This is a genomic window from Gardnerella sp. KA01001 (assembly GCF_049244025.1).
Lineage (GTDB): Bacteria > Actinomycetota > Actinomycetes > Actinomycetales > Bifidobacteriaceae > Bifidobacterium > Bifidobacterium swidsinskii.
This window is the reverse complement of sequence record NZ_CP058366.1, coordinates 403,699-519,041: the sequence shown is the minus strand read 5'-3', so window position 1 is coordinate 519,041 and position 115,343 is coordinate 403,699. Positions and strand designations below refer to the sequence as shown.

Genomic DNA, 115,343 nt, shown 5'->3' with positions numbered 1-115,343 from the left:
GATTCTCCTGCGCCACCTTTTGCGCAACGCTCGTAAGCAAAGCCGCGGCCGTCAACCGGAGCATACAAAACTCTCCAAGACGCGTCAGCTTGCAAAGATTTGCGTCTATGGCGAAGCGCAATAAGCGAGCGCACCCACGAAAGGAAGGAATCTTCGCAATTAATTTGCGCAGAAACAGTTGGAATTTCACCACTTTCCACTGCTTGTTTTCGAGAATTTGCGCAAGTTCTTCCGTCTGCTCGCGCTTCAACAGGCAAGTATAATTTAGATTTTGCAGCCATTGAGAAGCCAAAATTCTTTGCATCATCCCATTGCATTGGCGTACGAGTGCCCGTACGAGCGTAGCCGCCTTCTTTTGTTGGAATATCGCGATATTTCATGCCAATTTCGTCGCCGTAATACACGAATGGCACGCCTGGCATAGTGAGTATCATGCCAAAAGCCACGCGACGCTCACGATCGTCAAGACGCGGAGCAAGACGCGGCGTATCGTGATTGCATGTGATGAAACTAAAGTAACCTTGGTTGCAGGTTGACTCATATTGTGGGTAATAATCGTCTAAAAATGGGCAAATACTGCCGCCACCGTGCGCATTAAAGTAGCTGTGATCGCGCTCAGAATTGTTATCTAAAGCGTTATCAACGTCACGAAGTAAACGCGCATAACCATTAGGATTGCCATCCCAGCGCCAATTCAAATAGAAGTCCATGTCGAATCCGGCAGCAAGAGCCTGACGCGGTCTGCCCCATTCGGACACAAAAGCAGCCTGCGGATACTCTTCTTTTACAGTGCCAAGCATTTCCTGCCATGCGCGAATTGTATTGTCTTTTCCAAGACTTCCTTCGCCATTATTGTCATCGTTTTTTACAAGCGAATCAGCCATATCAACTCGGAATCCATCCGCACCAAGCGAAAGCCAAAATCGCATAATATCAACCATTGCAGCGCGAGTTTCTGCCGCTTCTTTGGAATCTGGAGCGGATTGCCAAGCTCTATCCCTATGTGCAAAACCGTAGTTTAATGCAGGCTGACATTTGAAGAAGTTTAGAATATAAGTGGCGTCACGCTCAGTTTCACCACCAACAAACGGCATAGAATAGCCGCTAAACGCACTGTCGGTCCAAATGTAGCGCTTACTGAACTCGTTTTCTTGAGCTTTTGAACTTTCGCGGAACCATTCATGTTCTTCACTAGTGTGACCTGGCACTAAATCAAGCAATATGCGGATTCCTTGATTGTGAGCTTCACTAAAAAGCTGCTGCAAGTCTTCGTTAGTGCCATAGCGAGCAGCTACTTTTTTGTAGTCGCGCACGTCATAGCCCGCATCTTTAAAAGGCGAGTCATAGCAAGGATTAAGCCAAATTGCGTTGCAGCCAAGCGATTTTACATAGTCTAACTTTTTGATAATTCCTTGAATGTCACCTATGCCATCGCCATTGGAATCACAAAAACTTTGCGGATAGATTTCGTAAAAAACCGCGTCTTTAAGCCACTGAGCATGATCGTATAATGCCATTATTTCACCCTTCTAGCGTTGTGCTATTTAGTTTACACGCAACCACTTGAAAAAATTTATAGGGCGAAATATACAGATTAACCCGCCACTCATTTGCAAACGACACGATATCCGTGTATACTACACAGTGCTTACGAACGGATTTGTGAGACTTGTGACGCTGCTCTACGCAGCAATCGCGATGTTGCGCCACAACGGAGTCCGTTACTACGCCACCAAATGATATGCCAGTTTTTGGCATGATATAGGAGGTCAAGGATGACGAATATTAAGAAGATGCTGGGTGCAGGTCTTGCAGTTGCTACTTTGTTTGGATTTGCAGCTTGCGGTTCAAGCACTAACAATAGCGCTAAGAAGGCTGCTGATTCAGCACCTGTTCAGCTCACCGTTTGGGGTTCTGCTGACGATCAGAAAGATGGCGGCTGGATTAAGACTGTTGAAGCAGAATTCAAGAAGGAAAATCCAAACGTTACTTTCAAGAACGCTGTTGTTGAGCCACCAGACGCTGCTAAGGCTGTTAAGCAGGATGCTAAGGCTGCTGCTGATGTGTTCCTCTTCCCTAACGATCAGCTCGGCGACTTGGTAAAGGCTGGAGCAATCGGCGAATTAAGCGATGACGCCACAAAGCAAGTTAAGGAACAGAACGAAGATACTTTGATCAAGTCTGTTACCGCTCAGGACGGTAAACTTTACGGCGTTCCTTACACCGGCAACACTTGGTTCATGTACTACAACAAGTCCAAGTTCTCCGCTGATGACGTTAAGTCCCTCGACAAGATGCTTGAAAAGGGCAAGGTTTCATTCGATCTTGCTAATGCTTGGTATCTCCCAGGCTTCTACCTCGATGGCAATATGACGCTCTTCGGCGAAAATGGAAACGATGCTAAGGCTGGCATGAAGCTCAGTGATAAGGCTGCTGAAGTTACCAAGTACATTGCAACAAAGCTCGTTGGAAACGAAAAGCACTTCGTACTTGATGGAAATGGTCGCGGCTTGGCTGGCTTGAAGGACGGCTCCGTTGATGCAATGTTCTCCGGTTCTTGGGATGCAGCCAAGGTTAAGGACGCCTTGAAGGATAACTATGCTGCAGCTGCTCTTCCAACCTTCAAGACTGAGTCTGGCGAGCACCAGATGAAGTCCTTCGCTGGTTCTAAGGCTGTTGCTTACAACACCAACACCAAGTCTCCAGAGATGGCTGCTAAGTTCGCTGCATTCTTGGGCTCCAAGAAGTCCCAGCAGATTGCTTTCGAAAAGGAAGGTGCAATTCCTTCTGACAAGTCCCTTGCTGATAGCGTAAAGGCAGAGCCAGCTGCTGTTGCTCAGATGGAAACCATTGCTAAGACTTCTGTCTTGCAGCCAGCAATTCCTGAAATGGGTAAGTTCTGGGATCCAGTTCAAGCATTCGGCACTTCTATCTCCACCGGTAAGATTACTGGCGATAATGCTGCCGCGCAGACCGCAGAATTTGCTAAGGGCTTAGAGAAGTAAGTAAACAAAACTTACTCTAGCCAACAAATCTAAATAGATGCATAAGCAGTGTTTTATGCACTTTGAGTAAAACAATGCGCCCCAGCCCCCGCTCCGGCAAGGGGTGGGGCGCATTGTTTATCTTCTACAAAATAATTTTGTTTACATGAAAGGCATGTCATGACTGGCACGACATCCACAAAGCGAGAAAGACGCCAGAAGAAGACGTCAACTGCAGAACGCTTTGCTCCTTCACCTTATTCACTGAAAGAGGCTGCAAAACATGCGGACATTCTTTCATGGATTTCTGTTGTCATATTTGGCTTTGGCAATTTTGTCCGCAAGCAATACATCAAAGGCGTTATATTCTTAGCGTGCGAAGCAACTTTATTCGTATTCTTATTTACAATTGGATTGGATTATCTTCCAAAAATCAACACTCTTGGCACAGTAGAACAGGGCAGAGTTAAAGTCAACGGATTCTGGCGATACAGTGCAGGCGATAATTCTGTAGAAATTTTACTGTATGGAGTTATGTCGATATTAGCGATTGTATTGCTTGTATATCTGGCAACTCTCGCTCTTCGCAGCGCGTACAAAGCGCAATCTGTAATGGCAGACGGCAAGAAGCCACTTAATTTCATTGATGATGCGAAGACTCTTCTTGACGAAAAAGCACACGTCGGTTTTATGACTCTTCCAACTGCTGGCATTGTGTTATTCACAATTTTGCCATTGTTCTTCATGATTTCTATGGCTTTCACAAGCTATGACGAGAATCATCAACAAAAATTCAGTTGGATTGGGTTAGACGTTTTTTCTCAATTCTTAACCGGAAAAAGTGATTTAATTAAAGCTGACGTATTCTTTGACGTATTAATCTGGACTCTTGTTTGGGCATTCCTTGCAACCTTCCTGAACTTCTTCCTCGGCATGTTCATTGCAATGATAATCAATAGAAAGTCCACTCGTCTTAAGGGATTGTGGCGAACTTGCTTCTCCCTTACAATTGCAGTTCCACAGTTTGTTTCATTGCTTATTATGAACAATATGCTTAGCCAGAACGGTGTTATTAACATTGTCTTTAAGCAAAACGGTTGGATACATCAGGAGCTTCCTTTCCTTACGGATGTAACTTGGGCTCGAGTGACGGTAATTCTTATCAATCTTTGGGTTGGTATTCCATTCACCATCATGCAGATTACAGGTATCTTGCAAAACGTTCCTGCAGAACTTTACGAAGCTGCAGAGCTCGATGGCGCAGGTTGGTGGCAACGTTTCATGAACGTCACAATGCCGTACATCATCTTTGTTATGACTCCATATTTGATTACTACCTTTACTGGCAACATCAATAACTTCAACGTTATTTACCTCTTAACAAAAGGTGGTCCAGCAAGTAGCAAAGTCAACAGTGCAGGCGGCACCGACTTGCTTATCACATGGCTCTACAAGTTGACTGTTGACCAGCAAAACTACAACGCAGGTGCAGTAATTGGTATTTTGACGTTCATTGTGCTTGCTGTCGTAGCACTGATTACGTATCGCAACTCTGGATCTTACAAGAATGAGGAGGGATTCCGGTGAGTGATAAAACTACAACTAAGAACGAAGAAGCTGTTGTAAAGAGCACTCGTAGTGTTTCTTTCCTTAAAGATCAACATGTCAGAAGAGTAATTGGAGATACTTTCTCACATTTGTTCTTGCTGGTGTTGTCAGTTATTTGGCTGATTCCAATCTTGTGGGTTTTGTTAGAAAGCTTCAACAAGAACACTGGTTCCTATCAGAAAACCTTCTTCCCAACTGAATACTCACTAAATAACTATATAAAGTTATTTACCGATACCGATGACATTAATTTCCCACGAATGTTCCTCAACACTTTGATTGTGTCAATTTTCGTGTGCATTATTTCTTTGGTGTTTGTGTTAGCGGTGTCCTTCTGCATGTCTCGTCTCCGTTTCAAAGGACGTAAGACATTCATGAATCTTGCTCTGATTCTTGGTATGTTCCCAGGTATCATGGCTGTTATTGCTATCTACTTCATTTTGAAGGCTCTTGGTTTAACAAAAGGTTCGATTGTATTAATCGCACTTATTATCGTTTATTCTGCAGGTAGCGGTGCCGGCTTCTACATTATGAAGGGCTACATGGATACTATTCCAAAGTCTTTGGATGAAGCTGCATACTTGGATGGATGCACAAAGTGGCAAGTATTCTGGAAGATTATTGTTCCAATCTGCAAGCCTATGATTGTGTTCCAAGCAATTACTGGATTCTTGGGACCATGGCTAGACTTCGTTATGGTGAAGACAGTAGTGAGAGACAATAAGGAAAACTACACAGTTGCTTACGGATTAATGGAGATGCTTACCAAAAAGTATCTACCTGATTGGTACGCTGCATTCGCGGCAGGCGCTGTGTGCATTTCCATACCAATCGTAATCCTGTTCATTATTATGCAGCGCTTCTACGAAGAGTCCATGTCTGGCTCCGTTAAAGGCTGATAATTTACAGGATATAAATCTACTGAAGGCTGAGACGCTTTCGAGCGTTTCAGCCTTCTCTTTCGCTAGACAACACGAACACGTAAAAATAAAAAATAACTTAACACACTCGCCGTTTGACTTAATACGATAATGGCTATCGCATAAACCCTACCGTGTTTAGCCAAATAGTGCCGCAAAACATAAAAAAACTTGATAACAGAACAATAAGTAAATAATAAAATTTAAAAACTGTATAATTACTAATACGATTAAATAATTTAGAAAATTTAGACAATTCGCAAAATAGCGAAGGAAGAAGGATACCCTATATGACGACTCCATCTTCGGCAACATGGCCTGTATACGAAGGACCTCTTGGATTTACTTTAAACGCTAAATCTACAACATTTACTGTATGGGCACCAACTGCACAGAATGTGACGTTAAGACTTTTTGAAACCGGAAACAACAGTGAGCCAATTCAAACACACGAATTGAAACCGTTGCATGACGGAGCTTGGCGGATTAATTTCCGTAAGCGTTTAGACGGCATATACTACGATTATCTTGTTACTTTCCAAGATGGCACAGTAAATCGAACTAGTGACCCTTGGGGTGTAGCGAGCGGTGTAAATGGTGAGCGCAGCCTTGTCATAGACGATGAGCGAGTGTCTCCTGCCAATTGGCATAAAGATAAGTCTCCTAAGTTTGTGCGTCATGCAATGGTTGTGTGGGAAACGCATGTTGCAGATTTCAGCAGCAATCCTAATGGCGGCTTTAAGCCAGAGCATAGAGGCCAATATCTCGCTTTTACTGATGAACATACATCTTTGCAAAATCCAGATTCTTCTGAATGCAACTTCCCTACTGGCTTGGATTATTTAAAGCAGCTTGGCATTACTCATGTGCAACTCGAACCTATTTACGATTTTGCAACAGTTGACGAATCCGCAATCGACAATGCGCGCAAAAACGGTGCTTCAGCAGAAGAATTAGATTCTCTATACAACTGGGGTTATGATCCTCACGCTTACAACGTTCCTGAAGGTGCTTATTCTAGCAATCCTTACGACGGCACTGCGCGAATTCGCGAATGCAAAGCAATGATTGCGGCATTACATGCTAATGGCCAACGCGTAATTATGGATGTTGTTTATAATCACATGTACAAGTCTGCAGAAAACGCTTTCGAATGCATGGCTCCTGGGTATTTCTGCAGGCGAGACTCTGACGGATCTTTTGCTAACGGCTCTGGCTGTGGAAATGAAATGGCTTCTGAACATCCTATGTTCCGCAGGTTTATTATTGAATCTTTGCTGCATTGGGCACGCTGCTATCACATTGATGGTTTCCGTTTTGATCTTATGGGATTGACTGATACTGAAACCTTAAATCAGGCACGAGCTGCATTAGATGAGCTTCCTGGCGGTAAAGATATTGTTATGTATGGAGAACCGTGGAGTGCTTCGGATCCTGCTGTTGATGAAAAAGTTCCGATGGGAGATAAAGACGGCAGAAGCACTCTTAACGAGCGCATAGGCTGGTTTAGTGACGAGTCTCGCGATTCCCTCAAAGGCAACGTCATGAACCATCTCGACCGCGGGTATGTAAATGGCAATGAGCTCTGGTGCTCAGATGCGGCTCGCCAAACTCTTAATGCATGGCGTGATACGCCTTCTGCAGGTAAAGAAGTTGGACAGATTGTTCAATATACTTCTGCTCACGACGATTTGACTTTCTGGGATAAGCTTTGTATCTCTATGCGCGAGAATGCTAGCGATTTTGAGTTTGACGCTCAAGATGCACAACAAGTTGCGGATATTTTGAACGCTAATATGTTTGCAGCTGGAATTGTTTTGTGCTCTGCAGGCACGCCGTTTATGCTAAGCGGAGAAGAGTTTGGACGCACTAAGCACGGTTGCGATAATTCTTATAATCGCGGTGTACTAATGAACCAGCTTGACTGGGCGCGCGCTGAACGTTTCAATCCGCTTGTTCAATGGTATCGTGCACTTATAAAGCTTCGCGCTGAATATAGCTCATTGTATGATGGCAAACGCAAACAACTTGAAACGTCTAACCATACTGTTTTGGCTACGCGCATTGGCAATAATTTAATTGTTTGCGCAAATCCTATGTATCATGAAGATGCAACTATTCAGCTACCTGCTATTCATAGCGCAAAGGCTCAAGAGTGGCATTGCGTACTTAATTCAAGTGATTATTTTGCTAAGTGGACTGGAAAACAACCTGACACCGCGGTAAATATTACAACTGAAAAAAGCGCTGCTACCCTACACTTGCCTATCAGAACTTTTGTTGTGCTTAGCAACAAGTAATTGCGTTTTAGTAAGTAAAAAAAATAATAAACTGTCAGACGATTGCAACTAAACATGAGTAATCACAACACTTGTGTTTAGTTGCAATTACTTATAAAAACTAGCAAATATGTCGCAACGCTAATTTGCAAACGATGTCAGGTATTTATATAATTGACAGGCAGGGTGTATTTCAATCCAGAGATGTATTGATTTACACGCTATCGCCATAGTTGCACATTTGGCACGCTTACGACGATGTTAGGAATGTGCCAAATCATAAAGTAGAAGGAGCACCATGACAACAACAGCTACTGGCAAAGCTGATGCTGATAAGCCTATGGAAGAAAGCGCAGAACGTCTTGCACGTCCACTTATTAAGCTTGCTAAGGCGTGCGGCGTTGCCACTTTTTATATTGATCAGCAAGGAGGCTACACCGAAATTACAGATGAAGCATTAGTTGGAGTACTTGATGCATTAGGCATGCCTGCCGACACTCAAGACAATATTGCAATTTCATACGAGAAGGTTCAGCGCAAACGCTCTAGCGAGTTATTGCCACCAACTGTCGTTTCGTTTAATGGCGCAAAAACTTGCGTACCAATTCACGCAGGAGATGCCAAAAAAGAGCAAATTCACATTTCTCTTACACTCGAAGATGGAACAGATTATGAAGACTCGTTAGGCGATATTCAATCCGAAGACGATGGAGACTTGTTCATTGAACTTCCGGATGATTTGCCAATGGGCTACCACACTTTGCATGCCAAAGTAATCAGCGCGAATGGCGAGACGGCTCAACATGCTGATGTAACATTGATTGCCGCACCTGCGCGTATTCCATTGCCTGAAAGCGTTAAGCAAAAGCACCGTTGGGGATTCATGACGCAAATGTATTCTGTGCGTTCAAAAGATTCTTGGGGAATTGGCGATTATGGCGATTTGCGTCGCCTACTTAAGGATGCTGGAGAAATCGGCAAGGCTGATTTTATGCTGATTAATCCAATTCATGCGTGCGCTCCAGTAACACCTCTTGAGCCTTCACCGTACTTACCTGAGTCTCGTAGGTTCTTGAATGTCACTTATATTCGTCCGCAAGATATTCCGGAATATGCTGAATTAAGTGGCGAAGATCTTGCTAAAGTAGAGCAATTGCATGAGTCTATTGCTCCTCAAAACAATAATCCAAATCCTATAGATATCAACGCTGCATGGGATGCCAAGCTTCCTGCGTTGCGTATTATTTTCAAGCAACCTCGTTCTACCGAGCGCGAGCGCGAGTTTAGTGAGTTTAAGCATCGTTCTGGTGAAGATCTTGACGCCTTTGCAACTTGGTGTGTTGCGTTTGAGGTTTGGGGTGCTCCTTGGGGCGAGAATTTGTGGTTTGACACTACAGGCAAAGGCACTCCGCAAATTGAGCGACTTAAGCGCGAACATGCTGACTTGTTTGAGTTCCATCGTTGGCTTCAGTGGATTGCTGATGAGCAAGTTGCTACAGCTCACGCTGAAGCTAAAGCTGCTGGTATGGCAATTGGTCTTATGCAAGACATGGCAGTTGGCGTACACGGCTACGGTGCTGACGTTTGGTGGAGTCCGGAACGATTTGCTAATGGTGTAAGCGTTGGTGCTCCTCCTGATTTCTACAACCAGCAAGGTCAGGATTGGGGTCAACCTCCATTCGATCCAAATTATTTGGATGAAACTGGCTATATTGCTTACCGAGACATGGTTCATAACGTGTTCTTGCATGCAGGAGCTGCTCGTATTGATCACGTTCTTGGATTGTTCCGCTTGTGGTGGATTCCACAAGGACAGGGCGCTAGAAACGGCGCGTATGTGTACTACAATGTAGATGCAATGCTCGCAGTTCTCACTATTGAAGCAACTCGCGCAGGCGGTGTTGTTATTGGCGAAGATTTGGGCACTGTGCCGAAGTATGTTTCTAAGGTTCTTGCATCTCATGGCGTGCTTGGCACTGTTGTTGAGTGGTTCACCCACGACGACGAAGCTGAAGCCGCTACTAAGAAGGCTGGAAAGAAGCAAATTATTTTTGCTAATCCGTCTACATATCGAGAGTATGCTCTTGCTTCCGTTACTACGCACGATATGCCACCTACAGCTGGTTATCTTGCCTTTGAGCATGTCAAGCTTCGCGAGCAACTTCATCTGCTTACAGACTCCGTAGAAACGTTCCAGGAGGCTGCTCAAGCTGAACGCGATGCAATGATGAAGATGCTTCTTGAGAACGGTTGGATTAGCAAAGATGCTGCTGAGGATGTTGAAGGTCATGCACAAGAAATTGTGGAAGCTATGCATGCAATTATGCTCACTTCCCCATCTTTGCTTTTGCAAGTAGCTTTGGTTGATGCTGTCGGCGAGAAGCGTTCACAGAATCAGCCTGGAACTAGTACAGAGTATCCAAACTGGCGTATTCCACTTGCTGATGCTGATGGTCGTGTAGTTCACACCGATGAAGTATTTAAGTCACCACGAGTGCTATCTATGACGGCAGTTATGCGCGGCGAAAATACACGGAAGCATGTATAATTTAATAGTTGGTTTACCGATGAACTGACTCTATTCCCCCCCCCCCCTCGTAAGGAATATGATTTGCATAGTAGCAAATCAAAATATTTCTTACATGATGTCCTATGTGAGGCGAGCATCTATAATAGTGCTCGCCTCATTAATTATGGGGTTATGGGGGGTTATGGAGTAAGCAGCAAACCCCCTGCCTCAACACCGTTACTCGCGCAGTACGTAATCTGCGTCAATAACACAAATAAGCAGCAACACTCGCGCGCTAAATCGCAGCGCTCAAGCAGGTCATCAGCGCACACCAGTCACAACCTAATTTCTAAAGCACAGCCACACAAACCTGCCCTGCCTTCGTCAATCGAGACGAAGGCAGACCTCGCTTGCGTTGAAAGCACACCGTGCTTTCAACCCTAAGCAAGCTCGGCGCTCCGAGTTGCTTTCGCGCGCACAATGCTGCGCTCAAGCAGGTCGTCGCGCCATAACGCAGAAATTACTTCTTAATATACTTTGCAAATACACGCTCTAAAATCGGAGTATGCAGCATAATAAGCGATCCCCAACCAATGAATACCAACAAAGGCAAACCCTGCGGCAAATATACGATTGATGCAAATATTAACACAATAAACACTATATCTAGCAGTGTCATTATAAGAGTTTCTTTCCAATACGAAATACCAAAAATAAGAGAATTAGCCACTGTTTTATCAATTGAATTTTTAAAACGCGCTTGTAATGCAAACACCCATTCGGCAACAATAACCCACAATATGCTCAGAATAAATTTAATAATTAAAAGTGGAGTAAACCACACGCAAAGCCATAGCCAAATAATAGCAAGCAAAACTGGTCCCATTACAGCCCAAATAATAGTAGATTCCAAAAAATTGCTAGCAAACGCGCGAAAATAAGCTGCAGTAATATGTCCTTCACCTTGCTCTGTACGTCTTGCAGCATCATGACCAGCACAAAGAGAAGCGCCGATAGTAATTAAAGGAAAGCTTGTTAAAATCATCAATATTGTAAGCCACACGGCATCAGCAAATGTTTCCATGCTTTGCGCAAACTTTGAATCTGGGCTTCCAAACGAGAAAATCATTCTATACTATCTCCTGGTTTTATGACGCAATTCCTATGCTTTACTATCTATAGATACTCTAATAACGAACTCTACCACCTAATTACAAACTAACGTAACTATTAAAAATAATGACGGTGTGCACAAACGTAATAGTATGCACACACCGCCGCTTTCACTGCCACTTGAATTTTGGAGGAGAATTAATTTATCCCTTTACTGCACCAGACATAACACCTTTAATAATGTACTTCTGGCAGATGAGGTAGAAGATTATGATTGGAACAATTGCCATAACCAAGCAGCCCATCATTGCGCCCATCTCGACAGATCCATAGCCGCCCTTCAAATACTGAACAGCTATAGAAATAGTCTTATACTTGTTGAGATCGAGCGTCAAGAATGGAAGCAGGAAGTCATTCCAAATCCACATTGCCTGCAAGATTGAAACCGAAATAATAGCAGGTCGCATAATCGGCACAATAATCTGGAAGAATATACGTGGCACAGAAGCACCATCAATCATTGCAGACTCTTCGAGTTCTTGCGGAATACCCTTAATCACACCAGTGAAAATAAACACTGCAAGTCCTGCACCAAAGCCTAAGTAAATAATCCACAATCCCCATGGAGTATTCAACTTTAAAGTGTTCGTAATGTAAGCAAGGGTGTACATAACCATCTGGAATGGCACAATCATGTTAAACAGGAACAAAACGTATAGAAGTTTTGCTGCCCAATTGTTCACACGAACAATCCACCATGCACACATTGACGTGCACAGAAGAATGAGAATCACAGAACCAACAGTTACAACAATGGTCCAGAGGAAACTCATCGGAAAATCAGTACGATTTGAACCTAATACGTAGTTAGACATTCCAACAAACGATTTTGAACTAAAAGTAAAAGGATTGCTGGCAATATCAACCTTAGACTTGAAAGAATTCAGCACTACTAAAGCTATAGGAAAAATCCATAACAAGCTTATAAGAGTGAACAGCACCGTCCATAACGCAGGATGCTTTGTTTTCTCGTTCATGCCGCTACCTCCTTTGACCTAGTGAGCATATTCTGAACCATAGCAATAACAGCCACAACAATGAAGAACATGACTGCCTGAGCCTGGCCAACGCCTTCACATCTTGGAGTAGTGAAAGTTCTATAAATATTAAGAGCTAACATCTCTGTTTTCCTTGACGGACCACCGTTAGTTAATGCGAAGTTCTGATCGAAAAGCTTGAAGCCGTTGGTAATTGTTAAGAATGTGCAAACAGTAATAGAAGGCATCATCAATGGAATAGTAATCTTGAATAAAGTCTGCCTTGGACTTGCACCATCGACAGCAGCTGCTTCCATAACATCTCCTGGAAGAGCCTGCATTCCTGCGATATAAATAATCATCATATAGCCAATTTGCTGCCAGCAAACAACAATCACAAGACCCCAGAAACCGAATACTTCAGAGAACGTAATCGTACGATTGAAGTAGCCGAGTATACCATTTAACAAGAGCTGCCAAATATAGCTTAAAACGATACCGCCAATAAGATTTGGCATAAAGAACACGGCTCTGAATATCGTCGTGCCCTTGAACTTCTTAGTAAGCATGTACGCAATTGCAAAAGCAATAACATTAATAATTATTGTTGTAATAACTGCAAAAAGCGTTGTGAACAAAAACGAATAAACAAGATGCGGATCTTTTAAAGCTCTATAGTAGTTACGAAAACCCACAAACTTACCATCAGTCACAGTAGTGAATTTTCTAAAGCTCAAGTACACACCCATAATAAATGGCACTAAGAAGCCAACAATAAACGCAGCAAACGTTGGCAGCGCAAATAACCACCACCATTTACGTATTGCTTTTCCGCTCATACTAATCATGACTCGTCACTTTCTCCTCCTTGAGCGCGACATCCACGTAGACATCGCTGTCCCGAACCAATAACTTCATTCTACTACATGAATTAGCTATGTCAAACGTTGTCATTTTCGATATGTCACTTCAAACAAATATCAGAATTTAATTTTAAAAAATTGCTTATTATCGTTGGCATTCCAGCAAAATTTGCTAAAATAGAAATGTCTGCAAACGTTTGTTTGTTTCGAACTATAAAAGTTCGCACTAAACAATTAAACACAAGGCTGTGCTACACGTTTGTTATACGCGAATAAAGGAGTTCACATGTCGGCAAATATTCAAGATGTAGCGAATAAAGCTCATGTGTCAGTTTCTACTGTGTCGCGTTCATTTACACGACCAAACTTAGTATCTGCATCCACTCGCAATAAAGTATTGGCCATTGCCGAACAATTGAATTTTTCTATTTCGAAATCTGCAGCAGCACTAAAATCTGGTAAAACCTTGCGCATCGCTTTATTGATTAGCGATCAAATTCGTCTATGGTTTTCTGCATCTATTATTCAAGGATTGAATCAAGTATTCCACACAGCTGGATATGATTTGTCTATTTTTCAGATTTCCAGCAGTAAAGAGCGTAGTGAATTTTTCACAATGCTCCCAACTAGACGTAATGCTGACGCCGTTGTTGTGTGCTCCTTTGACGTAAATACCAACGAAATCGCACAACTTAAATCAACAGGCGTGCCAATTGTTGGCATAAACTGCTTATATCCACAAAAATGCGATTTTGACGCGACTATCAATATTGACGATGACCAAGGTGCAAGACTTATGGCACGCCACTTAATCGGTTTAGGGCATCGCAATATTGCATATGTGCGCACAACTCGTGACGTTTCACTACATTTCAGCGTATTGCAGCGTTACCATTCTTTTATTGATGAATGCCAAAATAGCGGGATCACACCTACAGAAATTGTGGCACCTGCTAATTCTGATCGCATAAGCGCCATAGTTTCTATGCTTCTTGGAAGTTCAATTATGCCAACAGCAATTGCATGCCAAGAAGATGATATTGCAATACCGCTTATGTTTCAGCTTGCACGCAGCGGGTATTCTACTCCAAAAGATGTGTCAATTATTGGTTTTGACGATAGTTTTTACGCGCATGAAACTGGCTTAACTACTATTAGACAGGATCCAGTTGATATTGCTTCTACTGCGGCAAATATCACGCTTGCGCTTATAAACGCAGAGGAAGTTGAAGATCCATATCGCATTGTTCCAGCGCAACTTATTGTGCGTTCAAGCACAGCTGCATTATTAAAAGAGTAGACCTTTTATAGTTTTCTAGAAAATATCGAAATAACAAAATCCGCTAGGACTTAGCACTATAATGTGCCAGTATCCTAGCGGATTTGCTTACGTCACCTTTGCTTGCTTACGTCAGCAGGTATAACGTCTGTTTGTTTATTAATGGATCAGTTGTCATCTTCATGAGCCTGAGAATATTCCTTAGCCCAACCATCCACGAATGCTGTCTTGACCTTATCCCACTTGCCGGTGCCCTGAGCGTACTCAAGCAAAGCGGAGCCAAGGTCGTTCTTCCAGTTATCAGATGGCATTACGGTGAAGTTCCAGCTTACTGGAGTCTTACCAGACTTAGCATCTTCAACGGCTGCTTGAGTCAATGGGTTGTCGGACTTGATATCTGCGAAGCTCTTGAATGGAGTAGTGAAGCCCATCTTCTTAGACAAAGCATCCTTACCAGCATCGGAAGTAAGCAACCACTTCAAGAAGTCCTTAGTTGCCTTCTTGTTAGCATCAGACGTCTTCTCATTTATGCACCAATAGTTCTCAGAACCAGTTGCCAAGCCTTGCTTTTCTTCGCCCTTAGCACCAATATAAATTGGAAGCATACCAAGGTCTTCAGCCTTCATACCAGCCTTGGAGAGGTCACCCCAAGCCCAAGTACCATTCTGGTAGAACACAGCTTTACCCTGGGAGAACTCAGCATTAGCATCTTCACCAGTCTTGGAACCAATCTTTGTTGCTGGTGTAGTGGAATCAGTAATGTAAAGATCGAAAATCTTCTTATAACCGTCAAGGAAGCTACCCTTTACCTTTGCAGGCTGCTTGGTAACATGATCTTCCTTGAACTCATAGTACAAAGGAAGATTTGCAAGGTGGGTCTTAAAACGCCAATCAGAGCTGGAATCAAAACCAGCAGAAGTAAAGGCGCCTTCAACGCCAAGATCTGACTTGTGCTTTTGAATATCATCTGCAACAGCCTTCAACTTATCGAAGGAGTTGATTTCTTCAGCAGACTTTACCTTAGCATCCTTAAGCTCGGTGTACTTCTTAAGCAAAGCCTTGTTGTAAATCAAGCCGTAGGTTTCCATTGCATATGGAATACCAACAACCTTATCTCCATCCTTCAAAGCAATATCCTTGTTCTGAAGTTGGCTATAAAGCTCAGTATCCTTCAAATCAGCAGTGTAATCCTTCCAGCTTGCGTAACCAACTGGACCGTTGATCTGGAAGAGTGTAGGAGCTTCATTACCCTTGCTGATTTCACTCTTCAAAGACTGCTCATAAGTTCCGGAAGCAGCAGTTTGAACCTTAACCTCAACACCTGTTTTCTTGGTGTATGCCTTAGCTACTTCCTTCCACTGATCTGCAGCTTCTGGCTTAAAGTTCAAGAAGTAAACCTTACCTTTAGCAGAGCTGTCACTTGAGGAGGATCCGCAAGCTGCAAGCGCGCCAAAAGCCATTGCCGAGCAAGCTACCAGTGCAATTGTTGATTTAATTGTACGATTCATCATCGAACCTTTCTCCTATGCCGACAATCCCGTCATTGGACTGCCACACCTCTAGGTGTCCTTATCGACAATATTTATTATGCCTCAACTGCTGCAATATTGCAAACGATAGCATAAGTAAATTGACGCGTGTCATTATAAAAACACCACCCACTAATATATTCGATAAAATTAGCACGTATTTTTGGCAATAATTAAAGGGATTGCACAACAATTTAGCAAACGATTGTGCAACCCCTTGAGGATTATAGTTCAAAACAAATTATTTAATTAAACTAACTCTGCCCATGAGCAATCTTATATTCCTTAGCCCAGCCGTCAACAAACGCGGATTTAAGAGTAGCCCATGCCTTATTAGCGCCAATAGAAGTCATACCGTCTTTTGTTGCTTGAGCATATGTAAGCAGATCAGAGCCAACATCGTCTTTCCAACCGTTAGATGGCATAGTAACAAACACCCACTTAACAGGCAATTTGCCAGGCTTAGCAGTGTAATCAACAGCAGCCTGAACTAGAGGATTTTCTGCTTTAGGGAAACCTTTGAAAGGAGTAGCAAAGCCCATTTTATTAGCCAAAGCATCCTTACCATAATTTGTAGTAAGTAACCAATTAAGGAAGGCATTAGTTGCTTCCTGATTCCGCCTTGAAGCCTTTTTATTAATGCACCAATAATTTTCCGAACCGGTAGCCATGCCTTGTTTCTCTTCGCCCTTAGCACCAATATAAATTGGTAGCATGCCAACATCGTCAGGCTTTATGCCAGCTTTTGAAAAATCACCCCAAGCCCAAGTACCATTCTGGTAGAACACAGCTTTACCAAGAGCAAACTCATAAACAGCATCCTCGCCAGTTTTAGTACTTAACTGGCTTACAGGAGTTGTGGAATCAGAAATATAAAGGTCAAAAATCTTCCTGAAATTATCAACATAGTCGTAATTAATTGACTGAGGCTGACCATTAACGTTATTCTTAACGAATTGATAATACAAAGGCATATTTGCAAGATGCGTCTTAAAACGCCAGTCGGAGCTTAAATCAAAACCTGCGGACGCAAAAGCACCGTCAATACCAAGCTCATCCTTGCGCTTTTGCAAATCGTCTGCAACAGCCTTCAACGCAGCGAAATTAGTTATTTGATCTTCAAAAGATTTGCCGTTTTCTTCTGGCTGCAACTTTGCATCTTTAAGATCCGCATACCTAGCAAGCAAAGCCTTGTTGTAAATCAAGCCGTAATTTTCAGTAACATATGGCACAGCAACCGGCTTACCGTTATCCATAAAAGCAAGATTTTTATTGCTAAGTTGCGTATAAAGAGGGGAATTAGTTAAATCAGCAGTGTAATCCTTCCAGTTAGCGTAGCCAACAGGACCGTTAATCTGGAATAACGTAGGCATGCTATCTGGATTATCTTTATATTTCTCAACTTCGGTTTTAAGTCTCTTTTCATACTGACCGCCAGTTGGCGTAACTATGCTTACTGTAACACCAGTCTGTTTTGTGTATTCTTTAGCAACTTCTTCCCACATAGCAGTAGCTTCAGGCTTCAAGTTGAAGAAAATAACCTTCCCATTAGCAGACCTATCGGCATTTGCGCCAAAAGACTGAGAAAAACCAAAAGCAGTAAACGCACAAGCCGCCAAAACAGCGCAAACCACTAGCGCAATAATCGACTTAACCGAACGACTCATCATCGAACCTTTCCATATACTGCTAATCTCTTACGAACTAACTAATTACTGCTATTGAATACTATTTAAATCACCGTAGTGAACTAATATTACAGCAAACGCAAGACTCAAATATATAAATATCTTTGCAAAAAATTTGCGCAAATCGCACTAAAATATATGGAAATATCTGAAATTTTAAACCGTATTTCAACAATTCCAATGCACAATTACATTGTCGCCTTTATACGTGCCCAACACAGAATAATGCGCGGTATCCATACGAAGAAGTCGCGCAAAATCTGGGTTTACTCCAAGCCAGCGCGCAGTAAGAATACGCAACACATGAGCATGTGCAACAACAAGCACGTCCTTACCTAATTTCAATTTAGGCATTGCCATATCAATAATCTTTTGAGTACGATCCGAAACCTCTTGCAAGCTTTCTCCAGAAGTCCTGTGCACATCCACTGTCTCTCCACTAGGAAGCACTTCTTTAGCATCACTAACCATGTGAGAAGGAAGAACTTTAGGACCATGTTTCCACACATCCCACGCCTCAACTCCACTTAGTTTAGAAATATCAGCGCGCGTGCGACCCTCAGCAGCACCATAATCCCACTCCAGCGCGCTATCACAAATTGTATACGAAGCAAATCCAGCAAACTGAGCTGTTTGCTGCGCGCGACGAAGCGGGCTTACAAGCACACAATCCTCATCAAAACCTTTTGTGAACACACACTGCAATCTAGCACCAGCCTCTTTTGCTTGCTCAACACCAACTTCAGTAAGAGGCAAATCCGTGCGCCCAGTATGCTGACCAGACACACTCCAAGCGGTTTGACCGTGACGAAGTAACACCAAGCAACCCTGCTTCGAGCATTCTTTCTGAGAGGATTCTTTAGTGCCGTTATTTTGCATAGTCTTCACATTCCTCACCAGCGCCATGTACACACATCGCACTGGACGCCTAGCAGCACGATTGCTTTACGTAAGCATTTCTTAACTTGCAGCCACTTTGCCGCGAATCAAGATTACTGTTCCATGGTACCGCCAAAATTGGTATTTCGTTACCACTAACATAGAAAATATGACGCAATTATCATCGGCTAATACTAAAATTCAACGAAACCATCGTGCGACTCAAGCTACCGTACAACGACTGAATGCAGCGAATCGTAAGATTGATGCGCTTCGCGAGCGCCGATTAAAAAATCCAAATACTTTAGGAGATTCGTTGCTTAAAGCCGCACTTCCGTCTTTTGCAACGTTTATAGCTGGGCAGATTGCGCACTTAATATGGGAAAAACATGTTGATACTAGAAAAATCAATTTAAACTCTAATAATCGTCCTAACAATCTTTCTAAAGAAAAAATCACACAAAAGCAACGTGTTAAGCAAGAAGAACCATTGCTAATGTCTCTTGGGTTTGCAGTATTTTCTGCGATTCTTACTACGATTGTTGGTCGCTTAGTAAGTCACGGAACCTTGTCTTATGTTGCGCGAAGGCAAAGAAAGCGACAGTTTCGAAAAAATAAATTCTAATTTTGAACAAATGAAACTACAATGCAGAAATAATCGAAGAATAAGGAAAGTAAGGAATAAGAATAACGTGCAAAACTTACGTCACAACGAAACTATTGATACTCTACTGAACCGCCGATCTATTCGCGCTTTTTGCAACGAAGCAATTGACGAAGATACAGTCGCGACTCTTGAAACCGTGGCTCAACGCGCTGCTTGCAGCCAGTTTTTGAACGACTGGTCAGCGATTAAAATTACGAATAGCTCAATTAAGCAGAAGCTTTCCGAAATTGGCAATCAAACATATATTGCTACAGCTCCGCTGTTGTACGTTTTTATTATTGACCAGCACAGAAACGCCGCAATTGCACAAAAAAATGGCATCGATACAGGCAGCGACGAATTTATGCTTAAAACTCGTTACCGCTTTACTCAAGCTCAAAATGACGTCATTTTGGCACTTCACACCATGGAAACTGCCGCGGAATCTTTGGGTCTTGGTTGCGTAATCCTCGGTTCAATTTTGAACAGTAGAACTCAGCTTATTGATATTTTGAATTTGCCTGAATACACGTATCCCGTGCTCGGCTTGGCAATTGGTAAGCCTGCACAAAATCCGGAATTAAAGTCGCGCATGAGTACTAGCATGCAGATTTTTGAAAACACTTACCCTGCTGACGATGCTGAATTACTAGAGAATCTTGCCGATTTCGACAATCGCGTGCATCAATATTACGATTTGCGAAATACTAGCAGACCGGTTGACGCTTTCAGCGCGCAAATTCTTGCTATAGCAGCAGACGATATTGCCAAAAAACACGAAGCAGAAGATGTTGAGCAGGTTGCAAGGCAAGGTTTTAATGTTGCATAAGATTTAACACCGTTTTAATTTAGTGCCGTTTTAACTTAACGCCGTCTTGGCTTGTACCCGCGCTTTCTAGATTTCGGCTTCGCGCTTGCAGACGGCGATCGCATATCGGAATACATGCGATCTACCGGATTCTTATGCGTCAAATGCCAGCATCCGCAATATTCACAAGCATAAACCCACAATTGTGCGCCACGCTCTCGTAGACTTTGCTCCGCTGCCATAAGAGCCTGCCCTTTATTCTTGTACATGATTTTTTGGGTAGATTCGCAGCGCCTCGGAGTAAAGAAATACATAGCTTTTATGGTAGCAAACCGCTTAACACAGATTCTACGAGTTGCGTGCAATAGCGCGAAATAATGCAGCATTCCTAAATTTAAGTCACCAAACATATTCGCAAAAGTTCAAAATAAATTCAAAATAAATTCAATTTTTACTTTGCAAAATACAAATTTGCGCGTAAAATCATCACTAAAAATATAAATAGTTCAATTTAATACTTATATTTTGAACTTTGCTATAAACTTGTTCAATTTATAAATGCCGATTTTACAAGAAAGACAGATTATGGCACAGAATTTTGCTGATGAGCTTAAAAAAGCTATGAAGCGTAAGGGGTACAAGCAGATTGACGTAATCGAGCTTGCAGCAAAAAACGGTCATAAGCTTGGCAAAAGCCAGTTAAGCCAGTATTTAAGCGGCAAAACCGAGCCTCGCAAAGACGTACGTAACATGCTAGCTGAAATTCTTGGAATCAGCGGCGACGGAATCAAAGGCGGTCATTCTTGTGCAAAAATCGAGCAGAACTGCCAGTCTGCAGAAGAACCACAATTAAATCAGCCACAGCTTACGGAAGCTGAACTTTCCCAAACACTCAAACATAGAACCTTCAACAAATCAACCAAACTCGAGCACGTGCTTTATGACGTTCGCGGCCCAGTTGTTGAAGAAGCAAACCGCATGGAAGCGAACGGAACGCATATTCTAAAGCTCAACATTGGAAATCCTGCGCCTTTTGGATTCCGCGCTCCAGACGAAGTGATTTACGACATGCAACAGCAGCTTATTGACTGCGAAGGCTACTCGGATAGTCGTGGGCTTTTCTCCGCTCGCAAGGCGATTATGCAATACAATCAGCTTAAGGGCATTCCAGGCGTGCAAATGGAAGATATTTACACTGGAAACGGAGTTTCCGAGCTGATTAATCTTTCTATGCAAGCGCTGCTTGATTGCGGCGACGAGATTCTTATCCCAAGCCCGGACTATCCTCTGTGGACTGCGTGCGCGAGCCTGGCCGGCGGTACTCCTGTGCACTACATGTGTGACGAAAAGTCGCATTGGTACCCAGATATTGCCGATATTCGCTCTAAAATCACGTCTCGCACTAAAGCAATCGTGATTATTAACCCAAATAATCCTACGGGTGTGCTGTATAGTCGCGAAGTTTTGGAAGAGATTGTTAAGATTGCGCGCGAGTTTAATTTGATTATTTTTGCAGACGAGATTTACGACCGTCTTGTTATGGATGGCAAGAAGCATATTTCGATTGCTTCTCTTGCTCCAGACATATTCTGCGTAACTTTCAGCGGACTTTCTAAGTCGCATATGATTGCTGGCTTCCGTATTGGTTGGATGAGTCTTTCGGGAGATAAATCCAAGGCTCGCGACTACATTATGGGTCTTAATATGCTGTCTAATATGCGCTTGTGCTCGAACGTTCCTGCGCAGTCGATTATTCAGACTGCTTTGGGCGGATACCAGAGCGTTGAAAAGTATTTGGAGCCAGGCGGACGCGTGTATGAGCAGCGCGAGTATTGCTATAACGCGCTTCAAGAGATGGATGGCGTAAGCGTTGAGCGGCCAGACGCTGCTTTCTACATGTTTGTAAAGCTCGATCCAAGTCGATACAACATTCACGACGATGAACAGTTTGCTCTTGATTTGCTACGCGATCAGAAGTTGCTGATTGTGCACGGCAAAGGCTTTAATTGGCAGACTCCAGGCTACTTCCGCGTAGTCTACTTGCCGCGCTTGCAAACGCTTCGCGACGCAATGAGCAAACTCTCTAACTTCCTCTCCTACTATCGCCAGTAGAAAAAATAATTTTATATAAACAAAAAAATTATGCATATAGTGCCACGCTAAAAAAACTTAACGTGGCACTATATTTTTCATAGGAGGAAGGAATCAAAGTATTTACTACGCAGCCTATTCTCTTATAGATGCTGCTGGGCCAATTGACTCACGCAGCAGCACAGTAATAGGTAGACATACGTGACGGGATGATGCTCGTTCATACCCAGCATTCAAAGTCTCTACTATATATTCAGCAGCTAAACGTCCTTTAGTTGTAACAGGCTGTTTAACTGTTGTCAACGGTGGATTACTACATGCAGACTCATCTAGATCATCAAAACCTGTAACAGAAATATCACGTGGGATTTGCAAACCAAACTGTCTAGCAGCATCCATTACTCCAAACGCAATAACATCACTAAAGCAGATGAACGCAGTTGGGAATGCAGAATTATTTTGTTTAGTTATTTGTGCAAAAGCTTCTTTTCCTCCAGCACGAGTGCATGGCACTTCAATAACATTTTTCTTATCGACCAGTGGGGCTATTCCATTCTCTTCTAAAGCAGAAATCACACCATCAATACGGCGACGAATTGTTCCATGCCAAGAAAGATACCCATCATCATTGCCTGATTCTGGAGAAATCACCACAAAATTGCGATGGCCCAATGAAATAAGATGCTCAGTTAATTCCTTCATAGCGCGCGTCTCATCAATATTGATACTTGGAGCCTGACTATGCACCTCACTGTCAACAATAACAAATGGCTTTCCTTGCTGCATAAGAGCTTCAACTTCACCACGATCTTCTTCTAAACCAGTTACTATAAAACCGTCAACTGCAGCATAAGGAATTGCTTTTAACATAGAATTACGAAGTGGAGGCACTAAAAGAAGCGTCAGTCCCTCTCGCTCACAGATTTGCCCAATACCTTGAATAAATTCCGAATAGTATGGATTTTCTAGCACTCGCCCTAATTGCTGTGGTAGTAACAATCCCAAACTATTTGTCTTTTGAGTTCGCAGCATATAAGCAACAGGATTACGCACATATCCTAGTTCCTTTGCAACTGAAAATATGTGTTCTACAGTTTCTGATGATAAGCGATCAGGAGTATTATACGCAAAGGAGACAGCAGATTTAGAGACACGCGCTGCATCAGCAATATCCTGCATTGTAATTTTCTTTCCCATGTCTCACACTTCTTACTTCTACATTATTTTTACTGTTGAGCTTGCAATACAATCATAGAATTATCTTTATTGGGGCGCCAACTATTTCCAACAGTTACACCATTTATAATTCGCCAATTATGATTTTGCAATTGTTGAGGTAGCTTCGATGAATTATATTCTACCAAATTATTACGTGAAATAATCATCAAAAGAGATTCTTCCTTATGCTCTCGAGAAATAATGACAGTATCTTCGTCAACAGCGTAACAACTTTGCGTGCCTCTTCGCAACGCAATATGATCACGCCGCAATGCATTTAATTGAACAATTGTACGGAATATTTCAGCATTTGCATCAAGACTATCCCACTGCATACCAGAACGGCACCCTGGATCATTATCGCCAACCATACCAAGCTCATCACCGTAATAAATCATTGGAGCACCTTCGCAGGCAAACATGCAATAGTACGCGGTTATGCAATCCTCAGTATTATTTTGATGCGCAGTTAAAACACGCTCAGTATCGTGACTACCCAACAAATTCATCATTCCATGGTGATATCCATACGGTATGCGCTCCTGCAAACGGTTAATACCGTTAACAAAATCGTATGCATTGAATCGCTTTGTCGCGGTAAAACCTAAAACTAAATCACGCAGAGTATAATTCATTGTGCTATCAGTAGTGTCTCCTTGCAACCATTGAGCAGGGTCTCTCCACTCTTCAGCTATCAAACATAATTCCGAATTTTTTGCTTTAACAACTTGCCTAAAGTCCTGCCAAAATTCTGGATAAATAAAATATGGAACATCAAGACGATAACCATCGATACCTTGATCGATCCAATATCTTGCAACATTAAAATGATGCTCACGCACCTTTGGATTAAACACATTCCACTTCGGTAGATATTCACAACCAGAACAGGTTTTATAATTAGGCACAGGCAATGACTTAACTGGGAAGTTTTTCACTGAAAAATAATTCACATATTCTGAATTCTCTTCATTTTTAACAACATCTTGAAACATCCAATGAGTTTTACCACAATGATTTAAAACTGCATCTAGTACTATACGTATATTCCGCTTATGCGCTTCATCTACTAATGTATGGAAATCTTCAAGAGTTCCTAAAAGTGGATCGATTTTAAAATAATCGTTTGCATCATAACGATGATTTGTTGCAGCAGAAAAAATTGGATTCAAATAGAGCGCATTGCAACCTAAATCATGAATATAATCAAGTTTTTCTGTAATTCCAGCAATATTACCACCTAAGAAATTCTCACGCGTAGGCTCAGCATCCCATGGATCAAGCGGCACATGACCTTCAGTTAGCATACCGTAGCCTTCACAACGATGGAAACGATCAGGAAAAATCTGATAAAATCTTGCATCAGGCAACCACTGTGGTATAGACATAATAAACCCCATCCTTAATATTTCTACAATTTCTAATCTTTCATACCCGTATTTGCAATTCCTCTAACGAGCGCACGTTGGAAGAAAAGGAACACAATGATACTTGGTATTGTTGCAGTCAAAGTTCCTGCCATTAAATAATTCCAAGAGGTTCCATAACGCCCTACGAAGGATGCTAAACCAATCTGGATTGTACGAGTTTCATCCGTATTCGTAACTAATAACGGCCAAAGGAAATCATTCCACGCAAAGAGAAAACTGAAAATACCAAGCGTCGCAAACGCTGGATATGACAATGGAACAATCAGTTTGAAGAATATTCCAAACCTGCCACAACCGTCAATGCGCGCTGCCTCATCAAGCTCTCGAGGAATTGTTGCAAAATATTGGCGAAGTAAAATAATGCCAAACACATCTGCAAGTCTAGGAACAACCAAAGCATACAGCGTATCAACCCACCCCAAATTAGCGACTATCTCATAGGACGGAATAACAATCACAAAATTAGGAATCATCAATGCAGAAAGCAGCAGAATGAATATTGTTTTCTTCAAAGGAAATTCTAAGCGCGCAAAAGCGTAGGCAGCAAAGGCATCAAATATTAAATGTCCTACAACAATTCCTACTGTCATCAATAGCGTATTCCAGTAATATTGTGCAAACGGCGCAGCTTGCCAAGCGTGAATATAGTTTTCCCAATGCCATGATGTGGGAAAAATTGAAGTATTCGTGTATGTTTCAGCACGCATTTGCAAAGAAGTAGTGAACATCCACAAAAATGGAATGATTACTGTTGCTGAACCTAAAATCAGAATCGCATGACGCGCCAAACGCGACCATAATGATGATTTCATTATTCTTCTCCTTGTGCTCCAGAAACTTTCCATTGAACCATCGTCACGCCTAGCACTAGCGCAAGTGTAATAAACGCTATTGCTGTTCCATAGCCAAAATCACCAAGCTTGAACGCATCCCGATACATCATCATGCCAAGCACTTCCGTGCCTCCGCGAGGCCCACCACCCGTGAGCATGTATGCAAGGTCGAAGGATTGGAAGCTCGTCACCAATGCCTGAACTACTACAAAAAACGTCATTGGAGACAGCAATGGGAAAGTAATCTTCCATAATTTTTGCCACCCAGTAGCTCCATCTAATGCAGCCGCTTCATACACACTTTTTGGCAATGCTTGTAACGCAGTTAAATACAAAATAGCGTTAAAACCAATATTTTTCCACACGGTCAAAAGAATTAATGCAATAAGCGCAAGCCAGCGATTTTGTAACCAATCTGGTCCGTGTATATTGAATTTCATCAACACACTGTTCACGAATCCAGAAGGATCGAGCATATATTTCCACACAATGGCTGCAGCCACAGAAGATGTAACCACTGGAAGGAAGTAAATACTACGATAAATACTCCTACCTCGTATAGGTGCATCAAGCAAAAGCGCGAGCAACAATCCAGTCAGCACACTTAATACACATACACCAGCAGCATAAATAATTGTTACCATTAAGCTGTTGAAAAACTCAGGATCTTGGAAAAGACGAGCATAGTTTTCCAAGCCAATAAATTTCTTTTCTGGAGAGAATCCATCCCACGATGTTAGTGAAATATATACAGCAGACAACACAGGGTACAGCACGAAACCACCAATAATAAGCACTGCTGGCAACAAGAATACCGCAGCACAAATTACCTGATCTTTCTGGTAGTGCCTGTGCGCAGACTTGAGAAAATGACGTTTTTTCATTACATACTCCTTGATGCAAAGAACTCCGATAGCTGAGCCAACTTTATTTCATTCGACCCAGCTATCGGCACAGTATTTATGCAATCAGCCTTTGGCAATCACGTCGTTTACTGCCTTTTCAGCATTCGCAAGCGCTTCGTCAACACTCTGCTCTCCAGCGAAAGCCTTCTCCACAGCCTTTGCAAATTCGAAGGAAATCTTTGGATACAATGGCGTATTTGGACGTGTATGAGCAATCTCCATTTGTTCCACAAACGGAATTAAACGAGGCTGTTCCTTCTTAACCCAATCCAAATACTTATCAGACTTTGCAACACTCTTCGTTACAGGAAGCATGCCAGTCTTTTGCGACCACTTGATCACCTGTTCTGGCTGCAAGAACCAATTCAAGAACTCGCCAGCAGCCTTGGCACGAGCGTCAGAATTGTGGAAGACGATTGCTTGTTCACCACCGAGATTGGTTGCCTCCTTACCATCCTTTGGATGAGGGGCTTTTGCTACACCGAAATCAAATGGTGGATCTGGCGCCCAGATGCCAACCATCCAGCTACCTTCCTGAGCAGAACCACCCTTGCCCTTTTCAAATTCGCCCCACTTAGCATATGGGCTCACGCCGCTCTTGATAAGATCCATCCAGAAGTTCATAGCCTTCTTGCCTTCTGGCGTATTGAATGCAGCCTTAGAATTATCCTTCGTCAAGAATTCGCCACCAGCTTGCCACAAGTTGACCTGGAAGTTCCAAGTTAAACCTTCGCCGTTATCTCCTGCTTGAGTAAGCAAATCATACCCTGGCTTGCCCGTCTTTTCCTTGATTGTCTTGGCAACTTTCTTCAACTCATCCCATGTTTGCGGTGGCTTGTTAGGATCTAACCCAGCTTCTTTATAAACATCCTTGTTGTACATGTACGCAAGATTATTGGCAGTCACTGGCACAGAAACTTGTTTGCCGTCAATATGACCATAGTCAATCAATGCAGGAGTAACATCATCGAGCGTTTTCGAGCTGATAACCTTAGAAAGATCAGTCAAATTGCCCATTTTTGCAATCTGTGGCACCCATACCAAATCACTTATAGAAATATCTGGCAAACTCTTCGACGAAGCCGATGCACGAAGCTTCGTCATAAAATCAGAATTCGGGACGCTCGCAGTCTTAATCTTAATATTTTTATGCGAAGCATTAAAATCCTTCACCATTGCATCAAAGGTATCAGCATTAGCACCATCCCAATAATGCCAAATGGTAAGCGATGTTGCACCATTAGCGTCGGACGATTTTGTACTACCGCACGCACTTACGCTAATAATCATTGCAGCAGCACCAATCAGTGCACATATTTTTGTAAGTTTCTTCATTGTAACCTTCTTTTTATATTCATATGTTAACTTGCACTCATTTTGCATTTAGAAAATGGATGACGAACTATTCTCTAAAGCATCAGAAAACAAACTAATAATTTTTGTATTCTTTGTTGTATGACTACATAACAAGCAAACAGTTTTTTAATTGCCACAAACACTGGCTCATATAAATCTACATGTCATGTTCACACAGACACCAAATCAAAAATGCACGCTTGTTTCTACCTCCTCCCCTCCAACTCCGAAGACATTATCTTTAGACACCCATTGTTTGTCATCAAGCAATGCCTTAAATTGGAACTTTTTACCTTTAGGTATTCTTTCCATTTCAAATTCCCATATGTCGTTACCCAAATAATGACATGCACGACCATAATTCCAAGAAAGTGGATAAGTATCTCCTCTTACAGTTAGCGAATGACCTAAAGGAACATTCGCATGAACCATAATCTTCGTAAGATTCCGACGAACTGGGTGATACTCAGAAGTAGACGTCTCTGCGGCAAAAATAGCGACATCATGCGAAGATAATAGCACCTTAATCTGTTTACCGGTTACTCCTCCTGGCACAACAGTTGCCTTACGATTCGTATTCATCATATCTGTCAAAACAGTTCCTACAGAGATATGACTTTCTGCTCTAAGAGGTATAGTAACCATCTTTTCACCCCAAGTATTATGAGCAACTGTAATAACCTCATCGCTATTATCCTTGGCCATACGAGAGAAAGCATACACATCTTTGGCAGACCACATCTCAAGTTGACGACCTGTCCTCAATGAAGTGTGCTTACGACGAATCTCTGTTAATCGTTTAATATGCTGGTATAACGGAGATTTAGTGTTAAACGATTTCATATCTTTACGATTATCCTTATTTGCAATAGGGACTTCTGAACCATTGCCATTACCGTCATCAGCCTGTTCAGTGCCATAATAAATAATTGGCAAACCACGGGTAGTCATCATAAACGACAAGGCAGAACGTAAACGTTGATAATCATCATTTGCCCAAGTCAAAAACCTTGCTCTGTCATGATTATCAATAAATGTCTCTAATTGGTTTGGATTCCTATATTTCGTATCCTGCGAAAATAGCTTCCCTAAGTCACGCATATCCGTGTCTGCTGAAAAAGTTCTACGCACAGTGAAGAAATAAGGAAAATCTAATGCACCCCATTCGTAGTTTTGGTAATCAGCAACATAATCAACATCACCAACAAATATTTCTCCAAATGATGGAACCCCAACTTCTTTCTCAAATTTCTTTAACCAAGGTTTCGGGATAGAACGAGCAGCATCTACTCTCATTCCATCAAAGCCCATATCAATCCAATCTTTATATGTCTTAATAAGATATTTAGAGACTTGCGGATTAGACTGATCAAGATCATCTAAACCACCAAGATCACATTGCTCTATATCAGACTGCGATTCAGTATTATCGAATTTACAATCACCAAAATGATGATAAAATGCTGGATTATTCAAAAACCCTTCTGGATGATATGCCCCATTATATTTACGAGCATAAGCATCAAGATAGTCTGACGTGTGATTTGGCACAACATCGAGAATCATCTTTAATCCACGATTATGAGCTTCATTAATAAGCCTTTGCAAATCAGCTCTACTACCAAAATGTTTATTTGGTGTTGCAAAATCTTTAGTGAAATAACCATGATAGCTTGCTTCTTTACCGTCTTTTGACAACGGTTCTTGTTCAGACACAGGAGAAATCCAAATTGCAGTAACACCCAACCCTGCTATATAGTCCAAATGATTAGTTAGACCTTTCCAGTCGCCACCATGATAAAAACCTAAATCATTAGGGTTATATTCACCATGACCAAAATCATTGTTGGATGAATCACCATCCGCAAATCTATCAACTAAGACTTGATAAATAACATCACCTTCTTCCAATGGTCGCACACTATGAGCAGTGTTCGCAAAAGCAGAAGTAGATGAATTAAAAAGTAACATTACACTAATAAAAAATGAAACTATAAAAAATAAAATCCTACGCATAAATGCGCTAAACTTCATCGCTCGAGAGTTCATTTCAGTCTCCTTTGAACCGTAATGCTAAACTCTTGTAAATCAATTTACTACATTGTTAAACAAACGTCAATCCCTTAAAATAATTACATGTTATCTACTTACTACGCTTGCAAACACTTCGTGACGCAATGGGCAAACTCTCTAACTTCCTCTCCTACTATCGCCAGTAGCCGCAGCCCCTGCCTATAAACAGCAATAAAACACTAATTTCACTCGCAGTCCAGAAAAAGGTGTATATCAATAGGCATATATCATTCAGAATATGAAAGACATTCATAACATGAAAGAAAAAAAGAGAAAGAAATGAACGCTGCGGCACGGATTCACACAACTCTTATTATTGCCGTTTTATCACTTAATGCTTTTCTTTTAACAAGCTGTAGATTTGGCGTAAGCCTATATCTTTTAATACATGTTGACTTATCTCACGCAGCGCTTAACGCGGTATCGGTAGCGCTTATGACCTGCATAGCAGCACCGCTTGGCGGTATTATCGCAGATAAATATCCACCAACTAGATTGTTTATAGCACTAACGTTTTGTTTTGCCTTGTTGTGTACTGGATACGGTTTCGCTTTAGTAGCACAGCATAATCTTATTGCTATTACGGTTACACTACTCGGCATAATATTCGGGTTCTTTACCGCATTTTCTTCACCTAATCAAAAAGTATTGATGGCGTATAGCGTACCGACTGGCGAAAAAACCAAATTTTTAGCAAGCATGCGCATGTGGATTAATCTCAGCAGGCTTGCTGCACCTGCGATTACTGGCATATTTGTTGATATATGCAATCCGCTCATTTTCTTTACGAGCATTGCTATTGTGATGATATTAGCGGCGCTACCTCTACTGTTAGTTAATCTAAGCCAGCAAGCACAAAATAGCGCAAACAATACGAAGACAGGAAGCAATAAAACTGCTGGTTTTGCAGCTTCTCTACACTATATGAAATCTACACCATGGTTAATAGTCTTAGGAGTAGTATCAGCATTACAATCAGGCTCATGGCTTGCTGCATTCAGACTAATGGGAGCACACCATTGTCTTACACTTTTTCATTCGGCATCCACGTGGGGTTCAATAGTCAGCATATTTAACATTGGCATGATTGTAGGTTCAGTATTATGCAAATACATTGTGCTACATTATGAGATTTTATACTCTATTTTATTACCTGGATTCCTTTCTATTCCTTTACTTATTTTCGCACTTAATAATTGGATTGCTCTTTTTCTTTGCTCTGCTTTCATTGCAGGTATTATTTTTGACGCAACTATCGTCTATGGGCAAACAGCTCTTCTCGACGGCATACCAACACGCATTCTCGGCGCGACTACTACTTTTACTTCCATTATGGAGCAATGCGGAATTATCGTGGGATATGCAAGCGTACTAGCATGGGGAAATCTAAATTCATCATTATTCATAATGATTGCAGCTGGTGTAATACTTGTTTCAACAGGTATAGCCTTATGGATTATTCAAGCTCGTAAACAAACATACCCATCAATGCTTACCAAAGATTATTGGACACCATCAACATGGGTAAAAAGAAGCATATAACAAGCTATTTAGCGCGAAAGCACAATAAAGCTATACAAATGCAATTACATCACAGGGCAATTAGTTTGCACATCCTGTTGGAATCCTGATGGATCTCCAAGTTTTGCTTTACGCATGTGCTCTTTGAAAAAGTTTCGCGTTGCATCATCACAACGATCTGGACCCATAAACGGCATGCTAGGCACTTTTTCAAGCTCATGCAAAGCTTTACTTGCCGCTTGTTCATCACTAGCATACGTGTCTAGCCATTGCCGCTCCCAAGCACACTGATAATAATTAGATGCTTGCGTATCGCCATATCCACTCTGGAACTGAGCGTCTTTTTCTTCTCCAACCAAGTTTGCAGGAGCTTTATATTTTTCAGGCCAACTAAGCTTTGCCACAGATTCCTGATATTCCTTCTCTATATGAGCAAAATCAACAATCTCTCTAGGCGAACTATTTTGCGAGCGCGCGCCACCCATACCACTCGCATTATTGTTGCCTACTCCTCCACACGCATTAAACATAAGAAGCGCACTAAGCACACCAATAATAAGAGTTGTTTTACTAATAGTATGATTATTCATTATTCCTTCTTTCTTATTTTTTGAAAATTATCGCAATGCTAATGCTGGTTGTAGGCGCGATGCTTTTATTGCCGGCACCACACTTCCAGCAAGTGCTGTGATAAAAGCCGCAATAACAGCTCCAATAGCGGCTTCATATGGGTAAACTGGCGGACTAACTGGGCTTGATGCATCCCAAAAACTTGATGCAATAGACATAAGACCAAAAGAAACAGCGACGGCAACAATAGAAACTATCAACGCTAAAATAATCGCACTGCCTAACACAAGTGAAGCAATCGACCATCTAGTAGCACCCAAAGCTCTGCGTATAAGCAGTTCATGCGTGCGCTGCTCCAACGATGCTAAACCAATATTGATTAAACCTAACGCGGAAACAAAAAGCAATAATGCTGCTACGATAGCAAAACTTAATTGCAATACTGTTATCACATTCTCGTAATTATCACTATTATCATGTCTTCTAATTTCGTTTACTTGCCCACCACAACAGTCATAAAGAGCATCTGAAACATAAGATTTAATTGATTTTTGAGAACGATTTTCTTTATTCAACCAGTAGATTGAGCCTTGAGCTTCTTTTCCAGAATATTCCCAAAGAGTTGGAGCGTAACGTAATAATCCTAGAATATTCACGTATACTTTTGCTGAGTCTACGCCATCGTTCACAACTCCAACAATCCTTATAGGACTCATTTGTGTTGTTTTGCGAGAAGTAATAAATGCTACTTCACCAATCTTGTATCTTTTGCTAGCAGATTGGTTTACTACCATTTCTAATGCGTTGCTTTTAGCGCTATTACTAAACCATCTTCCACTTACAATAGGTAAGTTATAAACTTTGTTGTATCCTGCCGTAGTGTAAACAGCGTCGACATATTGAAGATCGCTGGTTTTATATTCTTTGCTTATTTTTACGCTCTTCAAAGCTGGCATAGAAGCGCTAAACAGTAGCCCAGTGTTTGGTTGTAGCATAACGTTAGCGTTACGGTTTGCGGATTCAATGCGATTTAAAAATTTGTTAAATACTGAATATTCGTCAAAATTTTGTGCTGAAAAAGTAATCTCGTATGTTGGCCTACGACCGTTTAGCTGTTCGTTAGTTGCAATAAGATAGTCCTTACCAACCGTGCCGATAAGCACTGACGCAATAACGGTAACGATGCCAATAAATATTGAAAAACCTGTGAGGAAGGATCTCATAGGAGACAGGCGCAAATCTTTAAGCAGCATAATCATAAAGAACACCGCTTTCCATAGTAAAAATGTGAGAGCAAGAACGAGCCACTTTCATATCATGAGTGACTAATAGTAATGTTGTTCCAGATTCTTGAACACGATCATGCAACACTTGAAGCACTTTTTCTCCCGTACTACTATCGAGCGCACCAGTTGGCTCATCGCAAATAAGTAATTCGGGATTAGTAACGAGAGCACGCGCTATCGCAACTCTCTGTTGTTCACCGCCTGATAGCCTTCCAGGGTATTCATTTAGTTTATCTTGCAATCCAACAGCACATAATGCTTCTTCTATCGTTTTTCTTCTTGTCTGCTTGCTTTGTTGTAGTCCTGCGTATAAAAGCGGCAACTCAACATTTTCTCTAATGCTTAAATGCTTAATAAGCGAATAGTTTTGAAAAACAAAACCAATATTTCGAGCGCGCATATGCGATACTGTAGCATCACTACACTTTTGGATTGATTTGCCAGAATAATAGTATTTTCCAGTAAAATTTTTATTCAAAAATCCAATAATAGAAATAAGACTTGTTTTGCCGGAGCCAGACCTGCCAACTACCGCGTATGTTTCACCTTGATTAAGTAACATAGAAGCAGAGTTGACAGTGGTAAGCCATTCGCCATTGCCTAGTTTTACACGCGCTGACACGTCTTGTAGTTCAACCAGTGGAACAGGATTGTTCTCCATAATCATTGCACTCCTGGAATGAGATCAGGAGAAACACCTGCTACAACATCACCCTCATGCAAACCAGACGTAATTTCAATATTAGCGCCGTCACTGATTCCAAGACCAACTTCTTTACGCTCCCAATTATCGCCTTTCTTGTATGAGACTAATCCTTTTTGGACTCTTCCAGCAACTGCACTAACAGGCAGAGTTAGAACCGATTGTTTATGCTTGCCATTAAAAACAAGCGTCGCATTTTGGCCTGATTCTACTTCTGTGCTTTTATCTATTAAACACGTTAAAACTTTTGACGATACACTAGGCGTACTTTGCGCACTCGACTCATCTGTTTGAGTTGAATCAGCATTATCATTCTTGCTACTACCCGAAGCTGCAACATCTGTAGAAGTTCCACCGCTTTGTACTATTTGCAAACAATTGGTTGGCCCAACACCATCTTCAACTTGGAAGCGACCTTTAATATCTGCAATATCCGCAGAACGAAGTAAAGCTTTTGCGTTAAGGCTTATTGAAAAACCTTCATATTTAAGAGTAAATAGCGGGAAAGATTTAGGCACGTCCGCAGATGATTCAGCCACTGACACAACTTTAGCGTCTACTGGAGCAATAACTTTGTTATCAGCATTGTAGCCTAAAATACTTCCAGCTTTTACAGCACTTCCTGCTTTTACCGATGGAGAAAAATTCCCTCTACTTACAGCAGTGATAACAAAGGTAGACGATTGTTCTATTGTTGCTTTACCCGACACAACTTGTGTTAAAGGCTGTTTTTTGACTGAAATAAGTGGAACTGAATCATGCGATGCCTGCTGTTGACTATCATCAACTGCTCTACCAGCGCATGCAGTAAGCAAACACGCTGGCAGAGCAGCTAACAAGAATACTTTCGTAAACTTACGCATAACACAAAGTTCCTGATTTAGTATGTTAAATCTCCACCCCAAGTGTTATCAAGAAAAATTCCAGAAGCTAGCATTCTACCTTGGAATGCAAATTTAGTTCCTACCAAAATATTATCCCATGCTTTAGTGCCTGTTCGATTCCACTGTAATGAATCAGTGAATTGTGGACCACCAGGTTTTTTCATATTACGCAAACCTAAACGAAGAACCCCAGAGGGCATATCTGTAACATGTAAACTAATTGGTCCAGTAAACTGATGAGTCCTTACATAATTGTATTTTACAAGAGTGCCAGATGTGTTAAGTTGGCCTGACACATAAGCTGTATCAGCATGAGCAATATTAGCCGCCCCAAAAACAAGCAATACACCCGACATAGACGCAATCACTACTTTTTTGAAAGATTTCATAATAACCTCCTTGTTAACTATTTATTTTATGAATCATTACCAAAAAACTTTCTTTATTAATAACAACTCACTTTCAATTAAGTTTACCTTAAGGAGAAACTGCACTCCAAGACCTTGTATATGAAAACCAAGACAAATATTTTAAAGGTAAAGCTATGTAGCGATAAGATGGTCACAAGATATAATTGAAAGTATTACTTTTCAGTAAAAAATATGTGTTAGAACAAAAAGTGTACACGTTAACAACCTTTATTTATTTTAAAAAGAGGATAGTTACTATGTCAAAAACAGCTTTATCTCTCTGTTTCATTCTATTATTCTTGTTCACAAATGGTGAAACAACAACCACACAAATGGCAAATATCAATACAATAAACCAAATTAACCAAATTAGAGACAGAAATGTGTATTGTCCTATATTCATGCATGCTCTTGGTATGTGTTAAATTCGCCATCAGCAACTCTTGCTCTAGTTGGAATAATAGCAGTGCATTTCCAATATCTGCTAAAACTATGAATACTTATAGAACCGCCAAACTGTTTGATAATATCATGATGGAGCTGAAGTCCTTTTTTAGAAGCTGGACGAGTAGCAGGTTCCTGCTTATTAAATGAAGAACACATGTTGAACTGTCTAATGACAATTTGTTCCCTTTCTACAGAAAAGCTCATTCTATACCACAACGTGGCATGTTTGCGTGTATTAAGATACAATTCATCAATTAAATCAAGAACTTCACGAATAACCTCGCAACTCATATCTGAGTCAATATCATCGTCGAATATTCTACACACAGATTCCCCATGCAATCCACATGTTTTATTGAGCGCGTCATTTTTCTTAATGACATAGTTAATGCGCTGTATAAATTCAGTACGAACATCTTGCAATATTCCATTGTTATGAAGTAAGTCAATAATACGATGGCCTTCTTCAAAGGCCTGATTCGCTAAAGTCTTCATTTCTTCAAAAGAAGCTCGTTGTTCCTCAGAAAGAGATGTGTCAAGTAGCGCTATCTCAATGTTCAGGATAAGATCAGCAATTTTATTAGTCATATGATCATGCATGCACACTGCCAATTGTAGATTGTGAACAATCTGATGTTCTTGTTCACGCAAAATAATTTTCTTATGTTGGATACGCAGAATCACACCTAAGGAAGCACAAAAAGCACTCATTAAAACATAAATAAAAAATAATTTAAAAGATGACGTAGTTGGGGAGTAGTAATAACAAAAACACTGTAATATATATGAAACTAAAAGTAATTGAATTGTAAGCCGAAGATAATATACATAAGCAATATAAGTAAAAGTAAAAACAAATCCAAACGTTACTACAGGAACGTAAATCATCGGAATAATAGAGATGCATAGATGCAACAAAACATAGCAAATACTCATTAAACGTGGCGATACCCAAATTAATAAATTTATAATCACGAGTGTAATATGTAGTAACTTAGATATTGTCGAAATGTTATTAGCGTTGGCACAGCAATATGCATCCATTACACTGGTTATACAACTCAAAAACAGTAATGTTTTATTGCCAACAAACTTTTCGCGTAAACTTCGCAATAATGAAAGCGCCATTGATCCTCACACCCTTAGTACTCATCATGTAACCAAGCAGCAATTAGTTGTGCACGGTTGAGAGTACCCATCTTCTTACATACACGACGAAGAATTGTCTCAACGGTGCCAATTTCGACAAATAATTTCTTCGCTATTTGTGCATTTGTCATGCCTTGCACGCATAGTTTAACAATTTCTTGTTCATGATTTGTTAATGCAAGAATACCAACTTTCGGCTTATTTTGTAATCTTTGGAATGCTACCATAGCATCATCAAAATGAATATTATTTATTTTCTGCGGACAGAATATTCCGTTACTAATATCATCGAGCATGTCACAAATTATTTTTGGGTGATTCTTGCCAACAATGCACTGAGCACCTGCTACGGATGCTGTTAATGCATAATCTTTAATAGGAAACGAAGTGATAGCAATGATGATTGGACGCTCATATCTTCGCCGTAATTCATACAATATCCTGGTTCCAGAAACTCCAGCCATATACATGTCTATCAACAATACGTCAGGACATTTTTCCGCACAAAGCGATAATGCTTTCTCGTAAGAAGTAGAAAACCAGCAAATATGACAAGATGGAACGATTTTCTCAATATAAGTTTTAATACCACGTAAACAAAAAGAATCATCGTCAATAATTCCGACAGCAATCTGCTTTGCCATATCACTCCTTTGAAAACTACAATATTTAAAATTGTAAGCAAACACCGTGTCTATAAAAACATAAAAATATAATCCACTATAATAGTAATATTCTCAAAATTTATATACGCATCTGCTTGACAATAAACAAGATTAACCATACAAAGATTCCGAAGACACCTTTAATAACAAATACTTATTTATTCCCTAAATCTTCACCGCTTAAGACTATCCTCGTTAAGCAAAAAATCAAATAGGTCCATGGTGACTACCCCACGATTATCTCTTGTAGCATGCAATCCATTTTTCGTAACTACTATCTTTTTGAAGGAATTATCAATATAGTAAAGCGAGCGTTTCTCTCGCAATGATTTTTCTTCCGTTGGCATAGCGGGCGCAGATTGTATATAATATTTTTCACTTCCCAAAGTAGCAATAAAATCTATTTCCAAAGATTTTTGCGCATAAATATCATGGTTATTTTTATCTTTTCGACCAGTATTTTCGGCAATATTCATTTCGCCAATATCCACGTTATATCCGCGATATCTTAATTCGTTGTATATAACATTTTCCATAATATGCGACTCTTCAATTTGCCTAAAATTAAGTAAAGCGTTGCGTACACCAATGTCTTCAAAGTAAATTTTGAACAAGGAATCAATGTATTTTTTGCCCTTAATATTGTACTTTTGAGCTTTGCTTACAAGAAAAGCATCGCTGTAGTAGTCTATGAAACGACTAACAGTTGCTGAAGTAATTTCCCCATATCCGTGGCTAATAAACGTGTTAGAAAGTTTCCTTGGATTAACAGGAGCGCCTATTGATGAAGCTATTACTTGCAAAGTTTCAGAAAGAGCCTGTTCTTTTCGCACGCCGTTTCGCTGAACTACATCTTTCAAATAAGTTTCTTTAACAAGATTTTCAAGGTAGTTTATTTGTTCCTCAACATTTTGCATTCTAGCTACAAGCGGTATTCCGCCAGTAACAATGTAATCTGCCCAAGATTCTGAAACCGTTTTGTTAGAACTTTCCACATATTCGGCAAAAGTAAGGGGTTGGACGTGAACTTCTGTGCTCCTCCCCTTAAATTCAGTAACAATGTCTGATGAAAGAAAACGGGAGTTAGATCCAGTAACATATATGTCTAAATTTGCGTGCCTTAAGTAACTGTTAAGTGTACCAACAAAATTATCAAGCAATTGCACTTCGTCGAGGAAAATGTAAAACTTGTCACTATCATTTATTTGCGACGCAATGTAGCGACGGAACACTTTAGCATTTATAACGTAGCCAAGTTTTTTATCTGCGATTTTTACTGGCTCGCCATTTGCGAATGGCTCAAGACGATCAATATCTTCGTCTGCATCAAAGGCAAACCGAATAATATTCTTCTGCAAAACACCTTGAGAAATAAGAGAATTATAGAACAGCTCGTTAAGAATGAACGACTTTCCCGCGCGGCGCACACCAGTAATGATTTTAACCAGACCATTCCAACTAAGCTGGTTAAGTTTCCTTATGTAACTTTGACGATTGAAAATCATTCGCATTCCTTTTCCTTCCACTTCTATCTTCAATTTAGCAAAGTACTTTGGTTTTTGCAAGATAGAATTAGCGAAAATAGGACATATTTAGCAATTCTATCTGATATTTTCCAAAGTACTTTGCGCTTTGCAAGATAGATTGGTTTATGCGAAGTTACTTTTCCTGCGCAAGCTCGATTGGCGGATGCTCCGCACGGAAAGCATTTACGTGCGCTTCAGACGCATACCCTAACGCAAAACCAGTAATCAGCGCATACTCCGGCGGAATGTCGAATACTTCGTCAAGCGGCGAACGCCATGTAGCAAGAACGCCAAGCGGGCATGAATCTACGCCTTGCTCTTTGGCAGCCAACAGTAACGTTTGCAGCATAATTCCAGCATCCAGCGCAGCAAATGGTAGAAAATCACGGCGTACAAGCACAAATCCCATAACTGGCGCACCAAACGCCTGGAAGTTGCGCAAAGTGTGAGCATTTCGAGCAGGAAAATCTTTACGATCAATATTTAAATGTTTATACAACGCCAACCCTAAACGCGCACTGCGCTCTTTAAGCGATTGCGGATACGGAGCCATTACAGGAAAATCTCCATCCGGCTGGCTCATTTTCTGGGCTATCATGCGCTCGTATTCGCTAAGGGTAGCGTCTTTAGTACGAAACATTGCTTTGCATTTTTGCGTATAAGCATCAATAAGCTGCTGCTTGCGTTCTCCTTGAGCAATAGCGAGCATGTAGCCACGAGTGTTAGACCAGCTCGGCGATTGTGCAGCTGTTTGCAAAATAGTTTCAAGTATTTTAGAATCGACTGGCTTATTTAGAAAATCACGTGCAGAAAATCGCGACTTTGCGAGTACTTCAAAAGTTTGTGTAGTCATGCTTTTAGTATATCGCACCAAATACGCACGCAGTACTTTCCTCGCGTTTGCGCGACGACCTGCTTGAGCGCAGCATTGCGCGCGCGAAAGCAATTCGGAGCGTGAGCTTGCTCAGCAGTGAGCGCTTATAGCGCGAGCGTTGTCCAGAGTTTGGAGGATTACAAAAACAGTAGTATACGAAAATAAAAAAGCGGGGAGTGAAAACTCCCCGCTAGAAAAATAATGCGGCAGCGTGCTAGTCTCCCACACCCTATCGAGTGCAGTACCCTCGCCGTGTCAGGCCTTAGCTTCCGGGTTCGGAATGGGACCGGGCGTCTCACCTGAGCCATGACCACCGCAAAACTAGATTATACACTCACGAGCTGTGAGTGGCAACACGTGGCGGTTTGGGAACCGGACATGAACGCGAATAAAAACTCTCTTACCAACTGATCGTTAAGCAAAACATTCAGTACTCATTAACGCTAGAAGAATAATACTCACAGAAACTCACCCTCCCCACTCACAAAAGTGAGGAAGAATGTCACCATCGCCCGTTAGTACTAGTCAGCTCCACCCCTTACAGGGCTTCCACATCTAGCCTATCAACCACGTGTTCTACATGGGGGCTCACACACTAAAGTGCAAGGAATGCTTATCTTGGAGCAGGCTTCCCGCTTAGATGCTTTCAGCGGTTATCCCTTCCGAACGTAGCTAACCGGCAGCGCCACTGGCGTGACGACCGGCATACCAGAGGTTCGTCCACCCAGGTCCTCTCGTACTATGGGCAGGTCTCCTCAACATTCCAACGAGCGCAGAGGATAGAGACCAAACTGTCTCACGACGTTCTGAACCCAGCTCGCGTGCCGCTTTAATCGGCGAACAGCCGAACCCTTGGGACCTGCTCCAGCCCCAGGATGCGACGAGCCGACATCGAGGTGCCAAACCATCCCGTCGATATGGACTCTTGGGAATGATCAGCCTGTTATCCCCGGGGTACCTTTTATCCGTTGAGCGATGCCACGTCCGTACGCCGGCACCGGATCACTATCTCCGACTTTCGTCCCTGCTCGACCCGTCAGTCTCACAGTCAAGCCCGCTTGTGCGATTACACTCAACACCCGATTGCCAACCGGGCTGAGCGGACCATTGAGCGCCTCCGTTACTCTTTAGGAGGCAACCGCCCCAGTTAAACTACCCGCCAGGCACTGTCCCTGACACGGATAACGTGTCGAGGTTAGACGCCAGATATGGAAAGAGCGGTATTTCACCTGTCGACTCCACGCAAGCTAGCGCCCACGCTTCACAGCCTCCCGCCTATGCTACACGATCCACACCTAACGACAATACCAAGGTATAGTAAAGGTCCCGGGGTCTTTTCGTCCTTCTGCGCTTAACGAGCATCTTTACTCGTACTGCAATTTCGCCGGGCTCCTGGCCGAGACAGTGGGGAAGTCGTTACGCCATTCGTGCAGGTCGGAACTTACCCGACAAGGAATTTCGCTACCTTAGGATGGTTATAGTTACCACCGCCGTTTACCGGGGCTTAAATTCACCGCTTCACCGAAGCTAACGGATCCTCTTAACCTTCCGGCACCGGGCAGGCGTCAGAGCGTATACAGCGGCTTACGCCTTCGCACGCTCCTGTGTTTTTGGTAAACAGTCGCTACCCCCTAGCTTGTGCCACCCCCAACAGCTCCGCTTGTAAAAAACATCACCATCAGGGGTCTCCCTTATGCCGAAGGCACGGGAGTAATTTGCCGAGTTCCTTGGCCAGGATTCGCCCGATCGCTTCGGTATACTCTACCAGACCACCAGTGTCGGTTTAGGGTACGAGCGGAATCACACCTCACGTTGAAGCTTTTCTTGGCAAGCAGGATCACCGGAATCAGCCTTACAGCCTACCCATCACGCCTCAGCTTTAACATCCCCCGGATTTACCTAGGAGACAGCCCACACGCTTAGCCACGGAAAACCACCTCCGCAGCCGGCTACCTACCCGCGTCACTCCCACGCTAACCTACTACCGATACAGTCCCAACACAAACCAGCCAACAACCCCGAAAGGCAATCAACCAGCAAATGAAGGTTAGTACTCTCAGATTCAGTTCGAACGGTGTAACACCGGTACGGGAATATCAACCCGTTCATCCATTCGACTACGCCTGTCGGCCTCGCCTTAGGACTCGACTCACCCGGGGACGACGAACGTGGCCCCGGAACCCTTAGTCATTCAGCGGACGGGATTCACACCCGTCTCTCGCTACTCATGTCTGCATTCTCACTCCTGTAAAGTCCACGACAAGTTCACACTGCCGCTTCACCCCATACAGGACGCTCTCCTACCCCGCATGAAACAAATCATGCAGCCGCGTCTTCGGTGGCGTGCTTAAGCCCCGCTACATTGTCGGCGCGGAACCACTAGACCAGTGAGCTGTTACGCACTCTTTCAAGGATGGCTGCTTCTGAGCCAACCTCCTGGCTGTCTATGCGACTCCACATCCTTTCCCACTTAGCACGCGCTTCGGGACCTTAGACGACGATCAGGGCTGTTTCCCTTTTGACGACGGAGCTTATCCCCCGCCGACTCACTGCCGTGATAAACCTAACAGGTATTCGGAGTTTGGCTGCTATTGGTACCCGGTATGGGCCCGCAAGCATCCAGTAGCTCTACCCCCTGTAAGCAATAACACGACGCTGCACCTAAATGCATTTCGGAGAGAACCAGCTATCACGGAATTTGATTGGCCTTTCACCCCTAACCCCAAGTCATCCCCCCAGTTTTCAACCTAGGTGGGTTCGGTCCTCCACACGGTCTTACCCGCGCTTCAACCTGCTCAGGGCTAGATCATCCCGCTTCGGGTCCAGGACATGCGACTCAAACGCCTTTTAAAACTCGCTTTCGCTACGGCTCCCCCACCCGGGTTAGCCTCGCCACATACCACTGACTCGCAGACTCATTTTTCGATAGGCACGCCGTCACCCCACAAAGAAGGCTCCGACGGATTGTAAGCGCACGGTTTCAGGAACTATTTCACTCCCCTCCCGGGGTGCTTTTCACCTTTCCCTCACGGTACTAGTACACTATCGGTCAGACAGGAATACTTAGGCTTACCCAACGGTCTGGGCAGATTCACGCGGGATTCCACGAGTCCCGCGCTACTTGGGAATAAACATAAAGAGACATCGCACGACAAGCTACGGGGCCATCACCCTCTACGGCTGGGAATTCAATCCCATTCACCTAGCACGACATTTTATCACTCTCCTCAACCCCGTCAGAGGCTGAACAGTCCATCCCACGACCCCGAATGCGCAACACCTGACGGCTATCACACGCACCCGGTTTAGCCTGATCCGCTTTCGCTCGCCACTACTCACGGAGTATCCTTTCCTGCAGGTACTGAGATGTTTCACTTCCCTGCGTACCCCCCACAAAAACTGTGGTGACCACTCATAACAGTGGCCGGGTCTCCCCATTCGGAAATCCTCGGATCAAAGCCCACTCGGCAGCTCCCCGAGGCATATCGCAGCCCGTCACGTCCTTCATCGGTCCTGTCTACCAAGGCATCCACCATACGCCCTTACCAGTGACAAACACTAAAGTAAGAACCCATCAGCAAAATTCTCTAGACAAAAAATCATCACACTAAACGATCACAAAACGATCAAGCGACTCCAACAAAAGGAGCCGGTTGAAATTGATAAAAGCAAAAAATCGAAACAAAAAAGTTTCGCATTTTACTCGCGTCCACTATCCAGTTCTCAAACCACCACAACACCACAAAACCCAAGCCAAACACTCAAAAGCATCAACCTGAAATCCTGTGAGTCAAGGACCGCAACCCCAAACAAAGGGGGGTGGCAATCCGGGAACCCAAAAGCATGCCCAACAAACTCATCAAAAACGTTAACTATTGTTTTCCACACCAGTAACCACACTCAACCGAGCGTGCACAAAAACTCCGTAGAAAGGAGGTGATCCAGCCGCACCTTCCGGTACGGCTACCTTGTTACGACTTAGTCCCAATCACGAGCCTCACCTTAGACGGCTCCATCCCAAAAGGGTTAGGCCACCGGCTTCGGGTGCTGCCCACTTTCATGACTTGACGGGCGGTGTGTACAAGGCCCGGGAACGCATTCACCGCGACGTTGCTGATTCGCGATTACTAGCGACTCCGCCTTCACGTAGTCGAGTTGCAGACTACGATCCGAACTGAGACCGGTTTTAAGGGATCCGCTCCATGTCACCATGTCGCATCCCGTTGTACCGGCCATTGTAGCATGCGTGAAGCCCTGGACGTAAGGGGCATGATGATCTGACGTCATCCCCACCTTCCTCCGAGTTAACCCCGGCGGTCCCCCGTGAGTTCCCGGCATAACCCGCTGGCAACACAGGGCGAGGGTTGCGCTCGTTGCGGGACTTAACCCAACATCTCACGACACGAGCTGACGACGACCATGCACCACCTGTGAACCTGCCCCGAAGGGAAACCACATCTCTGCAGTCGACAGGCACATGTCAAGCCCAGGTAAGGTTCTTCGCGTTGCATCGAATTAATCCGCATGCTCCGCCGCTTGTGCGGGCCCCCGTCAATTTCTTTGAGTTTTAGCCTTGCGGCCGTACTCCCCAGGCGGGACGCTTAACGCGTTAGCTCCGACACGGAACCCGTGGAATGGGCCCCACATCCAGCGTCCACCGTTTACGGCGTGGACTACCAGGGTATCTAATCCTGTTCGCTCCCCACGCTTTCGCTTCTCAGCGTCAGTAACAGCCCAGAGACCTGCCTTCGCCATTGGTGTTCTTCCCGATATCTACACATTCCACCGTTACACCGGGAATTCCAGTCTCCCCTACTGCACTCTAGCCCGCCCGTACCCGGCGCAGACCCACCGTTAAGCGATGGGCTTTCACACCAGACGCGACGAACCGCCTACAAGCTCTTTACGCCCAATAATTCCGGATAACGCTTGCGCCCTACGTATTACCGCGGCTGCTGGCACGTAGTTAGCCGGCGCTTATTCGAAAGGTACACTCACCCGAAAGCTTGCTCCCAATCAAAAGCGGTTTACAACCCGAAGGCCTTCATCCCGCACGCGGCGTCGCTGCGTCAGGGTTTCCCCCATTGCGCAATATTCCCCACTGCTGCCTCCCGTAGGAGTCTGGGCCGTATCTCAGTCCCAATGTGGCCGTCCGCCCTCTCAGGCCGGCTACCCGTCGAAGCCTAGGTGGGCCATTACCCCGCCTACAAGCTGATAGGACGCGACCCCATCCCATGCCACTAAACACTTTCCCAACAAGACATGCGTCAAGTTGGAGCATCCAGCATTACCACCCGTTTCCAAGAGCTATTCTGGAGCATGGGGCAGGTTGGTCACGCATTACTCACCCGTTCGCCACTCTCACCAACCAGCAAGCTGGTCAGATCCCGTTCGACTTGCATGTGTTAAGCACGCCGCCAGCGTTCATCCTGAGCCAGAATCGAACCCTCCACGAAAAAACTTCAATGAAGAGCCAACAAAAGGCTCCAATATTAAAAAGAAAAAGACGAGACATTCTTTAAGGAAAGAACATCCCAACAAAAACCTCACCACCATTTAACCATCTCTCAGGCACCCTGCAATCTGCAAGGCAGGCAATGAACTGGCAATAATTAACTAATAAGTAGTACAGACACGCTCTTGAGTTCTCAAACCACCACCACACCAGCCGGCTCATCAACCTCAACCGAGGAGAACCAGCCGCGCTGAGCAGCAAGAGATAAACTTACACCAACCCACGCTAAAACGCAAACCCACCAAAAACAAACACCCCAAAAACATTGAAAACAAGCCAAAACACCGGCGTGTTGAAAATCGCGAAAAAGCACCAAAAAACCAACACAAGACCAGGAACAATAATCAAAACCAACAAAAAATAATCAAAAATACCTCCAAAAACCTCAAAGCCGGGAGTGTCGCACGCACTCGCTTTAAGCAGAACAACAACAAATACGCAATTAATACAGAATCAACGCGAAAAATACACAATAAAAGCAGAAAAAGATGAGATATACGATTAGATATACACAAAAATATATGAGCGCGATATATGGAATACATACGGAATAAAAAATACCTATATAAATAGATACTTATTAAATAAACTTTTATAAAGCATACAAAGCACATAAAAACACAAAAAGCGTAAAGCGCATAAAGAAAAAAGAAAAATAAGAAAATAAGAATAGGGTATTAACAGACATTAATAAAAGAAGGAGCAGAAGAATGAGCAACAAGCAATCGAGCAATAAAGCACACCACATTGTTGTGCTCACAGGCGCAGGAATCTCCACAAGCGCAGGCATTCCTGACTTTCGCGGTCCAGATGGAGTTTGGACTAAACACCCAGAGCAAATGAGCGTTTATGACATAGACGCATTTTTAAGCAGTAAAGAGGAACGCGTCTACTCTTGGCGCTGGCAAAAAGAGTCTCCCGTTTGGAACGCACAGCCAGGAACAGCACACAAAGCACTTGTAAAACTCGAGAAGGCAGGAATGCTCGACCTTATAGCCACACAAAACTTTGACGCACTTCACGAAAAAGCTGGCAATAACCCAGACATTATAGTGAACTTGCATGGAAGCATCGGAACTTCGCACTGCATGAGCTGCCACGCGAGCTATAAAACTGCCGATATTATGGCAGATTTAGATGAGCACCCGGATCCGCATTGCAGACGCACTCTGCCGTACCGCAGCAATATGCCTTGTAACGGTCTCATAAAAACAGACGTTGTTTATTTTGGAGAAGCGCTTCCAGAAGGTGCTATGGAACGCAGTGCGCAAGCAATAGTTAAAGCGGACGAGCTGTGGGTTATTGGTTCCACGCTGGAAGTATTTCCAGCTGCCAGCCTCGTGCCGTTAGCTGCGCGCGCTGGAGTGCCGATTACGATAATGAACCTGGGCTCTACGCAATACGACTATTTGGCAGAGCGTATTATTCGCGAAGATATTGCGAAAGCTCTGCCAAAGTTAGTAGACGAAACTATTGCAAAGTGATTATTGCAAATTAACGCTATTAAAACTATTGCAAAGTAACAGCTATACCTTCCCAAGGCGCAAGCGTACCGTTTTTAAGCGATGTAAGCGCGTGATTCACGTCGTAGGTCGTAACCATTACGTCACGCCCTACAAAAGCGTTAGAGGCGCAATTTTGCAATAATTGCGCGCTCTGCGTAGGGATAGGCACAGTTGAGTCAGTCATATTAACCATTACGAGCATGCGTTCTGTAGATTCCGCGGAATTTGCAGCAGATTCCGCAGCAGTCTCTGCAGAATCTTCCTGCTTTTCGCAACCAGATTTAAGCTCGCGCACGAAAGCATACACGCACTCGTCATCTGCATCAACCAAATCCCAAGAACCAGCAGAAACAATCGGTTCCGAATGACGAAGCGCAATCAAATACTTATAGAAAGCGTAAACGGAATCTGAATCTTCCATCTGCTCTGCTGCGTTAATATCCACATAATTAGGATTCACACTAATCCACGGCTCTGCGTTATTTACCGACTGAACATTAAAAGGCATGAATCCCGCGTATTTAGAAGCATTCCACTGCATTGGAGTTCGAGAATTGTCGCGGCCGCGCTTTGCGAGCGCATCCATCATCGACTCAGCAGACTGAATATGCGCTTCTTCTACGCGCTGCTTAAACATATTCAACGCTTCCAAATCGCGATACTGCTCGAGACGCGTAAAGTGCGCGTTAGTCATACCAATTTCCTCGCCTTGGTACACGTAAGGCGTGCCGCGGTGCATGTGAAGAAGCATGGCAATCGCCTTAGCAGAGCGCACGCGCATCTCCTCGCTAGCCTCACTACCCCAGCGAGAAAGCGCACGCGGCTGATCGTGATTATTAAAGAACAGGCTCGCCCAACCAGCATCCGCTACCGCTTGTTGCTGCTCTGCCATCACGCTCTTTAATGCCGTAAGCTTTAGCGGCACAGGATTCCACTTAGTACCGTTTTCGCAATCGATATCCACATGATTGAACAGGAATAACATGTCAAGTTCGCTGTGGGCAGGGTCAGTAATATAAGTATTACGGTGCGGAGAAATTCCCGGAGCCTCGCCGACAGTAAGATAACCTTCGCGACCGTCGAAAACTTCTGCACGCATCTCACGCAAGAATTCGTCTAAACGAGGACCGTCCGAGCAGAACGGGAATGGCGAAGAATAGCCGTCAGCACCAGCTGGCAAATCTTCAATTTGGCAGCCATCTTCACCCGGCAAACGACCTTCAGAATCAACATGCTTGGAAATTTGCGTAATCACATCCATGCGGAAGCCATCAATTCCGCGATCCATCCACCAATTCATCATCTTGTACACGGCAGCGCGAACCGCGGGATTTTCCCAATTCAAATCTGGCTGCTTTGGCGAATACTGGTGAAGGAAGTATTCTCCGCGCTTCGGATCGTAAGTCCACGCGGAACCGCCGAAATACGAACCCCACTTATTCGGCTCCGCACCCGGCTCACCAGGCACACAACCTTCACGCGCAGGCCTCCACCAATACCAATCAGCGTAATCACTAAAAGCATCTCTTGAAGCCTGGAACCAAGCGTGCTCGTCAGAAGTGTGATTTACTACTAAATCCATCACGACTTTAAGACCGCGCTCGTGAGCTCCAGCCAGCAGCTCGTCCATATCTTCCAAAGTTCCGAAAAGCGGATCAATATCTTGATAATCGGAAATATCGTAGCCGTTATCGTCTTGTGGGGACTTGTAAACAGGGCTGAGCCAGAGCACGTCAACGCCTAAATCAGCCAAATAATCAAGGCGCGAAGTAATTCCCTTCAAATCACCAATGCCGTCACCGTTCGTATCCTGGAAGCTTCGTGGATAAATCTGATACACAACTGCATTCGCCCACCAAGGGTTTGGAGTAGCGCCGTTTGTGCGCACGGATTCTGGCAAGTTTGCTCTGTCAAAAGTAGTCATTTAATCCCCATCAATTTACGTTAATAAGTATTTTTATTACAGTTTTATTCATTACAAATAATTTTATTTATTTAGTAGTATTTATTATTTTAGACTCTAAATTTTATCAGCATATTAGATGTTACGCGCGGATAATAAAAAGCGACCCGCAGTAAAAACCGCGAGCCGCGCCTCCTTCTCATTCATGTTACGAATTGTAGAATGCTCTCCAAATCATTGCTGATGGTGCAATTTAAAAGCAAGTTCCGCTAAGTGTACGCCGTGAGTTAAGAATTCGTGAGTGCGGCAAACGTAATCATTTTCGCGACCGAGCTTTGCTATGTAACCATTAATGTAATCGACTTCAGTCTTTCGTCCGCGACTCATATCTTGGTACATAGAAGGATAGTGCAGAGGATTTGCAACGCGACTTACGTAATCGATAGCCTCTAGCTCCTGCTGACGCGTATTAACCATACGAATTCCGGCACGATCGCACACGTCGTACGCTTCGTTAATAAGCTGTTGAGCCATATCCATAGCCCCAGGGTACGAAATAAACTGACCCATTTGAATCTGATACATTGTGCACAAAGTGTTAACTACGGAATTGAAAACTACCTTCGCCATGCACGTACCCTTGAAATCTTCCGTAATAGTAGGATTCAATCCGGCAGCTTTAAAGTCGTCTCGCATAGCAAGCTCAACGTCACTCACCTGCTCGTTCAACGCGCACATATTCATAGTTCCAACGCCAACTTTACCAATAAAATCAACGTCGCCTGGACCGTTCAAAACGGTTGCAATCATGGCAGTTCCGCCGTAAATATGATCATCCGGGAAGTACTGCTGCAACTTTTCAAAATGACCCCAGCCATTCATAGCAGCAAACACAACCTGATGCTCTTTAAACAGATGCTTACAACGCTCCAACATTTCCGCAAGCTGCATTTGCTTCATAAACACAATCCACACGTCTGGATCGCCGTCATAATCTTCAGGCGTATACATATTAATCGGCACCAAATGACGGTTTTCATGGTCACGGCTCACCATTACGCCGCCTTGCTCGCGAACTTTATTCACATTCTCATCCCAGGCATCAATGAAATCAACATGAATGCCAGCCGTTTCCTGCAACAAAACGCCATAGCGATATCCCATAGCTCCCGAACCGATCATTGCATATTTCATGCCACTCATAGTGACACCTCCTTTTAGGTAAAAATGTGCTTAGGCGAAATTCGTGCATACATGAAAATTCGTCGAAGCGACTGTAAATATAGTAAAAAGCAGTAAGGCTGATTGTAGTGACTAAAATCAGCCAACTGCTTTTTGGTTTTTATAGCATATTACACAGTTTTAGAAGAATGTCAAAATTCTGCGCATCGGCAAGGCTCGAACGTCAACTGAATATACTTACAATTTATGCATGCATCACCTACTTACAAGTGAAAAAATTGACGAATTTGAGCAACTGTACCGTAAGAAGCTTGTGCGCCAAATCCAGTAGCAGCATATGCAGCTACATAAGAAGCGAGTGACGCTGCATCAACCAACCGCATATCCACAGACAAACACGCAAGCACAGTACCCATAAAAGCATCGCCACAACCCGTAGTATCAACGGCATTGACATGCTGAGCCATAATTCGATGCACCGAATTATCAGCATAATCCAAAACCATAGACCCACGTGAGCCAAGTGTTACTATTGCCTCATTAAAGCCAAACTCATGCATTGCATGAAGCGTATGCTTCCAATCAAATGAATCCCAATCACCGCTATCTGGTTCTGAAATATGCAATAGCTGTGCCATTTCATGCTCATTGACCAGTAAGATATCTGCAGATCGTATAAGATCTTGCGGTAATGTATCCAAAAAAGGCGAATTATTAAGCAAAACTTTTACGCCATGTTCATGCGCTAAGCGAGCGCACATCGTAACCGATTCTAATGGACTTTCCAAGCAAAGCCCTAATACTTTTGCATTAGTAATAGCAGCTTGCACAGATGGCGACTGAATATAATCAATATCAACTTGCGAGTTAGACCCAGGCGCATAAACAATAGTATTTTCGCCACTTTGCGCATCCACTGTAATCACTGTTGCGCCACTGTTGCAATTGGGTACATGACGTACATACGTCGTATCAACACCAGATTCTCGCAAAGCACCAGTAAGAAAATCAGCATTAGCATCATCACCTACAGCACCGAACATACATACGTGCGCACCAAGCTTTGCAGCAGATACTGCCTGATTACCTGACTTGCCTCCAGGCAGTATTCGTATTTCGTTACCTTTAATGGTCTCACCAGGCATAGGAAGACGATTAGCAACAATAGTATAATCCGCATTCATAGAACCAACTATCGCTACAGTAGGCATCTTCATATTTCGTAACGCAGGCAATGTCTCATGTTGCAAAGCCACGTTAACAGGCTGAATGACTTTAATCTTTTCTAAACTCTCTAACGAGTCAAGCATATGATAACTACACATAATTCTCCCTAAATATTGCGCAAAACAAAGCTTAGAATGGAACGCCACAACGCAGCAACACGTTAGAATACGGAGTAGTCTCACCCGTTCGAATCACGAATTTAGCTTGCGAAACAAGAGCCTTAAACCCTCGTTCGCCATCATGCGGCACATAAGTCAATGGCACACCAAGCAAATCCTTGATCCATGTTTCTGGAACATCATCACAAGCTTCTTCCGCCATAATACCAGACTCAAGAACAAGATCATCCTTTATTGATGCAAGCACATCAGGAAATCGCGGTATTCCAAAAACCAAAGCTAAATCAATAACTTCTACGCCCGCTGGGACAGGCAGGCCACAGTCAGAAACAACAAATTGATCCTTATGCCTCAATTTTGCAATAGCAGCTGCTAATTGTGCGTTCAAAATACCATGAGTTAACATAATTCACCCCATATCGTGGCTCATGAAAGTGACATCAACAATGATCATCACCTTCATAACAAGTGCGCCACCACGAACATATATGATAAAAAATCTTATTAAGAAAACAATGGCGTTGAGAACACTAAAGCATACGGTATTAATAAATTTTACTGTTGCGATTATTTTCACGAAAGCATCATGAATGCTCTCAACACCATATAAATTTTGCATTAGCTATATTAATCCATAAAACTACTCAACATAAACTTTAATGTTTATATACAGAATTACATAGTTTTATGCAAATATGTATTACTCAAAATCACCCACATTCTTTATTGTCACTGTTTTCACAGTAATTGGTTCAGTCTTTGGAACACTTTGCCCTTTAATAGCTTTTACAGCAGCAGCAACGGCGGAACGACCAAGTTCCTTTGGCTGCTGAGCAATTGTTCCAGCCATTGCGCCGGCCTTAATAGCTTTCATACCGTCAACAGTGCCATCGAAACCGACTACTTTAATTTCTTTACCAGCTTTAGCTCCTAATGCTTGAATGGCACCTAATGCCATCTCGTCATTTTCGGCGTAAATGCCGGTTGCATTCGGGTGCGATTGCAACAAATTAGTAGCCACATTTAATGCTTCAGCACGGTCAAAGTTAGCAGTTTGTTCTGCTACAACTTTAATATTTGAATATTTCTTAATACGATCTTTGAATCCTTTGCCACGGTCGCGAGTAGAAGCCGCTCCAGGAATACCTTGCAAAATCAAAACTTCACCCTTTTCGCCCATACTATTAGCTAGCGTGTCAGCAGCCTGAGCACCACCAGCAACGTTATCGGAAGCAATATGCGAAGTAACTTTTTCACCAGTTACAGAACGGTCAACAGAAATCACAGGCAAGTTCGCGCTTAGCAACGGGGCAACTGCAGGACCAGCAGCATCAGAATCTACAGGGTTAATAATAACAGCTTTTGCACCTTGTGATTGAGCATTCTGCGCTTGATCCTGCTGCTTTGCAGAATCATTCTGAGCGTCGGAAACTTGCAAATCAACACCAAGTTTCTCTGCTTCAGCTTGGGCACCATCACGCAAATCCACAAAGAACGGATTGTTCAAAGTAGAAACTAGCAATGCGACTTTATCGCCACCATTAGTACTACCACATGCACTCATGCTGACAATAAGTGCAGATGCTGCTGCAACCGCGCAAGCAATCTTTACGCCTCGACGCATAATTGGATAATTCATCATATCTCCTTTGATTATTGCCCTGTGCTACCGCAAGTTTTAGTTCGATAAATCCACAATGTTGCAGTGACATAAGGCTGATGTTTCACCATCTCTTTACCTTATTGTTACGTAGTTTTGAGTTATAAAGTTCAGTTATAATATTCCAAATCGTCTCAATTCTTGCTGAAAATATTGATTACTCGCCACTTACGAATCAACATTTGCAAGATTCACCTCCTTCCTACGAGAAGATCAAGTTTATAAAAAGTATTAATTTGCTGTCAGTGCGTATCTTCCTTGCGGCGCAAAGTGTCAAGGCTCACAGCAAAGGCAATAACCAAACCAATAACTACTTGCTGCCAGAAGGAGGAAACATTCAAAATATTCAAGCCATTACGAATTACAGCCAGCAAAATTGCTCCTACGAAAGTGCCAGAAATCTTACCTTTACCGCCCGAAAGCGAAGCACCACCGATAACAACAGAAGCAATAGCATCCATTTCATAGCCAGCGGCAGCCTGAGGCTGAGCGGAATGTAAACGACCGGCAATAACTAAACCAGCGATGGCAGCGAAAATACCGGAAAAAACAAACACCATAATTTGCGTTTTATGAATATTGATACCAGAAAGGCGAGAAGCCTCCATATTTCCACCAACAGCATACATAGAACGACCAGTAGTGGTGAAGTTCAGTATTACTGCAGCAATAACACCCATGATAATCATCATCACAATTGGCATTGGAATACCTAATATCTTGGCACCAAAGAAATTCACCATGCCAGAAGTGGAAATAGGACGACCGTCTGAAACAACAAGGGTAAGTCCACGCGCAACAGACATCATTGCCAATGTAGCAATAAACGACGGTAACTTAAGAAAAGCGTTTGCAACACCTGAAATAAGACCAAAAAGCGCACCGGTTACTATGCCTACAACAACAGTTAACACTGGTGGCAAACCCATAGAAACGCCTGTATACGCAACCAACATACTAGAAATTGCAGCCACCGCACCTACTGACAAATCAATACCAGCGGACACGATAACAAAGGTTTGACCGAATGCCAAAATAGCAACTGTCGCAGCTTGAATACCCACATTGAGAATATTCACACTTGTCAAAAATGCTGGCGTGGCGCACGAAAGCGCAGCACACAAGATAATCAAGCCGATAAGAGCGCCATTGCGTGATGCAAACTTTTTCGCTGCAGGCAAAAATCCTTTATCAACTGCACCGTATCCCAAATGCTCAGATTTTGCACTACTCGTAGCAGCCATAATTTATACTCCTTTAACAAATTTTGCTATAACTCACTGCACTGCTGTGTGCAATAAATTGTTGTATGCAAGTTTTACGTTTGATTGGTAACTTTAATTTTTAAGATTTCAATATGGCTCATGTATCAGTTTCATATTGAAAGCAGTAAGGTTTTACTCATTCCTGTATGCTCAAATACCAGATGTATTAAGGTGAGTCACTGCAAGTTCCATCACACTTTCCTGCGTAGCCTCGCTTGCAGCTAATTCACCGCTGATTCTGCCGTTCGACATCACCAATACGCGATCTGACATGCCAAGCACTTCAGGCAAATCTGAGGATGCCATCAGCACAGCACCTCCATTTTCTACGATACTGTTAATCAACTCGTAAATTTCTACACGAGCACCAACATCAACACCACGAGTAGGCTCATCCAGCAATAGCACTTTCACGTTCGCCATAGACCATTTGCCGAACACGATTTTTTGTTGATTACCGCCAGATAGCGAACCAGCGAGTTGATCAATGTTTGCCATACGAATACGCAATTTTTTTGCAGTTTCTTCCTCGCGAGTACGCTGCCCTTTCAAATCCGCAAATCCTGCATGTGCTGTAGGAACTAATGTAGAAATTCCCAAATTTTCTGCAACAGATGCTTCAAGAATCAACCCTTGTACTCGACGATCTTCTGGGACTAAACCAAGACCAGCTGCGATGCTTCCTGCAATATTCGCTTTTGCAATAGATTTACCATCAACAGTTATTGAACCTGAATCATAACTATCTGCACCAAATATTGCACGAAGAACTTCGGTACGACCAGCACCTACCAAACCTGCAAGACCCACAACTTCGCCAGCATGAACGCTGAAGGATACATTTTCTAACGTACCTTTTCGCGTTAAGCCTTCTACTTTTAGCAGCTCTTTGCCTTGACTACGTTTGCCATGAGGGAATTGATTTGTAATATCACGACCTACCATGAGTTTTACAAGTTCCTTCTCAGGAACTTGCGCATCAACAGTATCGACGTATTTGCCATCGCGAAGTACAGTTACAACATCACCAATACGCGCAATTTCATCTAAATGATGAGAAATAAACACCATTCCAACATTTTTGGATTTTAAATCTTCCATAATGTTAAATAACTGTTCACATTCTGGTTTTGTTAGAGCAGCTGTTGGTTCATCAAGAATAAGGATAGATGCATGCTGCATAAGTGCTTTGGCTATTTCTACCATCTGTTGACGAGCTACACCAAGTTGTCCCATTGGCTTATTGACATCTTCATCTAAACCGATAACTTGCAATGCAGATTCCGCACGAGCACGCATCGTCGCCCGACTAACAAAACCAGCTTTCGTAGGAAGCATACCAAGGAACAAATTTTCCATAATAGAAAATTCTGGCACCAAATTTAGCTCTTGGTGAATCACAGCAATGCCCAATTTGCGAGCAGTATCCACATTAGGAATTCGCGCTGTTTCACCATTGATCTCAATATGACCTTTATCTGGCTGATAAATGCCGCTCATCATCTTAATAACTGTTGACTTGCCCGCACCATTTTCACCAAGGAGAACATGCACTTCACCTGGTTTTACTGTTACAGACACATTGTCAACTACCGTAGAATTACCGAATATTTTCGATACTCCTACTAGCGATAGTTCCGTCATGTCTTACCTCTTTCTTCGCTACAGCACCACTGCTGCCACGAAAATGCAATAAATTACGCTACATTACGCTTGTACTTTGGATGAGAATTATGCCGCAATGTGCATGCAAAAACGTAACAACAACGGTACGCTCAGGCGATTGCTGCACACGCTTACAAAGTCACGGTACAAAAATCAATAACAATAGTGTCAAGCTATAGAATAACAGCCTTACAGCTACGCATTTCCTAACGATTCACGCGGAATATACATAGTTTCTACTCGCTGCGATTGAACATCAACATTATGTTCTAACATATCCAAAAAAAGTGCAGCACTAGTACGACCAATGCGCTGAACTTGTTGCGAAATAGTAGAAATACGCGGCGTTGCTAAGCGGAATATTTCAACATCATCAAACGAGATAAGTGAAATATCACTGCCTATCACTAATCCTTCACGAGCCATTACATCCATCACTCGCAGCGCATCTGGCGAATAACCGACAATAAGCGCTTTTACACCAACGCTAATCATGCGATGCAACACGCTAGCGCATGAGGATTGTTCAAATCCCGTAGATTCTACAAATACATGTTCTTCGCCAAATATCTCCGAAGCCACTGTACGAAATACTTGTTCACGTTCTTGCAGTGACGGTGAAGCGATAATTGGACCCGACACGTAGCCAACTGAGCAAAAACCATGTTGTTTAACATCCAATAATGCTTCACGAATACCTTGCTCTGGATCCGAATCCACAACTGGCACATGCGTCAAATCGCCAGTCCGAGACTCCACATGTCGATCCATAAACATAAGTGGAAGATGCTGCTCCATCAACATTCTCATAGCATCAGTTTCCTCACCTTGAGGCACAATAATCGCACCATCAATGCGTTGAGAAAGAATACTTGTAATGAATGAATCTTGACGAGCTGCACTCTCAGAAGATGTTCCAATAAACGCACAATAGCCGGCATCAAACAACGAGTCTTGCACAGTATACGCAAGCTCAGCAAAATACGCATTGCGTATATCTGGCACAAGTAGCCCCACTGTCTTAGTACGAGATGACCGCATCGCCTGAGCGCGAGAATCTGGTATATAACCTAGTTCCGCAACTGCACGCTCAACTTTCGCCTTAGTGTTTGCCGATATACGACCCGTATTATTCAATGCGCGAGAAACAGTTGATACTGATATACCAGCACGTTGCGCAACATCGCGAATCGTAATGTACGACATGACACCTCCAGCTCATCTCTTATGCTCAACCAGTGTTAACAATTTTGCACTGTTATCGATATGTTTTGATTTTAGCTTGTACTCCATGTTTTATACTACGTTTTTCCATATACTCCTCTCGTTGGAGAAAAACAGCACTATGCAACCATGCATAAGAGCCTCTGTGCAATCTTATTCTCAATGAGCAGCTTCATCAGCGCTGAATAGAATCCGCAAATTGAGATAACGTTCCCACAATTGTCGGTTTCTTCAACTTACCTCATGCGGTAACGTTACCGCAACTATAACATTTTGCTAGAATGAACACAAGGGGAACACGCTAAAAATTACTTTTCATGCACTGCGTTATCTTGAATTAAACGCAACATTAAAAAATAATGCAACACTTATCTAACGTTGATGCGCAAAAAAGTTTCGCAAGGGTTGAGCACACTCAGATTCGCATACTGAACCAATGACTTCCGGACGTGAGCCAACATGAGGATCTCGCAAAATATCCCATACAGAACCACACGCACCAAGTTTGGCATCCCACGCCCCGAAAATCACGCGTTTAAGGCGCGTTTGCAGCACAGCTCCAGCACACATAGGGCAAGGTTCAAGAGTTACTACCAGAGTACAGTCAGATAGATTCCAAGATTTACGCGAGGTAGCAGCATCTTTCATAGCAAGCACTTCAGCATGAGCCAAAGGATCAGCGCTCTGCTCTCGCATATTTGCGCCTTTGCCAATAATATTACCGCTACCATCAAGCACAACTGCTCCAACTGGGACTTCGCCTGCAGAAGCAGACTCTCGAGCCAAATTCAAGGCTTGATTCATTGCAAATACTATCTCATCGCGCATATTCATGAAATCACTTTACAAATTAATTTACAGATTAAGAAAAAACAAAATCGAATAAATTTACATAAATCTAAGTAAATTTACATAAGCCCAGAAGAAATATCGTGAGTTACGAACCACTTGCGAATATCGCCAATTTCGTTCATATCAACAGCGTGATCCAACCCGCGATAACGACGTTCTTCAAGCCAAGTGTGCTCCTCAAGCCACGCTGCAGCAGCCGAGAATTCGTAAGGAGGAATCACGCCATCCTCTAATCCGTAGCCGAAAAATACAGGAGTATTACGCTCAGCTAAATCGTTATCTTGTAATGCGATTTCTTCCGAGGAAGCAGGAACACTAGGCGCTATGAACCCGGAAAGCGAAACGGCCGCACGGTAGCGCGAAGGATTCAAACGCAAAACGTGCACCGCGAGCGCAGCGCCTTGCGAAAAACCAAATGGCACAATGTCGCGATTCGCTGGAATATTTTCATGCACCCATTCGTCAATTGCTACAGCAGCAGCATACATATCGTAATCTAAATCTTCTCGCTGCGGCACAGCATCGTGGAACCAACTGTAAGCGCCTTCTGCCAGCTTAAGTGGAGCACGTAAAGCGATTGCATCATTATATGGTGCAACTACTCGCAACAAATCCAATAAATCTTCCTCGTTAGAACCCCAACCGTGAAGGAGCAAAAGCAGCGGATGCGTTGGATGAGCTGAAGCATTCCCTTGCGAATACTGTGCATTCATAACTTTTAAAGGCTCACCAAAACGACCCGGCACAACGTGAGATTCGCGACCAATATGTGGATCGTAAGAATTGTCACCTACATTATTGATATTTAGTTCATCGTTAGTGTTCATTACATCACCGTCGCTTGTAATAAATAAAAGTTTGTACAATACTCGCACTTTTTTGCATTGCAGTTGCAATATAGTTGCCTTATATTTGCACTATATTTGCACAAAAGGCCAGAATAGTAAGAGGCAAAGCCCTTGCAATTCCAGCCTTTTTAACTAGTGCGAACGGCGGGACTTGAACCCGCACGAGCATACGCTCACTGCCACCTGAAGACAGCGCGTCTACCATTCCGCCACGTTCGCATACAAAGTGCAAGGCTATCATATTTAATATAAATTCGCAATATTTAACCTAGCATTTTGCGCTCAAAACTACTCTCAGCCTTTAGAACCGTTTTCGTAATAGTGTGCAAGAGTCTCATCGCGGAACTCTTCAAAATATCCGCCGTCAATAGAAGCTCGAATATCGTCGAGCAGCTTCACAAAGAAACGCTCATTATGAATGGTTGCAAGCGTAAATCCATTCATTTCACTAGCGCGCAACAAATGATCCACATACATTCTGGAATAATGCGTGCAAGTGTAGCAATCGCAGCCTTCTTCAAGCGGACGCTGATCATGCTTAAACTCTGCACGTTTTACGTTGTAGCGACCATGACGAGTAAAAATTGCTCCGTTTCTTCCGCAGCGAGCTGGAGCCACGCAGTCGAAAGTATCTCCGCCGTTTTCAACGCAAGCAAAAATATCATCCACGGCTGCAATACCAAGCACGTGGCGTGGGCGATTTTCCGGCATAGCATCGCAAATCCAAGCGCAAGTATCACCAATAATTCGCTTCTCAATAGCGCCACCAATGCCTACGCCATCAAAATCTAAAGAAGCAATCTGCTCGGCCGCATGCCTACGCAAATCCTCATAATTAGCACCCTGCACAACGCCATACAATGCTTGATACGGCTTGCCTACACGCTCCTCGGTTAAACGCTGATGCTCTGCAACACAACGCTTTGCCCAGCGGAAAGTGCGCTCTACAGATTCCTCTTGATATCGGCGAGTATTCATCAAAGTAGTAAGCTCGTCGAAAGAAAACATAATATCCGCGCCCAGCTTATGCTGGATTCCCATAGAAATTTCAGCACTAAAACGGTGCTTAGCTCCGTTAAGAGGAGACTTAAAAGTTACGCCATCCTCGTCAACAAAAGCCATACGCTCCTTACCGGCTGCAATAACATCGTCCGACTTCATGCCAGTAACGTCCATTGCAAGGGTCTTCTTAAAACCAGCACCCAAAGAAAGAACCTGAAAACCGCCAGAATCCGTAAAGGTTGGCTTATCCCAGTTCATAAACTTTCCCAATCCGCCAGCTTCGTCAAGAACATCCGCCCCAGGACGTTCGTACAAATGAAAAGCGTTTGAAAGCATGCACTGAGCGCCCAAATCCTTAATGCTTTCTGGCAACACTGCCTTCATTGCAGCTTGCGTTGCAACAGGTACAAATGCTGGGGTCTGAATATCCCCGTGAGGCGTGTGAATTACGCCGGTGCGCCCATAGCGAGCACCGTCACGACCTTTACCTTCAGCAGTATTGGAAAGTCGCGTTTTAGTTGTAAACGAAAATTCTTTGCGGTCACCAGGCTTCCCAGGCTCAGCTCCGCGTGGATGTTCAAGAAGACTTGTCATAGCATTTACTTTATTAGAAGGCATGACGAGTATAAATAAAAAACACACACAATTTATATTTTTCCGTGACAATATCCAAATTAATTTGCAAAATTTATGAAATTTACAAGGCAAATTATTTAAAAAATTATAAAAAAACATACTATCTCTTACATAGATAATGGCATGGTTTATTATGGTGTGTTAAGAGTCTTTTGTAAGGAGGATGAATGGCTGACGATATGTATGGTGCAAATCAGCAGGAATCCAATGAAACTGCAAATAATGGATATTACGAGCAGCAGGAACAGCCGACGCAACCAGCACAACCAACGCAAACAGCACAAACATATAGCCCAGCTCCTGAATTCGGAGCTTACGGCCCAACAAATAACGAAAATGAAGTTGGTACAAACACTACACAGTATCCAGCTAACAATTACGCCGTAAACCAAAATAACGATGCGGATAATACAAATATCAATAATGCTCCTACGCAATACATTGGATCACAAAATTACTACGGAAATAATAATTTTAACGGCTTCGGAAATCCGTATAATTACGGCACAGACAATAATTCTTACCCAAATAATGAAGTTGGCAATCAAACACCAGCGCAACAGAATTTTAACAATAATGCAAGTAACGAAGAAAATGAAAATATAGCAAAAACAAGCATTATTAGCACAAATGCAGCAAATACAAACGACACAAACAAAAAAGGTAACAAAAGAAAAACAAAAAGCTCTTCGTCAACTGCTTTTGTTGCCATTTTATCCTCCGCAATTTCTGCAATAGTTTGCGTAGTTGTAGTTCTATTTGTAATCTCGCAAGGTCTTATTTCAATTCCACAAAGCGGCTCTTTCGCAAACATCGGCTCTCATTCTTCTGGCCCTGGGACCGCAGTAGTTAAAGGCGGACAATCTCCGGATTGGCAAGGAGTTGCAAAAAATGTTTCCGGAGCCGTTGTTTCTATACAAACTCGTTTAGAGAAAGGCATGGGGAAGGGTTCTGGAGCAATTATTGATTCAAAAGGTTATGTTGTAACAAACAATCACGTAATTGCTAATGCAAAAGAAATTCAAGTAACCCTTTCTAATGGTCAAATTTATTCAGCTACATTAGTCGGAGCAGATAAAACTACTGATTTGGCAGTACTTAAATTAGACAATTCACCAAATAATTTAAAGACAGTCCAATTTGCAGATTCTAATCTGCTTTCCGTTGGCGAACCGGTTATGGCAATCGGAAATCCGCTTGGATATGACGATACAGCTACCACAGGCATTGTTTCGGCTTTAAATCGTCCAGTATCAGTTATGGACGACCAAAGCCGCTCTGAAATTGTAACTAATGCAGTACAAATTGATGCAGCTATTAATCCAGGAAATTCAGGCGGCCCAACTTTTAACGCTGCCGGAAAGGTCATAGGTATTAATTCTTCTATTGCAGCGACATCAGCTCAAGGGGAGACTACAGGATCTATCGGCATCGGCTTTGCAATTCCAGCAAATCTGGTGAAACGAGTAGTTACAGAAATTATTAAGAATGGTTCTGTAAAGCACGTAGCACTAGGGATCATGATTAAAAGCACAGCAGTTGAGTCCGAAGGAATTACTCGCGGAGGAGCTCAAATTGTTTCTGTCAATCAAGGAAGCCCTGCTGAAAAAGCCGGACTCAAAGCCAATGACACTATTGTTGCCTTTGACGATAAGCCTGTATCCAATAATTACGCACTCCTCGGGTATGTGAGAGCAACAGCGTTCAATCAAAAAGCTACGCTCACAATAGTTCGTAACGGCAACACACTTAAGTTGCAAGTTACATTCAACCAAGAAGAAACTGCTGTTAATGGCACAAATAAGCAAGAAAAGAAATTAAAGAAAAACCAAAAGAAGCCTGGTAAAAAACGCGGAAGTAACTCGTACGATGGTGACGATGACGATTTACAACAACGTGGAGATGACGATGGTGACGATGGTGGAATATTTGATCCATTCGGTTTCTGGTAAATAAAACCGCATGTTTTACTATTAAAAAGTAAGACACTGTAATAAAAATGCCCCTAAATAAGTTAGTTAACTTACGCAGGGGCATTTTCATAATGTAATTAAATATATTTAAATATAATTATATAAATGCGCTAATTATTTTTTGCGCTCATATACAATAATTCTTCCTTCTGAGACTCCTGCTTTCCAAGATGATTTTGTTTTAGCAATAGTATGCTCAGTATAATGGTCGATATTGTAGTTTAAATACACAAAATAATACCAAGGCTTATCTGATTCTGTGACAAAGAATTTAGGTTCTTTCTTTGCTTTGCAAGCACCCATTTCATTTGATGCCTGTTCTTGAGATGGCTGCTCATTTGTAATAAACGAGCTATTCTTATAACTGCAATCAATAAGATTCTTCGAGAAATAAGGATTTGCTGTAATAAGCTGCCACGAATATTGATGAATATCTTCAAATTCAGGAACAATAACATTACCTTGTTTATCCGTTTTTTCATCTTGATGTAGCCAAGACGTTACGAATCGCATGTTTTCAGCATGATTTTGCTTAATAAATTGCGCAAGTGCGCGCGAACCTGAATAGTCGAATCGAATATCGTTAACGCAAGAATACCCGTTCCAAATCAAGCTTGGGGATAATAAAACAACAATAATAATGCCAGCAATAACTTTGCTTCCGGCAGATTTACTTGCAGATTTACTATTGCTATTTTCAGCTTTATTTGCAGCTTTGAACAACCTAAAAATAATCGCCGGAATATCTTTAGATTCCAGTGGCTTACGCGCAATACACATCCAAAGTTGAGATACGAAGAATGCAAAAACGATTCCTGCGTGATGCAAAGTGAAATATTGCGTGGCAATTGCCGCAAAAGTCAAGTAAGGAAGTATCAAAGAAACAAGCATGCCTCTTCGATAAGCGATTCTTACAGCGAAAGACCATATTAAAATCGAAATAATAACGCAAATAATCGCGGAAGGTACGCTTAGCATAAGTCTACGTAAAGAAACATCGCCGGCAAATTGAGTGAACATACTTTCTGATGGCATAACGAAAATAAATGACAAGAATTGCGTAAGAGGAGAATTTCCGTCGAATGTTTCACGCGATGCGAAAGCGTTAGCAGCAGGCCAAATGCAAATAATGCTTGCAATTCCAACTAAAGCAAGGATTATCCAGCTTACTAATCTGTTAGTGTTAGAGACTATTTCAGCGAAAGCTTTTTTAATTCCTGCAGATTTTACAACTCTCCAAATCCACGCAAAAGCAAAACCTGCTGCTAAAGCAATGCCATACGCGCTGATTGCACATAAAAGTACAAGACTTAAAGCGAGTTTCCAAGTATCAGAAGACTTAGAATCAGATTGTTTCCAATAATGCGCAACCATGAACAAAACCGCGCAAAGAAGAGCATACGGGCGTGAAGTAACGCCATATTGGAAGCACAAAAAATACGTAAACGGAAGCAAAAACACAGCCAATTTACTAAAAGGCGCGCGGAAAATAAGCCAGCCACCCAAAAGCGCAGTGCATAGAAGTTGCACGCCTTTAAGACCAATTTCGTATGGAACTCCTGTTTTTGCAGGTATGGAAAGAAGCAAAGTCCAAAGCGGCGGATGGCCTTCATAATGTGGGCGAAGAGTTAACAAATCAGCAAACGAAGAATCGCGTGCAATAAGCCAACTTTGAGCTTCATCAAACCAAGGCTCGTGGAAGCACATAACTGCTACGACGACAGATAGGTATGCAATAAAAATAAGTGAACGAGCATTCTTTACGAACCATAATTTATTTGTTGTTTTTAAAGTTTTTGTCACATTTAAAGTTTTTTTTGTTTTTGACGTACTTGTGTTCGTATTTGTACCTGTATTTGTAACAGTATTTTCGTTCATAAGTGTTTTATTTTCTTCTATAGTATTTTCGCTAATATGCATATTTCTATTTAATTATTTCTTTCAAAATTGCGTAAGTACTAAACTTCAGCAAATCCAAAGCCCCAACCAAATAAAATCACGCTAACACCGTAACAATACAGTGCAAGCGTGATTTTAAAGTTTGAAAATTTCAGTTTTGATTCAATGCAGCCAAACGACGAGCGTTAGCAACAGCGTATAAACTGATGCCTGCTGCAACAGAAGCGTTAAGAGATTCAACCGCGCTAGAAATTGGGATTCCAGCAATAGCATCGCACGCTTCTCTCGTAAGGCGACTCATGCCCTTACCTTCAGAGCCGAGCACAACAACTAACGGATCAGTTTCAAAGCCAGTTTCTCCAACAAGCTTATCGCCGCCGCCATCAAGACCAATTGCATACCATCCGCGCTCTCGCAAACCTTGAATTGCCTTATTTAAATTAACAACTCTAGCAACTGGCAAATGAGCTGCAGCACCAGCAGAAACCTTCCAAGCAGCAGCAGTTACGGAAGCACTTCTGCGCTCAGGCAAAATCACACCATTAGCACCGAAAGCTGCTGCAGAACGAATAACAGCACCCAAATTTTGAGGATCCGTAACGCCATCCAAAGCAATAAACAATGGTCGAGCATTAATGCGAGCAGAATCTGAATCAGCAGCTTCCATTGCGCGCGCCTTCTTTTCCGCTCGTTCAACCAATTCTTGCAAAGAGTGATACTGGTAAGGCTGAACTTTCACAATAATGCCCTGATGATTCGTACTATGCGCAATACGATCCATTTCAAGGCGATCCGCTTCAAGCAAACGCAAACCCTGCATGCCTGCTAACTTCACGATTTCGCGCGTGCGATCGTCATGCTCAATGCGATTAGCCACATACAATTGAGTGCTTGGAACTCCAACTCTTAACGCCTCTAAAGCAGCATTGCGACCAATTACTAACTCATCTGAATCACTACCAAGCTTATCCACTCTGCGGCGCGCAGCCAAACGCGGATCTGCAAATGTGCGCTTAATAGCAGCTTTCTTAGCAAAATAAGCTTTGTGATACACGCGATCTTCAGCCTTCGGAGTAGGACCTTTTCCGCGCAAAGCATTGCGATGTTTTCCACCCGACCCCTTGGTCGGCCCTTTTTTCGTAGTCATACTCCTATTCTCACATGCCCCCAAGGCATTGTTTAATAGCTTTCTGAAGCTGGCAAAGTCTGCTGATTCTAAGCTCGGCGCGTTGTATGGCATAATAGAACGGTACTTAATTGTTGCAAACTATTGCAATATTCCACAACCGCGCAATAGTTACAATACGAAGCGCTAAAAATAGCGTTAGCATTGCGATTATTGACTACTCCGCGGCACTCCCAAGGGGGAAGATATGGTTGATCACGCTCTTGATCAATCCAATAAAACAGCTGACTCTTCAGCTAATAGCAAAGATCCATCATTGTGCGATGTTCAGCAAGTAGCTAAATCACTTAACGTAGATATTACATGCGGTTTAAGCTCTGAGGAAGCTGCAAAAAGACTTAATCAATTCGGCCCAAATGCACTTGCTGCTGCTCCTAAAATTCCAGCATGGAAACGGTTCCTTGATCAATTTAAAGATCCGCTCGTTTACTTGCTTATTGCAGCAACTATTATTTCTGCAATTGCGTGGTTTGTTGAGCGCGCACAACATAAAGGAAACAGCGGTGGAGAGATTCTGCCGTTTGATTCAATCGTAATTATCATTATTTTGATTGCAAACGCAGTGCTTGGCTACATTCAAGAGTCGCGAGCAGAAGAAGCAGTCGAAGCTTTAGCTAGAATGAGTGCTCCGCAAACTTCAGTTTTGCGCGATGGTAGCGTGGTGCGCATTAATACTGCAGAAGTTGTGCCAGGCGATATCTTAGTGCTTGGCGAAGGAGATGCCGTGTCTGCAGACGGTCGACTTATAGCAGCGGCTTCATTACGCGTAGCTGAGGCAAGTCTTACAGGCGAATCTGTTGCAGTAAGCAAACGTCCGAATACGCTTTCGTCTGCAAAAGCTTTAGGCGATCGTACAAATATGGTTTTCAACGGAACTGCTGTTACGCAAGGAACCGGTCGCGCTGTAGTCACCTCTACAGGTATGCGCACACAAGTTGGCAAAATCGCGGATATGCTTTCAAAATCAGATGACGAAGCAACACCTCTCGAGAAAGAAATGGTACACGTTTCTAAAGTTCTTGGAATTGCGGTGTGCATTATTGCAGCTGTTGTTCTTGCTTCCATGTGGCTGATTGAAGGCTTCCACAGTATTCAAGATATTATTGATTCTCTGCTGCTTTCTGTTTCCCTAGCTGTTGCTGCTGTTCCAGAAGGTTTAGCTGCGATTTTGACAGTAGTTCTTGCGCTTGGCGTGCAACGAATGGTGAAGCATCATGCTGTTGTAAAAAAGCTTTCATCCGTGGAAACACTTGGTTCTGCTTCTGTTATTTGCTCCGATAAAACAGGCACCTTAACTCGAAACGAGATGACTGTTGAACGCGTAGTAACACCTAGCGGTGAAGTTCAGCTTACAGGAAGCGGTTACAAGCCTGAAGGACGCATGATATTAATTGGTTCTGCGGACGCAGATTTAGCAGTACCGCAAAATCTTGCTACAGAAGTATTAGGCGCGTTAGGCTCCGGATGTTTGGCTAACGACGGCGATTTGCATTATGACGAAACTACTAAAAGTTGGCAGCCCGTGGGAGACCCTACAGAAGTTTCGCTAGTAGTAGCAGCTCGTAAAACAAAAGCGGACAAACGTTACGCTCATTTGACTCGAGTTGCGGAAGTACCTTTTACTTCTGAACGCAAACGTATGTCTGTTGTTGTTAAAGATGGTTCGGATTCTGGAAATCTGATTGTTTGCGCTAAGGGCGCTCCGGACGTGTTGCTTTCTTATTGCACGCGTATTGCAGTAGCTGGTGCCGTGCGTCCGCTTACTGACGGCGATCGCGAAGATATTTTAGCAACTGTTGAACGTCTTTCTGGAGAAGCCTACCGCACGCTTGGAATGGCTTATAGGCCGCTTGGAGTCGATAGTCTTTCAAAAGTTGATGGCATGGTTTCTAACGCTGCAGGTCAAATCGCGGACGTTGCGGAACAAAGTGACGTACTAGAATCTGATTTGATTTGGAATGGTATGGTTGGAATTATTGATCCTCCGCGAATTGAAGTTCGAGATAGTGTAGCTCAAGCTCATCGCGCTGGAATCCGCACTGTTATGATTACAGGCGACCATCCTCTTACGGCTACGCGTATTGCTCGAGATCTTGGGATTATTGGAAAAGATGAGCATGCACTTACAGGCGACGAACTTGACGAATTGCTTTCACGCAACGACGATAATATTGCTTTTGATGAAGCTATCAGTAAAACTAGCGTGTACGCGCGAGTAGCCCCTGAGCACAAGTTAGCTATCGTTTCTTCGCTTCAACGTCAAGGCAACATTGTTGCTATGACTGGTGACGGCGTAAACGATGCTCCAGCCGTAAAGTCTGCCGATATTGGCGTTGCTATGGGCATTACTGGTACAGAAGTAACTAAAGAGTCTGCCAAGATGATTTTGGCTGACGATAACTTCTCTACAATTGTTGCAGCAGTGCGCGAAGGTCGCGGAATTTTCGACAATATTCGTAAATTCTTGCGATACTTGCTCAGTTCTAACGTTGGCGAAGTCTGTACTGTTTTCGGCGGCGTTGTTTTCGCTGGCGCACTGGGAATTACACAGCCAAACTCTGTTGGCGTAACTTTGCCTTTGCTTGCAACTCAGCTTTTGTGGATTAACTTGCTTACGGATGCAGCTCCTGCACTCGCGATGGGCGTTGATCCGCAAACTGACGACGTAATGGATCGAAAGCCTCGAAAGCTTACCGATAGCGTTATTGACCGACGAATGTGGGGAGATATTGTATTTATCGGCATAATCATGGCTGCTATTACGTTAATCGGTATGGATATGCATTTGGCAGGTGGATTCTTTACGGACCGTTCTGTTGGAATTATGGATCACGCTGCTCAGCTTACTCACGCTCGCACAATGGGCTTCACAATTCTTGTGTTTGCGCAAATGCTGAATGCGTTAGCATCTCGTTCAGACTCACAAAGCGTATTTGTAGGCTTATTTGCAAATCGTTGGCTTTGGGGTGCTATAGCAGTTTCTGTTGTGCTCCAGTTGGCTGTAATTTACATACCGTTCTTGAATGAGCCATTTGGCACTGTTCCTTTGAGCGTAACGGAATGGTTCGAGTGCCTCGGTCTTTCAATGGTCGTGTTAATTGCTTCCGAATTGCGTAAATGCGTGCTTCGTTTCATTGCAAAACGTAAAGCAGCAAACGCCTTAACTATTGCCGCTTAATAAAATACATTATTAAGCTGTTTTACAAATACGCGGTACAGTACGTAGTTTTCTTACATAACCTACGTTTCTGTGCCGCGTTTTGTGTTTTTATTTTCTATAAAATTTTTTGCTGATTGCTCATGAATATTTATTTGTTTTCAGGAAATAGCTTGCATCATAATCACAGACCGCGGCACGCGCTACAATTGTCTGTATTGCAATTTTCGTACAAAATAAGCAACAAAATATTTCGTGCGAACAATGAAGTTGTTTATGTGTTGATACATCACAAGGAGATTTGACGTCATGCTGTTGTCTGATCGCGACATTCTCAAAGCTCATGATGAGGGTCATATTGATTTGACCCCGTGGACTCCGGAAATGGTACAGCCAGCGTCAATTGACGTACGTCTTGACCGATTTTTCCGCTTATTTAACAACCATGCTTACACGTATGTTGATCCTGCAGAAAATCAGGGTGAACTTACAGAACAGTTCGAGGTAGCTCCTGACGAGCCATGGATTCTTCATCCTGGAGAGTTCGCACTCGGCGCTACGTGGGAGTATGTAAAACTTGACGCTACTATTGCTGCACGTTTGGAAGGCAAAAGCTCGCTTGGTCGTCTTGGTATTTTGACACATTCCACAGCTGGCTTCATTGATCCAGGTTTTGAAGGTCATATTACTTTGGAGCTTTCAAACGTTAGCACTTTGCCAGTTAAACTTTGGCCTGGCATGAAGATTGGTCAAATGTGTTTCTTCCAGTTAAGCTCACCATGTGAAAACCCATACGGTTCAGCCGTTAACGGATCGCACTATCAAGGTCAGCGCGGTCCAACTCCGTCACGTTCGTATGAGCATTTCTATCGCGCTGATTTAAGCGAATAATATTTTTAGAAAAATGATTCCGTTTTTAGAAAAGTAATTCCTAAAATAGCAAGATTTAGAAGAAAAGTAGATAATTCTCAGGTAATTATCAGTTAGCGTTACTGTTCTGCTCAGAATAGTGTGATTATATAATATTGTCGACAAAAAGACAGGTGCAGAGCACCTAAAACTTATTCTTTTCTTCTCTCCTTTATTTCCCCGGCGCATAGACGCCGGGGTTAAATTTTTTCTGCATGAAACGCCGAATTAACACTAAAAGGTTGACATTGTCACAGCTAAGGCTAAACTTGTGCAACAAGATTGGAGGTTGATGAACATGAATACTCGTTTCTGGCGCAGCTGGCGTAGTTAAAAGCGAGTTCACATATCGGTGTGGGCTTGCTGATTTTAAACAATCAACGGGGCTATGCCGGATTCATCATCAACATTATTTGAGCTGAATGGCATATAAGCTGCCATCCAGCTTTTTTGTTATCTGAGCACACGCCCTTCAAATTTACAAAATAATCGACATAAAAATAATAAAGAACAAACTTAATGCCGATTTCCTCGGCACGCACAAGAAGGGCAAAATTATGGTAAACGCAGTTGAACAAAATATGTATTACGGTGAATTTGGCGGACAGTACGTACCAGATATGATTCGTCCAGCACTCGACGCAGTAGCAGCAGCTTACTTACAATACAAAGACGATTCAGAGTTCCGCAATGAATTAGCTGGATTATTAAAAGATTACGACGGTCGCGAAACACCTTTATACTATGCTGAATCTTTCACAAAATATTTAGGCGGCGCAAAAGTATATTTAAAGCGCGAAGATTTAAACCATCTCGGCGCTCACAAAATGAATAATGTTCTCGGACAAATTTTACTCGCTCAGCGCATGGGTAAAAAGCGCATTATCGCTGAAACCGGAGCCGGTCAGCATGGCGTTGCCACTGCTGCTGCAGCAGCACGATTCGGCATGGAATGCGAAATTTTTATGGGCGCACTTGATTGCGAACGCCAAAAACTTAACGTTTTTAGAATGACTTTGCTCGGTGCAAAAGTTCATGCTGTTCAAGAAGGCACAAAAACTTTAAAAGATGCTGTAACTGCAGCATTTATGGATTATGCACAGCACTTGGATGATACCTTCTACATCGTTGGTTCCGCAGTGGGACCTTACCCTTATCCACAAATGGTTCGCGATTTTCAAAGCGTTATTAGCAAAGAGTCGAGAAGGCAAATCCTAGAAAAGGAAGGCAGATTGCCGAATGCTGTAATTGCTTGCATTGGTGGCGGTTCTAATGCAATTGGTTCTTTTGCAGCATATATTGATGATCTGTCTGTACGATTGATTGGTGCTGAAGGCGCAGGTAAAGGCGCTGATACTCCTCAAAATGCTGCTACTATGACGAATGGAAAAGTTGGCATTACGGATGGCATGAAAACTTATGTTCTTATGGATGATGACGGTAACGAGCTTCCAGCCTACTCTATTTCTGCGGGATTGGATTACCCTGGAGTCGGCCCAGAACACTCATATTTAAAGGATTCTGGTCGCGCAGAATACTACGCAATCACTGATGATGAAGCAGTTCAAGCTTTTCGCGCACTTTCTAGAGTTGAAGGAATCATCCCAGCTTTGGAAAGCTCACATGCAATAGCACAAGCTATGAAGATGGTTCCAAAGATGAGTAAGGATGACATTGTTTTAGTAACAGTTTCCGGCCGTGGAGATAAGGATGTGAATCAAGTAGCACGCTATCTTGGAATTGAATTATAAATCATTAATTTAGCAACAAATAAAACACAGCAAATAAAACGAGGCAGATAATTCTCAAAATAAAGTGAGAATAAAAAGTAAGAGAAGAAGAACATGGCACTTCTGTAGCTAACATAGCATACAGAAGTGCCTATTTTTATTTTTATTTTTATTTTTATTTTTATTTTTATTTTTATTTTTAAGCAGAATATCCCACTTATTTTTTATGCAAATCAGAGCATGCTGAACTAATTATTGTGCACAATCCTTCCATAATTTTGTCTACTGGAGAAGCTGCGCGCCAATTCAAATATAACGATCGATAAGGTTTAGGATTCTTAAACTCACGCAACATCAAACCAACTGGTTGCACAATTGGAGGTACAGTTGCAAGACGCGGCAATAATGTCACATCTTTGCTACCTACAACCATATATCGCAAAGTTTCTAACGACGTTGCCCTAAATTCTGATTGCTTCGCCCCCACTTTTTGGCATACATCGAGCATGCTTCTACGCATACAATGCCCATCTTCTAGTAAAAGCACTTTCTGAGTAGACAAATCTGAAAGTTCAATTGGTTTACTCTCGTGTCCTAGCAAAGAATTTGTAGAAGTCGCAAGAAGAAAATCTTCGTCAAAAACATGACACACTTTTATTGAAGGCGCATTCAAACTTTCGCTTAATATAACTGCGTCGACTTGACCACTATCTAGCAAATCAATAAGTTTCGCTGATTTTTCTTCTATAAAACGAATAGTAAGTTTTGGTTTTAAACGCCTGAGTGCAGGCATAATTCTTGGAAGTAAGTATGGTCCTAACGTTGGGAACACACCCAAAACTACTGTAGATGGCCATGGATCTTCTGAGCGTCTTGCAGCTTGTCGAATACGTGACATATCTGCCTGAATACGTTTAGCGTAATAAACCACTTCCCTCCCAGCAGGAGTTAAGATTTGTTTCCCGGGAGTGCGCTCAATAAGTTCTACGTCTAAAGTCTCTTCAAGTTTTTTAATTTGCGTTGAAAGAGTAGGCTGAGAGACGCGCATACGAACAGCCGCCTTGGTAAAGCTTCCTTCTTGTGCAAAAGCTATTAGATATTCTAACGCTCTAATATTCATAAGACGCCCCCATTGTTTATTGCATAATAAATTTTATAAATTATTTATTTTGCGGGCTGCGGATAAGATAGTCAAATGCAGATAACGCAGCATTGGCTCCAGAACCATACGCTGTAACAATCTGCTTATACGGTTCGTCTGAACAATCTCCAGCAGCAAAAACACCCGGAGTATCAGTGCATCCAGCGCGATTCGTAATAATTTCTCCTCGATTATTGAGAGAAATATTATTTACAAGCCAACGAGTATTCGGAGCTAAACCAATTTGCACAAAAACCCCATCAGTTTCAACAATATGTTCTCTGTTTTCATCATCGTCTGCTTTATTGCGATCTATGTAACGTATTGCAGTAACTTTACTACCATTACCTTCAATACTACTTACGGCAGCACTTGTAATAACTTCAGTGTTAGGTAATTTATGCAAAGCATTAAGCAATACTTGATCCGCTTTAAGTACATCCATGAACTCAACCACCGTCACATGTTTTGCAACTCCTGCTAAATCGATAGCAGCTTCAACGCCAGAATTTCCGCCGCCAACAACGACAACATTCTTATCTTTGAAAAGTGGACCGTCGCAATGAGGGCAGAATGATACGCCTCTATTCCTATACTCATCTTCTCCTGGAATACCCAACGTACGCCAAGTCGCACCAGTTGCAATAATCACTGCACGCGCTTTCAAAGATCCACCAGAACGCGCATGAATAGTATGCAACCCATATGGTTCCTTAGATAAATCGAGCGAGTCTGCCCAATCAGGAGTAAATACGTCAATATCGTATTGAGAAATATGCTTAGTTAAATCTACTGCTAGTTGAGAACCAGTCGTATGCGTTTGGGAAATATGATTTTCAATACTTTCAGTTTCTACAACCTGTCCGCCACGATGATCCATAATCATAGCTGTACGCAAACCCTTACGAGCAGTGTAAATTGCGGCAGCAGAAGCAGCAGGACCGCCGCCAGCAATAACAATATCGTATGGATTTTGCGAATTCATTTTTTCTGCGAGCGCAACATTTGCCGAAGAAACGCTATTACCATTATTGCCATTCTCATTTTGCTCAACAGATTTTTCTTGTTCTGCGAGCACAGATACAAGTTCGTCAATTCCTGCCCGTCCGGAGGAAATAAGTTTGCCATTTTCAAAAACTGCTGGCACGCTCATTACACCGAGTTTATCTACTTCTTCACGGAAAGCGCTACCTTCAACTACAGTATGCTGGATTTTAGGGTTAATAATAGAAATGGTGTTAAGTGATTGCACAACTTCTGGGCAATTCAGGCAAATTACCGACATGTATGTTGTCACATTGTGTGAACCAAGCTTTAGTATTGCATCGCGTTGCTCATCACTAATTTTTGGCGCATAGCCACTTACTTGTAGAAGTGCTAGTACTAAAGAGCTGAATTCGTGCCCTAAAGGCAATCCCGCAAAACTAACCGATACAGTAGATTCTCCATTTACTGGATTATCTAGTTTTCTACGCAATTCAAAGCTTGGCTTACGCTTTACATTGCTAATTTCATTATTATTTACTTCAGAAATACTGATTTTGTCACTTTGCTGAGATACTTCTTCCAGTAAGGATTTAACTTTTTGAGATGTTTCAGAATTATCAACGTAAGAAATGATTTCTATTTTAGATACCATCTTTTTTAGTAATTCTGAAAGCTGAGCAGTTAATGATGCATTCAACAAAGACATAGTTTACTTCCTTCCGCAATTTTAGTCACAAGCAAAAATAAGAGAAATGCGTAGGAAACTATGAACGTAGCTCCCTACGCATTGAGATGATTCTTTAAAAAAAATATTCTTTAATATTTAATTGCAAAAATCAGATTTTGCCGACTAAATCGATAGAAGGTTCCAAGGTTTCTTCGCCCTGCTCCCATTTTGCTGGGCAAACTTCGCCTGGGTGCGCTGCAATATACTGTGCTGCTTTAACTTTACGAAGCAGCTCGTCGGCGTTACGACCAATTCCGTCTGCGGTCATCTCAAAGAACTGAATCACACCTTGCGGATTCACGAGGAATGTAGCTCGGTGAGCTAAACCGGATTCTTGATTCCAAGCGTCAAAATTACGCGAAAGAGCTCCGGAAGGATCACCCAACATAGTGTACTTTACTTTTGCAATTGCTTCAGAATCGTCATGCCATGCTTTGTGTACAAAATGTGTATCCGTAGAGACTGAGTAAACTTCAACGCCTAGCTTTTGCAATTCCTCATAGTGGTTTGCAAGATCTTCCAATTCAGTTGGGCATACGAATGAAAAATCAGCTGGATAGAAGAAGAAAATTGCCCATTTGCCAAGAACATCAGTATCACTTACTTCAACAAATTCGCCATTCTTATAACCATTTACTTTGAATGGAAGAATATGTGTGTTCATTAAACTCATATCATTCTCCTAAATAGGTCATTTGCGCCTTCGTTGCGCTTTTATTTTCATTATTAAGAATAGATTATGGCTATTGATAATTCTAGTTATATAGATGTTTTCTATGACTCTTATACACATCGTCAATGATTTTAGTAAACAAAAAAGGAGCAACAACATTTATTTAGAAGTATGGACTTTTGTTTATGTAGACTATACAATTGATGGACTGTGTAGAATAGCAATTGTGGCGGCAAAATAAATTTCGATTAATTTATATAACGCACGTAGTTAACAAAGAGGTGCTACAAATCGTAAACAGTCGTCCTATACATTTGTTGACTACAAAACTAAACAAAATATGGGAGGATACTATGAAACGCAATGCAGTAACAGGGTTTTTAACTAGCCTATGCATGCTCTTGAGCCTATCTGCTTTCGCAATGCCAGCAATGGCAACAACCGCAGATAATTATGCAAAAACTCCACTTACTGCTGAAACAGCTAAACAAATCGCAAATGGAACTATAGGCTTAGATTTACCTGGGGCTTTGGATATGTCTTTATATCACAAGAAGCCTCTTGATCCACAAGCTGATTTAGATGGTGACGGCTTAACTAATAGTCAGGAAATTTACACTTACACTAAAGACGGTAAGACTTATTATGGGTACAATTCTCACCCTATGATGAACGATACCGATGGCGATGGTATTCCAGATAATCAAGACAGCAATCCTCGCAGGTGGGATATTAGTCCTCGCGATATGGCTTTATTCTCTGAACTTTCTTATCGAGATGATAATTACATAAATAAGGTACTCGATTACACTAAACCGCTTCACGACATTTACAAAAATCGCAGTGAGTACCGCCTTATGCACAACGAGCTTGCACCATTCTGGAAAGTTAAGGAAACCTACCACAAAAGGGGAGGATTTGATGCTGTTTTGTTTGAAAATGTAAGTCCATACCCATTCTTAGAACAAGGCACTGTTCAAGTACTAGCAATTCGTGGAACTTCCCAATTTAATGATTACGATGATGATTTTGCAATAGCTGTAGGTCATAACCCAGATCAAGCTAAAGATGTTGAGCAGTTGATTGAGCGTTATGGTCGCGAAAATACTGTTAGCAATTTGTATATTACCGGACATTCCCTCGGAGGATATCTTGCACAGCGTGCTTTAATTCGTGCTAAAGGCAAAGGCTACAACTGGATTAAGAAAATTTACACATTCAATTCACCACAAATTTGGGGAAATATTTTCAACCGTTGGTTGCGTGCCGTCGCCAATACTGGCGATAAGCTCACTCGAGAAGGTTACGCTGTTCATTACAAAGTAGACAACGACAAGGTTATTCGTTCTGTTGGCAATTTTGCTGGAGCTATAAGCGTCAGCAATTCTGCGCAAGGACATAGCTCTCGAAGCTATCTTGAGGCCCGTATGAACAATTTCCCAGGTTTCACCGTAGGTACTAGAGGAGATATTTCTGGCACTGGACGTTGGATGGAAGAACTTAACAACTTCTACGATGTTCGCACGTTCTAATTACTGCTAATTAATGATTATTAATTAGCACCAGCAATAGATAGCTATCTCGTGTAATTTATTAACAATAAGCTAAGTGCTGATTTACCGATGATTCATTAATATCACAAGTAGCTCAGTGCTTTTCCTATATCAATTAATCTAATGAAATTCTTTCCTATTACACCGCATCAGCTTAAGTATTAACTTTTGGTACTTATTAAAATTATCTGATTCAACTAGATACAATTTTATAAAGTTGTTAAATCTGATAAAACCAACACGTTGAGCTAAATCTGTTGTGCTGCTCGCAAAAATATTTTCAAAATAAAGTAGAAGTCTGTACAAAAAGTAAGGAATAGCAGTATGAGAAAAGTAAGTACCGTTCACACAATTAGTGGAATTGTATTAACTTTTGGTTTGATCATTTCATCGCTGGTTTACATACCTTCGCTAGCAACAACCGCAGCGGCAGAAGAAACATCACCAGTGCACGTACCTCTTACCGCACAAACCGCTCACGACATTTCTACTGGTCGAATTCGTTTGGAAAATAATCAGATTGATTCTTTGCTTTACCATAAAGCCGCGCTAGATCCAGATCAAGATAGCGACGGCGACGGTCTGAAGAACAGCGAAGAGCTTTACACTTACGTAAAAAACGGACGCACATATTACGGATATAATTCGCATCCACTTATTAAGGACACCGACGGCGACGGATTAGATGACAAAAACGATAGCAATCCTCGCAGGTGGGATATTAGCCCTCGCGATATGGCGCTTTTTATGGAGCTTGTGTATAGGGAAGACAGCTACGTCAAAGAAGTACTTGACTACTCAAAACCGCTCAGGATTATTTATGAAAATCGCAATGAGTACCGCCTTATGCACAACGAGCTTGCACCATTCTGGAAAGTTAAGGAAACCTACCACTTCGGGAGTGGGTTTGACGCTATCCTTTTTGAAAATGTGAATCCTGCGTACCCATTTATTAAGCAAAACGGCGTGCAAGTATTAGCAATTCGCGGCACTAAAGGCGCAACAGATGTATGGAATGATGTCTTGCTTGGAACTGGCTCAAACCCAGGCCAAGCTGCTGATATAGATAAATTAATTGATGAATATAAACAAAAGAACACTGTAAGCAATTTATATGTTACAGGTCACTCTTTAGGTGGGTACTTAGCACAAAGAGCCTTAATTCGAGCTAAAAGTAGTGGCGCAACTTTTAATATTAAAGCTTATACTTTTAACGCTCCGAGAATCAAAGGTAATATATTCAACAGATGGCTTTGGGAAACATCTGATTTTGGCGATAAACTAACTAAAGAAGGTTATGCCGTTCATTATAAAGTTGATAACGATACAGTAATAGGCGGAATAGGAAATTTCGAAGGTGCAATAAGCGTAGGAAGTTCTGGAGCCGGTCATGGATCCAGAAGCTACTTTGAGCCTAGAATGAATGCTTTCCAAGGATTCACAGTTGGCGAACGCAATAAAATTGAGGGAACCGGTCGCAAAATTGATGCACTCGACGGATTAGTTAACGAACCAGTTATTAAAACTGACGAACAAGCTTTCGAACCTAAAATTACGAATATTGACATTATGGAAAATGATCCATTGCCAAAAGGCACAACAATAAAGCATCTTCTTAATCCTAACGATATACCGCAAGGCTCTACCATTACAGACATTACAGAATACGACAAAATTGACACTTCTCAATGCGGCAACTACGAAGGGAAAATACTACTCGTACTATCTGGTAGAATATTAAAAACTATTATAGTTCCAATAACCATTCATAAACGATTGGCTAATATCGAGGAACTTCCAAATGTTACTGCTGAACCTGGCAAGAAAATAGAAGTCAAAAAAGACAATAAAATCCCCGATAATTTCGACTTCAAACCATACTTAAAAAACTTACCAGAAAACAGCACAGTACAAGTTGTAAAACAACCAAACACAACAAACACTGGAGAAACAACATTTATCATAGAAATAACCTTTGCAAACAAAGCAAAACAGAAAGTAACTCTTAAAGCTCACGTTGTAGAAATCATTCCAGCAACACCACTAAACCCAGCTAAAAAGAGTATTACGTGGGCCGAGTTAATTCCTGCAAAGAAATCAACACCATGGATCGAGCTAACACCAGCGACACCAGCTCCAACACCAACTCCCGTACCTCCGACACCTGTTCCACCGACACCGGAACCAACGCCTTCGCCTACGCCGACACCGACGCCTGATCAACAACCTGCAGTGCCTCTGCAGCCGAAACCAAACCCGGTGAATCCAACACCCGTTCCGCCAAAACCTGCGCCTAAACCAGAGTCACAACCTGTTCCACCAACACCAGAATCTCATTCTGACAACAGTGAACACTCTAGCAATGGCGAACCTGATAAGTCTGCAAATAGCACAACCCCACAGACTAATAAGTTCGATCAAGACCATAAGGAAATTCCAAGCATGGGATTTCCCGAACCAACACATCCTTCCAAAACTCTACAAACTCCTGCAGTTAGTAACGATTCTATGCGCGAAAACCACATAGAGCTTAACGCAAACTCAGAATCACACACATTACAGCAACAGATTCCATCAGCACCAAAGAGTATTGCAGATTTACTTCCAGCGTTGTGCAACACTCTCACCGTCGGGAATAATAACATTGCTTATGCGGGAAAAAATAACCATATCACTGTTACAGTAAATGCAACATCAGAATTCATGCGCAGATTACAACTAGAAAAAGCAGTAAAAGCTTATGCCTACATATATTCCAACCCTAAACTTCTTTATAGCGCAAATGGAATGAAATATGTAACAGTTCACATTAATGAATATGGCAGAATTGTATTCGACGTAGTTATCCCAGAAGAATATAAAGGCAATCATACGATTGTCCTTATTGACGAAAACGGTAAACAAGTTGCGTGGACGAATACTTTAGTAAAGAAAGACCCTCATTTACACAAACAATCCACAATAGCCAATAATGCACTCCCTCGTACTGGAATACAAATAATTCCAATTGTACTTAGCGTTGCATTAATGCTGTTTGTTAGCACAATTGTGACAATTGCAAGAAAAAGAAAGTTTAACTAAGCGTAAGTTGTAGTTTTTATACATCCAATGTACAAAAACTACAACTTATACAATTTTACAATCTGAATGGAGCGGATGACGGGAGTCGAACCCGCCTCTGAAGCTTGGGAAGCTTCCATTCTACCGATGAACTACATCCGCATGCTGTAACTAAAAGTAAACTAGTTTCAACAACCATCTAAGGGTATCATGCACAGCTTACCGCTTCAATATTTAGGAATCAGTTTATGAACTCAATAAACAAGACAAGCAAGTTCAACAAACAAAATATTCATGCAGCAATGCTCATTAAACGCCCAATCCTATCCTGAACAGTAGGACGCGCAGTACACAAATGCACAAGCGCAGGAGCGTTATTATTCCATGGACAAATAATCATCAAAGAAGCAACAGCCTGCAATCCAGCAGTAGATTTCATCTCGTGAAGCTGCATGCCGTAAGTAATTTTATTAAGTGCGGAAGCAAGCGCAGCAAAATCTCCAGTAATTTCACTACTTCCCTTATCTGCGTCAAATTCACGCGAACCAGGAATAATTGCATTGATAATAACAGAAGCAATAGGAGCGAATAAAATATTCAAAAACTTACCAATAAATTTGCAATACTTGCGAATATCACGACGATATGTATCACCGACATAAACAAGCCAAGAACCAACGTACGTTAATACTGTTGCTGTAGCAGTAGCCAGCGAAGAAGCGAGAATATCATGATTATAAATATGAGTTAATTCATGACCAATAACACTACGTAACTCGCGCTCGTTAAGAATATTAATCAAACCACGAGTACAACATATACTCGCATGACGCTCACTTCTACCAGTTGCAAAAGCATTAGGACTTTCGTAGGGAGAAACCATTACTCGCGGCATAGGTTTACCAATTCGAGCAGACAAATCTCTGACCATTGCGTAAAGCACAGGCTCTTCTTCTTCACTAACCTCTGTAGCATGCATAGCAATAATCGCAAGCTTACTTGAGCACCAATAAGCAAAAACACTAAATGCAATACCAGGAATAATGAACCATATTAGTGAAGACAGATGCGAGCCAGTAAGAACCCAACATAAGGCAAGAAAAAGCCACACAACAACAAAAAATAGTGCGGCTTTTAAGCTGCCATAGTGTATTCTCAAGCCTTTCAACATATGAGCTATCTTAATAATGCGAACTTAAATTTTTCTGAATATATACTGCGTATTTACTAACTACAAACTTAAATACTAAGTAATATTTTCAGTTTATTTAGGGCATTATTTGCTACCTAAAGCAATATTTACAAGTTCAGAAGCTGAAACAACTTTCTTTCGAGTTCTCTGCTCATTGGCTCCAAGTTCACGCTCATAAGAGTCAACTCGCTTCCAACCGGCGTAATCAATTGGTTTAATGCCCTTTTCTGCCAATAATTTATCTATAGAATTTTCATCGCGATCAGGTGCGATTCGCCCAGCATTGCCAGCTTTAGATAAATCTTCAAGCATATTATTAACAATCAAAAGAGCATCAGATTTTGTAGAGCCGATTAATCCTACCGGCCCACGCTTAGCCCAGCCAGTTGCATACAATCGCTCACGAACTTCGCCATTTTCTACAGACTCCACTAAGCGCCCATCAATATTTGCAAGCAAAGTACGCTTTTCGTCGTAAGCAATACCTGCAACTTCTGCAGGATGGTAGCCAATGGCATGGTATACAGCTTGAACGGCGTATTCCTCGAACTCTCCAGTACGAGTCATTTTGCCATCGGCGCTTGTAGTCGTGCGCTCAACTCGTATTGCCTTCACATGTCCATCTTCACCAAGAATTTCTACCGGCGCACAGTTGAAGTGGATAATATAGCGTTTGTTGGCTGGCTTCCCCTCAAAATCAACGTTTCCGCCATCTTCCATATCTTCAGCCATATCGCGAATAGCGAAAAGCTCCTCAACCATTTGACGCGTGAGCTTATCGTTACCGGCTACTTCAATAGTCTCATCGTCAAGTTCAAAATCATCTTCGTTAATAATTATTTGCACACCCTGTAACTTTTCCATTTCACGCAATTCTTGCACTGAGAATTTCGCTTGAGCTACACCTCGTCGAATAAATAGATGTAAAGTTTGAGTGCGATTTTGTTTCAATCCTTCATACACATCGTCTGGAATATCCGTATGAGCGCGCAAATAATCAGGATCTCGTAAAAGCTCACGAGCAACATCCATTGCCACATTTCCGCCACCAATAACAGCTACTTCCTTGGCTTCAAGCGGCCATTCTCGATTGCTAGTTGGGTATCCATCGTACCATTCTACGAATTTTGCAGCTCCATACACTCCGTCTAAATCGGCACCTGAAACTCCTCGAAGAGACCTATCTTTCACAGCACCCGTTGCAAATAACACAGCATCATATCTATGAAGTAAATCTTCTAATGCAATATCTTTACCAAATTCAACATTTGCATAAAGATGAATATTTGGATTATCAAGCGTCTTTTCAAGCGCATCCGCAATAAATTTGATACTTGGATGGTCAGGAGCTACTCCGTAACGCACTAAGCCGAAAGGCACTGGCAATTTTTCAAAAAGATCAATGCGAGCGCTAGAGCCTAATCCCAATTCTTCTCCACGCTTTGCAATCTGACGTAAGAAGATATCGGAAGAGTACACTCCTGCAGGACCTGCTCCTATTACAGCAATACGCAGTTGAGATGTTTCTTGTGAAACATTTTCGTTTAAGTTATTTTTTTCCATTATTATCCCCATATTGAGCTGTATTATACGGCACTTTTCGCCGTTTTCGCGCTATTTAGCGCGGCCTACAAGCATAGGTTGCCTCAATCACTCAGCAGCGTAACTGTAAAGCGTTTATATGTAATTCTTCGCCAGAAATAAGTTACGTACAAGCTTGAGCCGTTACCGTTTGCAGCTAACTCGTATGCTTTCATAATTAGACTAGCGCATTACTTCGTCTTACAACATGCTCAAACGATAAAATACTCAAACGAATATTATTAAAGGTGTCGTAATGAATATCGTAAAAATATTGCCAAAAAATATTTTTATTTTCGTTCGCGCAATGCTGTTAAAGCCCACATAATAGCAACAACATCAATTGCTTCTTGCATCATTGCGCCAATAACTGCTGGAATAAAACCGAAAGCCGCAAAAATCATACTTATAATTGCTAATCCAATGCCCATCAATACTGACTGAACCATAACGCGTTTAGTATGTTTTGCTACTCTTATTGCGCTTGCAGCAGAAGAAATATCGTTGTTCATAATAACTACCTGTGCGCATTCAGATGCTGCCGTATCTGTGCCATCCGTTACTGCTACGCCAATATCGGCAGCTGCAAGCACTGGAGCATCGTTTACGCCATCTCCAACCATCATTGTTACAGTTGAATTTTGCTTATTTTTATGCACATTGTAATTATGTTTTTTTACATGCGCTAATTTATCTTGCGGAAGTAAATCTGCATATATTGTTTCAATTCCAACACTTTTACCAATTGTTGTTGCAGCTTGCAAACTATCGCCAGTAAGAATAGATATTGAGCGCGCACCAAGTGTACGCAATGTGTCAATAGTTGATTTCGCATTATCGCGCGGCACGTCTTTTAATACGATTCTTCCTACCAGCACGCCGTCAAAAGACACGTAGGTTGCCATTTCGTCTGCTGCGAGAGATTTGCCTATAGTTTGATTCGCGTTTTGCTCTGTAACGTACTTGCGTCTGCCTACACGTACTAAAATACCGTCTACAACGCCCTGAATACCCTGACCTGCAGTTTCTTTAACACTGTGCACTACAGGGTATTCTCGCACGCTAGGAAGCTGCGGAACCGACGATGGGTGAGCATTTTCCCACAAGCTTGCTCCCGCTTTAGCAATACCACCTGCAAGTATGTGCTGAGAATACGTCTCTAGAACACCTGCGAGCATTACAATACGATCAGCCTTCTGCGTAGTATCGATTACGTCTACGTTTACAACTTGCGGCTGTTTTACAGTCAACGTGCCAGTTTTGTCAAAAAATACATCTGTTACACGACTTAATTGCTCAAGCACATCCTGACTTTTAACAACAATTCCAAGTTTCGCTAAACGCCCAGTTCCAGCCATGCACGCAACCGGCACCGCAATAAGCAGCGGGCAAGGAGTTGCCAAAACTAGCACTTGCGCAAATCTAAGAGCATCTCCAGAAAAGCCCCAAGCAAAACCAGCAATTACAAAAGACAAAACAGTAAATGGCACAGATAACATGTCTGCAAATCTAACTACTGCAGCTTTAGAAGACCTAGCAGACTCAACAAGCTGCATGATTTTCTGATACTGCGAGTTTTTAGACAGCTTTGTTACGCGCATAATAAGCACAACTCCACCGTTTACACAGCCTGAAAGCACTGCAGCTCCCGCATAGACTTCTCTAGGAACGGATTCTCCGTTAATAGCACTTGTGTCTAAAATTGCAGAACCGCTTAACAGCTCACCATCAACTGGCACAGTTTCGCCAGGAAGCACAATAATTACGTTTCCAATATTTAATTCATCAACTGGAACCGTTTTGTAACGCTGCAAATTTGAGGAGATTTCGCCGTCTGTAGTTGATTGCAAAAATGGACAAATATTGTGTTTATAGTCGCAATTTTGCTCGCTAATATTAGATTGCTTAGAATTAGCGGCATCCACTTTTCTGAATTCAGCATGCCGGCACAGAACACACGAGCTAGGCTTGCACTGATTTTCACTCAAACATGGCGGTTCGTATGATTCATCATTTGCTTGATTATTATCCATTTCATACTCAATACCTGGCAAAGTCATAAGATGAGCAGTTTTTGGAGCTGCGCTTACTAAAAGAGACAGATTGCGCTGGGCTTTCATATGCGCAAAATCTTCAATTGCCTCTCCCGTCCAAACCATTACAACAATCAAATAGCTTGCCCAAAACTCACCAATACAAAGCGTTGCAAGTAATGCAACAAAAGCTAGCAAATCAATACCTAAAGTTCCGCGCAATAAATTTTTAATCATGTTGCGCAAAGAAATAAGGCTGGTATATAAAACGAGAATAGCGATAATAGTTTTCCCAATACTAAGACTTATGGAAATATCGCAACCAAGATTTAAGAAATCAAAGATTTGCTGCGAAAGATTAGAAATTTGCTCACAAAAAGTAGTTAATATGGGCAAATTGCATGAGTACAAAGCCGCAATAAACGGAAAAGCAAGAATTACGACTGTTAATTGAGATGCACGACGGCAATATGCTAAAAGTTTACGCATACACTTTCCTTACGCTGATCAGGTTAACCGCTTAAGACGCTGCTAACACACGATTTCACGCCTTGTTAACCCATTGGGCGCAACTTAAATAGCGCACTCAATACACGGCGTAAAGATACTTATGTTTATTTATATGTAATTATTGTACCAATAGGCCTTGATGAGAAGCATTCTCATGTAAATATTATGCTTCCAAAAAAGCACCATAATGAGTTCCAACAATTACTAATTGTACTATTTGAATTATTAAATTAATAAGTTTATGCTTCATATCTTTTTAAAATTTAGGTTATAGGCCAATTTATTTGCCATAGATTCGGCCTATAACCCTAAAATTTACTGTTCTTTAGTGAAAAGAGTTCTTACAATTTTGAAAAGCATAAATAATAGACGTAGTGTGATATATGTTGCTACGAATGTTGCAAGCCAAATCATAATATTTTGAATATTCCAACCTTGACCTTTAACAAATGAAGCTACTAATAAAGAAACTACGCCAGCAGAAATATCAGCAATATTTTGTTTTATCTTATAAATCATTTTTTACATCCTTCCGTCTAAAATGAAAACCTTTATGGTTTTCATCTCTCTTTAATACCTTTCAAGTTAACAATATATTGTGTATAGTTCCACAGCAAAATATATGCCGCAATCTCTGGGAAGAGATTCAACTATTTAAACATTTTTATATTTTTTACAACACTGACAAATATCAGGGTGTCACCCTAATTTTATTAGGGGTAATCAGTAAAAAATTGGGTTATTCCCCAAAAATTGAATGGGCACGCGACAAGAAAGAAATTGATAAACAAAAAGTTCTGATTGAAAAATCAATCAGAACCCTGTTCGTGGAGCTAAGGAGACTCGAACTCCTGACCCTCTGCTTGCAAAGCAGATGCGCTACCAGCTGCGCCATAGCCCCATTCGAAAGAATGATGTCATTCTATCGTGGGCCCGGGAGGACTTGAACCTCCGACCTCATCCTTATCAGGGATGCGCTCTAACCACCTGAGCTACGGGCCCAACTCGTATGCCTAAAACATACAAGTAGTTACATTAGCACAGACACAGAAAATGTCAAACCGCAACACGCCATAAAAAGAAAACAGCGTGTTGCGGTTTGAATCAAAAAAATTAAACAGAGAATAATTAATCAAGATGGCTACGCATGAACCACTGGAACTTTTCCAACTGTTGAACATGATCTTGAATAATATTTGAGCTAACTAAATCAAGCTCATCAAGTTCCGCGATAGCCTTGCGATCGTCTGCAATCATATCGTTATAGTACTCAATAAGCGCTTGCAAATACTCCTTTGTAGACTTGCGACCAGTCAAAGCAAAACGCTTCCATGTGCGAGCAGCAACAACATCGTCTGCGCGGCCAAGTGGAGAGCCGCCCAAAGTTGCAATTCGCTCAGCAGTTTCATCCGCCTGCGCCAAAACTTCAGCAACCTGCGGATCAAGCATTTCGTGCACAGCAATAAAATCTGGGCCAGTAACATTCCAATGCGCATGCTTAAGCACCAAAGCAGCCTCCTGCTCGTGGCTTAAACGATTCTGTAAAATGGCAACAGCCTTTTCACTGGCCGCTTCGTCGAGACCTGGCAAAATATGCAACAAAGCCATGTTCTATCCTTCCTTAGGTTTGTTAATACCGTTATTATTCTACTGCTATGGCTTAAACTACGCACGGCGACGCACTTCAATCGTCGCAATACGCCTACCATCAACCGCAGTTACAGTCATATCGTAACCATCCGCATCATGCAAAACAGCTCCAACACTTCCCATTGAGCCAGTATGCGCTAAAAAGTAGCCTGCAACAGTCTCATACGGACCGTCCTCAAGCTCAATGCCGGTAATGTCAGCAAAATCTTCAATGGTCATACCGCCATCAATTTTTGCAACACCATTTACAAAAGCAGTTGTTTTATTCACATTATTTTGCTCAGTTTCACCAGGCAAATCATATTCATCGCGAATATCTCCAACTAGCTCTTCTGTCATGTCCTCGAGCGTAACAATACCGTCAGTTCCACCATATTCATCGATGACAACAGCCAAATGAATACCACGTTTACGAAGAAGTTCCAGGCTCGGCAATAGTTTGGAAGTTCCAGGAAGACTAATTCCTTCGCGAGTTACATCTGCAACAGTTTTTGCATTTGGATCACGCACATCTAGCAAATCACGAACATGCACAAAACCTATAACATCATCAAAATCTTTGCCAATAACAGGGTAGCGAGAATACGGAAGCTCACGAATTTTCGCGGCAGCTTCTTCAAGGCTCAATGAACCATCCAAAAACTCAACATCAGCACGAGGACGCATTACTTCAGCAACAATAGTTTCAGACGCATCAAACACATCATCCAAAATAGTGCGCTCATCTTGACTTAAACGCTTATTGCTATTGACAAGCACGCGCAATTCTTCGTCAGAAACTTCGCTTTCCTTCTCATTAGGATCAAAGCCAAGAATGCGCACAAAACCGTTAGTATTCTTTCCAATAAGCCAAATTAAAGGCTTGCAAATCTTTGAGAAAACATCAACCGCCGGCACAACCGCTCGCGCAATCTGCTCAGCACGCTGCATAGCAATACGTTTTGGAACTAATTCAGAAATAACAATAGAACAGTAAGAAATAACAAGAGTTAGAAAGATTGTTGTAAGTGGACCAGCAACGTGCGAAGAAACACCCCATGAACATACAACCGGCACAACATACGGAGCTAAAGCAGACTCACCAAACGATGCAGAAAGAAAGCCAGAAAGAGTTACTCCAATTTGTAGAGCAGATAGAAAAGTGTTAGGATCGCGGGCAATTTTTGCAACTCTAGCACCACGCGCATCCTGCAATTCCATGCGATCAATTTGCGAACTTCTCAAGCTCACTAAAGCTAATTCGGTTGCCGCAAATACGGAACCAAATAGCAAAAAAATCATAATGAGTAGAATATTAAAACCAATCGCCATACTTGTTATCTTAGTTTACTTCTATGCGATATCAACAATTCTAAAATAATTATCACCATTAACGAAGATAAATTATTTATGGGCGATAAAAATATCCAGTTGGAGCTTGAGCTGTTTGCATTGATATAACGTGCAGCACAACTCCAGGATGCTGATATCCAGGAATGCCAATATTGCCTCTAGAAACGCGTGCACGAACACGCACCCATTCATGATCTTGAATTTCGCCAATATTTGATTTTTCGGCAACTAATCCAAACGGAGACATGTCGAGAATACAGCATGACATAAGCTGACGAGATACCCTAAATTGATTTGCATTCAACGTAGAATCTCTGCTGACAAAACCTGTAAGAGTAATCGCGTATCCATCATATTTTGCAGCATTATGATCGATTTCGTCATACCAGGAGCCGAAATCATCATCATCAACTGTTATCTCATGAGATTTTTCATACAATCCTGGCAAAGGATAATTTTGGCTACGAATAGCAATAGCACGACCGCCAGCATACTGGTCGAATCCATCTACACTAATATTTTGAGCGTAACGCAAAGGAACAATAATAAGTAGCGCAGGAACAACGAAAGCTACAAACATACGCCAAACATCGCGCGAAGAAACAGAAAACCATCCAATCGCAGCACATATAGACAAAATAAATAGCAAAATAGCAGTAATTAACAAATAATAATATGCTCTAGGCGTAGTAAAAAGCGTATATCTACCGCTTAAAGTAACTTTCGCAATTATGACTGCAAAAAATAGCAATAAAATAGCTTCTACCAATTGAGCTAAAGTGATTTTTTTACAAGCATTATGCTCAACACATTTTTGCTTTTTCATGCGATGAACCCCCAAGCCCAGTGAGCTAATAATGACGCTAGGAAGCACGCAAAAGCAATAGTTAATGTTAAGCGCCACACAAATTTACCACAGCAATCCTCAACGAGCATAAGCGTATTCTTTAAATCAAGCATAGGACCAAACAGCAGAAATACTAGCACCGACGACATAGGCAATGATGTTGCTAAACTTCTTGCAATTACAGCATCTGAGCTGGAGCATAGAGAGCTTGCGTACGCAATAGCCATCATTACAGGAATAGCAATGAAAACATTACTCACTTGCACGCGAGAAGCAGGATCAGCTCCGAGCCATGCGCGAATTACAGAAGCAACTATAGTTCCACATACAATAATTGGAATTAATTTTATTAAATCCTGATGTATATGCTGCACATATTTGCGAATTTGCGCAGAAATACTATGCTTTTCAATATTATTTTTTGTGAGATTACTTTCGTTATTCAATTCGCAAGAACAATGTAAAGAAGATTCGCTTTCTACTAAAATTTTCTTACGCAAAATATTGGTTTTCGAAGGGAATATAACAAAACTTAATCCAACTAATAATGCAATACCAACACCTAGAGCAATACGCATAATAGCAACAGCTGGAGCGTCAGAAAACGCATAAAATGTTGCCAATACAGATACTGGATTTACAACAGGAACTGCACATAGAAAAGTTATGGCGCACGGCAATGGTAGTTTTCTTGCAACTAAACGAGAAAACGTTGGAACGACTACACAATCACAAACCGGCATACAGACGCCGGCTAATATGGCAGCCAAGAAACCATTTGCTGTAGATTTTGGAACATGTTTCTCAATAAAATCAGCAGTTACCCAAGTTTCTACTGCAGCAGAAACAAGCACACCTATGAGCGTAAAAGGTATAGCTTGTAGCAACAATCCGGAAACACCTCGAATTGTTGTATCAACGAGAAACCAAGGATGTTGCCCTTGTAAAGCAGGAGCAGCTGCAATAATAAAAGCTACTAAAGGAACTCCGACAAGCAAGAAAAGATAGTTCGCAGAATTAGTGGAATTTGCAGAATTTGCATCAAGCGTATCTTTAGATGATTGATTCATATCTGTAACCTAACAACGTATTAATAATTCTGTTAAAAATGCGACTACATGCTACTTAGCATGAAAGAACCTCTACTAAACCATCACTCATTCTATACCTAGCGCCAACTAGCATAAGGTTATCGTTAAAGGCGGCTTCACGAATAATTTGAGATTTATCGCAAATTTCAGCCAACATATTAGACACGTGAATGCGCTCAATATCGTCCGTGCTCAAGTCTTCTTCAATACCTGCGAGCGCAGCCGGCCCTAAAGAACGAAGCAATATTGACCCGCTAGACTCAATTATTTCGTTTGCTTCATCTTCGCCGTATTTAGAAACCAGCTTTTGCACATTCGGCAAAACGGCTTGTACAGCACCGCAATGCTCGTGTCCAAGAACAACAAGCACTTTTACTCCCAAATCGCTTACAGCGTATTCTAAAGATGCAATTACAGCATCATCAAGCACTTCGCCTGCAGTGCGAACAGAAAAAATATCACCTAAACCGGCACCAAACACAAATTCTGGAGCCACGCGCGAGTCAGCACAGGAAAGAACAACAGCTCCAGGATGCTGACCTTCAATAAGAGATAATCTCGTTTCTTCACTAAGTCCATGGCAATTTAATGAGCCTTCTGCAAACTTACGATTACCAGCTAGCATCGCGCTCCACACAGATGTAGCCAAAAGTGAATCTTCTTTTAAAAGATCTTCTTTGACTGTCTCGTGCATTATTACCTCCTTGTATTGATGCGCTTGCGCAAAGATGACAAATACAAGCTATCAACAAATTTTGAAAAACACTTCGACTTATAAAACATATTCTATCGTTACTGTGTTAAATAGAAAATATGCTATAAAAGCTAACAAAATTTATAAAATATGATTATAAAAAGAAAAGCCAACGCACAGCTAATAAAGCAGTACGAAGGCTTTTCTTAATCACATAAACTTATAAAATCATCCAGTATTCTGCAAGCCTGCAGCAACACCAGAAACAGTGCAAAGAATAAGGTAGATGAACTCTGCCTGTTGGCTTTCGCTAAGCTCTTCTTTGTCTACCTTGTTGCGAAGCTTGTGCAATGCAAGCGACTGGATTACAGACAGCGCGTCAACATAAGGCGAGCGCACGCGGATTGCCTGACCGAGCACGTGACGATGTTGCAAAGGCCACTTGTCGTCAACAATTTGCAAAACCCACTTGCGAGTAAGCTGCATTTCTGAAAGTACTTTATCACTCAAATCTTCGCGATCTCCAAGGCTTAAGTACATGCGAGCAATACGCTCATCCGTTTTAGCCAAAGACATCTCAATATTGTCAATAAAAGTACTAAACAGCGGCCACTCTTCGTAAGCGCGACGCAAAGTTTCCAAATCGCCAAACTTTTCGCAAGCAGTACCCAATCCGTACCATGCTGCTAAGTTAATGCGAGCCTGAGCCCAGGAGAACACCCACGGGATTGTGCGCAAATCATCCAACGACTTCGCACCCAAACCGCGCTTAGCTGGGCGAGAACCGATTGGAAGCAAACCAATCTCACTAAGCGGCGTAACCGTAGAGAACCATGGAGTAAAGTCATCCGTTTGCAGCAAATCAAGGAAACGCTCATGAGCTGCAACATCAAGTTTTGCAGCCATATCCGCATACTTCTTCGTCATATCAGTGTTAGTTTTCTCAACACTTGGCGAAGACTGAAGCAAAGTTGCAGAAGCAACGGATTCAACGTGACGAATAGCAAGAATTGGATTGCCATATCGTGCGAAAATAACCTCGCCCTGCTCAGTAAGCTTGAAGCGGCAGTTGACGGAACCAACTGGCTGAGCAAGCACTGCACGGTTTGCAGGACCGCCACCGCGACCAACAGCACCGCCGCGGCCGTGGAACAGTGTCAAATCAATATCGTGCTTCTTAGCCCACTTAGCAATGCGCTCCTGAGCAGAATGCAAAGCAAGCGTTGCGGAAGTAGGACCAGCATCCTTGGAAGAATCCGAGTAGCCAAGCATAACTTCCATCTTGCGGCCAGTAGCCTTAAGACGAGCTTGCACTTCAGGAATTTTAATAATCTCCTCAAGCACATTTACAGAGTTTTGCAAATCTTCCAACTGCTCAAACAGCGGAATGACGTCGATTGTTGGCGCATCCTGTGGGTGAGCGAAAGCAAGACGATTTAGCTCAAATACGTCACGTACATGCTGAGCAGATTTTGCGAAGGAAATAATATAACGTCGAGCAGCGCGCATACCGTTGCGCTTTTGAATTGCTCCTAAAGCGCGGAACGTATCGAGTACTTCACGAGTCATTGGCTGAAGCGGACCGCGTTCGCCATGCAATCCATGTTCGCGAATATCTTCCAAAGCGCGAGAATGCACGAGAGAATGCTGACGGAATTCCATTTCAACCATGTGGAATCCAAAGGTTTGCGCTTGCCAAATCAAATCCTGCAAAGGACCATATGCAGCACGAGGATCTCCGCCTTCTGCCAAAGAGCGTTGCACAATTTGCAAATCCTCAATGAAATCTTCGCAAGAATGATACATCAAATCCGTATCGCGGCTAATAGTGCGATGCAAACGGTCAGCCATTACCAACATTACTGCACGATGTGGCTCACTATTAGAAACGTCTGAAGCGTTTTCTGTAAGCTGTTCGCTCATTTCGCGCTGACGATTCCATAACTCAAGCAACTCCACGCTTGGAGGAGTTGTGCGAGTTTCCATAGTTAAGCACTTGCCAACTTCGCGCGTGCGATTCTCCAAAGCTGCAAGCACGTGATCGCTAAACTTTCGAGCGACTTGACGGCTCACTTTAGCTGTCACATTAGGATTGCCATCTCGATCTGAACCAATCCAGCTTCCTGGATGGAAGAATGCAGGGCAACGCGGAGGAACTAATCCAGCCTTCTTACCAAGCAGCCAATCGTCAAATCGACGATACACGACTGGAATCGTGTCAAACAAAGTGGCGTCAAAAATGTCGAGAATGGTGTCAGATTCTTCAACTGGAGTTGGCTTCTTCAAAGCAATCGGAGAAGTGCGAAGAAGCGCATCAATTTCGTTATAGAGACGTCGATAATTTTCGCGCTTATCAGATCCGCCTAAACGATGATGTTCGCTTAGTAATTGCGAAATTCTGCGAATCTTACCTGCAACGGCTTTACGACGAGCTTCGGTTGGGTGCGCGGTAAATACAGGATGAAACTCAAGCTTTGCAAGCAATTCTTTCGCTTCAGCAGGGCTCATTTCAGTGAGCAACTTGTGATAAGCACAAGTTAGTTCGTTAACTGGATCAACAGGCAATGAATCTTCAACTTCACATTCACGCTGATGAAGTACAGAAACACGATAATTTTCCTCGCACAAATTTGCCAAGTGGAAATATGTTGCGAAAGCACGAGCTAAAAGCTGCGTATCGTGCAAATTCATTCCGTTGAGCTTGCTAACAGCTTTACTTAAGCCATCATCTGCAGTTACTTTTGCGTCTACCATTTGCGCAAAATGAGCCGCACTAGCTTCTACAGCATTCAAACGCACATCGTCGAATACTGCTAATAATTTTTCATCGAATTCGCCAAGAACATCGCGAAGAATATGCAAGCACAAATCCATGTCTTGCTTAAGTGATGCTGGAAGGTCACGCTCCTCTGGGCCTTTTCGCCCTAAGCCAGACGTAACAATAGTTGCGTCTGCCGGAGTAACCTGCTGATTTTCTGTTGCCATCAGACCTCCTTACGCCAGACTAAGGTTGCTTGGTCGTCTGACTTCCGCAGCTCCTCCGCGGTTATGTAGGTCAGAAGTTGCAAGCCCACAGCCTTGTTTCCAGCGAGATACCAAGTTAATTGTGAAACTACCACCGGACGTAGTAAAGAATGCTGATTCATCAACAAAATATAACTCGGCAACGGGGTTGCGTATACTAAAAAATTGTGAGTACAGCAGAGAATAATATTGAGAATAATGAATACGACAACAGCATCAACAACTGCGATTGCGATAAGCCTGAAATTCTTTCGACTGGTCATATAGTCGGAAAACCTTCTGGGCGTTTTCATACTCATGCTATTCCACTCGATATGGACGATGTTGAGCGAGATTGGGATAAGCCAGTTACACAAGCAGGAATTGCTGCAAAATCGAGTATTATTATTCGCGTCGGTGCACTCGGCTTAGGAGCAGGCACAGGAAGCTACCGAGTTCGCGAGCTTATGCACAGAATCGGCGAACCGATGGGCGTACACGTGCGTGCAGACGTGAATCTCACAGATATTGAGGCAACTTGCACTGATAAGCATGAGCGAATTACTGAGGTTGTAGATCTTCCAACCACAGGTGTTAACACTGAGCGTATTTGGCTTCTAGAACATTTTGCAGATTGGTTTAACGTCAAGCTTGGAAACAATTCTTTATATCACTCTAAAGCTGCTGTTTCTAAGGAATTAGTTGACACATTGCAAGCGAGTGACGACGAACATACCATTGTACAAACAGCTAAGCAGTCTGAAGAAAATGCTACTAAAATTGCAAAAAAGAAAGCGTTGCAAGAAGCTATAAAAAAAGAAAAACCACGCGGCATTTTTGCATTACAGCCAGAAAGTGCTTATGCTGAACATTTTTCACACGTAAACACATCCAGTAGTAATGGCGAGCCTAAAAATAATCATCCTCTTACGGTTAGAGAAGTACATGACCGTCTTGATTTGATTAAAAATAGGAAACCACTATACAAACCGTGGTTTGCTGGTCTTGCTTCGGCAGTTGCTTGCGCATCCTTTGCGTTCTTGCTTGGCGGCGGCATTTACGACATGATTGGTGCTTTTATTGGAGCAGGAATCGGTCACTATATTCGTCGCAGAATGTTTATGAAGCATCTAAACCAGTTTGTAGTTACATTCGTAGCTGTTGCAATAGGTGCACTATCATGCATTGGGGCTTTGCGTCTTATTGGCTTCTTTGACCCTAGCGCACTCAATCACACAACTGCATATATTGGCTCAGTGTTGTTTGTTATTCCTGGATTCCCTCTTATTACAGGCGGTTTAGATATTGCAAAAATTGATTTCCCTTCAGGAATTCAACGACTTTGTTACACAATGGCTATTATTTTGATGGGAACTCTTGCGGGATGGACAGTTGCAAGCCTTGTACATCTCAATCCTCAAGGCTTCCCTCCTCTCGGATTAAATCCTTGGCTTAACGCAGTTCTTCGACTTATTACAGCTTTTGCCGGAGTATGGGGCTTCTCAGTTCTATTTAATTCTCCACAACGAATGTGCTTAGTTGCTGGCGTTATTGGCGCTATTACTGACACATTGCGTTTAACTATGACAGATTTTGGAGTTGCTGCCGAAATTGCAGCTTTCAGCGGTGCTTTATTGGCAGGTTTGCTAGCTTCTGCTTGGAGAACTATCGTTCGTCACGGATTAGCGCCTCAATATTTGGGTTATCCACGAATAGGTCTTACGGTTCCATCTATCGTAATTATGGTTCCTGGACTTTATATGTATCGCGCAATGTTTTATCTTGGTCAATTTCACACGCTTCCAGCGTTAGACTGGACTTTCCGCGCTTTCATGGTAATTATTTGCTTACCTATTGGTCTTGCTGTAGCACGCGTTATTACAGATAAAAGCTGGCGTTACGACGTGTGATGTTCTAAGTTTCAGTTCGTTAATTTTTAACAAAAAGCCGCTTACAAGTTTTCTTGCGAGCGGCTTTATTTTTTATTAATTTACTTATTGAAATTTAATTAATACTTCATTCCCATAGCATCTCGCACTTGGGAAAGCGTTTCTTCTGCAATAGCATTTGCACGCTTATTGCCATCATGCAAAATGTCTCGAACAGTATCCATATCTTTTGCAAGTTCTGCACGACGCTCACGGTGAGGTGCCAAGAAATTATTTACATTTTCAATTACGTAAGCTTTCAATGCGCCAGCACCAGCGTTACCAATTTCTTCAGCAATCTCTTTAGGATCCCTACCTGTAACTAAACCTGCAGTAGTAAGAAGTGCAGAAACTTGCGGACGAGTTACTGGATCAAAAGTAATCATCCTCTCAGAATCAGTTGGACTCTTCTTAATTAATTTGGCAGTTTCTTCGGCAGTAGCCCCGAGCATAATCGAGTTACCGTAAGATTTGCTCATCTTTCGTCCGTCCAATCCTGGAATTTCAGGAGCATCAGACAAAATTGCTGCTGGCTCTGGGAACACTGGATTCTTTTTTGCGTATCTCTCATTAAAACGACGCGCAATTGTACGAGTGATTTCAACGTGCGGCAAATTATCTTTACCAATCGGCACAACATTAGCTTTGCAGAACAAAATATCGCAAGCTTGGTGCACTGGGTACGTAAGAAGCAATCCGGTTAAAGCATGTCCAGATGATTCCATTTCCGACTTTACAGTAGGATTCCTGTGTAATTCTGCTTCTGTAACAAGCGAAAGGAAAGGCAACATAAGCTGATTTGCTGCAGGAACTGCGGAATGAGTAAATATCATTGTTTTTTCAGGATCAATTCCGGCAGCCATATAATCCAGCACTAAATTCAAAACATTATCTTCAATATGCTCAGTGGTGTCACGATCAGTAATTACTTGATAATCTGCAATAATAATATTGGTTTTTACTCCGCGCTGCTGCATTGCAACACGCTCACGAATAGATCCAAAATAATGTCCTAAATGCAAACGACCAGTTGGGCGATCTCCAGTAAGCATAGTAAAAGACGAAGGGCTAGCTTGTAACTTTTCAAGCGTTGCATCTGAACGTTTACGCGCTGCAAGGAAGCTTGCGCTCATCTCATTACCAGCAGCTGTAACCTGTGCTTCTTCCGGCATTTTAGGCTCCTTAATTGTGCGTATTTTTACGCTGAAAATATGGCTTTTATGGTAAAAGTTTACACAGACAATATACTCGGTTGCGGTTAAGTGGTACGCTCTTGTGTGATGAACTGATTGTTACTTAATTTTTAGAGGGGGTCAGATGGGCCGCGGACGACAGAAGGCAAAGCAACAGAAAATTGCCCGTAAGCTCAAATACCTGACGACCGATACGGATTATGACGAGCTTGCTAAGGAACTTAATTCCAGCGAACCCGGACAAGGATCCTTCGATCCATTTGCGTCGAGCGAAAGCTATGAGGAAGATACATATCTTCCAGAAGAGAATGACACAGATCAAGAAAATGATGTCGTTGATGCTTCAAACGAAGATGATTTAGACGAGTATGCCAAGTGGGCTGCGGAAGCAGCTGCAAAAGCCGTTAGCAGCGAAAACTCTTCTACAAACTCGGGAGCGCACACGCCAGCGCATCATCATATCCCTATGCCAATTCCAAACTTCATACACAAACACGACAATTAAAAATTAAATTTATTAAAATTATTTTATTTACGTATCCTGGGCATTCGAAATACTGTTTGCCCAGGATATTTGTAAATACACGCTGTAAATACGCAATTAAGCTACAATAAAGTCAACTTACAGCGGCAAAATATCGCTTAAATCATCACGCTCGCCAATTGCACTTATGTTGCCAAAGTCCTGTTCCTGATGCCATTTAGTAACACCACTCGCTAATCTAAGCCATACTTTAGGCTCAAGTTCAATAACATCTGGCGGTGTGAGATTATGCGGATCCGAAGCTGGTCCTTCCAAAATTTTTACTGCACCAAAAGGCGCAACCCTTACTTCTACTGCGCACCCAGGCACTTTATTCTCAAGAAGATATAGCGAATATCTAACCGCTAAAGCTTCGTCGTTTAAAGAGATATTTAAAATATTACTATTTATTTGCATGGCTTCTATGCCATTGCCAAGTGCTTTAATAGCAGATTCACGCCAGAATTGCCAAGCACATTGTCCTCGTTTTATATCTCGTTCAAGTATTACTGACATATTTTTATTATCTTCTAAACAACCTACTTTCAGCAATATATTTGTATTAAGACGTTATATACAAATATTTAAAGGGATTAGGTTGTGGTATTCTTGGGGTTATCGTGTGCATTCACATGCCTCTTGTAGTTATCTTCAAAAGTTATCTGCAAAATGGTGATGGTTTAATTGCCTAAACACAAAGTTTTAGGCTGCACACTTTTAGGAAATATATCAAACGGCACAAGGAGTCAAATATGACTAAACACGTCGCGCCGAAAGCCAAAACTACTGCGACGGCATTTGCCAAAGAACTTCAAGAGCACCTCAAGTACACCCAGGGTGTAACGCCAGAGCAGGCCACTACGGCAGATGTGTATGTTGCCGCTGCTACCGCAGTTCGTCGTCACTTGATGGACTCTTGGATGCAGACTCAGCATGACATGGTTAATGGCAACACCAAGGCTGTGGGCTATTTGAGCGCAGAGTTCTTGATGGGTAAGCAGCTTGAGAACGCTTTGTTGAACGCTGGTCTTACTGACCAATTCAATAAGGCTGTTACTAAGCTTGGCTTCGATCCAAAAGCTGTTATCGATGCCGAGTATGAACCAGGTTTAGGTAACGGCGGTTTGGGTCGTCTCGCAGCCTGCTTCATCGATTCACTCGCCTCTATTGGCGTTCCAGCATTTGGCTACGGCATCCAGTATCGTTACGGCATCTTCAAGCAGCGCTTTGATGAAGAAGGTAAGCAGGTTGAAACCCCTGATTACTGGCTTAGCAACGAAGAGCCATGGGGTCACATTGATTATGGTCGTGACCAGCGCGTCAACTTCGGTGGTGAAGTTGTAGAGGAAAACGGCAAGCGCGTTTGGAAGCCAGCTTGGTCTGTTCGCGCAGTACCAGTTGACTACATGGTTCCAGGTTATAATTCTGGTCGCGTAAATACTCTTCGTTTGTGGACCGCTAAGTCTTACGATGAGTTTGATTTGCTCACCTTCAACAAGTCCGAGTACTTGGATGCTGTAAAGCCACAGGTTGCAGCAGAAAACATTTCTAAGATTCTTTACCCAGAAGATTCCACTCCAGAAGGTAAGGCTTTGCGTCTTGAGCAGCAGTACTTCTTCGTAGCTGCTTCTATTCATGATGCAATCCGCGTATTCTACCCAGGTCAGGATAAGCCGGATCTCACTACCTTCCCAAGCAAGATTAACTTCCAGTTGAACGACACTCACCCAGTTATCGGCATTCCAGAGCTTATGCGCGTTCTTATGGACGAGTACGGCTACGATTGGAACACCGCTTGGGGTATCACCACCAAGACCTTCAACTACACTTGCCACACCTTGCTTCCAGAAGCTTTGGAAGTTTGGCCAGCCAAGCTTATTGGCGAACTGTTGCCACGCCACCTTGAAATCATTCAGGGCATTAGCGAGCAGTTCCGCAACGAGCTTCGCGGTAAGGGCGTTGCTGAGGATCAGGTTGAGCGCATGCGCATCGCTACCGACGCTGACGAAAATGGCGAAGGTGCTGTAGTTCGCATGGCTTACTTGGCTACCTACGGCGGTTCTTACGTTAACGGTGTTGCTGAACTTCACTCTGAGTTGTTGAAGGATGTCACTTTGAAGGACTTCTCCAGCGTTTACCCAGATAAGTTCAAGAACGTTACTAACGGCGTAACTCCTCGTCGTTTCGTGCGCTTGAGCAACCCACGCATGTCTGCTCTTATTACTGAGGGCTTGGGCACAGACGCATGGCAGGGTAATTTGGAGCTTCTCGAAGGCTTGAAGCCATTGGCTGACGACAAGGCGTTCGTTAAGAAGTTTGCTGAAGTTAAGAAGCAGAACAAGCTTGCCTTCGTTGATTTCGCAAAGCAGAAGTATGGCTTTGAGATCAACCCAGACACAATGTTCAACACCATTGTTAAGCGTTTGCACGAGTACAAGCGCCAGTCCATGAAGATCCTCCAGGTTATCTCCACATACGCTGGAATCAAGAATGGCACAATCGACGTAGACAAGATGCTTCCACGCACCGTGTTCTTCGGCGCTAAGTCTGCTCCAGGCTATGCTATGGCAAAGCTTACGATTCAGCTCATCAACAATGTTGCTCGCGTTGTGAACAACGACCCAGCTTGCAAGGGCAAGCTCGCAGTGTTCTTCCCACCAAACTACAACATTGAACTTGCTATGAACTTGATTCCTGCAACCGATTTGGATGAGCAGATTTCTCAAGCTGGTAAGGAAGCTTCTGGCACTGGTAACATGAAGTTCGCTTTGAACGGTGCTTTGACTGTTGGTACTCTCGATGGTGCAAATGTTGAGATTCGCGAGCGCGTTGGTGCTGAGAACTTCTTCCTCTTCGGCATGACCGTTGACGAGGTTGAGAAGCTCTACGCTGAAGGCTATGATCACGGCGGCTCCCGTAAGTACTATGAATCTGATCCTCGCTTGAAGACTGCTGTGGATATGGTTGCTGACGGCACCTTCTCCAACGGCGACAAGAGCGTGTATGAGCCACTCGTTAACGATTGGCTTACCCATGATTACTTCATGGCAATGGCTGACTTCAGCTCTTATATGGATATTCAGGCTCAGATTGAGGAAACTTACCGCGATCCAATGAAGTGGGCTCGCATGGCAGTCTTGAACGTAGCCAACTCTGGTTACTTCTCTTCTGACCGCTCTATCGAAGATTACCTCGATCGCATTTGGCACACGGGTGCTCTTCCAACACCTGTTGCTGAGTAATTGAGTATTCTCCAATAGCAATACATAGAAAATAAAAGGCGGAGACTGTTAATCAGTTTCCGCCTTTTATTTGTGTAAATTTTAGTTAAATTGCATGTAAGACAAACGCTTTTGTTTACAACAATTCTTTAGTAATTACAAATGAAGGCGACTACGAATATACGCAATCGCCTTCATTTTGGACTGTATAAAGCAAATGTCACTTATGCCTCGGCGGCAGGAGTATCGTTAGCTTCTTTCTCTTCTTTTTCTAACCCTAGGTCAATTGGCGAAGAACTGTTCTCCCATGGTTCCTCCCAAGGGTCATAATCAGGATTATGCTGCTTGTACACATACAACGCAGCAATACCTGCGAGCAGTGCTCCGAAGAGCAGTGCAAAGAACTTCCAACCGCCAGAGGATCTGTTCTCCATGATGGCTCCTTTCCGGTTAAGCTGACCTGCTCGTCCAAGTCAACAATCTATACCGCTTTTTGTCGCGTAATAACTATCATAGTTGCTTTTCTTCAGAGTTGCATCTTTTTTAAATAATGTTATTGATTAAATTTGTGGAGTAAAACCGATATCATAAGCATATGCACAACTTTGATATTAAAAATATTTTAAATAATATAAGATTTCGTTTTAACACAACCACAGCCATTTTAGTATATTCATGCATTTTTATTTGGATATTGGAAATGATACTGAACTTTGCATATCCAAATTATTATTCGACTCTAATAAGCTATACTGCGTTTCTTCCAATCACTGCGTTACAGACACCTTGGACTTGGTTCACATCAATGTTTGTTCACGCACCAAATTTAACCCATATTTTCTTCAATATGCTATGTCTTTGGTCGCTCGGAGTTGAATTAGAACGATTCTTCGGTAAATGGAAGTTTTTTGGATTATATTTAATATCCGGCTTTGGCGGAAGCGTAGCTGATATTGTATGGTGCAAACTCACTAATAATTGGTTCGTCGCTTCATACGGTGCTTCGGGAGCTATTATGGGGCTTATAGGCGCACTTCTCGTAGCACAATGGCGACTAGGAGAAAACATGCGAGGAACAATTATTTGGATTGCTATTACTCTCGCTATGCCAATTATTGTGCCTAATATCGCTTGGCAAGCACACATTGGAGGCTTAGTTTCGGGTACCGCAATTGCAGCATTGCTCGGAGTACAAAATCCGCTACTTAAAAAAGCTTCGTTTAATACGCGTTTCTTAGTGTATTTTGTATCACTATTTGCTATTCTCACTGCTTGTGCAATGTTTTGTTTGAAGGCATGATTTATTAAATTACACACGTGTAGTTTTCCACCGATGTGCACAGGATTGTGTATAAGTTGTGCCTAAATTGGTGACAACTATATAAGTTATCCACATAGTTAATCACAAACGTTGATAACTTGCCTTTTTTGAACCTGTGCACAAGTGTATAAGAGTTATCCACAATTTAAATTTTTTGTGGACTAAACTATCGACTACACAATTTTAAAATTTACTTGCTCTAAAATTTTCTACACCTCCATAAGGAATGAGATTTATGTCTACACTTCAAGTTCCAAAAACAATAGAACCAGCAAACGCTTCTACACTCACTTTTATTAAAGAAAACGCACAATTGTCACCAAGTAAAGCTGCTCTTAAAGCTCCACGCAATGCAAACATCGACATACCATTTGCAATTAACCAAATAGCAGGTAGACAGATTGCGCAACAAAAACTACCAAAATGGGCTTCCTGCAACGAAGTTATATACCCTGCGCATATTTCTATGGAACAGTGTTCTTCTCAGTCAACAGCACAATACAAGGCAAATGTCGCAAAAGAATTACTCAACAAATTAAATTCAGAAAATTTTAGTAGCACACTTGTGGACCTTACTGGCGGCTTTGGCGTTGATTGCACAATAATGTCTGAAGTTTTCGATTCTGCCATTTGTATTGAACAGCAAAACGAACTTTCTAGCATTGCACATCATAATATGAATGCACTTGGTATTACAAACGTAAAATGCTACAACAACAATAGCCTTGATGCACTCAAAAATATTCCTAAGTCAACGGTAATATACGTCGATCCAGCTCGTCGTAACAAACAAGGATCTCGCACATACGCTATTGAAGATTGCACTCCAAATGTATTAGATCTTAAAAATCAGTTGCTCACTAAAGCAGAAATAGTGATTATTAAACTTTCTCCAATGCTTGATTGGCACAAAACAGTTAGTGATTTCAGTGGCAATGTAGAAGCCATACATATAGTCGCACATAATAACGAGTGCAAGGAACTATTGATAATACTCAGTAACTCTCAGCACACAAAAGTACCAGTATATTGCGCAAACGACAATCAAATAACTGTTATACAAGCAACTTACAATACTTCAACAAATCAGGTATCAATACAGCCTGAATCAAATGTTTTAGAAAATAATAAAAAAGATGAAATTTTAGATATAAATAACTGGCCAGAATGGTCGCAATACGTTTATGAGCCAAATGCAGCAATCATGAAAGCTGGCTGTTTTTCAGTGTTAGAAACTCAATACAATATACAACAAATCAGTGCGAATAGTCATGTTTACGTATCGGAAGAATACTACTCAGAATTTCCAGGAAAGACATGGAAAATTGAAAATATATGCAGCATGAATAAACGAGAAATAAAACAAACTTTTGCTGATATTACTCATGCAAATATTGTTACTCGTAACTTTCCAATACCTGTAGAAGCATTGCGCCAAAAATTAAACTTACAAGATGGCGGAAATACAAGAATTATCGCAACAACTGATAACAATAAAAATCACATACTTATTCGAGCAGTAGCAGCACCAAAATAAAAAGTAGCTACGCAACATTTGCATAGCTACTTTTAAAACATATTAAGCAGTTTGTTTTACAGACTAACGCCACCACATTGTCATAATGAATCCAGTCATTACTATTACTAATGCAATAACTAAATTCCATGCACCAATTCCAGGGATTGGAAGCACAGGGTTCAAATAATAAACAACAGCCCAAATTAATCCAACAACCATTAATGTGCAGAACAGCGGCACAAACCATGCAGCATTAGCTTTTGTGCCTTTAATGCTTTCTTCGACACGTCGCCTATTTTCAGCTTGTCTCTGCATCATTTGCTGAATCTGTGGAGAAAGCGTTGCTTTATCCGCAGTAGCATTCAACACTGCTTCAACTTCGTCCATAGGAACGCCATAAGTATTCTCATTTGACGTATCGCTCTTCTTTGCAGCGTCGTCAGCTGCAGTCGTGTGCAATTCTTCATCAGCCATAACTGTAACTCTCCAATCAATCGGCTACACGCTATAATAGTGGTTACACTCGAACGCGTGAAGGATGAAGATAAAATATGGCTAAGAGAACTGGGAAACATCGTGCTCAACACTCGCTGTTAAGCAGTTTTGCTGTTGCCGCTGCAGTATTTCTTACCGGCTATTTATTCGTTCTTAACTTGCGCGTAAACCGCTCTGCTTTTGTGACTTCTAATACGAGTCAAATGGTTGAAAGAAATTCACAGCGCACAAAAAATTTACGAGAAGATATAAAATCTTTAGATTCTAAAATTAATTTACTTAATAAAACGCTTGGTAGCAGCACTAGTGAAGGAAAAGAATCTTCTGATACTGGAAGTAGTACCGTACTTCCAAAACTTGAAGGACCTGGAATTGTTGTAACTCTCAACGACTCTCCTCTATGGAAAGGCGCAGTTAATGGTTCCGGAACATCCGGAACCATTAATGATTACGTAATCCACCAGCAAGATATTGAAGCTGTAGTAAATGCTTTGTGGCGCGGCGGAGCAGAAGCAATAACTATTCAGGATCAGCGAGTATTATTTAACTCCGCAGTTGTTTGTATTGGTAACGTTCTTATGTTGCAAGGTCATCAGTACTCGCCACCGTATAAAATATCTGCTATTGGTCCAATAGATAGCATGGTTGATGCTCTAAACAATTCACCAGCCATACACACCTACAAGGAGTATGTAAGTTCGTTTGGATTAGGATGGAAAGTGGAGAAAAAGAATAATCTGCGATTCCCTGAAGCATCGGCTTTGTTGCAACCATTAAGGTACGCAACAGTTCCTAAAGTGCTAAACAAATAAAATATGTTGCAAAGTCTTCATACATCAATAAAGGAGTAGCACACTATGCAATCTGCTAATATGCAGGAAGGAAAAACGAAGCGTAGCAGCTCGAATTTCTGGTGGCAAGCCGCTGGAATTATTGGCGAACTGTTGATAGCTTTTGCAGTTATTTGCGCATTGTACATTGCATGGCAAATGTGGTGGACTGGAGAGCAGGCTGAGCACACTCAAGTAGAGGCACGTCAAGCAATATCTTGGCAAAACCCAAAAACTGGTGATAAAACGAAGATTGCTTTACCACAGAATACTGACCCACCTGCTTTAAGCAAACCAAAGTCTGAAGACCTTGTAGCTCGTTTATACATACCACGTTTTGGAAATCAGTGGGAACGAAATGTTGTAGAAGGCATTACGCCAGACATCTTAAGCAAGCGTGGTTTAGGTCATTATCCAACCACACAAATGCCTGGCGCAATAGGTAATTTTGCAGTAGCAGGTCACCGAAATGGTTATGGTCAGCCATTGGGAGATGTAGACTTACTGAAGCCTGGCGACGCAATAGTAGTTCGTACAAAGGATTATTGGTTCGTCTATAAGTACACTTCTTACAAGATTGTTACACCAGATCACGGTGAAGTTATTGATGCAAATCCTGATCATCCTGGTGAGAAACCAACAAAACGTATGCTTACTCTTACAACGTGCGAACCTAAGTATACTGCTGCAACTCATCGCTGGATTAGCTACGCAAAATTCGCTTATTGGGCAAAGATTAGCGATGGCATTCCAAAAGAACTTTCTACTATTGATGAGCAAGGAAAAGTGAAGTTTATTAACAATGAGCAACAATCTCTAGTTTCTCGTCTTTCTTCACTAGTGCCAGTTATGGTGGTTGTTTTATTAGTGTATATGATGATTTTCGTAGCAGGAGCAATTGCTTGGCAATGGCCAGAACTTCGCGCTATTCATTCTGGATTAAAGAAAAAGCCTGATGCAAGCATTTTTGGCGGTCTTTTGCGCATACAACCAGGTATTACAGCGATTCGTTGGATTCTTTCGATTCTGATTTATTTCTTCATTGTATTAGCATTATTCCAGTGGATTTTCCCTTGGGGCGCATCTACAATTCCATTCCTTCAGCAGATGTCTAATTACTCAACAACTGTATGATAACGGGTTAAGTAGTAAGTTTTAAATATTCTTACGATTGCTTTAAAACTTACAAAATAAAAACATTTAAGGCGATTGCGTATGAAGCGCAGTCGCCTTTTGTTTATATTAATAAAATAAAAGCCTATAGAAACACATAAAATAACGCATTGCTGTAAAACTATGTCTAAATAAACAAACATATCTTAAACAGCTATTTTTTCGTTTTATCACATACTTTGCAACCTAATATAAGTCTATTTATGCAGATCTATTTTCACGCATCAATTTTTATAAGTAATATACGGATTTTATTAGAGATACAAACATTAGAGATACAAAAACGCTGCTTGTTCTACTTTTCTTGTAGAACAAGCAGCATATACATTATTTTTTACAGACTTAATCTAATACAAATCTAAATCAGTCTGAATCAGATGAAGAACCAAGGCTTGGACGTGTAACTAATGTAATCGCTTTGCCCTTCTCAACCTTGCTTCCTGCTTCCTCAGACATGCTCATGACTATATCGTCATCTTTTGCCATTGAATCAGATACTACTCTCAAACCTTTTGCTTCAAGTATTTTCTTCGCCTGTTTGAAGGTAACAGTACCAAGATCTATACTAGGAACTTCAACTTTCGAAGCACCTTGAGAAACATACACAGTAATAGAGCTGTGTGGTTTAACAGAGGAACCAGACGACGGATTTAGTCGAGTTACAGAACCTTCAGGCACATTATCTGAATCTTCCTTAACTACATCCGTAGTAAAACCAAAATTCTCTAATTGGCTAACCACAATGTCTTTGCTTTGACCAACAAGACCGTCAGGAATTTTAGTTAAACCGGATGCAATATATAAAGTAATTAACGTACCCTTATCAGCAAACGAATCTGCGTCAGGATCTGTGCGAGTTACATGATCTTTCTTAATATCTGCACTATCTTCTACTCGAACATTAGCAATCTTAAACCCAGCACGCTCAAGCATTTTACGAGCAGCTTCTTGCGTTTTACCACTTACATCTGGCACGCGAGTTGATTGTGGTCCAACCGAGAACCATACAGTCACCTTGGATCCAGAAGCAACATGCTCACCTCCACGCGGTGATTGCTTAGTAAAAGTTCCCTCAGGTTGAGAAGAATGATCATCTTCACGAATATCTGGAACCAAACCAAGTGCACGCAACTTTTCACGAGCAGCATCCTGCGTTGTTGTCTCCATAAATGTTGGAACTACAACATCTCCAGTAGCACGACTTCGATTGAGCATAAACAGCACACCCAGAAGAACTAATACTGTTACTAATACTCCAACTATAGATCCGATTACTACTCGTTTACGACGTTGCGCTTGCATTGTTGCTCTTTGTGACGCGCGCGTGCTAGGAGAAAATGCAATATTTGCAGATTCAACTTGACCAGTAATAGGATTAAACGATTGAGTTGCAGCACCATCTGTCATGCCCATAGCCATAGTTGCAGCATCCTGTTCAGCCTGCTTACGCGCCTTCATATTAGCTAAATCAGTCAATGGATTAAACGCTGCTGCAACAGGCACTCCGCCGTTCATAAACGCTAGAATGTCATTCTTAAACTCTGATGCTGTGGCATATCTATTTTGTCTATCTTTTGCCATTGCTTTAGCACAAATCTTGTCCCACATAGCAGGCATGCCTGGAACAAGTGTGCTAAGAGGTGTCGCCACTTCTGAAACATGCTGATATGCGATGGCAACAGCTGAATCTCCAATAAAAGGAGGACGTCCAGTTAGCATTTCATACAGCACACACCCTGCAGAATACAAATCAGAGCGCATATCTACTTGTTCACCACGAGCCTGCTCTGGAGACAAATATTGTGCTGTTCCAACAACACCTTGAGACTGTGTCATAGTTGTTGCAGAATCATCAAGAGCTCTAGCTATTCCAAAATCCATGACTTTTACTAAGCCTTGTTCGGAAATCATAATATTTCCAGGCTTAATATCGCGGTGAATAATACCCATTCTGTGTGAGTACTCTAAAGCATTGAGTACGCCAAGCATAACTTGTTCAGCGTCTCTCTGACTTAAAGCTCCATTCATTTTTAGAATATCGCGTAATGTTTTACCTTTGATGTATTCCATTACAAGATACGGTAAACGCTCTTCTAAGCCATTTTCTGCTATAACAGATTCTTCTCCAGAATCATAAATATTCACAATATTAGGATTGTTCATCTGCGCAATGGCATGCGCTTCCCTGCGGAATCGCGAAAGGAAAATCTCATCGTTCGCTAAATCGGAACGCATGATTTTCACAGCAACTGTACGACCTAAGCGCTTATCAACAGCAACACGCACTTCCGCCATGCCGCCGCGGCCAATAAGCTCCCCTAATTCGTATCGACCATTCGCTAATGAGGTGGGCATTGTGGTATTCATTGCTGCTCCTTGCGATCATTGGTATTAAAAATATTAATAATATTTACTTGGTTTTGCGGCATACTTTTAATACATCTTCGTTGTCGCAAATTTGTAGAAAGTACTCCTGTTGTATTGTTGAAGGCTGTTTCTTGATCTAGCAGTCTGCGCTCAATACGAGATAATACTTTCGACACAACTAATGCATCTTTTGGACGATCTTTTGGATTCTTTGCAAGCATAGACATAATAAACTGTTGTAATTGCAAATCAACATTTTCTGGCAAAGGTGGTACAGGATCATTAACATGTGCAGCAGCAATATCTACCGGCGTTGCTCCAGTAAATGGACGATGTCCGCACAAACCTTCATATGCCACAACACCTAACGAATAAATATCAGATTGTGCAGTAGCTTGTTCACCTTGTGCTTGTTCTGGAGAAATATATTGAGCTGTTCCAACTACCATGCCATCTTGAGTGATCTGTTCTTGGTCACTGGAATATGACACACCAAAATCTGTGATTTTCACATTGCCAGTATCAGAAACCATAATATTTGCAGGTTTTACATCGCGATGAATTACGCCATGAGAATGAGCTACAAAAAGTCCTCGAGCTGTTTGAATAAGAATAGGAAGTAACTTGGTAGGATCAATTATTTTTTCTTTATGATACAAATCTGCCAATGATTTACTTGGCACATATTCCATAATTAGGAATCCAATACCATCGTGCTCATAATAGTCAAATAATGCTGCAATATTAGGATGCGCTAAATTTGCTGAATTATGCGCTTCAGCACGAAGACGACGTAATTTTGCTTCAACGTTTACGGTATCTGTACGTAACGCCTTAATGGCAACAATTCGCCCAAGTTGAATATCAAAGCCTTTCCAAACTTCTCCCATACCGCCTTGAGCAAGGCGGCGATCAAGTCTATAACGATGATGAACTAACTGTCCTTCAACGAGTTTCATTGTTTAAGCGCCTCCTCCATCACTTGTCGCATAATAGGTCCTGCCGCGTAACTACCAAATGTACTTGTGTTATGTACTATAACCGCTATAGCTATTCTAGGATTTTCAGCAGGAGCAAATCCAATAACCCAACCATTAGCAGCTTGATTATACATTCCAATCTGTGCAGTACCTGTTTTAGCCGCAACATGAATATTAGGTAAAGCAAGATTAGGATTTTCTTTTGTAACAACAGCCTGCATCATAGAAGTTAATTTAGATGCACTGTCACTACTCATTACTTGGTTCATAACGGTTGGTCTAGTTTGTGACAATACTGACAAATCGCTAGATCTTACACAATCAACAAGAGTAGGCTTCATCAATGTTCCATTATTTGCAATAGCTGCCGCAATCATAGCGTTTTGCAAAGGTGTAACCTTAGCATCACCTTGACCTATTGATTCCAGAGCTAGTCTATCTGGAGTTGGCTTAATAGAAAAAGTAGATTTCACGGATCGTATTGGGAATCCAGTAGAATCAGAACCATCAATAGGCAGCGAATCGAAGAATCCAAACTTTCTTGCCTGCTTTACAATTACGTCAGATCCTAAAGAATTACCCAATTGAGCAAAAGCAGTATTAGACGAATATGCTAAAGCATCCTCAAAAGATATTTTTCCATCAACGCCATTCGCTTGGTAAGTGACATTTGTAAGAGACGTCTTGGTTCCAGGCAAAACATAGCTCGCACCAGCAGGTATTTTCGTATCAGGCTTGTATTTTCCAGATTCTAATGCTGCTGCTGCAACAACAGTTTTGAACGTAGAGCCAGGAGCATAAAGCTCAGAAACAGCACGATTCAGCATAGGATTTGACACATCTGATGTTATTCTCTCATACGATTTATTTACTTCATTAATATTGTGAAGAGCAAGATCATTCGGATCATAACTTGGAGTGCTTACCATGGCGCGAATTCTTCCGGTTTTTGGCTCAATTGCAACTAAAGCTGCGTCTTTGCCTTTAAGAAGATTGTAAGCAAGATTTTGCAAACGTGAATCAATTGATGTTTCTATAGAAGCTCCGCGATTAGTTGCTCCAGTAAATAATGAACGGAATCTTTGCCAGAACAGAGCATCTGATTCTCCACTTAATAAACTATTACGAGAAGCTTCAATTCCTCTATCTGCACGCTGGCTAATAGAAAAATATCCAGTAACTGGAGCATATACTAATCCGTTAGAATACTGACGTTGATACACAAAAGCATCTTTAGATGGTTCAGATTTCACTATAACTGTGCCATCTGATGTAAGTATTGCTCCACGTGGAGCGCCAAACTCATGGTATAAAGCTCTGCGATTTCGAGGATCAGAATTTAGAGCATTCGCTTTAATAGAAGTAATAATTGTACTTGAAATACCAAGTATTACAAAAAGTACCAATACTGCAGTAAAAAGTTCTCTAAGACTTTTATTCATTGTTATCACCTCTTTCTGAAGAGGAAATAACAGCAGAAGCATCTATATTATTTTCATAATCTGTATTGTTATATTCACTATTATTTGTATTCGTATTAGCTCGCTCTTGCAATTCACGCTCGCGCAACGCTGCTAAGGCAGCGTATTGGAAAGTATCGGAAACAGGAGCAGGTTCAGGTTTATTTGCAGCGTGAGAAATAACAATAAGCAAAGATGCAAGCAAATAATTTGCTACTAAAGAAGAACCTCCAGCTGCCATATACGGCAAAGTTAAACCGGTTAATGGAATAACCAAAGTAATTCCACCAACAACAGTAAACACTTGGAAAGCCATAGTAAAAACAAGCCCTGAAGCTAATAATTTTCCAAAGCCATCTTTAATTTTCATTGCAGTAATCATTCCGGATGCAATAATAATTAAATACAAAACCAATACGGCTAGAAGCCCAGTAAGACCAAGCTCTTCACCAACAGAAGCATAAATAAAATCAGAATTAGCTAGCGGTGTTATAGAAGGATGACCTTGTCCTAAACCTGTTCCGGTTGTTCCTCCAGCAGCCAAACCAAACAATCCAGATACAATTTGCGCTGAGCCACCAGGGAAACGATTATAAACCGCATTATCAAATGGATGAAGCCACGAATCCACACGATATTGCACATGTGCGAATAACTTTACTGCCATCAAGCATCCAGCTACAAAAGCAATACCCCCAACAGCAATCCATCCTCTGCGACCTGTTGCCACATACAACATTGACACAAACATTGCGAAGAACATCAATGACGTTCCAAGATCATGCTGGATAACAAGCACACCCATTGATGCTGCCCATACTAAAGCAATAGGTCCCATGTCTTGTAAGCGAGGAAGGTGAACTCCCAAAACCTTATTTCCACCTACAGCAAGTCGATCACGATGATTAAACAGGTACGCAGCAAAGAAGAATGACAGGAAAAGCTTAGCAAACTCTCCTGGTTGCACTGTGTGATCTCCAAAACCTATCCAAATTCTCGCTCCACCAATTTCTTTACCTAATCCAGGAACCATAGGTGAAAGCAAAAGAATCAAGCCTATAACCATATTCACATAAGAAAAACGCCTTAAAATGCGATAATCTTTCAAAAGAATAACGAAAATAATTGATAATACTAATGCTGCACAAATCCACACCATTTGTTTTATTGCAACATTTGTATTATTTTGCCTATCGATTCTAGCTATAAGAACTGTTCCAATTGCAGTTAAAAGCATAATACAAGGTAAAATAGCTTGACTTGCATATGGCTGTTTAACAAGAAGAACACCCCAAAATACGAAAAACAGTGCCATAACGAGAATCAACATTGCTGCATAATTAGCAGAAATATAACCGTCAATACGGAAAAACATCTGTAAAAATGCCATGCCAGAAAGCAATGTTGCAAAAAGCAACAATGCTATCTGTCTGATACGCGTAGCAATCATATTCATGAGGTTTTACCCCCTTGCTTCGCGTTATCTTTATTTTTATTTATTTTATTTTCTAATTTCTTTTGATTCTGTTCATTAAGTTTTTCTTGTTCTCGCGCACGCATTTCTCGACGAATTAACGAAGCATGACCACGAGCCTCAACTAAGCTGCCAAAACTAATACCTTCTTTTAATTGATCCTGCCAAGATTTATCTAGTTTATTAACAGAGATGTCAGTAGATTCCACTTTGTGAGATAATGCAATACCAAAAATATTTGTTGGCACTCCTTGATAAATAACAACTTTGTTACTGTCTTTTCCAATATAATATTGCGTTTGAGTCCACGCATATACTCCGTAACCTACTCCAGAAATAACAAATAATACTAGTAATATTCCCAAAGATATGCCTATGCGAGTCCATCTACGCCTCAATGAATGAGCACGATGTGCCTCATCCTGCTCATGTTTAACAGCACGAGCAACATCTGGATCATGAGGATCTGTTGAAACTTTACCATTCTTTTTTTTGACTATAGGGATCTCATTAGTGTCAGGTGTATGTAATTCTCCAACTTCTTCACGAATGTGTGAAGGTTGCACAATTCTTGTAATAGATATTGTTCCTTCATCTGGATTTTTAGAATTATCATCATCTTGAGCTAGCGCAGCTGCTCTTTGAGCTGGTGAATTCTTATCTTCGCGCAATGCCGGTGCTGAAGCTACTGCTTTATTTACGATATCTGCAATTGACTCGAGATCCTTACTTGCAGCTCCTCCAATAAGTGGAGTTTGATGCGGAAGATCAAATGCATCAGCATCAAGTGCAAGCGTTGCATCTGCAATAACGGCTGTAACATTATCTGTACTACCAGCACGAAGTGCCATAGATACTAATTTTTGAGCGCATTCTTCTTGATTAGAAATACTACTCATCACATCTTGAATAGTTGAATCTTCAAGAACTCCACACAATCCATCAGAGCAAAGAAGCCAACGATCAGAAGGATGAGCTGAACGCAAAGCAATATCAGGACGAGGATCTATATCAAAATCACCTAGTACTCGCATAACAACATTTCGTTGAGGATGATTTCGCGCTTCTTCAGGCGTAATATGACCTGTATCAATCAAATGCTGAACATAACTATGATCAGTAGTCATGCGCATAAGATGATTATCTCTTAGTAGATACGCTCTAGAATCACCTAAATGAGCCAGAACCCAGTATCCTCTTACAAGAGTTACTGCAGTAACTGTCGTTCCCATTCCAGCAAGACGGCGCTCACGCTTAGCTTTACCAACAATCGCATCATGAGCAGCCATAATCGATGTTTCCATCATTGAAGAAACAGTTTTAACATCATGCGGTCTTGAATCTTGTTCAATATGTGCAAGAGAACGAATCGCTATAGTAGAAGCTGTATCTCCTCCAGCATGACCACCCATTCCGTCGCAAATTGCAGCTAAATGTTCACCAGCAAATGCAGAATCTTGATTATTACTACGAACAGTTCCAACATCACTGACAGCCGTAGCATACATAAAAAGTATTTTTTCTACAGAATTTGCGCGATTTTCTTTAATATCATTTTTATCTGTTATAGATGATATTTTTTCTATTTGCCCAGTAACTGCGGTCTGAATTTCTTCTTCGTTATTTGAATTGATTTGTTTCATTTGTTACCTCAATTCAAACATTGTTGCGCCGATTCGCACAGAAGTACGCGGAGCTAATATAACAGGCTCAGTAACACGATTATGACCAATCATGGTTCCATTTGTGCTACCTAAATCTTCAAGAACCCAAGAATTAACTGATTGATTAAAATAAACACGAGCATGGTGTGAAGATACAAATTCATCATTTAATACGACTGTATTAGAAGCAGCACGACCAAGAGTCACACCAGCAGCGTTCAATGGGAATGAAGATCCTGCCAAAGGTCCATCAATAACAACTAACAAAGTTGGAGAACCGGATGTATTTTCTTGATTTTCTGCTTTGGCAAATACTGGCGTCTCACGCACTTGCATAACTTGTGAAAACTTTGCTTCACGAGAATTACGACGAGAACTTTTCTTCCAAAAACGAGATTTTTTAGGACTAAATACTTCAATATCGCAGCGAAGCGAACGGATAGCGCACCATACAAAAATCCAAAGTAAGACTAAAAAGCCATACTTAAGTATTGCAAACGTTAATTCAGTAAACATCATGCGCGTTATCGTCTCCTAGCTCGGAAATACTTATTACTCCTGGTCTTGAGACGATGCCCAATAAAGAATACGCGTACGACCAATAGTAATAGTGTTGCCATCAACCAATGTTGCTGCAGGAACCTGATGACCTTCTACATATGTACCATTCGTAGATCCAAGATCACGAGCAATAACACCGTCAGGAGTTATATCAATACCAAGATGATGACGAGAAATACCTGGATCATCTATTACAATATCGCAACCAGACCCACGTCCTAAAATAGTACGATCCTTTGTAAGCAAGTACTGGTTACCATTAATTTCAAGCATCGGGTGATTCTGCGATTGATCCTCAGTAGTAACAGGAACAGCATTACCCTGAACAGATTCAGATGTCAAATGGAAATTACCTTTAGTTAATTCCAAATCCTCTTCAAAAATAACAACTACAGGTCCTACGAAAGCATAATGCTGACTCTTAGCATATTGAGTAAGATTATCTGCAAGCTCATTAGCTAATGCTTCACTACCCCATTGTTCAATATGATCAAAATCAGGCGTACTCAGCTTAAAACGGTACTCATTTGGAGCAACTGTGTGATCTCTGCCAATAGGCATGGCTTCAGCGTCAATTTCACGTTCCAAAGCACTCGAAAAATCGACTGGCTGCAAATCTTTGGAGCCGAATTTTGCGAAGACGCTGTTCATTGCACCTTCCACGCTCTTCTCAAATCGGTCAAACACGCTCATGGTAAACCCTTTCTATCTGTTCATCATAGTACTCGTCACCGGGTACGGTGTTCAACTACCACACGCTTTTCTTCTAATATATTTTCTTTTTTATACATATTATTTCGTACTCTCCAACGTGCATTTACATCATTGTGCGTGTAATCTTAACAAGTATGATGCAGAAAAATAACAATAATCACAGCGGATTATCGGTTTTCACTAGAAATTCCGCTACTATTTTTACACTATTACTCGCAGTTGTTATTCCGTGCTTAGGAAAAGCACTACTAGTTACTAGTAAAGAGCGCACTTATGAATCATCCATAGTTTCTTGGTTCCACAAGA

The 115,343-nt window shown here is 42.0% G+C and carries 85 protein-coding genes, 4 tRNA genes, 3 rRNA genes and 1 pseudogene (2 of these 93 only partly in view); 25 read left to right on the top strand and 68 right to left on the bottom strand.

All coding sequences use genetic code 11. The features are described 5' to 3' along the window. Window positions 1-1,517, bottom strand: partial view of an alpha-amylase family glycosyl hydrolase gene (locus tag HXT59_RS02305; RefSeq protein WP_004108132.1) — the 5' portion only. It extends 184 nt beyond the left edge of the window; 1,517 of the gene's 1,701 nt are visible here — the first part of the coding sequence; the start codon lies at window positions 1,515-1,517; its stop codon lies off the left edge, out of view. Between the two features lie 258 nt (window positions 1,518-1,775). Here HXT59_RS02305 and HXT59_RS02300 point away from each other — a divergent pair, with 258 nt between their 5' ends. The 5 genes from HXT59_RS02300 to malQ all read left to right on the top strand — a co-directional run bounded on the left by HXT59_RS02300 (window position 1,776) and on the right by malQ (window position 10,339). Further along, a complete protein-coding gene (locus HXT59_RS02300) occupies window positions 1,776-3,005 on the top strand; it encodes an extracellular solute-binding protein (protein WP_004108134.1) in 1,230 nt (409 codons plus the stop codon). 159 nt (window positions 3,006-3,164) lie between these two features. After that, entirely contained in the window at window positions 3,165-4,571 is a 1,407-nt protein-coding gene (locus HXT59_RS02295) for a carbohydrate ABC transporter permease (protein WP_004108136.1), read from the top strand. After that, window positions 4,568-5,491 carry a sugar ABC transporter permease gene (locus HXT59_RS02290; protein WP_004104797.1) on the top strand — a complete coding sequence of 308 codons (924 nt, stop codon included), beginning with the start codon at window positions 4,568-4,570 and terminating at the stop codon, window positions 5,489-5,491. Before HXT59_RS02295 ends, HXT59_RS02290 begins: the two co-directional genes overlap by 4 nt. Window positions 5,492-5,802: 311 nt before the next feature. Continuing rightward, window positions 5,803-7,812, top strand: coding sequence for a type I pullulanase (pulA, locus tag HXT59_RS02285; protein ID WP_004108138.1), 2,010 nt, complete (start codon window positions 5,803-5,805; stop codon window positions 7,810-7,812). 277 nt (window positions 7,813-8,089) lie between these two features. Beyond that, a complete protein-coding gene (gene malQ, locus HXT59_RS02280; protein WP_421784006.1) occupies window positions 8,090-10,339 on the top strand; it encodes a 4-alpha-glucanotransferase in 2,250 nt (749 codons plus the stop codon). Window positions 10,340-10,820: 481 nt separating this feature from the next. On the opposite strand, the gene HXT59_RS02275 is transcribed toward malQ, so the two are convergent. From HXT59_RS02275 to HXT59_RS02265, 3 genes are all read right to left on the bottom strand, one after another. Then, window positions 10,821-11,429, bottom strand: a complete 609-nt coding sequence (locus HXT59_RS02275; RefSeq protein WP_004108152.1) for a hypothetical protein — start codon at window positions 11,427-11,429, stop codon at window positions 10,821-10,823. 187 nt (window positions 11,430-11,616) lie between these two features. Beyond that, window positions 11,617-12,450: a carbohydrate ABC transporter permease gene (locus tag HXT59_RS02270; RefSeq protein ID WP_004104804.1), complete on the bottom strand. Its 834-nt coding sequence runs from the start codon at window positions 12,448-12,450 to the stop codon at window positions 11,617-11,619. Continuing rightward, entirely contained in the window at window positions 12,447-13,298 is an 852-nt protein-coding gene (locus HXT59_RS02265) for a carbohydrate ABC transporter permease (RefSeq protein ID WP_004108156.1), read from the bottom strand. Before HXT59_RS02265 ends, HXT59_RS02270 begins: the two co-directional genes overlap by 4 nt. A 301-nt stretch (window positions 13,299-13,599) precedes the next feature. On the opposite strand from HXT59_RS02265, the gene HXT59_RS02260 reads away from it, so the two are divergent. Then, entirely contained in the window at window positions 13,600-14,613 is a 1,014-nt protein-coding gene (locus HXT59_RS02260; protein WP_421784004.1) for a LacI family DNA-binding transcriptional regulator, read from the top strand. Window positions 14,614-14,759: 146 nt separating this feature from the next. Here HXT59_RS02260 and HXT59_RS02255 read toward each other — a convergent pair whose 3' ends face one another. The 3 genes from HXT59_RS02255 to HXT59_RS02245 all read right to left on the bottom strand — a co-directional run bounded on the left by HXT59_RS02255 (window position 14,760) and on the right by HXT59_RS02245 (window position 18,688). Next, window positions 14,760-16,103: an ABC transporter substrate-binding protein gene (locus tag HXT59_RS02255; protein WP_012914535.1), complete on the bottom strand. Its 1,344-nt coding sequence runs from the start codon at window positions 16,101-16,103 to the stop codon at window positions 14,760-14,762. Between the two features lie 272 nt (window positions 16,104-16,375). Continuing rightward, a complete protein-coding gene (locus HXT59_RS02250) occupies window positions 16,376-17,791 on the bottom strand; it encodes an ABC transporter substrate-binding protein (RefSeq protein ID WP_012914536.1) in 1,416 nt (471 codons plus the stop codon). Between the two features lie 186 nt (window positions 17,792-17,977). After that, entirely contained in the window at window positions 17,978-18,688 is a 711-nt protein-coding gene (locus HXT59_RS02245) for a histidine phosphatase family protein (protein ID WP_012914537.1), read from the bottom strand. Between the two features lie 169 nt (window positions 18,689-18,857). Between HXT59_RS02245 and HXT59_RS02240 the strand changes: the two genes are divergently transcribed. Both HXT59_RS02240 and HXT59_RS02235 read left to right on the top strand, forming a co-directional pair. Continuing rightward, complete coding sequence (locus HXT59_RS02240) at window positions 18,858-19,313, top strand: DUF4235 domain-containing protein (protein WP_421784332.1); 456 nt, start codon at window positions 18,858-18,860, stop codon at window positions 19,311-19,313. A gap of 67 nt (window positions 19,314-19,380) precedes the next feature. Then, the gene (locus tag HXT59_RS02235; protein WP_421784002.1) at window positions 19,381-20,163 is read left to right on the top strand and encodes a nitroreductase family protein; all 783 of its coding nucleotides are present in this window, start codon (window positions 19,381-19,383) and stop codon (window positions 20,161-20,163) included. Between the two features lie 35 nt (window positions 20,164-20,198). Here HXT59_RS02235 and HXT59_RS02230 read toward each other — a convergent pair whose 3' ends face one another. Further along, a complete protein-coding gene (locus tag HXT59_RS02230; protein WP_041160536.1) occupies window positions 20,199-20,456 on the bottom strand; it encodes a hypothetical protein in 258 nt (85 codons plus the stop codon). A 271-nt stretch (window positions 20,457-20,727) separates the two neighbouring features. Here HXT59_RS02230 and HXT59_RS02225 point away from each other — a divergent pair, with 271 nt between their 5' ends. Next, window positions 20,728-22,254 carry an aminotransferase class I/II-fold pyridoxal phosphate-dependent enzyme gene (locus tag HXT59_RS02225; protein WP_421784000.1) on the top strand — a complete coding sequence of 509 codons (1,527 nt, stop codon included), beginning with the start codon at window positions 20,728-20,730 and terminating at the stop codon, window positions 22,252-22,254. Between the two features lie 114 nt (window positions 22,255-22,368). Here the strand turns inward: HXT59_RS02225 and HXT59_RS02220 are convergent, their stop codons facing one another. The 6 genes and pseudogenes from HXT59_RS02220 to HXT59_RS02195 all read right to left on the bottom strand — a co-directional run. Continuing rightward, window positions 22,369-23,430 (bottom strand): LacI family DNA-binding transcriptional regulator, encoded by a 1,062-nt coding sequence (locus tag HXT59_RS02220; RefSeq protein ID WP_004108190.1) that lies wholly within the window; start codon window positions 23,428-23,430, stop codon window positions 22,369-22,371. A 29-nt stretch (window positions 23,431-23,459) separates the two neighbouring features. Beyond that, on the bottom strand, window positions 23,460-24,839 hold the full coding sequence (locus HXT59_RS02215; protein WP_004108193.1) for a glycoside hydrolase family 13 protein: 1,380 nt from the start codon (window positions 24,837-24,839) through the stop codon (window positions 23,460-23,462). A gap of 32 nt (window positions 24,840-24,871) precedes the next feature. Next, window positions 24,872-25,693 carry a carbohydrate ABC transporter permease gene (locus HXT59_RS02210; protein ID WP_004108195.1) on the bottom strand — a complete coding sequence of 274 codons (822 nt, stop codon included), beginning with the start codon at window positions 25,691-25,693 and terminating at the stop codon, window positions 24,872-24,874. Next, window positions 25,693-26,598 (bottom strand): carbohydrate ABC transporter permease, encoded by a 906-nt coding sequence (locus tag HXT59_RS02205; protein WP_012914542.1) that lies wholly within the window; start codon window positions 26,596-26,598, stop codon window positions 25,693-25,695. Before HXT59_RS02205 ends, HXT59_RS02210 begins: the two co-directional genes overlap by 1 nt. Window positions 26,599-26,682: 84 nt before the next feature. Next, complete coding sequence (locus HXT59_RS02200) at window positions 26,683-27,954, bottom strand: ABC transporter substrate-binding protein (protein WP_012914543.1); 1,272 nt, start codon at window positions 27,952-27,954, stop codon at window positions 26,683-26,685. Window positions 27,955-28,890: 936 nt separating this feature from the next. Then, window positions 28,891-29,946: pseudogene (locus HXT59_RS02195) on the bottom strand (alpha-amylase family glycosyl hydrolase); the annotation flags it as partial. A 381-nt stretch (window positions 29,947-30,327) separates the two neighbouring features. Here HXT59_RS02195 and HXT59_RS02190 point away from each other — a divergent pair. Beyond that, entirely contained in the window at window positions 30,328-31,590 is a 1,263-nt protein-coding gene (locus HXT59_RS02190; RefSeq protein ID WP_012914545.1) for an MFS transporter, read from the top strand. A gap of 44 nt (window positions 31,591-31,634) precedes the next feature. Here HXT59_RS02190 and HXT59_RS02185 read toward each other — a convergent pair whose 3' ends face one another. From HXT59_RS02185 to HXT59_RS02125, 13 genes are all read right to left on the bottom strand, one after another. Further along, complete coding sequence (locus tag HXT59_RS02185; protein WP_012914546.1) at window positions 31,635-32,159, bottom strand: hypothetical protein; 525 nt, start codon at window positions 32,157-32,159, stop codon at window positions 31,635-31,637. A 27-nt stretch (window positions 32,160-32,186) separates the two neighbouring features. Continuing rightward, the gene (locus HXT59_RS02180; protein ID WP_076003112.1) at window positions 32,187-33,398 is read right to left on the bottom strand and encodes an ABC transporter permease; all 1,212 of its coding nucleotides are present in this window, start codon (window positions 33,396-33,398) and stop codon (window positions 32,187-32,189) included. Beyond that, window positions 33,382-34,092, bottom strand: coding sequence for an ABC transporter ATP-binding protein (locus tag HXT59_RS02175; protein WP_004108211.1), 711 nt, complete (start codon window positions 34,090-34,092; stop codon window positions 33,382-33,384). The genes HXT59_RS02180 and HXT59_RS02175 overlap by 17 nt, the downstream gene beginning before the upstream one ends. After that, window positions 34,089-34,991 (bottom strand): efflux RND transporter periplasmic adaptor subunit, encoded by a 903-nt coding sequence (locus tag HXT59_RS02170; protein ID WP_012914547.1) that lies wholly within the window; start codon window positions 34,989-34,991, stop codon window positions 34,089-34,091. Before HXT59_RS02170 ends, HXT59_RS02175 begins: the two co-directional genes overlap by 4 nt. Before the next feature lie 17 nt (window positions 34,992-35,008). Then, a complete protein-coding gene (locus HXT59_RS02165) occupies window positions 35,009-35,401 on the bottom strand; it encodes a hypothetical protein (protein WP_012914548.1) in 393 nt (130 codons plus the stop codon). 420 nt (window positions 35,402-35,821) lie between these two features. Next, window positions 35,822-36,469, bottom strand: a complete 648-nt coding sequence (locus tag HXT59_RS02160) for a hypothetical protein (protein ID WP_196768818.1) — start codon at window positions 36,467-36,469, stop codon at window positions 35,822-35,824. A 542-nt stretch (window positions 36,470-37,011) separates the two neighbouring features. Further along, entirely contained in the window at window positions 37,012-37,662 is a 651-nt protein-coding gene (locus HXT59_RS02155) for a response regulator transcription factor (protein ID WP_012914550.1), read from the bottom strand. 194 nt (window positions 37,663-37,856) lie between these two features. Next, window positions 37,857-39,194, bottom strand: coding sequence for an ATP-binding protein (locus HXT59_RS02150; protein ID WP_012914551.1), 1,338 nt, complete (start codon window positions 39,192-39,194; stop codon window positions 37,857-37,859). A gap of 148 nt (window positions 39,195-39,342) precedes the next feature. Then, window positions 39,343-40,062 (bottom strand): nitroreductase family protein, encoded by a 720-nt coding sequence (locus HXT59_RS02145; protein WP_041160617.1) that lies wholly within the window; start codon window positions 40,060-40,062, stop codon window positions 39,343-39,345. A gap of 222 nt (window positions 40,063-40,284) precedes the next feature. Further along, window positions 40,285-40,401, bottom strand: a 5S ribosomal RNA gene (gene rrf, locus HXT59_RS02140). Between the two features lie 178 nt (window positions 40,402-40,579). Beyond that, window positions 40,580-43,639 (bottom strand): 23S ribosomal RNA (locus HXT59_RS02135). Between the two features lie 373 nt (window positions 43,640-44,012). After that, a 16S ribosomal RNA gene (locus tag HXT59_RS02130) occupies window positions 44,013-45,539 on the bottom strand. The 16S, 23S and 5S rRNA genes sit together here, the layout of an rRNA operon. A 192-nt stretch (window positions 45,540-45,731) precedes the next feature. Further along, window positions 45,732-45,878 (bottom strand): hypothetical protein, encoded by a 147-nt coding sequence (locus tag HXT59_RS02125; protein ID WP_415687988.1) that lies wholly within the window; start codon window positions 45,876-45,878, stop codon window positions 45,732-45,734. A gap of 430 nt (window positions 45,879-46,308) precedes the next feature. Here HXT59_RS02125 and HXT59_RS02120 point away from each other — a divergent pair, with 430 nt between their 5' ends. Further along, a complete protein-coding gene (locus HXT59_RS02120) occupies window positions 46,309-47,082 on the top strand; it encodes an SIR2 family NAD-dependent protein deacylase (RefSeq protein ID WP_012914553.1) in 774 nt (257 codons plus the stop codon). 25 nt (window positions 47,083-47,107) lie between these two features. Here the strand turns inward: HXT59_RS02120 and HXT59_RS02115 are convergent, their stop codons facing one another. From HXT59_RS02115 to tgt, 12 genes are all read right to left on the bottom strand, one after another. After that, window positions 47,108-49,027 carry an alpha-glucosidase gene (locus HXT59_RS02115; RefSeq protein ID WP_012914554.1) on the bottom strand — a complete coding sequence of 640 codons (1,920 nt, stop codon included), beginning with the start codon at window positions 49,025-49,027 and terminating at the stop codon, window positions 47,108-47,110. Window positions 49,028-49,240: 213 nt separating this feature from the next. After that, complete coding sequence (locus tag HXT59_RS02110; RefSeq protein WP_012914555.1) at window positions 49,241-50,209, bottom strand: ketopantoate reductase family protein; 969 nt, start codon at window positions 50,207-50,209, stop codon at window positions 49,241-49,243. A 242-nt stretch (window positions 50,210-50,451) separates the two neighbouring features. Continuing rightward, window positions 50,452-51,498, bottom strand: coding sequence for a ribokinase (locus tag HXT59_RS02105; protein WP_004109420.1), 1,047 nt, complete (start codon window positions 51,496-51,498; stop codon window positions 50,452-50,454). A 46-nt stretch (window positions 51,499-51,544) separates the two neighbouring features. After that, window positions 51,545-51,940 carry a D-ribose pyranase gene (gene rbsD, locus HXT59_RS02100; RefSeq protein WP_004109421.1) on the bottom strand — a complete coding sequence of 132 codons (396 nt, stop codon included), beginning with the start codon at window positions 51,938-51,940 and terminating at the stop codon, window positions 51,545-51,547. A 294-nt stretch (window positions 51,941-52,234) separates the two neighbouring features. Beyond that, window positions 52,235-53,173, bottom strand: coding sequence for a D-ribose ABC transporter substrate-binding protein (locus HXT59_RS02095; RefSeq protein ID WP_012914557.1), 939 nt, complete (start codon window positions 53,171-53,173; stop codon window positions 52,235-52,237). A gap of 263 nt (window positions 53,174-53,436) precedes the next feature. After that, window positions 53,437-54,438 carry an ABC transporter permease gene (locus tag HXT59_RS02090; protein ID WP_004109423.1) on the bottom strand — a complete coding sequence of 334 codons (1,002 nt, stop codon included), beginning with the start codon at window positions 54,436-54,438 and terminating at the stop codon, window positions 53,437-53,439. A 171-nt stretch (window positions 54,439-54,609) separates the two neighbouring features. Next, the gene (locus HXT59_RS02085) at window positions 54,610-56,103 is read right to left on the bottom strand and encodes a sugar ABC transporter ATP-binding protein (protein WP_012914558.1); all 1,494 of its coding nucleotides are present in this window, start codon (window positions 56,101-56,103) and stop codon (window positions 54,610-54,612) included. 216 nt (window positions 56,104-56,319) lie between these two features. Beyond that, on the bottom strand, window positions 56,320-57,330 hold the full coding sequence (locus HXT59_RS02080) for a LacI family DNA-binding transcriptional regulator (RefSeq protein ID WP_004109425.1): 1,011 nt from the start codon (window positions 57,328-57,330) through the stop codon (window positions 56,320-56,322). A 390-nt stretch (window positions 57,331-57,720) separates the two neighbouring features. After that, a complete protein-coding gene (locus HXT59_RS02075) occupies window positions 57,721-58,182 on the bottom strand; it encodes a nucleoside deaminase (protein ID WP_064622043.1) in 462 nt (153 codons plus the stop codon). A 74-nt stretch (window positions 58,183-58,256) separates the two neighbouring features. Beyond that, on the bottom strand, window positions 58,257-59,027 hold the full coding sequence (locus HXT59_RS02070; RefSeq protein WP_004109429.1) for an alpha/beta hydrolase: 771 nt from the start codon (window positions 59,025-59,027) through the stop codon (window positions 58,257-58,259). Between the two features lie 157 nt (window positions 59,028-59,184). Then, window positions 59,185-59,267 (bottom strand) — tRNA-Leu (locus HXT59_RS02065). 75 nt (window positions 59,268-59,342) lie between these two features. Then, the gene (gene tgt / locus HXT59_RS02060) at window positions 59,343-60,668 is read right to left on the bottom strand and encodes a tRNA guanosine(34) transglycosylase Tgt (RefSeq protein ID WP_004109431.1); all 1,326 of its coding nucleotides are present in this window, start codon (window positions 60,666-60,668) and stop codon (window positions 59,343-59,345) included. 185 nt (window positions 60,669-60,853) lie between these two features. Between tgt and HXT59_RS02055 the strand changes: the two genes are divergently transcribed. Continuing rightward, window positions 60,854-62,638: a S1C family serine protease gene (locus HXT59_RS02055; RefSeq protein ID WP_012914561.1), complete on the top strand. Its 1,785-nt coding sequence runs from the start codon at window positions 60,854-60,856 to the stop codon at window positions 62,636-62,638. Between the two features lie 135 nt (window positions 62,639-62,773). Here the strand turns inward: HXT59_RS02055 and HXT59_RS02050 are convergent, their stop codons facing one another. Together HXT59_RS02050 and rlmB are read right to left on the bottom strand one after the other, a co-directional pair. Further along, a complete protein-coding gene (locus tag HXT59_RS02050) occupies window positions 62,774-64,579 on the bottom strand; it encodes a hypothetical protein (RefSeq protein ID WP_004109435.1) in 1,806 nt (601 codons plus the stop codon). Window positions 64,580-64,709: 130 nt separating this feature from the next. After that, entirely contained in the window at window positions 64,710-65,705 is a 996-nt protein-coding gene (gene rlmB / locus HXT59_RS02045) for a 23S rRNA (guanosine(2251)-2'-O)-methyltransferase RlmB (RefSeq protein ID WP_012914562.1), read from the bottom strand. A gap of 226 nt (window positions 65,706-65,931) precedes the next feature. Here rlmB and HXT59_RS02040 point away from each other — a divergent pair, with 226 nt between their 5' ends. The 3 genes from HXT59_RS02040 to trpB all read left to right on the top strand — a co-directional run bounded on the left by HXT59_RS02040 (window position 65,932) and on the right by trpB (window position 71,561). Beyond that, a complete protein-coding gene (locus HXT59_RS02040; protein WP_064621761.1) occupies window positions 65,932-68,922 on the top strand; it encodes a cation-translocating P-type ATPase in 2,991 nt (996 codons plus the stop codon). 288 nt (window positions 68,923-69,210) lie between these two features. Next, on the top strand, window positions 69,211-69,792 hold the full coding sequence (gene dcd, locus HXT59_RS02035; protein ID WP_004119774.1) for a dCTP deaminase: 582 nt from the start codon (window positions 69,211-69,213) through the stop codon (window positions 69,790-69,792). Between the two features lie 575 nt (window positions 69,793-70,367). Next, the gene (trpB, locus tag HXT59_RS02030) at window positions 70,368-71,561 is read left to right on the top strand and encodes a tryptophan synthase subunit beta (RefSeq protein WP_064621760.1); all 1,194 of its coding nucleotides are present in this window, start codon (window positions 70,368-70,370) and stop codon (window positions 71,559-71,561) included. 196 nt (window positions 71,562-71,757) lie between these two features. Here the strand turns inward: trpB and HXT59_RS02025 are convergent, their stop codons facing one another. The 3 genes from HXT59_RS02025 to ahpC form a co-directional block, all read right to left on the bottom strand. Then, entirely contained in the window at window positions 71,758-72,660 is a 903-nt protein-coding gene (locus tag HXT59_RS02025; RefSeq protein WP_421783993.1) for a LysR substrate-binding domain-containing protein, read from the bottom strand. Between the two features lie 40 nt (window positions 72,661-72,700). Beyond that, entirely contained in the window at window positions 72,701-74,374 is a 1,674-nt protein-coding gene (ahpF, locus tag HXT59_RS02020; RefSeq protein WP_415705439.1) for an alkyl hydroperoxide reductase subunit F, read from the bottom strand. A 130-nt stretch (window positions 74,375-74,504) separates the two neighbouring features. After that, window positions 74,505-75,068, bottom strand: a complete 564-nt coding sequence (ahpC, locus tag HXT59_RS02015; RefSeq protein WP_012913675.1) for an alkyl hydroperoxide reductase subunit C — start codon at window positions 75,066-75,068, stop codon at window positions 74,505-74,507. Window positions 75,069-75,421: 353 nt separating this feature from the next. On the opposite strand from ahpC, the gene HXT59_RS02010 reads away from it, so the two are divergent. Next, on the top strand, window positions 75,422-76,600 hold the full coding sequence (locus HXT59_RS02010; RefSeq protein WP_012913676.1) for a lipase family protein: 1,179 nt from the start codon (window positions 75,422-75,424) through the stop codon (window positions 76,598-76,600). A 345-nt stretch (window positions 76,601-76,945) separates the two neighbouring features. Next, complete coding sequence (locus HXT59_RS02005; protein WP_076002502.1) at window positions 76,946-79,702, top strand: Rib/alpha-like domain-containing protein; 2,757 nt, start codon at window positions 76,946-76,948, stop codon at window positions 79,700-79,702. A 67-nt stretch (window positions 79,703-79,769) separates the two neighbouring features. On the opposite strand, the gene HXT59_RS02000 is transcribed toward HXT59_RS02005, so the two are convergent. The 13 genes from HXT59_RS02000 to HXT59_RS01940 all read right to left on the bottom strand — a co-directional run bounded on the left by HXT59_RS02000 (window position 79,770) and on the right by HXT59_RS01940 (window position 93,596). Further along, window positions 79,770-79,843, bottom strand: a tRNA-Gly gene (locus tag HXT59_RS02000). Between the two features lie 130 nt (window positions 79,844-79,973). Next, window positions 79,974-80,852: a M48 family metalloprotease gene (locus HXT59_RS01995; protein ID WP_012913678.1), complete on the bottom strand. Its 879-nt coding sequence runs from the start codon at window positions 80,850-80,852 to the stop codon at window positions 79,974-79,976. 105 nt (window positions 80,853-80,957) lie between these two features. After that, window positions 80,958-82,436, bottom strand: a complete 1,479-nt coding sequence (locus tag HXT59_RS01990) for an FAD-dependent oxidoreductase (protein ID WP_004109461.1) — start codon at window positions 82,434-82,436, stop codon at window positions 80,958-80,960. A 308-nt stretch (window positions 82,437-82,744) separates the two neighbouring features. Further along, a complete protein-coding gene (locus HXT59_RS01985) occupies window positions 82,745-84,976 on the bottom strand; it encodes a heavy metal translocating P-type ATPase (protein WP_421783990.1) in 2,232 nt (743 codons plus the stop codon). 336 nt (window positions 84,977-85,312) lie between these two features. Then, window positions 85,313-85,516, bottom strand: a complete 204-nt coding sequence (locus HXT59_RS01980; protein ID WP_012913681.1) for a hypothetical protein — start codon at window positions 85,514-85,516, stop codon at window positions 85,313-85,315. A 309-nt stretch (window positions 85,517-85,825) separates the two neighbouring features. Beyond that, window positions 85,826-85,898 (bottom strand) — tRNA-Ala (locus HXT59_RS01975). Window positions 85,899-85,925: 27 nt separating this feature from the next. Continuing rightward, window positions 85,926-85,999 (bottom strand) — tRNA-Ile (locus tag HXT59_RS01970). A 126-nt stretch (window positions 86,000-86,125) separates the two neighbouring features. Then, complete coding sequence (locus tag HXT59_RS01965) at window positions 86,126-86,605, bottom strand: Dps family protein (protein WP_012913682.1); 480 nt, start codon at window positions 86,603-86,605, stop codon at window positions 86,126-86,128. A gap of 57 nt (window positions 86,606-86,662) precedes the next feature. Further along, entirely contained in the window at window positions 86,663-87,958 is a 1,296-nt protein-coding gene (locus HXT59_RS01960; RefSeq protein WP_012913683.1) for a hemolysin family protein, read from the bottom strand. Window positions 87,959-88,034: 76 nt separating this feature from the next. Continuing rightward, window positions 88,035-88,805 (bottom strand): TIGR03943 family putative permease subunit, encoded by a 771-nt coding sequence (locus HXT59_RS01955; RefSeq protein ID WP_012913684.1) that lies wholly within the window; start codon window positions 88,803-88,805, stop codon window positions 88,035-88,037. Beyond that, window positions 88,802-89,896: a permease gene (locus HXT59_RS01950; RefSeq protein ID WP_012913685.1), complete on the bottom strand. Its 1,095-nt coding sequence runs from the start codon at window positions 89,894-89,896 to the stop codon at window positions 88,802-88,804. The genes HXT59_RS01955 and HXT59_RS01950 overlap by 4 nt, the downstream gene beginning before the upstream one ends. 55 nt (window positions 89,897-89,951) lie before the next feature. After that, window positions 89,952-90,611: a carbonic anhydrase gene (locus HXT59_RS01945; RefSeq protein ID WP_012913686.1), complete on the bottom strand. Its 660-nt coding sequence runs from the start codon at window positions 90,609-90,611 to the stop codon at window positions 89,952-89,954. A gap of 228 nt (window positions 90,612-90,839) precedes the next feature. Further along, entirely contained in the window at window positions 90,840-93,596 is a 2,757-nt protein-coding gene (locus HXT59_RS01940; protein WP_012913687.1) for a phosphoenolpyruvate carboxylase, read from the bottom strand. A 206-nt stretch (window positions 93,597-93,802) separates the two neighbouring features. Between HXT59_RS01940 and HXT59_RS01935 the strand changes: the two genes are divergently transcribed. Then, the gene (locus HXT59_RS01935) at window positions 93,803-95,524 is read left to right on the top strand and encodes a threonine/serine ThrE exporter family protein (protein ID WP_012913688.1); all 1,722 of its coding nucleotides are present in this window, start codon (window positions 93,803-93,805) and stop codon (window positions 95,522-95,524) included. Between the two features lie 98 nt (window positions 95,525-95,622). On the opposite strand, the gene trpS is transcribed toward HXT59_RS01935, so the two are convergent. After that, complete coding sequence (gene trpS / locus HXT59_RS01930) at window positions 95,623-96,714, bottom strand: tryptophan--tRNA ligase (RefSeq protein ID WP_004109506.1); 1,092 nt, start codon at window positions 96,712-96,714, stop codon at window positions 95,623-95,625. A gap of 145 nt (window positions 96,715-96,859) precedes the next feature. Between trpS and HXT59_RS01925 the strand changes: the two genes are divergently transcribed. Continuing rightward, a complete protein-coding gene (locus tag HXT59_RS01925; RefSeq protein ID WP_004109509.1) occupies window positions 96,860-97,240 on the top strand; it encodes a DUF3073 domain-containing protein in 381 nt (126 codons plus the stop codon). A gap of 117 nt (window positions 97,241-97,357) precedes the next feature. On the opposite strand, the gene HXT59_RS01920 is transcribed toward HXT59_RS01925, so the two are convergent. Beyond that, entirely contained in the window at window positions 97,358-97,774 is a 417-nt protein-coding gene (locus HXT59_RS01920) for a sterol carrier family protein (protein ID WP_004109512.1), read from the bottom strand. Window positions 97,775-98,010: 236 nt separating this feature from the next. Between HXT59_RS01920 and HXT59_RS01915 the strand changes: the two genes are divergently transcribed. Next, window positions 98,011-100,500 carry a glycogen/starch/alpha-glucan phosphorylase gene (locus HXT59_RS01915; protein ID WP_012913689.1) on the top strand — a complete coding sequence of 830 codons (2,490 nt, stop codon included), beginning with the start codon at window positions 98,011-98,013 and terminating at the stop codon, window positions 100,498-100,500. Between the two features lie 203 nt (window positions 100,501-100,703). Here HXT59_RS01915 and HXT59_RS01910 read toward each other — a convergent pair whose 3' ends face one another. Continuing rightward, window positions 100,704-100,913 carry a hypothetical protein gene (locus tag HXT59_RS01910; RefSeq protein ID WP_004106126.1) on the bottom strand — a complete coding sequence of 70 codons (210 nt, stop codon included), beginning with the start codon at window positions 100,911-100,913 and terminating at the stop codon, window positions 100,704-100,706. A 161-nt stretch (window positions 100,914-101,074) separates the two neighbouring features. On the opposite strand from HXT59_RS01910, the gene HXT59_RS01905 reads away from it, so the two are divergent. Both HXT59_RS01905 and HXT59_RS01900 read left to right on the top strand, forming a co-directional pair. Then, on the top strand, window positions 101,075-101,779 hold the full coding sequence (locus tag HXT59_RS01905; protein WP_012913690.1) for a rhomboid family intramembrane serine protease: 705 nt from the start codon (window positions 101,075-101,077) through the stop codon (window positions 101,777-101,779). 256 nt (window positions 101,780-102,035) lie between these two features. Beyond that, window positions 102,036-103,337 carry a THUMP-like domain-containing protein gene (locus HXT59_RS01900; RefSeq protein ID WP_421783987.1) on the top strand — a complete coding sequence of 434 codons (1,302 nt, stop codon included), beginning with the start codon at window positions 102,036-102,038 and terminating at the stop codon, window positions 103,335-103,337. A gap of 63 nt (window positions 103,338-103,400) precedes the next feature. Here HXT59_RS01900 and crgA read toward each other — a convergent pair whose 3' ends face one another. Next, complete coding sequence (crgA, locus tag HXT59_RS01895) at window positions 103,401-103,793, bottom strand: cell division protein CrgA (RefSeq protein ID WP_004106118.1); 393 nt, start codon at window positions 103,791-103,793, stop codon at window positions 103,401-103,403. Window positions 103,794-103,870: 77 nt separating this feature from the next. Between crgA and HXT59_RS01890 the strand changes: the two genes are divergently transcribed. Together HXT59_RS01890 and HXT59_RS01885 are read left to right on the top strand one after the other, a co-directional pair. Continuing rightward, window positions 103,871-104,626, top strand: a complete 756-nt coding sequence (locus tag HXT59_RS01890; RefSeq protein WP_421783985.1) for a DUF881 domain-containing protein — start codon at window positions 103,871-103,873, stop codon at window positions 104,624-104,626. Between the two features lie 45 nt (window positions 104,627-104,671). Then, on the top strand, window positions 104,672-105,778 hold the full coding sequence (locus HXT59_RS01885) for a class E sortase (protein ID WP_004109532.1): 1,107 nt from the start codon (window positions 104,672-104,674) through the stop codon (window positions 105,776-105,778). 402 nt (window positions 105,779-106,180) lie between these two features. Here the strand turns inward: HXT59_RS01885 and pknB are convergent, their stop codons facing one another. Genes pknB through HXT59_RS01850 form a run of 7 tightly spaced genes read right to left on the bottom strand, consistent with a single transcriptional unit; the run spans window position 106,181 to window position 115,016 of the window. After that, the gene (gene pknB, locus HXT59_RS01880; RefSeq protein ID WP_421783983.1) at window positions 106,181-108,184 is read right to left on the bottom strand and encodes a Stk1 family PASTA domain-containing Ser/Thr kinase; all 2,004 of its coding nucleotides are present in this window, start codon (window positions 108,182-108,184) and stop codon (window positions 106,181-106,183) included. Continuing rightward, window positions 108,181-109,143 carry a serine/threonine-protein kinase gene (locus tag HXT59_RS01875; RefSeq protein ID WP_004109538.1) on the bottom strand — a complete coding sequence of 321 codons (963 nt, stop codon included), beginning with the start codon at window positions 109,141-109,143 and terminating at the stop codon, window positions 108,181-108,183. Before HXT59_RS01875 ends, pknB begins: the two co-directional genes overlap by 4 nt. After that, a complete protein-coding gene (locus HXT59_RS01870; protein WP_004109541.1) occupies window positions 109,140-110,606 on the bottom strand; it encodes a peptidoglycan D,D-transpeptidase FtsI family protein in 1,467 nt (488 codons plus the stop codon). The genes HXT59_RS01875 and HXT59_RS01870 overlap by 4 nt, the downstream gene beginning before the upstream one ends. Further along, on the bottom strand, window positions 110,599-112,080 hold the full coding sequence (locus HXT59_RS01865) for an FtsW/RodA/SpoVE family cell cycle protein (protein ID WP_004109544.1): 1,482 nt from the start codon (window positions 112,078-112,080) through the stop codon (window positions 110,599-110,601). Before HXT59_RS01865 ends, HXT59_RS01870 begins: the two co-directional genes overlap by 8 nt. After that, the gene (locus tag HXT59_RS01860; protein ID WP_116431997.1) at window positions 112,077-113,741 is read right to left on the bottom strand and encodes a protein phosphatase 2C domain-containing protein; all 1,665 of its coding nucleotides are present in this window, start codon (window positions 113,739-113,741) and stop codon (window positions 112,077-112,079) included. The genes HXT59_RS01865 and HXT59_RS01860 overlap by 4 nt, the downstream gene beginning before the upstream one ends. A 3-nt stretch (window positions 113,742-113,744) precedes the next feature. Next, window positions 113,745-114,281, bottom strand: a complete 537-nt coding sequence (locus tag HXT59_RS01855) for an FHA domain-containing protein FhaB/FipA (RefSeq protein WP_004109549.1) — start codon at window positions 114,279-114,281, stop codon at window positions 113,745-113,747. Window positions 114,282-114,314: 33 nt separating this feature from the next. Continuing rightward, the gene (locus HXT59_RS01850) at window positions 114,315-115,016 is read right to left on the bottom strand and encodes an FhaA domain-containing protein (protein WP_012913694.1); all 702 of its coding nucleotides are present in this window, start codon (window positions 115,014-115,016) and stop codon (window positions 114,315-114,317) included. A 155-nt stretch (window positions 115,017-115,171) separates the two neighbouring features. Here HXT59_RS01850 and HXT59_RS01845 point away from each other — a divergent pair, with 155 nt between their 5' ends. Further along, window positions 115,172-115,343: the start of a phosphatase PAP2 family protein gene (locus HXT59_RS01845; RefSeq protein ID WP_103013748.1), read on the top strand. The gene runs 566 nt beyond the window's last position; 172 of the gene's 738 nt are visible here — the first part of the coding sequence; its start codon is at window positions 115,172-115,174; the stop codon falls past the right edge of the window.

What these genes read in the sequence shown, in the direction of transcription:
- HXT59_RS02175 (WP_004108211.1), bottom strand. Translation starts at nt 34,092, where the DNA reads ATGATTATGGAGAACAATCCTGTTCCACTGGTTGAACTACAAGACGTG.
- HXT59_RS02260 (WP_421784004.1), top strand. Translation starts at nt 13,600, where the DNA reads ATGTCGGCAAATATTCAAGATGTAGCGAATAAAGCTCATGTGTCAGTT.
- HXT59_RS01920 (WP_004109512.1), bottom strand. Translation starts at nt 97,774, where the DNA reads ATGTCAGTAATACTTGAACGAGATATAAAACGAGGACAATGTGCTTGG.
- HXT59_RS01870 (WP_004109541.1), bottom strand. Translation starts at nt 110,606, where the DNA reads ATGAATAAAAGTCTTAGAGAACTTTTTACTGCAGTATTGGTACTTTTT.
- HXT59_RS01885 (WP_004109532.1), top strand. Translation starts at nt 104,672, where the DNA reads ATGCAATCTGCTAATATGCAGGAAGGAAAAACGAAGCGTAGCAGCTCG.
- HXT59_RS01990 (WP_004109461.1), bottom strand. Translation starts at nt 82,436, where the DNA reads ATGGAAAAAAATAACTTAAACGAAAATGTTTCACAAGAAACATCTCAA.
- HXT59_RS02265 (WP_004108156.1), bottom strand. Translation starts at nt 13,298, where the DNA reads ATGATTAGTATGAGCGGAAAAGCAATACGTAAATGGTGGTGGTTATTT.
- HXT59_RS02230 (WP_041160536.1), bottom strand. Translation starts at nt 20,456, where the DNA reads ATGTATTTCTTTACTCCGAGGCGCTGCGAATCTACCCAAAAAATCATG.
- HXT59_RS01925 (WP_004109509.1), top strand. Translation starts at nt 96,860, where the DNA reads ATGGGCCGCGGACGACAGAAGGCAAAGCAACAGAAAATTGCCCGTAAG.
- HXT59_RS01940 (WP_012913687.1), bottom strand. Translation starts at nt 93,596, where the DNA reads ATGGCAACAGAAAATCAGCAGGTTACTCCGGCAGACGCAACTATTGTT.
- HXT59_RS02275 (WP_004108152.1), bottom strand. Translation starts at nt 11,429, where the DNA reads ATGATTTTCTCGTTTGGAAGCCCAGATTCAAAGTTTGCGCAAAGCATG.
- HXT59_RS02025 (WP_421783993.1), bottom strand. Translation starts at nt 72,660, where the DNA reads ATGAATATTAGAGCGTTAGAATATCTAATAGCTTTTGCACAAGAAGGA.
- HXT59_RS02160 (WP_196768818.1), bottom strand. Translation starts at nt 36,469, where the DNA reads ATGCATGATCATATGACTAATAAAATTGCTGATCTTATCCTGAACATT.
- HXT59_RS02105 (WP_004109420.1), bottom strand. Translation starts at nt 51,498, where the DNA reads ATGCTTGACTCGTTAGAGAGTTTAGAAAAGATTAAAGTCATTCAGCCT.
- HXT59_RS02185 (WP_012914546.1), bottom strand. Translation starts at nt 32,159, where the DNA reads ATGAATAATCATACTATTAGTAAAACAACTCTTATTATTGGTGTGCTT.
- HXT59_RS01955 (WP_012913684.1), bottom strand. Translation starts at nt 88,805, where the DNA reads ATGAAAAAGCAAAAATGTGTTGAGCATAATGCTTGTAAAAAAATCACT.
- malQ (WP_421784006.1), top strand. Translation starts at nt 8,090, where the DNA reads ATGACAACAACAGCTACTGGCAAAGCTGATGCTGATAAGCCTATGGAA.
- HXT59_RS02040 (WP_064621761.1), top strand. Translation starts at nt 65,932, where the DNA reads ATGGTTGATCACGCTCTTGATCAATCCAATAAAACAGCTGACTCTTCA.
- rlmB (WP_012914562.1), bottom strand. Translation starts at nt 65,705, where the DNA reads ATGACTACGAAAAAAGGGCCGACCAAGGGGTCGGGTGGAAAACATCGC.
- HXT59_RS02050 (WP_004109435.1), bottom strand. Translation starts at nt 64,579, where the DNA reads ATGCATATTAGCGAAAATACTATAGAAGAAAATAAAACACTTATGAAC.
- HXT59_RS01995 (WP_012913678.1), bottom strand. Translation starts at nt 80,852, where the DNA reads ATGTTGAAAGGCTTGAGAATACACTATGGCAGCTTAAAAGCCGCACTA.
- HXT59_RS02090 (WP_004109423.1), bottom strand. Translation starts at nt 54,438, where the DNA reads ATGGCTGCTACGAGTAGTGCAAAATCTGAGCATTTGGGATACGGTGCA.
- ahpF (WP_415705439.1), bottom strand. Translation starts at nt 74,374, where the DNA reads ATGTCTTTGTTGAATGCATCATTAACTGCTCAGCTTTCAGAATTACTA.
- HXT59_RS02110 (WP_012914555.1), bottom strand. Translation starts at nt 50,209, where the DNA reads ATGAGTGGCATGAAATATGCAATGATCGGTTCGGGAGCTATGGGATAT.
- HXT59_RS02120 (WP_012914553.1), top strand. Translation starts at nt 46,309, where the DNA reads ATGAGCAACAAGCAATCGAGCAATAAAGCACACCACATTGTTGTGCTC.
- HXT59_RS01860 (WP_116431997.1), bottom strand. Translation starts at nt 113,741, where the DNA reads ATGAAACAAATCAATTCAAATAACGAAGAAGAAATTCAGACCGCAGTT.
- HXT59_RS02205 (WP_012914542.1), bottom strand. Translation starts at nt 26,598, where the DNA reads ATGAAAAAACGTCATTTTCTCAAGTCTGCGCACAGGCACTACCAGAAA.
- HXT59_RS01945 (WP_012913686.1), bottom strand. Translation starts at nt 90,611, where the DNA reads ATGCACGAGACAGTCAAAGAAGATCTTTTAAAAGAAGATTCACTTTTG.
- HXT59_RS02150 (WP_012914551.1), bottom strand. Translation starts at nt 39,194, where the DNA reads ATGCGAATGATTTTCAATCGTCAAAGTTACATAAGGAAACTTAACCAG.
- HXT59_RS02165 (WP_012914548.1), bottom strand. Translation starts at nt 35,401, where the DNA reads ATGAAATCTTTCAAAAAAGTAGTGATTGCGTCTATGTCGGGTGTATTG.
- HXT59_RS01900 (WP_421783987.1), top strand. Translation starts at nt 102,036, where the DNA reads ATGTCTACACTTCAAGTTCCAAAAACAATAGAACCAGCAAACGCTTCT.
- tgt (WP_004109431.1), bottom strand. Translation starts at nt 60,668, where the DNA reads ATGCCTTCTAATAAAGTAAATGCTATGACAAGTCTTCTTGAACATCCA.
- HXT59_RS01980 (WP_012913681.1), bottom strand. Translation starts at nt 85,516, where the DNA reads ATGATTTATAAGATAAAACAAAATATTGCTGATATTTCTGCTGGCGTA.
- HXT59_RS02115 (WP_012914554.1), bottom strand. Translation starts at nt 49,027, where the DNA reads ATGACTACTTTTGACAGAGCAAACTTGCCAGAATCCGTGCGCACAAAC.
- pknB (WP_421783983.1), bottom strand. Translation starts at nt 108,184, where the DNA reads ATGAATACCACAATGCCCACCTCATTAGCGAATGGTCGATACGAATTA.
- HXT59_RS02225 (WP_421784000.1), top strand. Translation starts at nt 20,728, where the DNA reads ATGGCACAGAATTTTGCTGATGAGCTTAAAAAAGCTATGAAGCGTAAG.
- HXT59_RS02180 (WP_076003112.1), bottom strand. Translation starts at nt 33,398, where the DNA reads ATGATTATGCTGCTTAAAGATTTGCGCCTGTCTCCTATGAGATCCTTC.
- HXT59_RS01965 (WP_012913682.1), bottom strand. Translation starts at nt 86,605, where the DNA reads ATGGCTTTGTTGCATATTTTGCCAGGTCTCGACGAAGCGGCCAGTGAA.
- HXT59_RS02075 (WP_064622043.1), bottom strand. Translation starts at nt 58,182, where the DNA reads ATGAATATGCGCGATGAGATAGTATTTGCAATGAATCAAGCCTTGAAT.
- HXT59_RS02080 (WP_004109425.1), bottom strand. Translation starts at nt 57,330, where the DNA reads ATGTCGTACATTACGATTCGCGATGTTGCGCAACGTGCTGGTATATCA.
- HXT59_RS02070 (WP_004109429.1), bottom strand. Translation starts at nt 59,027, where the DNA reads ATGAACACTAACGATGAACTAAATATCAATAATGTAGGTGACAATTCT.
- HXT59_RS02010 (WP_012913676.1), top strand. Translation starts at nt 75,422, where the DNA reads ATGAAACGCAATGCAGTAACAGGGTTTTTAACTAGCCTATGCATGCTC.
- HXT59_RS01855 (WP_004109549.1), bottom strand. Translation starts at nt 114,281, where the DNA reads ATGATGTTTACTGAATTAACGTTTGCAATACTTAAGTATGGCTTTTTA.
- HXT59_RS01865 (WP_004109544.1), bottom strand. Translation starts at nt 112,080, where the DNA reads ATGAATATGATTGCTACGCGTATCAGACAGATAGCATTGTTGCTTTTT.
- HXT59_RS02170 (WP_012914547.1), bottom strand. Translation starts at nt 34,991, where the DNA reads ATGCGTAAGTTTACGAAAGTATTCTTGTTAGCTGCTCTGCCAGCGTGT.
- HXT59_RS02210 (WP_004108195.1), bottom strand. Translation starts at nt 25,693, where the DNA reads ATGAAATCATCATTATGGTCGCGTTTGGCGCGTCATGCGATTCTGATT.
- ahpC (WP_012913675.1), bottom strand. Translation starts at nt 75,068, where the DNA reads ATGAGTTTAATGAACACACATATTCTTCCATTCAAAGTAAATGGTTAT.
- pulA (WP_004108138.1), top strand. Translation starts at nt 5,803, where the DNA reads ATGACGACTCCATCTTCGGCAACATGGCCTGTATACGAAGGACCTCTT.
- trpB (WP_064621760.1), top strand. Translation starts at nt 70,368, where the DNA reads ATGGTAAACGCAGTTGAACAAAATATGTATTACGGTGAATTTGGCGGA.
- rbsD (WP_004109421.1), bottom strand. Translation starts at nt 51,940, where the DNA reads ATGTTAACTCATGGTATTTTGAACGCACAATTAGCAGCTGCTATTGCA.
- HXT59_RS01905 (WP_012913690.1), top strand. Translation starts at nt 101,075, where the DNA reads ATGCACAACTTTGATATTAAAAATATTTTAAATAATATAAGATTTCGT.
- HXT59_RS02005 (WP_076002502.1), top strand. Translation starts at nt 76,946, where the DNA reads ATGAGAAAAGTAAGTACCGTTCACACAATTAGTGGAATTGTATTAACT.
- HXT59_RS01985 (WP_421783990.1), bottom strand. Translation starts at nt 84,976, where the DNA reads ATGCGTAAACTTTTAGCATATTGCCGTCGTGCATCTCAATTAACAGTC.
- HXT59_RS02055 (WP_012914561.1), top strand. Translation starts at nt 60,854, where the DNA reads ATGGCTGACGATATGTATGGTGCAAATCAGCAGGAATCCAATGAAACT.
- HXT59_RS02215 (WP_004108193.1), bottom strand. Translation starts at nt 24,839, where the DNA reads ATGTCTATACCACAGTGGTTGCCTGATGCAAGATTTTATCAGATTTTT.
- HXT59_RS02300 (WP_004108134.1), top strand. Translation starts at nt 1,776, where the DNA reads ATGACGAATATTAAGAAGATGCTGGGTGCAGGTCTTGCAGTTGCTACT.
- HXT59_RS02270 (WP_004104804.1), bottom strand. Translation starts at nt 12,450, where the DNA reads ATGAACGAGAAAACAAAGCATCCTGCGTTATGGACGGTGCTGTTCACT.
- HXT59_RS02255 (WP_012914535.1), bottom strand. Translation starts at nt 16,103, where the DNA reads ATGATGAATCGTACAATTAAATCAACAATTGCACTGGTAGCTTGCTCG.
- HXT59_RS01960 (WP_012913683.1), bottom strand. Translation starts at nt 87,958, where the DNA reads ATGGCGATTGGTTTTAATATTCTACTCATTATGATTTTTTTGCTATTT.
- HXT59_RS01950 (WP_012913685.1), bottom strand. Translation starts at nt 89,896, where the DNA reads ATGAATCAATCATCTAAAGATACGCTTGATGCAAATTCTGCAAATTCC.
- dcd (WP_004119774.1), top strand. Translation starts at nt 69,211, where the DNA reads ATGCTGTTGTCTGATCGCGACATTCTCAAAGCTCATGATGAGGGTCAT.
- HXT59_RS02245 (WP_012914537.1), bottom strand. Translation starts at nt 18,688, where the DNA reads ATGCAAAATAACGGCACTAAAGAATCCTCTCAGAAAGAATGCTCGAAG.
- HXT59_RS02145 (WP_041160617.1), bottom strand. Translation starts at nt 40,062, where the DNA reads ATGACTACACAAACTTTTGAAGTACTCGCAAAGTCGCGATTTTCTGCA.
- HXT59_RS02250 (WP_012914536.1), bottom strand. Translation starts at nt 17,791, where the DNA reads ATGATGAGTCGTTCGGTTAAGTCGATTATTGCGCTAGTGGTTTGCGCT.
- HXT59_RS02200 (WP_012914543.1), bottom strand. Translation starts at nt 27,954, where the DNA reads ATGAAGAAACTTACAAAAATATGTGCACTGATTGGTGCTGCTGCAATG.
- HXT59_RS02190 (WP_012914545.1), top strand. Translation starts at nt 30,328, where the DNA reads ATGAACGCTGCGGCACGGATTCACACAACTCTTATTATTGCCGTTTTA.
- HXT59_RS02220 (WP_004108190.1), bottom strand. Translation starts at nt 23,430, where the DNA reads ATGGGAAAGAAAATTACAATGCAGGATATTGCTGATGCAGCGCGTGTC.
- HXT59_RS01890 (WP_421783985.1), top strand. Translation starts at nt 103,871, where the DNA reads ATGGCTAAGAGAACTGGGAAACATCGTGCTCAACACTCGCTGTTAAGC.
- HXT59_RS01910 (WP_004106126.1), bottom strand. Translation starts at nt 100,913, where the DNA reads ATGGAGAACAGATCCTCTGGCGGTTGGAAGTTCTTTGCACTGCTCTTC.
- HXT59_RS02155 (WP_012914550.1), bottom strand. Translation starts at nt 37,662, where the DNA reads ATGGCAAAGCAGATTGCTGTCGGAATTATTGACGATGATTCTTTTTGT.
- trpS (WP_004109506.1), bottom strand. Translation starts at nt 96,714, where the DNA reads ATGCCGGAAGAAGCACAGGTTACAGCTGCTGGTAATGAGATGAGCGCA.
- HXT59_RS02095 (WP_012914557.1), bottom strand. Translation starts at nt 53,173, where the DNA reads ATGAATTATCCAATTATGCGTCGAGGCGTAAAGATTGCTTGCGCGGTT.
- HXT59_RS01915 (WP_012913689.1), top strand. Translation starts at nt 98,011, where the DNA reads ATGACTAAACACGTCGCGCCGAAAGCCAAAACTACTGCGACGGCATTT.
- HXT59_RS01875 (WP_004109538.1), bottom strand. Translation starts at nt 109,143, where the DNA reads ATGAAACTCGTTGAAGGACAGTTAGTTCATCATCGTTATAGACTTGAT.
- HXT59_RS02295 (WP_004108136.1), top strand. Translation starts at nt 3,165, where the DNA reads ATGACTGGCACGACATCCACAAAGCGAGAAAGACGCCAGAAGAAGACG.
- HXT59_RS01850 (WP_012913694.1), bottom strand. Translation starts at nt 115,016, where the DNA reads ATGAGCGTGTTTGACCGATTTGAGAAGAGCGTGGAAGGTGCAATGAAC.
- HXT59_RS02240 (WP_421784332.1), top strand. Translation starts at nt 18,858, where the DNA reads ATGACGCAATTATCATCGGCTAATACTAAAATTCAACGAAACCATCGT.
- crgA (WP_004106118.1), bottom strand. Translation starts at nt 103,793, where the DNA reads ATGGCTGATGAAGAATTGCACACGACTGCAGCTGACGACGCTGCAAAG.
- HXT59_RS02085 (WP_012914558.1), bottom strand. Translation starts at nt 56,103, where the DNA reads ATGACGGAACTATCGCTAGTAGGAGTATCGAAAATATTCGGTAATTCT.